Origin of the sequence: Alteromonas sp. KUL106, assembly GCF_009811415.1 — a bacterium.
Lineage (GTDB): Bacteria > Pseudomonadota > Gammaproteobacteria > Enterobacterales > Alteromonadaceae > Alteromonas.
The window spans coordinates 1-100,042 of sequence record NZ_BLIG01000007.1; the positions used below are offsets into that span (position 1 = coordinate 1).

73 protein-coding genes and 1 other RNA gene are annotated in these 100,042 nt (G+C 44.7%); 34 read left to right on the top strand and 40 right to left on the bottom strand.

Annotated elements, in window-relative coordinates; all coding sequences use genetic code 11:
- Positions 1–66 precede the first annotated feature (66 nt).
- On the bottom strand, positions 67–975 hold the full coding sequence (locus tag GVO63_RS02880; RefSeq protein WP_159578056.1) for a LysR family transcriptional regulator: 909 nt from the start codon (positions 973–975) through the stop codon (positions 67–69).
- 123 nt (positions 976–1,098) lie between these two features.
- Here GVO63_RS02880 and GVO63_RS02885 point away from each other — a divergent pair, with 123 nt between their 5' ends.
- Both GVO63_RS02885 and GVO63_RS02890 read left to right on the top strand, forming a co-directional pair.
- The gene (locus tag GVO63_RS02885; RefSeq protein WP_236552038.1) at positions 1,099–1,461 is read left to right on the top strand and encodes a DoxX family protein; all 363 of its coding nucleotides are present in this window, start codon (positions 1,099–1,101) and stop codon (positions 1,459–1,461) included.
- 27 nt (positions 1,462–1,488) lie between these two features.
- Positions 1,489–2,334, top strand: a complete 846-nt coding sequence (locus GVO63_RS02890) for an SDR family oxidoreductase (RefSeq protein WP_159578057.1) — start codon at positions 1,489–1,491, stop codon at positions 2,332–2,334.
- Between the two features lie 131 nt (positions 2,335–2,465).
- Here the strand turns inward: GVO63_RS02890 and GVO63_RS02895 are convergent, their stop codons facing one another.
- Positions 2,466–4,367, bottom strand: a complete 1,902-nt coding sequence (locus GVO63_RS02895) for a diguanylate cyclase (RefSeq protein ID WP_159578058.1) — start codon at positions 4,365–4,367, stop codon at positions 2,466–2,468.
- 178 nt (positions 4,368–4,545) lie between these two features.
- Between GVO63_RS02895 and GVO63_RS02900 the strand changes: the two genes are divergently transcribed.
- The 3 genes from GVO63_RS02900 to GVO63_RS02910 all read left to right on the top strand — a co-directional run bounded on the left by GVO63_RS02900 (position 4,546) and on the right by GVO63_RS02910 (position 6,822).
- A complete protein-coding gene (locus GVO63_RS02900; RefSeq protein WP_159578059.1) occupies positions 4,546–4,875 on the top strand; it encodes a hypothetical protein in 330 nt (109 codons plus the stop codon).
- A 19-nt stretch (positions 4,876–4,894) separates the two neighbouring features.
- Positions 4,895–6,088 carry an MFS transporter gene (locus tag GVO63_RS02905; RefSeq protein WP_201284708.1) on the top strand — a complete coding sequence of 398 codons (1,194 nt, stop codon included), beginning with the start codon at positions 4,895–4,897 and terminating at the stop codon, positions 6,086–6,088.
- Between the two features lie 155 nt (positions 6,089–6,243).
- Positions 6,244–6,822: an outer membrane beta-barrel protein gene (locus GVO63_RS02910; RefSeq protein ID WP_159494300.1), complete on the top strand. Its 579-nt coding sequence runs from the start codon at positions 6,244–6,246 to the stop codon at positions 6,820–6,822.
- A gap of 119 nt (positions 6,823–6,941) precedes the next feature.
- On the opposite strand, the gene GVO63_RS02915 is transcribed toward GVO63_RS02910, so the two are convergent.
- The 4 genes from GVO63_RS02915 to GVO63_RS02930 all read right to left on the bottom strand — a co-directional run bounded on the left by GVO63_RS02915 (position 6,942) and on the right by GVO63_RS02930 (position 9,939).
- Positions 6,942–8,048 (bottom strand): mechanosensitive ion channel family protein, encoded by a 1,107-nt coding sequence (locus GVO63_RS02915; protein ID WP_159578061.1) that lies wholly within the window; start codon positions 8,046–8,048, stop codon positions 6,942–6,944.
- A gap of 73 nt (positions 8,049–8,121) precedes the next feature.
- Positions 8,122–8,526 (bottom strand): hypothetical protein, encoded by a 405-nt coding sequence (locus GVO63_RS02920; protein ID WP_159578062.1) that lies wholly within the window; start codon positions 8,524–8,526, stop codon positions 8,122–8,124.
- Positions 8,527–8,624: 98 nt separating this feature from the next.
- On the bottom strand, positions 8,625–9,593 hold the full coding sequence (locus GVO63_RS02925; RefSeq protein WP_236552039.1) for a PA2778 family cysteine peptidase: 969 nt from the start codon (positions 9,591–9,593) through the stop codon (positions 8,625–8,627).
- Positions 9,559–9,939, bottom strand: coding sequence for a PA2779 family protein (locus GVO63_RS02930; protein WP_159490622.1), 381 nt, complete (start codon positions 9,937–9,939; stop codon positions 9,559–9,561). Before GVO63_RS02930 ends, GVO63_RS02925 begins: the two co-directional genes overlap by 35 nt.
- Positions 9,940–10,474: 535 nt before the next feature.
- Here GVO63_RS02930 and GVO63_RS02935 point away from each other — a divergent pair.
- A complete protein-coding gene (locus GVO63_RS02935) occupies positions 10,475–12,067 on the top strand; it encodes an ABC-F family ATPase (protein ID WP_159490620.1) in 1,593 nt (530 codons plus the stop codon).
- Positions 12,068–12,145: 78 nt separating this feature from the next.
- Here GVO63_RS02935 and GVO63_RS02940 read toward each other — a convergent pair whose 3' ends face one another.
- Positions 12,146–12,934, bottom strand: coding sequence for a hypothetical protein (locus GVO63_RS02940; RefSeq protein WP_159578063.1), 789 nt, complete (start codon positions 12,932–12,934; stop codon positions 12,146–12,148).
- Positions 12,935–13,269: 335 nt separating this feature from the next.
- On the opposite strand from GVO63_RS02940, the gene GVO63_RS02945 reads away from it, so the two are divergent.
- Entirely contained in the window at positions 13,270–14,037 is a 768-nt protein-coding gene (locus GVO63_RS02945; protein ID WP_159578064.1) for a MipA/OmpV family protein, read from the top strand.
- Between the two features lie 153 nt (positions 14,038–14,190).
- Here the strand turns inward: GVO63_RS02945 and GVO63_RS02950 are convergent, their stop codons facing one another.
- The 4 genes from GVO63_RS02950 to GVO63_RS02965 form a co-directional block, all read right to left on the bottom strand.
- Positions 14,191–14,628, bottom strand: a complete 438-nt coding sequence (locus GVO63_RS02950; RefSeq protein WP_159578105.1) for a CreA family protein — start codon at positions 14,626–14,628, stop codon at positions 14,191–14,193.
- Between the two features lie 213 nt (positions 14,629–14,841).
- Positions 14,842–16,425, bottom strand: a complete 1,584-nt coding sequence (gene hutH, locus GVO63_RS02955) for a histidine ammonia-lyase (protein WP_159578065.1) — start codon at positions 16,423–16,425, stop codon at positions 14,842–14,844.
- A 2-nt stretch (positions 16,426–16,427) separates the two neighbouring features.
- On the bottom strand, positions 16,428–18,167 hold the full coding sequence (hutU, locus tag GVO63_RS02960) for a urocanate hydratase (RefSeq protein ID WP_159578066.1): 1,740 nt from the start codon (positions 18,165–18,167) through the stop codon (positions 16,428–16,430).
- Positions 18,168–18,272: 105 nt separating this feature from the next.
- Positions 18,273–19,037, bottom strand: a complete 765-nt coding sequence (locus GVO63_RS02965) for a UTRA domain-containing protein (protein ID WP_159578067.1) — start codon at positions 19,035–19,037, stop codon at positions 18,273–18,275.
- A 188-nt stretch (positions 19,038–19,225) separates the two neighbouring features.
- On the opposite strand from GVO63_RS02965, the gene hutI reads away from it, so the two are divergent.
- Together hutI and hutG are read left to right on the top strand one after the other, a co-directional pair.
- Positions 19,226–20,485 carry an imidazolonepropionase gene (gene hutI, locus GVO63_RS02970; RefSeq protein WP_201281870.1) on the top strand — a complete coding sequence of 420 codons (1,260 nt, stop codon included), beginning with the start codon at positions 19,226–19,228 and terminating at the stop codon, positions 20,483–20,485.
- Entirely contained in the window at positions 20,478–21,446 is a 969-nt protein-coding gene (gene hutG / locus GVO63_RS02975; RefSeq protein WP_159578069.1) for a formimidoylglutamase, read from the top strand. The genes hutI and hutG overlap by 8 nt, the downstream gene beginning before the upstream one ends.
- Positions 21,447–21,481: 35 nt before the next feature.
- Here hutG and sstT read toward each other — a convergent pair whose 3' ends face one another.
- Positions 21,482–22,702, bottom strand: a complete 1,221-nt coding sequence (sstT, locus tag GVO63_RS02980; RefSeq protein ID WP_159578070.1) for a serine/threonine transporter SstT — start codon at positions 22,700–22,702, stop codon at positions 21,482–21,484.
- A 114-nt stretch (positions 22,703–22,816) separates the two neighbouring features.
- On the bottom strand, positions 22,817–24,238 hold the full coding sequence (locus GVO63_RS02985; RefSeq protein ID WP_159578071.1) for a S41 family peptidase: 1,422 nt from the start codon (positions 24,236–24,238) through the stop codon (positions 22,817–22,819).
- Between the two features lie 468 nt (positions 24,239–24,706).
- Between GVO63_RS02985 and GVO63_RS19570 the strand changes: the two genes are divergently transcribed.
- On the top strand, positions 24,707–24,997 hold the full coding sequence (locus GVO63_RS19570) for a hypothetical protein (RefSeq protein WP_236552040.1): 291 nt from the start codon (positions 24,707–24,709) through the stop codon (positions 24,995–24,997).
- A gap of 934 nt (positions 24,998–25,931) precedes the next feature.
- Here the strand turns inward: GVO63_RS19570 and GVO63_RS02995 are convergent.
- The 3 genes from GVO63_RS02995 to GVO63_RS03005 form a co-directional block, all read right to left on the bottom strand.
- Entirely contained in the window at positions 25,932–29,666 is a 3,735-nt protein-coding gene (locus GVO63_RS02995; RefSeq protein WP_159578072.1) for an AAA family ATPase, read from the bottom strand.
- A gap of 4 nt (positions 29,667–29,670) precedes the next feature.
- Complete coding sequence (sbcD, locus tag GVO63_RS03000) at positions 29,671–31,203, bottom strand: exonuclease subunit SbcD (RefSeq protein ID WP_159578073.1); 1,533 nt, start codon at positions 31,201–31,203, stop codon at positions 29,671–29,673.
- 274 nt (positions 31,204–31,477) lie between these two features.
- On the bottom strand, positions 31,478–32,770 hold the full coding sequence (locus GVO63_RS03005) for a TMEM143 family protein (RefSeq protein WP_159578074.1): 1,293 nt from the start codon (positions 32,768–32,770) through the stop codon (positions 31,478–31,480).
- Positions 32,771–32,945: 175 nt separating this feature from the next.
- Between GVO63_RS03005 and GVO63_RS03010 the strand changes: the two genes are divergently transcribed.
- Positions 32,946–33,548, top strand: a complete 603-nt coding sequence (locus GVO63_RS03010) for a YigZ family protein (protein WP_159578075.1) — start codon at positions 32,946–32,948, stop codon at positions 33,546–33,548.
- Between the two features lie 156 nt (positions 33,549–33,704).
- On the opposite strand, the gene GVO63_RS03015 is transcribed toward GVO63_RS03010, so the two are convergent.
- On the bottom strand, positions 33,705–35,651 hold the full coding sequence (locus tag GVO63_RS03015; protein ID WP_159578076.1) for a M1 family metallopeptidase: 1,947 nt from the start codon (positions 35,649–35,651) through the stop codon (positions 33,705–33,707).
- 279 nt (positions 35,652–35,930) lie between these two features.
- Positions 35,931–36,359 (bottom strand): organic hydroperoxide resistance protein, encoded by a 429-nt coding sequence (locus tag GVO63_RS03020; protein ID WP_159578077.1) that lies wholly within the window; start codon positions 36,357–36,359, stop codon positions 35,931–35,933.
- Between the two features lie 139 nt (positions 36,360–36,498).
- Here GVO63_RS03020 and GVO63_RS03025 point away from each other — a divergent pair, with 139 nt between their 5' ends.
- The 3 genes from GVO63_RS03025 (at position 36,499) to GVO63_RS03035 (ending at position 38,385) form a co-directional block, all read left to right on the top strand.
- Entirely contained in the window at positions 36,499–36,939 is a 441-nt protein-coding gene (locus GVO63_RS03025; protein WP_159490588.1) for a MarR family winged helix-turn-helix transcriptional regulator, read from the top strand.
- 155 nt (positions 36,940–37,094) lie between these two features.
- Positions 37,095–37,751, top strand: coding sequence for a hemolysin III family protein (locus GVO63_RS03030; protein ID WP_159490586.1), 657 nt, complete (start codon positions 37,095–37,097; stop codon positions 37,749–37,751).
- A 106-nt stretch (positions 37,752–37,857) separates the two neighbouring features.
- A complete protein-coding gene (locus GVO63_RS03035) occupies positions 37,858–38,385 on the top strand; it encodes a hypothetical protein (RefSeq protein ID WP_159578078.1) in 528 nt (175 codons plus the stop codon).
- A 60-nt stretch (positions 38,386–38,445) separates the two neighbouring features.
- Here GVO63_RS03035 and GVO63_RS03040 read toward each other — a convergent pair whose 3' ends face one another.
- Complete coding sequence (locus GVO63_RS03040; protein ID WP_159490578.1) at positions 38,446–39,354, bottom strand: hydrogen peroxide-inducible genes activator; 909 nt, start codon at positions 39,352–39,354, stop codon at positions 38,446–38,448.
- Positions 39,355–39,652: 298 nt separating this feature from the next.
- On the opposite strand from GVO63_RS03040, the gene GVO63_RS03045 reads away from it, so the two are divergent.
- Positions 39,653–40,630 (top strand): universal stress protein, encoded by a 978-nt coding sequence (locus tag GVO63_RS03045; protein WP_159490576.1) that lies wholly within the window; start codon positions 39,653–39,655, stop codon positions 40,628–40,630.
- A gap of 74 nt (positions 40,631–40,704) precedes the next feature.
- Here the strand turns inward: GVO63_RS03045 and GVO63_RS03050 are convergent, their stop codons facing one another.
- The 5 genes from GVO63_RS03050 to GVO63_RS03070 all read right to left on the bottom strand — a co-directional run bounded on the left by GVO63_RS03050 (position 40,705) and on the right by GVO63_RS03070 (position 47,686).
- Positions 40,705–41,976: an inorganic phosphate transporter gene (locus GVO63_RS03050; RefSeq protein WP_159490574.1), complete on the bottom strand. Its 1,272-nt coding sequence runs from the start codon at positions 41,974–41,976 to the stop codon at positions 40,705–40,707.
- A 340-nt stretch (positions 41,977–42,316) separates the two neighbouring features.
- A complete protein-coding gene (phoU, locus tag GVO63_RS03055; RefSeq protein WP_159490572.1) occupies positions 42,317–43,033 on the bottom strand; it encodes a phosphate signaling complex protein PhoU in 717 nt (238 codons plus the stop codon).
- Between the two features lie 99 nt (positions 43,034–43,132).
- Positions 43,133–43,939 (bottom strand): phosphate ABC transporter ATP-binding protein PstB, encoded by an 807-nt coding sequence (gene pstB, locus GVO63_RS03060; RefSeq protein WP_159490570.1) that lies wholly within the window; start codon positions 43,937–43,939, stop codon positions 43,133–43,135.
- Between the two features lie 17 nt (positions 43,940–43,956).
- The gene (gene pstA / locus GVO63_RS03065; RefSeq protein ID WP_159578079.1) at positions 43,957–45,516 is read right to left on the bottom strand and encodes a phosphate ABC transporter permease PstA; all 1,560 of its coding nucleotides are present in this window, start codon (positions 45,514–45,516) and stop codon (positions 43,957–43,959) included.
- Positions 45,509–47,686, bottom strand: a complete 2,178-nt coding sequence (locus GVO63_RS03070) for an ABC transporter permease subunit (protein ID WP_159578080.1) — start codon at positions 47,684–47,686, stop codon at positions 45,509–45,511. The genes pstA and GVO63_RS03070 overlap by 8 nt, the downstream gene beginning before the upstream one ends.
- A 210-nt stretch (positions 47,687–47,896) precedes the next feature.
- Between GVO63_RS03070 and GVO63_RS03075 the strand changes: the two genes are divergently transcribed.
- The 4 genes from GVO63_RS03075 (at position 47,897) to GVO63_RS03090 (ending at position 53,314) form a co-directional block, all read left to right on the top strand.
- The gene (locus tag GVO63_RS03075; RefSeq protein ID WP_159578081.1) at positions 47,897–48,403 is read left to right on the top strand and encodes a glycine cleavage system protein R; all 507 of its coding nucleotides are present in this window, start codon (positions 47,897–47,899) and stop codon (positions 48,401–48,403) included.
- A gap of 178 nt (positions 48,404–48,581) precedes the next feature.
- Positions 48,582–50,654 carry a polyphosphate kinase 1 gene (gene ppk1, locus GVO63_RS03080; RefSeq protein WP_159578082.1) on the top strand — a complete coding sequence of 691 codons (2,073 nt, stop codon included), beginning with the start codon at positions 48,582–48,584 and terminating at the stop codon, positions 50,652–50,654.
- A 16-nt stretch (positions 50,655–50,670) separates the two neighbouring features.
- Positions 50,671–52,233 carry an exopolyphosphatase gene (gene ppx, locus GVO63_RS03085; RefSeq protein ID WP_159578083.1) on the top strand — a complete coding sequence of 521 codons (1,563 nt, stop codon included), beginning with the start codon at positions 50,671–50,673 and terminating at the stop codon, positions 52,231–52,233.
- Positions 52,234–52,546: 313 nt separating this feature from the next.
- Complete coding sequence (locus GVO63_RS03090) at positions 52,547–53,314, top strand: ABC transporter substrate-binding protein (RefSeq protein WP_159578084.1); 768 nt, start codon at positions 52,547–52,549, stop codon at positions 53,312–53,314.
- Between the two features lie 14 nt (positions 53,315–53,328).
- On the opposite strand, the gene GVO63_RS03095 is transcribed toward GVO63_RS03090, so the two are convergent.
- Positions 53,329–55,455 (bottom strand): S9 family peptidase, encoded by a 2,127-nt coding sequence (locus GVO63_RS03095; RefSeq protein WP_159578085.1) that lies wholly within the window; start codon positions 55,453–55,455, stop codon positions 53,329–53,331.
- A gap of 239 nt (positions 55,456–55,694) precedes the next feature.
- Here GVO63_RS03095 and GVO63_RS03100 point away from each other — a divergent pair, with 239 nt between their 5' ends.
- The gene (locus tag GVO63_RS03100; RefSeq protein ID WP_159578086.1) at positions 55,695–56,150 is read left to right on the top strand and encodes a hypothetical protein; all 456 of its coding nucleotides are present in this window, start codon (positions 55,695–55,697) and stop codon (positions 56,148–56,150) included.
- A gap of 103 nt (positions 56,151–56,253) precedes the next feature.
- Here the strand turns inward: GVO63_RS03100 and GVO63_RS03105 are convergent, their stop codons facing one another.
- The 4 genes from GVO63_RS03105 to GVO63_RS03120 form a co-directional block, all read right to left on the bottom strand.
- Complete coding sequence (locus tag GVO63_RS03105) at positions 56,254–57,732, bottom strand: TolC family protein (RefSeq protein ID WP_159578087.1); 1,479 nt, start codon at positions 57,730–57,732, stop codon at positions 56,254–56,256.
- Positions 57,722–60,907 (bottom strand): efflux RND transporter permease subunit, encoded by a 3,186-nt coding sequence (locus GVO63_RS03110; RefSeq protein WP_159578088.1) that lies wholly within the window; start codon positions 60,905–60,907, stop codon positions 57,722–57,724. The genes GVO63_RS03105 and GVO63_RS03110 overlap by 11 nt, the downstream gene beginning before the upstream one ends.
- A gap of 9 nt (positions 60,908–60,916) precedes the next feature.
- Positions 60,917–62,002: an efflux RND transporter periplasmic adaptor subunit gene (locus GVO63_RS03115; RefSeq protein WP_159578089.1), complete on the bottom strand. Its 1,086-nt coding sequence runs from the start codon at positions 62,000–62,002 to the stop codon at positions 60,917–60,919.
- A 197-nt stretch (positions 62,003–62,199) separates the two neighbouring features.
- Positions 62,200–62,514, bottom strand: coding sequence for a hypothetical protein (locus GVO63_RS03120; protein WP_236552042.1), 315 nt, complete (start codon positions 62,512–62,514; stop codon positions 62,200–62,202).
- A gap of 348 nt (positions 62,515–62,862) precedes the next feature.
- Between GVO63_RS03120 and GVO63_RS03125 the strand changes: the two genes are divergently transcribed.
- Both GVO63_RS03125 and GVO63_RS03130 read left to right on the top strand, forming a co-directional pair.
- A complete protein-coding gene (locus GVO63_RS03125) occupies positions 62,863–64,470 on the top strand; it encodes a phosphoethanolamine transferase (RefSeq protein WP_159578090.1) in 1,608 nt (535 codons plus the stop codon).
- A complete protein-coding gene (locus GVO63_RS03130) occupies positions 64,458–64,877 on the top strand; it encodes a diacylglycerol kinase (RefSeq protein ID WP_159578091.1) in 420 nt (139 codons plus the stop codon). Before GVO63_RS03125 ends, GVO63_RS03130 begins: the two co-directional genes overlap by 13 nt.
- 155 nt (positions 64,878–65,032) lie before the next feature.
- Here GVO63_RS03130 and GVO63_RS03135 read toward each other — a convergent pair whose 3' ends face one another.
- The 4 genes from GVO63_RS03135 to tkt form a co-directional block, all read right to left on the bottom strand.
- Positions 65,033–65,932: a fructose bisphosphate aldolase gene (locus GVO63_RS03135; RefSeq protein ID WP_159490540.1), complete on the bottom strand. Its 900-nt coding sequence runs from the start codon at positions 65,930–65,932 to the stop codon at positions 65,033–65,035.
- Between the two features lie 301 nt (positions 65,933–66,233).
- Positions 66,234–67,409 carry a phosphoglycerate kinase gene (locus GVO63_RS03140; RefSeq protein WP_159490538.1) on the bottom strand — a complete coding sequence of 392 codons (1,176 nt, stop codon included), beginning with the start codon at positions 67,407–67,409 and terminating at the stop codon, positions 66,234–66,236.
- A 112-nt stretch (positions 67,410–67,521) separates the two neighbouring features.
- Positions 67,522–68,532: an erythrose-4-phosphate dehydrogenase gene (gene epd / locus GVO63_RS03145; RefSeq protein WP_159578092.1), complete on the bottom strand. Its 1,011-nt coding sequence runs from the start codon at positions 68,530–68,532 to the stop codon at positions 67,522–67,524.
- A gap of 18 nt (positions 68,533–68,550) precedes the next feature.
- The gene (gene tkt, locus GVO63_RS03150; RefSeq protein WP_159578093.1) at positions 68,551–70,542 is read right to left on the bottom strand and encodes a transketolase; all 1,992 of its coding nucleotides are present in this window, start codon (positions 70,540–70,542) and stop codon (positions 68,551–68,553) included.
- Positions 70,543–70,940: 398 nt separating this feature from the next.
- Between tkt and metK the strand changes: the two genes are divergently transcribed.
- Positions 70,941–72,086 carry a methionine adenosyltransferase gene (metK, locus tag GVO63_RS03155; RefSeq protein WP_159490532.1) on the top strand — a complete coding sequence of 382 codons (1,146 nt, stop codon included), beginning with the start codon at positions 70,941–70,943 and terminating at the stop codon, positions 72,084–72,086.
- A gap of 275 nt (positions 72,087–72,361) precedes the next feature.
- Positions 72,362–72,832, top strand: coding sequence for a hypothetical protein (locus GVO63_RS03160; protein ID WP_159578094.1), 471 nt, complete (start codon positions 72,362–72,364; stop codon positions 72,830–72,832).
- An 8-nt stretch (positions 72,833–72,840) separates the two neighbouring features.
- On the opposite strand, the gene GVO63_RS03165 is transcribed toward GVO63_RS03160, so the two are convergent.
- Positions 72,841–73,344: an exonuclease domain-containing protein gene (locus tag GVO63_RS03165; RefSeq protein WP_159490530.1), complete on the bottom strand. Its 504-nt coding sequence runs from the start codon at positions 73,342–73,344 to the stop codon at positions 72,841–72,843.
- 323 nt (positions 73,345–73,667) lie between these two features.
- Here GVO63_RS03165 and GVO63_RS03170 point away from each other — a divergent pair, with 323 nt between their 5' ends.
- Together GVO63_RS03170 and GVO63_RS03175 are read left to right on the top strand one after the other, a co-directional pair.
- The gene (locus GVO63_RS03170) at positions 73,668–74,843 is read left to right on the top strand and encodes an ABC transporter substrate-binding protein (RefSeq protein ID WP_159578095.1); all 1,176 of its coding nucleotides are present in this window, start codon (positions 73,668–73,670) and stop codon (positions 74,841–74,843) included.
- A complete protein-coding gene (locus GVO63_RS03175; protein ID WP_159578096.1) occupies positions 74,843–77,722 on the top strand; it encodes an ATP-binding protein in 2,880 nt (959 codons plus the stop codon). Before GVO63_RS03170 ends, GVO63_RS03175 begins: the two co-directional genes overlap by 1 nt.
- Positions 77,723–77,817: 95 nt before the next feature.
- Here the strand turns inward: GVO63_RS03175 and GVO63_RS03180 are convergent, their stop codons facing one another.
- The 5 genes from GVO63_RS03180 to GVO63_RS03200 form a co-directional block, all read right to left on the bottom strand.
- Positions 77,818–78,768, bottom strand: a complete 951-nt coding sequence (locus GVO63_RS03180) for a DMT family transporter (RefSeq protein ID WP_159578097.1) — start codon at positions 78,766–78,768, stop codon at positions 77,818–77,820.
- A 661-nt stretch (positions 78,769–79,429) separates the two neighbouring features.
- Positions 79,430–79,780: RNase P RNA component class A (rnpB, locus tag GVO63_RS03185), an RNA gene on the bottom strand.
- Positions 79,781–79,823: 43 nt separating this feature from the next.
- Positions 79,824–81,281, bottom strand: a complete 1,458-nt coding sequence (locus GVO63_RS03190) for a potassium/proton antiporter (protein WP_159578107.1) — start codon at positions 81,279–81,281, stop codon at positions 79,824–79,826.
- A gap of 158 nt (positions 81,282–81,439) precedes the next feature.
- Positions 81,440–84,037: a protein translocase subunit SecD gene (gene secD / locus GVO63_RS03195; protein WP_159578098.1), complete on the bottom strand. Its 2,598-nt coding sequence runs from the start codon at positions 84,035–84,037 to the stop codon at positions 81,440–81,442.
- 82 nt (positions 84,038–84,119) lie between these two features.
- On the bottom strand, positions 84,120–84,485 hold the full coding sequence (locus GVO63_RS03200; RefSeq protein WP_236552044.1) for a hypothetical protein: 366 nt from the start codon (positions 84,483–84,485) through the stop codon (positions 84,120–84,122).
- Positions 84,486–84,720: 235 nt separating this feature from the next.
- Here GVO63_RS03200 and GVO63_RS03205 point away from each other — a divergent pair, with 235 nt between their 5' ends.
- The 8 genes from GVO63_RS03205 to GVO63_RS03240 all read left to right on the top strand — a co-directional run bounded on the left by GVO63_RS03205 (position 84,721) and on the right by GVO63_RS03240 (position 97,870).
- A complete protein-coding gene (locus GVO63_RS03205) occupies positions 84,721–88,020 on the top strand; it encodes a DUF2126 domain-containing protein (RefSeq protein ID WP_159578099.1) in 3,300 nt (1,099 codons plus the stop codon).
- A 20-nt stretch (positions 88,021–88,040) separates the two neighbouring features.
- Positions 88,041–90,614 carry a circularly permuted type 2 ATP-grasp protein gene (locus tag GVO63_RS03210; RefSeq protein WP_159578100.1) on the top strand — a complete coding sequence of 858 codons (2,574 nt, stop codon included), beginning with the start codon at positions 88,041–88,043 and terminating at the stop codon, positions 90,612–90,614.
- Positions 90,611–91,486: a transglutaminase family protein gene (locus GVO63_RS03215; protein ID WP_159490518.1), complete on the top strand. Its 876-nt coding sequence runs from the start codon at positions 90,611–90,613 to the stop codon at positions 91,484–91,486. The genes GVO63_RS03210 and GVO63_RS03215 overlap by 4 nt, the downstream gene beginning before the upstream one ends.
- Before the next feature lie 13 nt (positions 91,487–91,499).
- On the top strand, positions 91,500–92,975 hold the full coding sequence (locus GVO63_RS03220) for a circularly permuted type 2 ATP-grasp protein (protein ID WP_159578101.1): 1,476 nt from the start codon (positions 91,500–91,502) through the stop codon (positions 92,973–92,975).
- Positions 92,976–92,987: 12 nt separating this feature from the next.
- The gene (locus GVO63_RS03225) at positions 92,988–93,908 is read left to right on the top strand and encodes an alpha-E domain-containing protein (RefSeq protein WP_159490514.1); all 921 of its coding nucleotides are present in this window, start codon (positions 92,988–92,990) and stop codon (positions 93,906–93,908) included.
- Between the two features lie 510 nt (positions 93,909–94,418).
- Entirely contained in the window at positions 94,419–96,317 is a 1,899-nt protein-coding gene (locus GVO63_RS03230) for a bifunctional diguanylate cyclase/phosphodiesterase (RefSeq protein WP_201284697.1), read from the top strand.
- A gap of 155 nt (positions 96,318–96,472) precedes the next feature.
- Positions 96,473–97,420: a DUF3034 family protein gene (locus GVO63_RS03235; RefSeq protein ID WP_201281871.1), complete on the top strand. Its 948-nt coding sequence runs from the start codon at positions 96,473–96,475 to the stop codon at positions 97,418–97,420.
- 18 nt (positions 97,421–97,438) lie between these two features.
- Complete coding sequence (locus tag GVO63_RS03240) at positions 97,439–97,870, top strand: group 1 truncated hemoglobin (protein WP_236552045.1); 432 nt, start codon at positions 97,439–97,441, stop codon at positions 97,868–97,870.
- Between the two features lie 627 nt (positions 97,871–98,497).
- Here GVO63_RS03240 and GVO63_RS03245 read toward each other — a convergent pair.
- Positions 98,498–99,385 (bottom strand): hypothetical protein, encoded by an 888-nt coding sequence (locus GVO63_RS03245; RefSeq protein ID WP_159578103.1) that lies wholly within the window; start codon positions 99,383–99,385, stop codon positions 98,498–98,500.
- Positions 99,386–100,042 lie beyond the last annotated feature (657 nt).

The window sequence follows — 100,042 nt, forward strand, 5'->3', positions numbered from 1 at the left end:
AAACCGACATTTCTTGTGTTATCTGTTGTTTGCATTTCGATGGCGAAACGATCGTTACGCATTTTCTCAATAACTCAACGAAGCTGTGTTAAAAGTATAGGCTTTGAACTTATCCCATAGTGTTTGCGCTACGGGTCCTAATATCGTGTCTTTATTTTTGATCAAGTAAAAGTCAAAGGTGATTTTGATATCAATATCTTCTAGGTCAAGCTCTACAAGAAGTCCTTTATCAATGCTCTCTTGCACCAAATGTTGAGGAAGTCGCCCCCAGCCCATGCCTGATTCTATTAACATTTTTTTTGTTGCAAAGTCATTAACATACCAACATCTTTGGCCATCCTGAACTCCCCAGCGTTTATTTTTAGATTGGGTGCCAGAGTCTTGAACTACTATTTGGTATTCGTTGATAAGCTGTGCTGCCAATGAAAGATTTGGATGCCGATTGAGTAGAAGCTTAGAAGCTACGTTTATCAAACATCCAGAGCTTAAATAGTGCATTTCAAGCTGAGTATTTTGTCTTACTTCTGAGGTGACTGGAGATAAACATAAGTTTGCTCGATTTTCATTCAGCGCCTGTATGGCGCCACTTAAGTGCTCTTGTTTTAAAATAATTTGAGTGTCAGGAAACTGCCGCTGCGCATCAGAAAACAAGGGTAATATTCCACGTAGGTCAAAAGATGCTTCTATAGCCAACGTGATACTCAATTCATTGCCAGAACTGATATGTTTGGCCATATTGCGCATGGCTTTAGCTTCATTTAATACTCTTAACGCATGCTGATACAAGGCTTTCCCATGTTCAGTTAATACCAGGCGATAGCCGGAGCGGCTGAACAACTCAACACCTAAAATAGACTCCAATTGTTTTATGCCTTGACTGACAGCGGGTTGAGTTTTGTGTAAGCGTTTGCTTGCCTCACGCAAGGAGCCTAATTCGGCCACCGATTGAAACATTATCAATTGTTCAAGTTTCATTACCCGCCCCAACAAGAAAAGAAAAAGTTTATAACAAACAAAGAAACATTAAATATTATTTATGAAAAATCATCCTTATTATTCACACCAACACAGTAGTTTTAAACAAAAATGGAGAAACATGTGAGTAAATTAAAAATGATAATAATGTACGTTTGTCTTGTGCTGGCAAGCTTAGCTTTTGCAGCCGCTGGCATAGCGAAACTGGCGGGGGTCGAAATGGTGCACGCATCTTTTGCAATAATGGGTTTACCAGTATGGTTCGGCTACTTTATTGGTACATGTGAACTGGCTGGAGCAATTGGTCTATGGATACGCCGCACTAGTGCGCTAGCCAGCGCGGGTTTATTCATCATTATGCTAGGGGCTACGTACTTTCATATAGCTTACGAAACCTTTGATAAAGCTATTCCAGCAATTGTATTAGCGATATTGACCATCGCTATCATTGTCACTCGTAAAGCGCAATCTCATGCCAAAGTATGATGAAAACGGTAACAACGGGTTAATGTAATGACATCTACAACAATTAATAAAGTGTGTATCTTAGGTGCTAGTGGATTGGTAGCCCAAGAAACAATAAAAGCATTCACAAAACACCGTTTTGCTTTGAAACTTGTTTCTCGAAATATTGACGCGCAAAAATACATGCAAATTGAAACCTGCAAAGCCGATGTATTTAATGATAAAGAATTATCCTTAGCAATAGATGGATGCGATGCCATCCATATTACGCTTTCGCAATTAGATGAGTACGCAGCACTGACGCGAATAATCTCGGCTGCTAGAAGTAATGGCAATATTAAACTGATCAGTTTTGTCAGTGGAGCCACAGTATGCGAGGAAAATACTCACAAGTTGTCTTTTATTGATGCGAAGTATCGCTGTGAGCAAGCTCTCAAAGAGAGTGGTTTCGACTACCTAATTTTACGCCCCACTTGGTTTATGGAATCCTTGTCGCTAATGATTCAAGACGGTAAAGCGAATGTTATTGGGAAACAACCAAACAAACTAAGGTGGATTGCTTCAAAAGATTTTGCCAACGTTTTAGTTAATGCCTACGAAAAACCTGAAACTTACAACCAAGAGCTAAGTGTATATGGACCGCAAGCGCTAACCATTAATGAAGCTCTATCCCAATACGTTAAAGTAAAGCATCCACAAATCAAGAAAGTCAACAATGCACCTTTTTGGTTGCTCAAAACAATTGCATGGCTAACAAAAAACAAGCAATTAAAAGATATCATTCCTGTATTTGAATATTTTGAAACAACTACCGAAGTAGGCTCACCTGAAACTACCGAACGCCTAGTTGGTAAACCTCAAACTCGTTTGAGCGAGTGGTTAGCTGAACATTAACCATAATACCAGTGTGAATAGTTCAGGCAGCCAAGGTATTGTTATTGGGATCTTTATTGGTTGACTAAAATACCTTTTTTCAACACGTAATAGTATTTTTTACTTTAGCAATAAACGATGCGCGAAATAGATTAAGAAAAGACACGCACGCTATTTCGTCCATCCGCTTTGGCTTGATAAAGCGCAATATCGGCTTGTTTGTAAAGCTCGTCATAACAAGCACTTTGAGTATTTCCTACGGCAACGCCAATACTCACAGTAACGCGAGCCTTCGTCTTAAACACGCTATCTTCTGCTTTGTGCCTAATCCGCTCAGCAATAGTCATTGCTGCGCCTTTATCGGTATTGGGTAGCAAGATAACAAACTCTTCGCCTCCAATACGCGCTAGCACGTCGTCTTTGCGGCTTAATGCTTTGAGCATATTTGCCAGCCGCACTAATACGTCATCGCCCACATCGTGACCGTAGTTGTCATTGAGGATTTTGAAATGGTCAATATCCAATAGTAAAAACGCCATTTCCATCGAGGTTTCGCGCAGTACGCTTAACTTCCTGTCGAGAAAACGCCGATTACCCACCTGGGTAAGTGGATCAGTTTCAGAAGCCACAAGCAGGGTCTCATTGGTTTGCTCAAGTCTGAGTAACTTCTGCTGCCTCAGTCTTAGCGCCAAGAAAAGCACCAAGCAGAAAAGTGAAATGACAATGGACGTAAACAGGAATAGCGTTGAGTGCTTGGCTTCTCGCTCGCGTTGCAGCAAGTCTTCTTGCAGCTGAATAAGTTCTCGCTCGGTCTTTAACTGGGTTTCCAGCTTTTTAATAATGCCCGCTTGTGTTACCGGCTGAATGGCATTTCTGCGCGCTATGTACTCAGCCTGCGTGTTCGCAGCATCTTCATAGTTACCCAGTTTAAGTTCAAGAAGCGCCAAGCTTTCATAAAGTGCAATTTCACTTTCTACCGAAGTTTTGTTTTTCACCTTAACGATGCCGCTGCGATATAAGGCCAATGCTTCATCAAAGCGTTCAAGCGAAGTGTAAAGCTTGGCTAAACCAAGGTATGCCGATGCTAACGCCTGTGGATAAGAGCCTCCGCGCTCATCTTCTATAACATGGCGATACATCTTTACTGCAAGATCGTGTTTACCCAACGCCTGGTAAACGTGCGCTACATTTACGCTGGCTTCGCTGTAAGTAAAATCGTAGATAAATTCGTCGTTTTCTAGCACCGCTTTAAAGATATTGAGCGCCTGCTCATATTGCTGTGAGTTTAAGAAAGTGGTGCCTAGCCCGACTGTGGCATTCATTGCCATATCAGTATTGCCAAGACCTTGGTGAATACTTGCCGCTTGTTTAAAATAATCCGCCGCGTCATCGTAGTCGCCCTGGGAATTCAGTACATTACCCAAGTTGTTATACACCATGGCAAGATCGGCTGCGTTGTCACTTAAGCGCGCGTGTTTAATAGCTTCAATGTAATATTTAACCGCGTTATCAAAATCGACCACAAGCTCGTAATACACGCCTATTGAGCGAGAACAAAGAGACAGCATATGCGCGTCGTCTGTTACTTGTGCGGCGCTCAGCGCCTGCGTTAAATAACTAAATGCTTCGCTGTTTTTGCCTTGATACATACTCGACATACCCAGAAGACGAAACGCTCTCGCCCTACTGTAGTCGTCTTTTTCATGAACGCTAAAGGGCAATGCCTGCTTAGCATATTGCTCTGACAAAGCTGGGTCTTGATACAAGTAGATGTCTGCAAGTTCCAGCAATAATGGTAACTGCGCCTTATCGCTTGGTGCCAAGTCGGTTAGCTGCGCTATTAACGTGGCAATACGTGCTTCGTTTGCAACTGTGTTACCCGTCGTCATGAGCAACAGCATTAGCATCACAAGTCGTATAATCGTCAAGTTATTCGCTACCATATCATCGAAAAAAATATTGTTATGAGTAAAGCATTGACGGGGCAGACGCAAGCGCGCTCTTATAAAGCCCCCTTGTTGGGTATATGCTTTTGCTATTTCTAAGTCAAGCAAAAGGCCGCCCTTGCAGGCTATTTTTAGTACTTTTTTTAAACAGTATTGTTTATACCAAGCGTGAAGGAGATATGTGTTGAGCTAGAGCAAACTTAGTACATTATTGTCGAGCGCGACCGCCAAATTAAAATGAATAACTTAAAAAACAGCGACTGAAGGCATATTCTCAGACCCGGATATGTATTTCCTTAAAGAAAAGTCATTGCGACAAACGGTGATATGTGAGGTATATGCTTACGGAGCAACTTTTGTTGTTCAATATAACAAAGAGGGGGAATTCATTGAGCAGTCTGGTGACAAGGGTAAGTTGGATGAGCCCCCTAATCAATCGCATGGTATCACTATAGATACACGAACTGACAAACCAACACGCTTAGTGACTTCTAGACGCGATTATAACTTTAAGCGCTTTAGCCTAGATGGTGATTACATCGAAAGCCTTTTATTAAAACTGTCACATCAAATATGTAGCATTTACACCAGCCGCCTCCCTATATTTACTGGTTAGTAATACCATGCAGTCGCAAATGTCTTCCAATACGTTCTTTTTTTTGACGGTTACCTTCACCATCTTGTCTATTCTGGGCCAAGTATCGACAAACATTTACAGTCCGTTCTTTTACGACTTAGCGAAAATGTACAACAGCCACGTTGAGGTTGTAGAGCAGAGCGTAGCGATTTTTCTTGTTGCTTTCTCTATTTCACAGCTCGTATCGGGTATTGTTTGCGATTATATCAATAAGCAAAAGCTTTTACTGTGCGGGATTTTGGCATTCTGTCTTGGTACCGTCATGATCATACTCGCAGACACTGAATCAACCTTCCTTTTTGGCCGCATCATACAAGGTCTCGGCGGCGGTGTTGGCGTGTCTGTTTCTCGAGGTTTATCAAGACAAATATTTACTGAAAAACAGCTTAATATTTCACTCTCATTAACCAATATCGCATTCGCAATTGCCCCTGCAGTGGCCCCAATGATGGGAACATTAATTGGCGAGTCTTTTGGTACCATCGCCATTTTTCATGTTGTTCTGATGATGGGGGTTATCGCCTTGCTGCTGCTCTCATCAATCCTGACCGCAGTAGAAAAGTATACGCCAGCAACTTCAATCAATGTTTTAAGTGAGACGCTCGGTCTTATTAAAACATCAATGATGAACATTTTGTTTATAGGTATGGCAAGCGGATTTCTTTACGGCATCGTGTTTAGCTTTATTACGGCTGCACCTTCTATGGTAATGGAGCAGTTTGGCTTAAGTAAAACGATGTTCTCGATATGTTCGCTGTTCGCGACCTTCTCTTTTGTACTGGGCAGCTTGATAAATATTCGCCTAGTTGCCATTCCCGCATTACGAAAATTCAAATTTTCCAGCCTGTGCATTTTTATGCTATCGCTGATATTTTTGTTGCTTGTGGCAGGGCTGAACCTTGATGGGTTGGTTACAACCTTGGGGTTTAGTTACGCAGCTTTCTTTTTCATTGGCATAGCCATGCCATGTAGCGTCACAATTCTGCTTGGCTTCTCTGAAACGTCTGCAGGTTTTTTAGCGGCATTGACAGGCTTTTTTCATTTAGCTGGCGCTGCCATTGGCGCTTATGCGGTTACTATTTTAACGATGGATCCTGTCGTATCCTTTAGCTATGTCACATTCGCATTAAGCTTAACGAGTCTATTCACTTGTTTGTTGTATAAAAAACACAACAACACGCCTCGGCATTAACGACTCAATACGGTTAAATTTAAGCATTAACTTACCAAGCTCAAAGCATAAGCAATGATCCATTCCCCCTATTTGATTTTCTAAAACCATCCCCATAATGTTGAGGCTTCCAAAAGTGGTTGGAAGCGGTAATTGTTAAAAGGATATTAGAAACAATGAAACGTACTATTCTCGCCAGTATCATTGGCGCGCTTTCTCTAAATGCTTTCGCAGCTTCGCCTTCTTACGACTTCGTCAAAGCTGGATATATACAAGCAGACATTGAAGAGGCGGGTGACTTCGAGCCGACAGGCTTTCAAATTCAAGGCTTTAAATCTATTAACGACAATGTATATCTTACCGGTCGTTACGGCCAACTAAGTGAAGACGAGTATGGCGTTGACGGTGAACTTGACTACATCTCTGCAGGTGTTGGATATCGCTATGGTTTAACTGCAAAAACTGACTTTTTTGGTGAATTAACCTACGAATATGTTGATGTTGATCTGGATGCGGGCTTCGCCTCTGCTGAGGCAGACGATAACGGCTATGGCATAACTGCGGGTATTCGTTCCATGCTTTCAGAGCAATTCGAGCTACGTGGTGCCATTCGCTACATCGATATCGAAGAAGATGATACCGCCTTTGAAATTGGCGCTGACTACTTTTTTACTCCGCAGTTTTCATTCGGCGCGACCTATGTCATTGCAGATGATGTAGATTTGCTAGGTGTATCTGCGCGTTACACGTTCTAAAACGCGAGCAATAAGATAGCGTCACAATGTTCAAGCCACGTTCTTTAACGTGGCTTTTTTTATGGCGGACTGGTATTAGCTGGCATCGGGAGGGGATATTCTAAGACTAACGCGTGTCTTCACTCTTTTGGCTTCATGTGTTCCTGGCCTGCCGGAAATACCTTCGCCACGCATTCTTGGTCAATATTAAGCGCAGTAATTGGGAATGGTATGACAATACCCTCTTCATCAAATCGCTTTTTTAGCATTTTTATAAACGCGCTCTTTATAAAAAAACGGTTAAAGTATTCTCGCGTTCTCAGCATTACGGTCAGGTTAATACTCGAATTATCGAACGTGTGAAACAACACGAAGGGTTGATAAGACTCAACACCGTATTCGTGGTGTTTTAAAATGTCATTCGCCACGTCTAAACACACTTTTTCAACATGGTCTAAATCAGAGCTGTAATGGACGCCCACTTCAACAGGTACCGAAAGTTCGCGCTCAGGATAGTAATAATTGATAAGTTTTGAGTTAGACAACTTACTATTGGGCATTATCACTATGTTATTAGGCAGCATTCTGACCCATGTTGAACGCCAGCCAATCTTTTCAACGAACCCTTGTTCACCTGAATCTAGTTCAATGAAATCCCCAATTCTGATAGGTTTATCCATGACCAGTTGGATACCTGAGAAGAAGTTTTCTAGGGTGGGCTGGAGCGCTAGCGCCACAGCAAGCGAAGTAATGCCCAGCGATGCCACAACGGGCGTTACTGAAACACCCATGGTGCTCAATATAATAAGAATAGCCAACACGGCAAATACCGCTCGTACAGCCCCTCCGGCAATAGCACTGGTGTTTTTTACTAAGGTTGACTGGTCACGATAGCGTTTCAGAGAATAAGTAACAAACCGCTCAAAAAACAGCACTAGCGTGATTATCAATCCGGCATCTATTGCCGTATTGAGTGCTTTGATAGGTGCTTCGCTTTCAATACCAAAAACCGCGATAATACTTTTCGCTAACTGAGCAAAAATGATGAGAATTAGAAGGTTCAAAGGGGCGTTCAAAGACAACACTAATACCCGATAAATATCGGACATGCTGCTGGTTTCCGAATGCGCTTTTGCTTTCAAACGCACCAATATGAGTCGCTTGATGGTGAAAAGCACGATAACGACGCCAACAAGCCACAGTATGGCAACTGCTTGCTCGTTGTTGAAAATGCTTAAACTATCCAATGGTGACGGCTCCTGTTGTGGTGTTTTGCTTTTTATAAACTAATGATTACGCAAAACTTACACCAATTGTTCTTCAGGAGTGAGAACTAATATGTCGCTGGTATTCTTTCGTAAGCCAATCTGAGGCAACCTCGATATCAGTAAAAAAAGAATATTCCAGTTGCTCTAGCTCAGGAATTCGCTGAAACATCATGCCTTTAATAACAGGCCCTCTATACACATATGCTTTTGCAACTAAACCGAACTCAGGCAGACGATTAATAATGCTTTTTACAATATCGAATGCTTCCGGCGTTGCACCTTCAACGCGACTAATATCCGCAAGCAACGCGAATGGCGCATAGTTTAGCTTCATTACCAAACAGAAAAGGGCCTTTTGATAATCTTCAGCACTTTGCTGATTAAAAACACCTCTTAGTTCTATTGCTACAATCCCGTTTTTATATTCGATAAAAGACTTGCTTAGATTTCTCTGCATAGCTTAAGTTTAATCTACTACTTTGTTACTAAGTGTAGACCAAATTTTGTCTTATCAAACTGAGAATAAGAGTTGGGTGGTTTGACCTCATAGATGTTTTACGATTGTTTCAGCGACATCAATTTATCATTATTTGGGAATAGCAATAACCCTTGCTGTAGAACCTCTTCCGCTTTTGAGTTTTCACCATTTTTCCTCAACGCTATTACATAGTTATGAACATAAGCATTTTGTGTTTTGCCCGCCACATAACCTTTTTCAAACCATCGCACGGCCTCACCGCTATCAAGTTTGAGATAGTAGTTTGCAGTTAAAAAGTAGCTTAACCAATAATCTGGCCATCGCTGCGAGGCCGTTTCTAAAAAAGCGAGTGCTTGCTGTTTATCGCCAACTTTCAACATGTCATATGCAGCGCTCACGTAACCGAAAGGATCCATTTGCGATGATGTTTTTTCTGGGGGAACTGGCGCCAAGTACCAGTAATTACCTCTTCCCCATGTTCTCTCAAACAACTCGAGCGACATTTCATGATTTGGCGTTAACCCCGTGTGCAACTTTACGGTGCCCTTGTCGCTATCGAACCCGATAACCACGGCGTAGTGCCACTGGGGTAGGAGCTGAATAGATAAGTTTTGAAATACGATTACGGGTATATCGTCTTTAACGAACTGCAGTAAGGAAGAAATTGTCCCGCGCTCGGTATAGGGTAAGAAGCCATACTGACGAGTAGCTGCAACCATTTCTAGCTGCAAACTTCCTTCCTTATTGGGAATAAACAACTTAGGTGCAATTTCTTCTGGAGAAATGCTTTCTCCGTAATACCCGAACACTTCAGATAGCGTGGTAGGCCCGCAGTAAAATTGCTCTTGTGGAAAAAAAGGCACCGAACTAATAGTGTGGGATGAGGGCAAAGACGCAAGCCCTTCTTTTCGTAACTGGTCGGCTTGTGGAGTAGACTGGCATCCAGTCAATGCAATTAAAAGTGAAAAGCCTGCTAAATAGCAGGCTTTTTTAATGATACTGACCATTCGATTAACTGTTAACCGGGCGAATGAACGGGTAAACATCGGTAACACCAACTAAGTCTAAAATGGCGATAATGGCGAGTACCGTCAATACCGCACCAACGATACCACCCGCTGGCGCCTGGTTTATTTCGTTATTTAGCTGAGCAATTTCGCTGTCTGTCATCGCATTGATTCTTGCAATTGCGTCATTGCTATCAACACCTAAGCTCACTAGTTTGCTTTGCACATCTGCACGATTAACCATATTGATAAGCTGCGTTTTATTGTATTGAGCAACTTGGGTTTGCATGACGGAATCTGAACTTATGGCTTCTGCATGCACACTACCAGACATTAAAACCGTTGCCGAAAAGCAACCAATTGCGATTTTTTTCAAGTACTTCATATGTTTTCCTCTTTAAAATGCACAGTTTTATTTTTCATTGCGTTATCTAGCCTGTTTGGCGTCCGCTAACATTTGATTCCATAAAACTTCGCACTGACGTTACAGACGCTTTCGCGAACTGCGGCATTATTTCAAGTAGAATGGTTAGCAAATTTAGGGCCGTAACGCATAAAGCTGATCCTCCATTTACTGCCCCTCCTCTAAAGTACACATAGATAGCGGCATTGAGGTTTTGCTTTCATAACGTTATCGCTCGTTGATATTGCAATCTTATCGAACAAACTTAACCCCGCTCATACAAACAATAGGTAAAATTTTTACATTAGGGAATTATTTTCCTATTTAAGTTTTATGTGCGTGTTTAACTGAAGGCAGAGGTTGGTATCTCCTATTGCGATACAAACTAAAAACTGTTCAAAATTCCCTCGACATGTAGTCCTCAATTCCTTATAGTGCGCGCGCTTTTATATATTAGTGAAGTAACGTCAACGTTCACTACTATCTCTTCTCATCGTTTTACCCCTGGATACCAGTTTTGATTACCACCGCAAACATTACAATGCAGTTTGGCTCTAAGCCATTATTTGAAAATATCTCCGCGAAGTTCGGCAATGGCAACCGATACGGCCTGATTGGCGCAAACGGTTGTGGCAAGTCTACGTTTATGAAAATTCTGAGCGGTAAACTTACGCCATCTTCCGGTAACGTCTCCATGTCGCCCGGTACTAAGCTGGGCATTTTGAGTCAGGACCAATTTGCATTTGAAGAGTTTAGCGTTGTTGATACGGTCATTATGGGTGACCGCGAGCTTTGGGAAGTCAAGCAAGAGCGTGACGCTATCTACAGCAAACCGGATATGAGCGAGGAAGACGGTATGCGTGTAGCAGACCTTGAAACCCAGTTCGCCGAGATGGATGGTTACACCGCCGAAGCCCGTGCAGGCGATATATTAAATTCCGCAGGCATAGACGAAAGTTATCATTTTGGTTTGATGAAAGAAGTGGCACCAGGCAAAAAAGTACGCGTGCTTTTAGCGCAGGCCCTCTTTGCCGAGCCCGACATTTTGCTTCTAGACGAACCAACTAACAACTTGGATATCTATACCATCAGCTGGCTGGCGGAAGAACTTAATAAGCGGAAGTCGACCATGCTGATTATCTCGCACGACAGGCACTTTCTAAACTCAGTGTGCACGCACATGGCCGATATCGACTACGGTGAGCTCCGTGTTTATCCGGGTAATTACGATGACTACATTGAAGCCGCAATGCTAGTTCAAGAGCAGCTTCACGCAGAAAACGCGAAAAAGTCGGCAGAAATTGAAGAATTACAAAGCTTCGTTGCGCGCTTCTCCGCCAACGCATCAAAAGCGAAACAAGCGACCTCGCGTGCCCGCCGTCTTGAGAAGATTGAGTTAGCTGAGGTAAAAGCGTCTAGCCGTCGTAAGCCATATATTGTATTTAAACAACACAAAAAGCTTCATAGACTTGCCATTACGCTTGAAGGGTTAGGCCATAGCTATCCAGATCTTCCTTTATTCGACAATGCTAACTTGCTCTTAGAAGCCGGTCAGCGTTTGGCCATTATTGGTGAGAACGGCGCAGGAAAAACTACACTACTAAAATGTTTAGTTAACGACATTGAGCCAACCTCAGGAAGCTACAAATGGGCAGAAAATGCTGCTATCGGCTATATTCCGCAGGACAACGCTAAGTACTTTGCAGAAGACATTACCATGTTCGAGTGGATGAGCCAGTGGCGCAGTCCAAAGCACGATGATCTGCAAATTAAAGGTATGCTAGGCCGTTTATTATTTACTTCTGACGACTTTAACAAGCGCGTTCAGGTTTGCTCTGGTGGTGAAAAGAACCGTTTATTGTTCGGCAAATTAATGCTTGAAGACATTAACGTGTTAGTGATGGATGAGCCTACTAACCACATGGACATGGAATCTATTGAAGCGTTGAATAATGCCCTTTATAAATTTGATGGTACGGTAATTTTTGTCAGCCACGACCGTGAGTTTGTTTCATCACTGGCTACTCAGATTATCGAAATTAAAGATAAGCAACTTAATCATTTTGACGGAACCTACGAAGAATTCTTGGCGCATAAAGAAAACGCTTAACTAACAAAAAAGGGGCGATTATCGCCCCTTTAGTTTACGTATTAAGGCTTTGTCTTCACCCTAATTAAACCTATGCATTTATTGACGTGAGGTACTTTCACTTCCTATCAAGAACTGTCGTGTCATTCCCGCAAGATTATCAAAGTACTCGACGAGTGCAGCCTTAACTGGCGCTAACTCTTCTTCAGTTATATTTTCAAAATCAACGGGATCAGCAAAGTTATCAAGTGGTTTATTCTTGGCTAAGTAAGTCTGTGTTTCTTTGATATTTTCTAGTCGTGTGATGTCCACTGGCTTGTCAATCGTTTCTATAGATATCATAAAGCTGGCAGACGCCATGTAGTTATCTAGCCCTAAAAAACTTCTCGTAAAAAGCCCATAACCTTGGCTATAGTGCTCTGAACAACCATACATCCCGCACTCCATTGCTGCCAGAGTGGGTGACTCTTTAATGATAATGACAGCCGTTATGCCTTCTGCAGTGAGTTTTTCACGGGTGCTCGTGCTCTTTTCATTGAATACCCATTCCTTGTTAACCACATCAACAAAGTTAAGCGTATCGTTTTCAGAAATGAGGGTTGAGATATCTACAACATCGTAAGAGGTTCCCTTCTCTATTTTTTCTTCGAAAAGATTAAATATCGTCTCTTTAAACTGCCATTCGTAGCTATACTCTTTGCTGAAATTATTAAAAATTGTCGTACCAACATGGGTATGGCTTGGATTGTCTTTAGCGACTATTAGAACGCCAATTTTACTTTTTTCAGGTGCTTTGTAACCCGTTGTCGGTGGGACATAGGTTGATGCACATCCTGTAGCCAAGAGTGCCAAAATAAATAAGTTAAGTAACTTAAACAGCGATTTCATCTTTATTCCTTTGTGCCTTTCGCACTTTTTAGTTGTCTTTTTTTACATTTTGGCCGTTAAGCCCCACGGCCATTTCGACGAATTCAGAAATGCGCTTTTGAGCTAGCAGCACGTTAAAATCGCATAAGTTTTTAATTAAAACAACGTGCATTACGTTTCTTTTTTGCTTTGTTTCAAAACGATAAAAACGTTGAGGGCAAGCAGATAAAAACCCAAAATAGGCACGCCCTTATACCTATCCCTTTTGCGTAAAACCTCTAGATAGAAAGGCTTTGCAATAAATTGTGATCGAACCTTACGCCTACGCTGTAATGTGAGTAAAAAGGAAATTAGTTATGACATTTCGAAAGCGTATAAAAGTAACTAGCTTAACGGCACCCTTAATCTTTTCAGCGATGGCTTCAGCACAGCAACCTTCTGCCGCTCAGCAACCTCAGGGCTGGATGTGGGGCTTTGGTATAGCCGCATCGCAAGACGTCTACACCGACTTTGACAATCGCATTGTACCTATTCCTATTATTGGCTACACCGGGGAAAAATTGCGGGTTTATGGGCCTTTCATAGGCTATGAACTCTATCGTGAACAAGGCTTTACCCTCGACGCTCAACTTGTGCCTGTATTTGCAGGTTATGAAGAAGATGATAGCGCAGTGTTTGCCGGTATGGACGACAGAGACTTCAGCTACGCGGCCGGTATCGCACTTAATTACAACACTGGTAGCTGGGTTTATTCACTGTCAACGAATGCTGATGTACTCAGCAAGTTTGACGGCTATCAAGCCTCTGCACGAGTCGGTAAGCAGTTTAGAATAGATAATTTCATGATTGAGCCGTCGGTGGGTGTGAACTATCAAGACAGTAACTATGTCGACTATTATTACGGGGTACGCCCCGAAGAAGCCACTGCGTTTCGAAGTACATATCGAGGTGACAGCGCACTTAACACCGAAGTTCGTGTAGCCGTTTCTACCCGTCAGTTTTTAGGCGGCATGACCCGTTTAGAGGTTGGCGCAACTTTTTTTGACGATAGCATCAGCGATAGCCCGCTAACAGACGATGATACAGCACTCAGTGCAATGCTGGTCTATACCCGTTTTTTCTGACGTTTTGGTTCACGCTTAAACACCATCAGATAGATACGAAGAATAATAGATGTTAGGCCCTATGCTTGAAGAGCTCGACGCATAGCCACAACAAACCTATGCTCTCTTATAAAAATGCCCTCACTTTACTTTGAGGGCACGTGAGTTATTTGCCTATTGGTAATATGCAGGCTTTTTAAACGCGAGCGTTTCCCATAGTGGTACGGTTGACAAGCTATGTTTATAACTGCCAGACGTTTCTTTGGTACTGTAAGAGAGATAAATCAGCGTTTTTGAGTCGGCATCATAAATTCTTCTAAGCTTCATGTTTTTGAAAAACACGCTCTTAGATTTTTTGAAAATCACTTCCCCTGAGTCTGATTTATCAATGGCCTCTAACATCTCAGCCGTGATAGGCCCGGTTTGTCTGCATGCAATTGAACTGTCTGATGGGTCCGACAAATCAAGGTTCGCTTCAATACTCGAAATATGGCAGGTAACGCCAGTTACAATTGGATCTTGAAGCGCATCAATTTTGATGTCTTTTGTGGTAAACAGCCCTAGAGATACGTCACCAACCTCGCTGTCGCTACAGCCCGCCAAAGTCATCATCGATGTGACAAACAACCCCAACACGATGCTTTTCAGGACAGTCCCATTAATAAAAGTACCGTTCATAGAAGCGCTGTCTCTAAAATGACTCGCCACAGAGGTATGCGCCTCTTGCGAGCTTGTCCAACGTCCATTTTTTTTCATACCATTACTACCTCTGTGTTGATCATGATCTGCTATATATCTACTCGAATTACCGAGCCTTTGATCATCTTAGCCTAACAGGTTTAGCTGTGTTTTATCCATTAAGGCGTGCTGCTTAATTAGCTGCTTTGCTTTTTCGATATCCGGCGCGAAATAGCGATCTTTGTCGTAAAAAGGCACTTGATGGCGCAGTAAATCAGTAAGAACCTGCAGCTTATCGCTGGTCTTTAGCGGTTTCCTAAAATCTAACCCCTGACAGGCCGCTAGCCACTCAATGGCCAAAATACCTGCCACGTTGTCAAAGATATCCCTCAAACGCCGTGCAGCAAAGGTGGCCATAGAGACATGGTCTTCTTGGTTCGCAGACGTAGGTAACGAATCAATAGATGCCGGGTGTGCAAGGGTTTTATTTTCACTCGCAAGTGCCGCACAGGTAACCTGCGCAATCATAAAACCTGAATTCACCCCTCCGTTTTCAACGAGAAACGGCGGTAAGCCGCTTAAGTGAGTATCAATCATAAGCGACATTCTGCGCTCTGACAGCGCACCAATTTCAGACAGGGCAATGGCCAACATATCTGCTGCCATCGCCACTGTTTCTGCATGAAAATTTCCGCCAGATAAAATATCGCCTGTTGCCGTGTTACCATCGCTATCACTTTCGACAAAGACCAGCGGGTTGTCGCTAACCCCATTGGCTTCAACCACTAAGATTTCTTGGGCATAGCGCATTTGTTGTAAACACGCCCCCATCACCTGCGGCTGACAGCGCAATGAATAGGGGTCTTGTACTTTTTCACATCGTTGGTGAGACTGTCCTATCTCTGATGTCGCCAGCAACGTTCTAAACGCCGTCGCTACGTCGCACTGACTTTTGTGACCGCGCACTTCATGAATGCGCGCGTCAAAAGGCACTCTAGAGCCCAGCGCAGCGTCCACAGTGAGTGCGCCAATACCTATAGCACTATGAAGCGCATTTTCAGTGTAAAACAGCCCCTGAAGTGCAAAGGCTGTCGATGCTTGCGTACCATTTAGCAGCGCTAGCCCCTCTTTAGGCGCCAGTGCAATAGGCTGCATACCGGCTATTTCTAAAGCTTTGGCTGCACTAATTCGCTCTCCTTTATAAAAGGCCTCTCCTTCACCTAAAAGTACCACACTCATATGTGCTAACGGCGCTAAATCTCCGCTGGCTCCTACCGACCCTTTTTCCGGAATGGCAGGATACACCTGTGCGTTAAACAAGGTAATGAGGGCCTCTATTACGCTTAATCGGATCCCTGAAAAGCCCCGAGCTAACGAGTTAATTTTCAGCAGCATAAGCAGGCGGACCGTGTCTTCTTGCATAAAATCGCCTGTGCCCGCCGCATGCGATAATACAATACTGCGTTGTAGTAGTTCTAATTCGTCAACATTAATGCGCGTGTTAGCTAAAAGCCCAAAACCCGTATTGATGCCATACACCGTTCGGTTTTCTTTTATAACGTTCAATACTACCTCTTCGGCGGCGTTTATAGCAGGTGCAGCACTGTCATCTAGCGTCAAATGAATATGACTTCGATGCACTTCTCTTAATTGATCTAAGGTCAATGTGCCAGGGACAAGCGTTAGCGTTTTAACGCCCTCTTGCTCAGTGAAAAAAGACGAGTACGACATGGTTACGCCTCCCCGCCCGAGCGTTCATTTGAGCCATGGCCTGAATCTGTGTCGTCCGCCCTTGGAGTATTAGACGCGCCATTGACCATAGGGAGGTCAAGACTATGCTTTGCGGCACAGTCTTTCGCTATATCGTAACCCGCGTCCGCATGACGCATCACGCCTGTGGCAGGGTCGTTGTGAAGGACTCGAGCAATACGCTGTGCCGCTTCATCGGTACCGTCACAAACAATCACGACGCCCGAATGTTGGCTAAATCCCATGCCTACACCGCCACCATGATGCAAACTCACCCAAGTCGCGCCACCAGCGGTGTTCAAGAGTGCGTTAAGTAATGGCCAATCCGATACGGCGTCAGAGCCATCAAGCATGGCCTCAGTTTCTCTATTGGGTGAAGCTACCGAGCCAGAGTCGAGATGATCACGACCAATCACGACAGGCGCGCTGAGCTCACCGCTGCGGACCATTTCGTTGAAGGCCAAACCCAACTTTTGCCGTTCACCCAAACCCACCCAGCAAATACGCGCGGGAAGGCCTTGAAACTGAATACGTGCTTTGGCCATATCTAACCAGTTGTGTAGATGTGGGTTGTCGGGGATGAGCTCTTTAACCTTGGCGTCAGTTTTATAGATATCTTCTGGATCGCCCGATAACGCAGCCCATCTAAAAGGGCCTATGCCCTGGCAGAAAAGCGGTCGAATATAGGCGGGTACAAAACCCGGAAAGTCAAAGGCATGTTCAATGCCCTCTTCCAATGCCATTTGTCTGATGTTGTTGCCGTAATCAAGTGTGGCTGCGCCCGCTTGTTGAAAACCAAGCATGGCTTTAACTTGCAATGCCATTGACTGCTTTGCTTTTTTAATAACGCACGCTTCATCTTTTTTACGTTGTGCTTCTGCTTGGTCCAATGTCCACCCAACCGGTAGATAACCATTTAGTGGATCGTGCGCGCTGGTTTGGTCGGTCACCACATCAGGAATAATGCCTTTTTCTAGCATATCGGGAAATACGTCAGCAGCATTGCCAAGTAAGCCTATGGATATGGGCTTACCGTCTTGTTTGGCTTCGCGTAAAAGGCACATTGCCTCCTCTAATGAATGTGCTTTCTTATCTAAATAACCTGTGCGAATTCTGAAGTCTATGCGAGTTTCATCGACTTCCACAGCGATCATGGAGAAACCTGCCATTGTCGCGGCGAGAGGCTGAGCGCCCCCCATGCCTCCAAGACCCCCAGTGAGGATCCAGCGGCCCTCAGCACTGCCTTCAAAATGCGTTTTCGCCACGCTAATAAAGGTTTCATAAGTACCTTGAACGATGCCTTGTGAGCCAATGTAAATCCACGACCCCGCTGTCATTTGCCCGTACATCATCAAACCTTCTTTATCCAGAGCATTAAAATGCTCCCAATTTGCCCAGTGCGGCACGAGGTTCGAGTTAGCAATGAGCACACGGGGGGCATTTTCGTGGGTGGGGAATACCCCAACCGGCTTGCCTGACTGAATGAGTAAGGTTTCGTCCGTATTTAAGCGCTTGAGCACTTCAACAATTTTATCGTAAGACGCCCAATCACGGGCCGCGCGTCCAATGCCGCCATACACCACCAAATTTTGCGGATGCTCTGCCACTTCGGGGTCTAAGTTATTCATTAACATGCGCAGAGGCGCTTCAGTTTGCCAGCTTTTTGTATTGAGCGTACTGCCTCTAGGGGCACGAATCTCTCTTGTAGGGTCGAGGCGTTTCATAAACTTCTCCTGGGCGTTGAACTTCGCCAACATATTATTTTTATAGGAAGTCAGATTTTTTTACAGAAGGCGCCTTGATGATAAGGACCTTCGGCGCATATACACTTAGAACTCTAAATGTCCACCCAGGCGATAACGACTGCCTGGGTGATAAAGCACTGCGTGACTCACCACTGCGTTTGAATTCAGTGTTGATTTAGTGATGAGCGAACGGTCGCTGTTGTTTGCTCCGCTAGCTAACGCTCCCCGAGAGAACGTACGCCTAGTGATTTTCAAGCAAGGTTCTTTGGGTTTAATCAACAACGCTTGTGCTATATCTTTTTCAACCACCACAGCTTCAACACTGTGATCAGCCTGAGAGAGGGGCGCGACCTGATTCAAATAAAAGTTCGCAGTTTGCGCTTTAAAATCTTTATCTAAGTAGTCTTCAACCCACATTGGATTAACCCATCTGTCTTCATATTGAACAGGCAAGTTATTCTCGCAGTGCACAATAATGCTGTGGAATACAGGCTTGCCCACATCAATAGCAAGTCGCTGAGCAATTGCATTGCTGGCTGGCGCCGTTTCCAATACCAAAATTTCGTTGGTATAACGATGTCCCCGCTGCTCTATTTCATCGCGAATACTTTTAATCTCAAGCATAGAACTCATCGGTCGGCTGTCAGACACAAAAGTGCCGATCCCCTGACTGCGCATTAAAATGCCCTCGTCTACCATTTCACTTAGCGCCCGTCGTGCGGTCATCCGGCTAACGCCGTGTTGCTGCGCCAGTTGGTTTTCTGAAGGCACCTGACTGCCAGGTTTCATCTCACCGTCTTCAATGGCATCCAAAATCGCCGCTTTAATTACCCTGTATCGAGGTTGCATATCGTGGTCATTCACAACTAAATTGTTAATAATATGCTAACAGCATACTTGTATATACAAGTATGCACAAGTACACTGAATTCAAAATTTATGCATTGCTAAACACTATTTGCGGAAAACAGCGCAAAAAGCGCTATGACATCAGTTTAATGAAATTTGGATAAAAGTGACTGAGGGTGAAACACGTTATGGATTATCAGTACGACACGCTTATTTACAACGTTCGCATTGCGTCTATGCAAGACAACGGCTTTCCCTACGGTGAATTAGCGACCACCGCTATTGCAATAAAAGACGGCAACATAGCAGCATTCATCTCTCGCGACGCATCACTTAATGACGTGTTTGAGCAAGCCCATAGCGTAATAGATGCCACCACCCTAATTCCACAAACTGAGGCCGAGCCACTTAAACTTCCATGGTTATTGCCAGGTTTTGTCGATTGTCATACCCATTTGGTGTACGGCGGCAACCGCGCCGAAGAATTTGAAATGCGATTACAGGGCGCAAGTTATGTAGACATCGCACAGCGCGGCGGTGGCATTAAAGGGACTGTTGAAAAAACACGCCGAGCTGACGAACACACCCTGCTTAACACTGCGATAAAACGCGCAAAGCGACTGTGCGAAGAGGGGGTGACTACCATTGAAGTTAAGTCAGGGTACGGCTTGGATTTAGATACTGAGGTACGCATGCTACGCGTGGCCAAATCTCTTGAACAGCACCTTCCCGTGAGTATTCAAACCACTTATTTAGGTGCCCACGCTCTGCCCAATGAATTTAATGATGCGCCTGATAAGTATATCGATTTTATTTGCGACGAGGCCCTTCCTCATATTGCCTCACTAAACTTGGCTGACGCCGTTGATGTATTTTGTGAGACCATCGGCTTTTCAACGTCTCAAATAGAACGAGTGTTTAACTGCGCACAGCAATATGGTTTGCCCATTAAAGCCCATGTAGAGCAGCTAAGCGACAGCAAGGGCGCGGTTCTTGCGGCGAAATACGGCGCACTCTCTGTCGATCATATTGAGTACTTAGCTGACAGTGATATCCCTTTACTTGCCCAAAATGGCACCGTTGCCGTACTGCTGCCGGGCGCATTTTATTACTTAAATGAAGTACAAAAGCCACCTGTAGACGCCCTTAGGGCACACAACGTACCTATGGCAATAGCGACAGACTTTAACCCTGGCAGTTCGCCTTTAGCTTCTATACTTACCGCGATAAATATGGGGTGTGTGCTGTTTCAACTTACGCCAGAAGAAGCACTGCGCGGTGCCACAGCACATGCTGCGAGCGCACTCGGACTTCAAGATAGAGGCGTCATAGACACAGGCAAGCTAGCTGACTTAACACTATGGGATATCGAAACACCGGCTGAGCTCGCCTATTGTATTAATGGCCACCGCCCCGTTGCGGTGTTTAAGGAAGGTAAACATGTTTAAGTGGCAAGGCAGAATCGACAGTGAAGACGGCATTGAGGGCCTACGTTGGCATCAAAAAGTTAACGAACTTGAAGTGGGCGAAGATAATTCATTAGCCAACTCCGTTACCCTTGTTGGTTTTGAAAGTGATTTAGGTGTGGCATTTAACAAAGGCCGCGTGGGTGCAGCTGCTGGTCCAAACGCTATTCGCCAGGCACTGGCAAACTTACCCTGGCACTGGCCAAGCGCAGCATTGGCTGATTTAGGGAATGTTACCGCTAACGAGAACTTAGCCCAGGCACAAACACAATATGCTGACGCCATTTGCTATGCGCTCAAGCAAAATGATGGATTAGTCATTGGGCTGGGAGGGGGACATGAAATTGCATGGGGTAGCTATCAAGGCATTTTCAATGCTAAGCCCGAAAGCGCACACATTGGTATTATTAATTTCGACGCCCATTTTGACCTGAGAAAGCCTTCACCAAACACCAGTTCAGGTACGCCGTTCAGGCAAGTGTATGAGCACTGCCAGTTACACGACACACCTTTTTATTATGCTTGTTTGGGCGTATCGAAAGCGGCCAATACACCAGCACTGTTTAACTTTGCCAATACGTCCAAGACCCGTTATTTAAGCGACGTGGCGTTAAATGATGAATCGCTGTGTATGCAGCGAATAGATGAGCTGCTATCTCCGATGCTAAAAGACATCGATGAGCTTTACGTCACTGTATGTTTAGATGCATTTCCAGCAGCACAAGCACCTGGCGTTAGCGCGCCCAGTGCGCTGGGAATATCTCCCACACTTGTTATCAACACGCTGCACTTTTTAGCACAGCACCAAAGTACTTACGGGTATCAATGGAGATTGTGTGACATTGCGGAAATGAACCCCAATTATGATATTGATAGCCGCACAGCAAAGCTGGCTGCACGGCTAATTTTTGAAGCGGTAGATGCTGTAAGTTCTCACACTTGAACTGTTTAACGCTTTTATGTTTGACGCTTTTATGTTTACTGGCCGCCTGCCCTTTCACACGCAGCGGCGGTAAACAATACGTCGGTGGAGCTATTTAATGCTGTTTCAGCAGAGTCTTGCAGTACGCCAACAATAAAGCCCACCGCAACCACCTGCATAGCGACTTCATTGGGTATATTAAACAGGCTACAGGCAAGCGGAATAAGCAGTAGCGAACCACCTGCAACACCTGAACTTCCGCATGCTGATACCGCAGCGATAACGCTTAACAATACAGCCGTTGGGAAGTCTACTGAAATACCTAAGGTATTCACCGCGGCGAGTGTCAGCACTGTAATAGTAATCGCAGCTCCTGCCATATTAATGGTCGCGCCTAACGGAATAGATACCGAATAGGTGTCTTCATCAAGCTTTAAGCGTTTACACAGCGCCATGTTTACCGGAATATTCGCCGCAGAGCTACGGGTGAAAAACGCCGTAATGCCACTTTCTTTCAGGCATTTAAACACCAAGGGGTAAGGGTTCTTTTTGGTCGCCAAAAATACTAATAAAGGGTTGGTCACAAGTGCGATAAATAGCATTGCGCCAATGAGTACCGTTAATAAATGGGAATAGCCAAGCAATGCTTCAAAGCCCGTTGTGGCAATGGTATTGGCTACCAAGCCGAAAATACCGAATGGCGCGAGCTTAATAACAAAACCCACCACGGTTGTTACGCTATCAGCCATATTTTGAAGTAGTGCTTTCGTTGCCTCGCTAGCATGACGAAGGCCTAAACCTAGGCCTACAGCCCAGGTAAGAATACCAATATAGTTTCCGTTAACTAGCGCGTTCACCGGGTTATCCACCATGTTATAAAGCAACGTAGTGAGGACTTCCGATACCCCTTTCGGTGCAGCTTGGCTAATGTCTGAGGTCACTAAACTTAAGCTTGTAGGAAAAGCGAAGCTTGCTAACACGGCGGTGAGCGATGCCAGTAACGTACCTACGAGGTACAGCATCAAAACAGGTTTGATGAAGGTTTGCTCGTTTTGCTTATGATTGGCAATTGACGCCATGACCAAAACAAACACTAACAAAGGCGCAATCGCTTTAAGGGCTTTTACAAATAAATTCCCCAACAACCCTGCCGATTGAGCAGTTGAAGGTGAAAAACTCGCTATCGCAATTCCACATACGATACCGATGATAATTTGCAGTACCAAACTGCCATTCATGTAGCGCTGAAACAAACTTGGGCGTGACGTTGAGTCCATAAATGTTGGTCCATTATTATTTTGACGACGCACCATAAAGGATAACGTTACACAAATGAACCTGTTTAGTCTTAGTTACTCGCAAATAACCGTATGCTTGCCGTTTATGAGGGTTTACATGCCTTCAAGTATCTTTTGCGTGTAAGACGTCCACTTGTAAAGAGGGAGTTCACTATCAATATAGTAGTCTGGCTGAATGCCTACCCCATCGATGGCCATGTGGGGAATACGCAAACTTTTGCTTAAACTGTAATGCAAGGTAAAAATACCGCTCGGCGAATCAGTTTGATACATGTTTGAGATATCAAGTACACCTGCGGTGGTTTGCCCAAACAACTTTACTTTCTTGCTTTGTTTAGCCGCCAGCAAAAACTGTTCTGCGGTACTGCCATTACTTGAATCAACGAGTACGCCAATACTCTTCGGCAAGGGTTCAATTTTATCGAATGTCTCGACCGTTACGTCGTCATCAATATTGATGTAGCTGCCGATGTGTTGCTGAAGAATGTTGTACCCGTCTTTGGCCCACTGCTTTTCTTCTTCACTAAAATGAGGGTTTTGCAAAAAGCCAAGCATTCTAGAGTTGTTAAGCTCGCTGGATAAGTATTCCATGCCTACAGTGCGAATAGGATTGGTGTATAAAATAGGGAGTAAAGACGCATAGCTTACGTCACTACCACCACCGTTTCCTCGGATGTCGATAATGAGATTTTCAGTTTTTAAAATTGTGTCTAGGTGCTTAGCGATAACGGCGTCGATGTCTTTTTTGAAGGCATGGTCGAAAGACGGTATGCGAACTAATACTGTGTTCTCTGAAATTTTTTCGAATAGCGGAGCCTTTGTACTTAGTAGGCGAACATAGCGTTTTATTTCAGGCGATGATTCTTGTCGCGGTTCCTGTCGCGACATAACGATAAAGCTATTGCCCAACACCACTTCATTGTTACCCAAGAGTGTCATGGTATCGATTTGTCGGGCGGAGTGATCGCCCATAAAAAACGTCACGTTTGCAGTATTGCTGTCTGTAGGGTCGTTAAGGATGAACTTTACTTGTCCTGCCTTCCATGAAGGATTAGTACTTTCAACGATATAAGCTTTATGGACTTTACCTTCTTTTTTTAACGCAACCGTATAGCTTGAGAATTGCCAAATCCCTTCAAGAGTTTCGTCACGTTTGCTTTTTAAATATTGTTTAAATGCCGATAAGTCGAAATCATGCACTACCGATTCGCGTACCGTTTCCTCTGTACCATTCGTATTTAGTACAAGACCAACATGCCCTTTGCGAAAAAACGTAAGCCAGTCGCTAAGGACAGTTTGGCATTGCGCTTCGTTCTTCGCGCTTTGTACCCGAGCCAAGACGGCATTATTGTGGGCGGAATAAAGATCCTGCCCTTTTTTCTCGACGCTATATTTAAAACCGGCATCGTTGTTTTCAAACGTGCTCTTTAACCATTCAAACTCACTTTCACATTGAAAGGTACTACCAAAAGAACAGAAAGAGGCAAAAAGAGGGAATATCGCAAATCGTTTCACTAAATATGACGTCCATATCTACTTTTAATAACGATAAAGTATCATAAAACCATGATCTTGATAGTATTTACGTGAAATGACTTGTAAGTAAATATAATGCTTTCCTGAAAAATGATGCTCAACTGCGACACTTTTCTTCAGCAAGATATCACACTAACCGTATTTATAATCGAAAGTAAAAAAAATGCATTGAAGTCAGCTTATTAGGCATTACTTTAAACACATGCAGAAGCTTAATCGATTAAGAAAAGATTACCATTAACGCGAATTACTTACTTATAACTGTTGCCATATAACTTCAACCTTAGCATCAACTCTAGCTCTACAAACTTACCAAAAGAATAAATAATCACTAATAATCATATAGATAAAAAACAAAAAACCATACTTGGCATACCACATGCTCAATTGAAAACAGATAGACCGAGGATGACTATCTTTTTTAATAGAAAATACAGGATGGTTTAAATGACTTTAAAAAAAACGTTTTTGACATGTTCAACGACTTTGGCCATAGGCTTAAGTTTAATAGGTTCAGTGCACGCTGCACCATCGGACAACCCTAGGAAGCAGATGAGTTACCCTGCATGGGGTGACTACACGGATGCGTGGACTCGCGATGATGCTGCCAAAATAGCGTTAACAGAAGAGAGAGGTAAAACCAAGTTCAAGCGCGTCAAAGCGCCAAGTCATATCGATGTGGAATGGGTAGTTGACAGTATCAGCCACCGCATTGCGGTCTACTTAGAGAAGGCGTAGCTTATCTAGCGTGATATGAACAATAGGTATCTCGATTTTCCCATGGATGATGAAGCTAGTTTATTGCCCTTGCAAGCGGCCTCGGTCAGTTACCGCATTGCTGTGTGGCCGAAACGATTGAGCCTACCCCATTCAGGCGAGGTGATATTTTTATTGAACTAAGGGGCACAAGGGAATCGGAACGTATTTAGGATTACCTTGCTATATATTGCTTTCTATATTGTCAGTTTCTCAGTTGTTTCTAGATAAAATGCAGCACTTACTCAACGCAAAATAACAAAGAGCAAAGCTAATAAAATCAAGTAGGATAAGTGAGGTCTTAATGGAAGATGTAAATTCATCTGACTGAGTAATAGACATGGGATTAATGAAAAATGGTTGGTTAAGAAAATACAGAATTATAAGTTGGAGCATTTTGCTGCATAGGTACGTGCCTAGCAGAAGAAACCCAAAATAAATGACTTTATTCAAGAGAGGCACGTCTTTCATTTAAGTAACTCTATCTGTCTGTTTAAAGCAGTGGGTCATCATAACCTGTGCCGTTGTATTCAACTTTCCACCCACCGGCGCCACCCTGTACCTAATCAACATAACTATCCATTGCCTTTGATACCAAGTAGCCAATCATAAAATTTCTAAATCCGCCCGAGACATATTCAAGTTCACTCTGTGTGAGTTCCTCGCATTTCATATTAAATTCGTTTTATATAATCCTGCATCATTGCAGGCATCTGTATTATCGAACAAAATTTTGTGTAGTAAACTGTACTTTGTGTTGTTTCTGATAACTAATAGTTGATAAGTGGTGATTGTAGCTTTAAGTTGTATAAGGCTGATTTTAAAAACATTTTGCAATATTTTGGACAAGCACAATTTACCGGAAGTGAGCAATAATTCCCGTACGCCGCTCCCTCACTTCCCAATACATCCCCATTTAACTTGAAACCGCATACGCCTTTTCTAACGCGCTAAGACCTACGCCGTTGCGTTTAATTACTTTTAGCTGAGTAGGAATACGCTCCTTCATGGCTTCAATATGGCTTATTACACCAATCATTTTTCCGCTGGCATTTAAGTTATCTAATGCATCAAGGGCCACATCCAAAGTTTCAGCATCAAGGGTACCAAAGCCTTCATCCAAAAATAGCGAATCAATACTGGTCTTGTGACTGACCAAGTCTGATAAAGCGAGAGCCAGTGCAAGACTCACTAAGAAACTTTCTCCGCCAGACAGAGTTTTAGTATCTCGCACTACGTCCCCTTGCCAAGTGTCTAATACACTTAAACTCAACCCTTCATTTTCTTTTCGAATAAGCTGATAGCGACCGTGTAATTTATCAAGCTGCTGATTAGCAAGCTGCACTAAGTTGTCCAGAGTAAGCCCTTGAGCAAAGCGTCTGAATTTGTCGCCGCTTGCTGAACCAATCAATGAGTGCAGGTAGGTAATATCATCGTAATAGGCCTCAAACGTGGCCATCTCGTTCACAAGCTGCTGTTGCTTTTCACGGGCTTGATTGTTTGCGCTTAGCTGCTGTTCAATTTGCCCTAAAGAAGATAACAGCGTGTCACGCTGCTCGGCTTGCTGTGTAATTTCTATGTCTATCCACTGTGCACCGTGTTCTTCTAACTCACGCTGCCACTGCGCTGCTTTCGCATAGGTTTGTAGCGATTGTTGAGCGGCTAGCGCGTTTTCTAGCTTTAGGTCTGCCTGTTGCTTTTGCTGTGTTAATCGCTTTTGCAGTTCAAGTAACGCATTGCGGGTTTCTTCGTCTAAGAGCGCATTGCTAAACGCTTGCTCATCGGCAAAAGGGCTGCTCGCCAACTGACGGTTAAAGTGCTCTGTTGCCTCTGTCAGTGTCTGCTCTTTTTCGCGCATTTGCTCATGAAGCTGGGCAATTTCCGCTTCTAAACGAGACAATATAGTGTCCGTTTGTTGCAGGCGAGATTTACATTCACTCACGTTTCGCTCAGCTTGCTCTTGAGCAGCCCTTGCCCTACTCCTTGCGTCTGCGATATTGCCTTCTGGGAATACGGTTTTGCGCGAGTCTCCCAGCGCTTTTAGGCTAATATCTAGCTGCACAAGCTCTTCGGATACACCCTCAAGCTGATGCTCAGCGCTTTCGATATCGCGATTAAGCACAAGTAAGGAGCTACTCACCTCTTGCAACTCATCTTTTAGTTTGGCGTGCAGTTGATAATTGTGTTTATAGATTTTAAGCGCTTCGGCTTTTTCATTTAACCACTTGGTAATTCCATCAATTGACAGGTTGTGAATGTCAGCACCCTGCGCCGTCATGGTCTCGCTGAGCGCTACAATACTATCGTTAATTCCTTTAGTTTTGCTTTCTAACTCTGCATTGCGTTCGATGCATTGCTTTTCTAAGGTTTCGCGCTGCTGAAGAGAAACTGCACGCTCTGACTGTTTGGTTTGTAACGCCTGTTGCGCTTCATTTTTAGCCTGCAGTGCAGCATTTAGAGCATGCTCGCACTCTTCTAAACGCGTTAATTGGGCACTAATATCATCAAGACGAGTTTTAAACTGCTGGGTAAATTGAGCGACGCTTTGTGAGGTATTAATGTCGACCTGTTCAAAGCTCGGTATATCAGCGCTAAGTACGCTTGAAATCTGCTGCCACTTTTCTAACAGCGTATCTCGTTGCCCGCTTGCCTGTTCTAGCTGCTTATCAACCTGAGCAAGGGTGAATTCAGTCTGCGTCACGCTTTCTTTTGCCCGCGCCCCCTGCTGCTCAATATCATCTAACTGCTGCTTTAAGCTATCTCGCTTTTGAATAGTCTCAGGCACATCAATTTCCACGCTGGACGTGGTGTGTTCGTTTGCCCCACAAACAGGGCATGGCTCGCCACTTTTTAACTGCGCGCGCAGGTGCGCCACTTCAGCATCTAAGGCAATAAGCGCCTCTATGTCTTTTAAATTACTACGAGTTTGCTTATAAGCGTCAACTAAGGCTTGTCGGTCAGATTGCTGCTGCGCTAATTGTTTCGACAAGTCTTCTTTCTGTGCACTCAGCGACACCTTGTCTTGTTTTAGTGTCAAATATTGCTGTTGAATATGCCCTATCTGTACCACGTTATCCCAGTGATGAAGCTTGCTTTCGCGCTCTTGCTGAAGACCCGCTTTGCTTACAGCACTATTGGTATCAGTTAGCTTGTCAGATAGCGCGGCATAAAGCGCCTTCTCGCATGTAGCGACGTGTGCATTTTTAGCATCGAAGGTTTGCGTTAACGCGTTTAACGACTCATTTGTTTTTGCAATAGCTCCATCTAGGGATGAAAGCGCCTGACGATCATTCTTTACGCTTTGTGTCAGTGTTTCTAATTGCTTCTGATCATGTTCAATATGGCGCGCCGTTTCACTCCAGCCACTGATAAATTCTGCCATGCCGCTAAGTGAGTGGTGTTCACTTAAGTAAGCTTCCAGTTCACCAAGCTTTGTCTTGTTATCTGCCGAGGCGTTTTCGATTTCTGTGCGCTTTAGCGTTAACGCGTTTATTGACTGCCTTAAATTTGCCGCGCTTTCGTTTGCTTTTTGCTGTTCAGTAGTGAGCTGCGCTATTTGGTTATCTAGCGGAACCACCTGCTCATTTATGCGCTTTTCAAGCTCACTGCTTTGTTGCTTTGTATGCGCTAGTGCTTGTTCTGCATGGGTTACTTCTGAACTAAGTTGTGCCTTTTGCGTTTTTAAGTCAGGCAGCTTAGCCGCCTTCTCTTCAAGTTTTTCTTTATAACGGGTTACATCTTGCTGAAGCCCGTTTCTTTGTAAAAATGGCAGGCGAAGCTTTTCAGCAGGTTCACTCTGGGTGAGAAGATCAAGCTCTTGTTTAGCCTCATTGATGGCATTATTCGCGCCCTGCTGTGCGTCACTGGCTTCTTTCATCGCCTTCTGATTGGAGTCAAACGCGCGTTGCCACTGTTGTTGCTCTTGGAGTTCAATAAGCGTTTGGTTAAACGCCGCGACTTGCTCCTTAACTCGGGCCTGCTCATCTTCAAGCTGAGTGATTTGCTCGTCGCTTAGCAAAGTTACGCCCTCTAGCTTTATCGCGAATTCTTTTTTCTTTTGCTTAGCATCGCTAAATTGCTGATGTACCGCCTGTGATACCTGCCCGTAAATTTCAGTGCCAGTAAGTTCTTCAAGCAGCTCGGCACGGTCGGCCTCGTTGGCATTTAAAAACGCAGCAAAATCCCCTTGCGACAACATCATAGACTTAGTGAAACGGGCAAAGTTAAGGCCAGTCAGCTTTTCAATCTCTTCACTTTTCGGTCTAACTTGGGTAGCCAATACCTTGCCGCTTTCAACATCGGCAAGCTCAACATCGGCACTTTGAAGGTTACCGTCAACTTTCCCTCTGGCGCGACGCATACTCCAAAACGCGCGATATGCTTTCCCCTTAATATCAAACTCAACCTCTGCCAAACACTCCGCCGTGCCGCGGGTCATGATGTCGTTGTTCGACGTTGAAATTGGCCCCAAGCGAGGGGTTTGGTGATAAAGCGCTAAACATATGGCATCAAGCAGCGTGGTTTTACCCGCCCCAGTTGGGCCAGTAATGGCAAACAGGCCATTGTCGATAAACGGCGACTGGGTGAAATCTATCTTCCACTCCCCTTTTAAGGCGTTTAGGTTTTTAAGGCGTAAGGTCAATATTCTCATTGTATTACTCGCCTTTGTTTTCTGTAGTATTTGCCAATGATGCTTCCACTGATACTTCAGCCTCTTCATCATTGGTATGCACCCGCTCTAGCGCTTCATTAAACAGCTGCCGTATTCGGTTTATGCGCGAAGCGCTTTTCTCTGAACCTGCTTCTTCCGTTTCTCCGGCGCTTTGGTCGTCATCTAGCAGGGTTTCTTGTGCCGGCTCAATTGGTACCGACTCACTTGGTGCCGACTCACTTGTTGAACTATCTTCTATGCTCTCCAGTGCCAAACGCGCTTCAAATACATCGTTTACAGACAGTTCGCTAAGCTGGACGTTTTGCTTTTCCGTTAAGCTATTTACCGTCCGCTTACGCTTGCGTTTCAACTGTAAAATTTCAGCGTTTTTACCCTCTAACAAGCCCTGAATACGCTGCTGCAAATCAGTCAGGTAGTCTTCTGTTTCAACCTCAATGCATAACCACACGGGGTCTTTAGGAGTCATGGCGTTATCCGTCGCGCTAACGGCGTTATCCGCTTCGCTAAGGGCTTTATCTACTTCATCCAATTCGCTAACGGCATCATCTGTGTGAGAAGCTAACGCGATGGCCTCGCTTTCATTAATGGCCGCCTCAATCGCTTGTAAATCGCCTTTTATTACTTCCATGGCCTGAAAGCGCGGTATTGGAAGCGTTGAGATAGTTGGCGTTGTGCTTTCAGAGCCAAACGTAACCAACACCACTTGCTTTTGTGTGTTTAGTTCATCAAAACTTAGCGGTATGGGCGAGCCTGAGTAGCGTATGTGCTCTGTTTTAGCCACTTTCTGTGGCCTGTGAATATGCCCCAGTGCAATGTAATCGGCGGGCGGAAACCCTTTAGCGTCAAAGCCTTCAAGGGTGCCAATGTAAATATCACGCACACTTTCTGACTGACTCACACCTAAAGCAGTTAAGTGCCCTGTAGCAATAATAGGAATGGCAGCGTTATTTTCACTGCCCTCTTTTATTCGTTTTTCTTCCATTGCGATGCGCAATGACAGGGCTTCATTATAAAGCGCCCCATAATGCTGCTTTATCGCCTCGCCCAGTGCTTGGCGCTTGTCAGTGGCGCTTTGCCCTGCTTCACTGATTAGCACATCACGTGGGCGAATAAACGGAACAGCACACAGTACGGCACTGGGCTGCCCCTTGCGATCGTTAAGCGTAATGACTTGTTCACTTAATTCGCCGTATGTACTGGCAATTACGTGGCTGTTTAAGTATTTCAGTAGCGCCTTACTTTCGTTCAATACCGACACTGAATCGTGATTTCCACCCAGCACCACCAATGTACACTGCATCCCCTGAAGCTCACCGATAAACGCATGGTAGAGCTCTCTGGCATAGCTAGGCGGCGTGCCCGTGTCGAACACATCACCCGCGACAATAATCGCATCTACTTGATGCGCTTCTACTTGTTGAAGCAGCCATTTGAGGAAGGCGGCATGTTCGTTTTTGCGGCTTTTCGTAAAAAAACTCTGACCTAAGTGCCAGTCAGATGTATGCAATATTTTCATGTAGAAGTGAACCAGGCTTGTTGCATTGGAGATAGAGAAACGCATTCGGCGCAGTGGCGCTGCTGCTATGGAGCGTCGATGTTGATCAACGCGCCTTTTAACAACTATAGAGATTTTGTGCTTTTATGACAATGGTTTGAGTGCATTGCACGCACCTCTGCCCACTGACTTACCTTCGAGAACAAAATCTACTCTAATAACCTCGTTTACACACTAACAGACTTTTAGTTGGAAATGGCCGTATAAGCCGGACTTATCATTTTATCAGTGCCGGTCAAACAGGCTGATAAATATTGTCCCAGTAGTCATCGAGTATCTTTACAGCATCTTCAAGCGGTCGAGCAACGAACACGTCGCCGTTCTGTTCAACTAACTCCATGTCCACTAATTTATCAATGGCATCGGTAACGTCAAAATCGAGAGCACAGTCAAACTCTTCTAAAAAGTACGTTTCTATCACACTATCCAGCGTTGCTAATGTCATTCCGCCTGTAGCAATTTCAGGCTCTGAACGCATAGTCCTAAATGCAGCACTACCTCCAGAATGTGCTTCGCTGCATGTAAACAAAAATGTATAAGCTAATAGTGCTTCTTTACAGTCTTCTTCCTCTGCTGCATCAATAAGTGTATGAAATACGCCTGCGTTATTATCCAAATTCTTAAAATACAGGTTGTCGGACAAGGCTTTCATGAAGCGGATTTTTCTGTTTTTAAACTTTGTCCATTCCTTAAAGATAAAGCTGCCAAACACCCCCATGCCAATGCCAAACGTTATTAGGCTTTGCTTCGTCAACTCCACTTCGTCGTCTTTAAAGCCAAGCCAAAAAGCAAGAAAAGACGCCATAAGTAACAACGAAGCGCCTAACTTCGTCACTAGCACCACCGTGCCGCCTATTGCAGCGGAAGCGCTAATAATTAGCTTATCTAGCGGACGCATTTTCACCTCGCTGTTGGGAAACAGCATTTCAAGGTCGGCTTTAGGTACATTTTGAAAAAGCTTAACTATGGTAGAACCTGGTTTAAAGGTAACTGGCGTTTGCCCTTTCTCTTTAAAGTAGGCTTCATCTTTAAAGGTGATATACACCGCCACTTTGTCGTAGTTGGTAAACGACACCTGCTTTTTTCGTAATCCAAAGAAGGTGCGCACCGTTTCTGTTTTTACTGACTCACCTCGTCGATAAAAAACGACGTTTTCGAAATCGTCAAAACTGACTTCAAGACGGACTTTGAAAAGCGATTCTTCATTGAGCGCGGCTTCTAAATCTTCATTGGTAACTTTCTCGAAATTGGCTGCATTAAGAAGATTAGCAAATTCGTTTGAGAATGCTTTTTGGCTTTGTTTTCGAATTGCTTCACTTGAAGGCTGTAAATCACGCGTATCTTTATTGGGGTCAAAATGACTATAGCTATTTTTCAGCGTTTCCAGTTGCTCGTGGTACTGGTAGTGAATACGATTCACTAGCAAGGTTGAAAAAGCACGAAAGCTTGCCGACTCATGCGCGAGCAAATTTTCACACAGGGAAATGACGTCGCGTTTGCGAAAAGGAATAAATCGTTCTAGTGGCATTAAGTGGTCTTATATGTTTTTTAATTTTATTTAGTGCAAATAGTTACCCTAGTGTAGGAAAAACACAACCATTCTGAGCGGAATTAAGCCCAATGGATAAGCCGCAAGAGCGACTCCCTTCAAACATGCCCTAATTAAGCTTAAATAAAAAATTATCTTCGCTTACAATGCGCAGATGACTTATCCCGTTCCCGCTAAACAGGTTGAAACCCTGTACGAAATTAAAAAAAGCAAATTCATTGCTTGTGCCGGTTTTGCGAACTCTCGTGAAAGTGCAATGGCACTTTTAGATAGCGTTAAACAACAGTACCCCGATGCGCGTCACCACTGCTGGGCTTATGTTTTCGGAAACCCTAATTCGCCTATTAGTGCAGCGATGGCTGACGACGGCGAGCCAAGCGGCACAGCCGGAAAACCCATATTAAATGTACTCCAGCACAAAGATATCGGCGACATTATGATCATTGTCACTCGGTATTTTGGCGGCATTAAATTAGGAGCTGGTGGTTTGGTCAGGGCTTACTCGGCTGCCGCTCAGCAAGCGATTGACGCGCTTGAAGTAAGGCAAGAAATTAAGTTGGAACCGTTACGCATCGACATCGATTTCAAACACGAGCAGTTTGTACGTCATTTGGTGGAGCAAGCTCAAGGTAACATTGCGAACTGCAACTATGGAAGCAGCGTAAAAATAGACGTTGAGTTACCTTTAAACGCCCTGGAAGACTTTAAGAAGCAAATGGCACCTATCGCTTTTTCCGTATTAGCCCAGAAAAAGTAACGCTTTAAAAATCGGCAACGAAAAGCAGCGCAATTGCGCTGCTTTTTGTTTTCGTGCTGTGCTAACCATGCCGAATAAAAATGCGGACGTTTTAGCACCTCTGAATCAACTGAAAGAGTGTTTCGCACTGCATTGACAGCGTGCGAGCACAAACACTTAATTTACATAGCCTTCGTTTGCTTTCACGGTAAGCGGGTGATAACCCGGTTTCGCTTCTTCAAACGCACGCTTTGCGAACGCTTTGCCCTCAGGCGTTTTTGATAGTTCACGATAAAGCGGTTTCACTAGCTTGTTGCGCCCTATCGACACTAAATAGCTATACAAACGGTCGAAGGCAGGCTGATAGTTATTTTCAACTGCGATCATCAACCAGCTGTGCGCTATTTCGTTGTTTTTAGTCGACGTCAGTGAGAACGCAGAGTCAAGCTCAGAAAGCTGTGCTTTAGTTAACGAGTCAGGCATGTTGTTGAGGAAATATAGCCACTCGTGCACTGTCCACTGGGCTGTTTCAATATCCGCCGCTTTCACGTCGCCAGAAAGCCAAGCGTTTCGCGTATCATCGATTTTAGTGAAGGCGTCAGATTCTGGCTGAGGTGCGCCCTCTGGAATGCCTGGCTCAAAAATCCACGCGTGAATGCGATTCGCGTCCAGCTTGTCAGGGTATTGTTGTATTAACGTGTCATTTAAATAGGCAATAAATGTATCGGTGGTAATGCTCTTGAAAGCAAAATCTTTAAAGTACTGCATTAAGAACGCATCAAAGTTTTCACGGCCAATCTTTTGTTCAATTTCACGTAAGAACAGTGCCCCTTTTTCGTATGGAATATTCGAAAAAACATCATCAGGGTTACGCCCACGAAGATCGATGGCCAGAATCTCGTCATTCTGTTCTAGGGCTGCGACATCGTTCTCCAAATCTTGGTATCCCAACACGGCTTCTTTTTTGAAACGATCATGGCCGTAGATCATTTCCATAATTCGGTATGTTAAATACGTTGTGAAACCTTCGTTCAACCAGAGATCCCGCCAGGTAGCATTGGTCACCGTGTTACCTGACCAACTGTGCGCAAGTTCATGGGCAATCAAAGAAACCAAGCTTTTATCACCGGCAATCACCGTTGGCGTTATAAACGACAAGCGAGGGTTTTCCATACCTCCAAACGGGAACGACGGCGGTAAAATGAGCAGGTCGTAACGATCCCATTGGTAGGGTCCGTAAGTTTCTTCTGTTACCTCTAACATCGCTTCAGTATCTTCAAATTCTTTCGCGGCACTTTCAAGGAGCGCAGGCTCAGCGTAAACACCTGTGCGCTTACCCATGGCTTTAAATTCCAAATCACCGATGGCCAACGCAATAAGATACGACGGGATTGGCTGTGGCATAGTGAATTCATATTCGCCGTCACGCTCGGTAGTGGGGTCGTTCGACGCACTCATCACCGCCAGCAGGGCTTCAGGTGTTTTTATTGTGGCGTCGTAGGTTACCCGTACTTGCGGAGAATCTTGAAGCGGAATGAAGCTTCGTGCGTGTACAGCCTGTGCTTGCGTAAATAGAAACGGATGCTGTTTACCTGCTGTTTGTGCAGGCGTTAACCATTGCACGCCTGAAGCCTCGGGTGAGGTTGAATACGCAACCGTTACCGAACTTGCAGCGCTAGGTAACGTAATAGTAAGAGGCGTACCTAAATCAGGGTCTGTCTGGCCCATTTCAAAAGGAACACTCTCTCCCTCTACGCTAACACTTTGAATGTTTAACGCTCTTGTATCCAATACTAGGGTGTTGTTGCCAGGCTTTGCGCGCTCAACATCAAGAGTTACGTCGCCAACAAGCTGTTTAGTCTCGAAATTTGCGGTTAGGTTTAAGCTTAAATGCGTAACCCGAACTTCATTTGGGTTGGCAAAAGAGTGATAGTCTACGCCAGACGCAATCCCTGTATCAACGTGTTTTTCTACCCGAGCATGTTGCGTTTGAGTACTTGAACCCGAGCCTTCGCTGACGGTGTGATCTAGGTCTGCCTTTGCTGTGTCTACATGGCTATTATCACTGCACGCGAACAGCACAGGCGCACAAACGAACGTAGCCAGTAATCCGTATTTTTTCATATAACTTCCTAAAGGATGATTGATACGTTTTCAGTGTATCAAGCCCTCATATGACTGGCGACTCTATTTCGAAGAGCTGCGTTGTAACTGCGCTACATTTCGAAAATGCGATATTTTGAAAACGCAACGTTTCAAAAACAACGTTGCAAGTAGTGATATTTTAATTCGATATTGAATAGACGTCAGCGTCGCGATAAAGCGGGAGTGGCACTTTCAAGAAGCGGCAGAACTGGTATGCCCGCTATTGCGAGCATATCCAGTGAAAAGACTGCCGTATGATTAGGCTAAGGTTATATCTACTTCAACGTTACCGCGGGTTGCGTTTGAATACGGACACACCTGATGCGCAGTATCTACTAAGCTTTGCGCTTGTGCTTTATCCATATCACCTAAATCTACGGTGAGTTTTACCGCAACAGCAAAGCCTTGCTCGATAGGACCGATTGCCACGTCGCCCGTTACATTGATGTCGTCGGCCAGCTTAATCTTTTGGGATGCGGCCACGTGCTTAAGTGCACCGATAAAACATGCCGAATAGCCTGCTGCGAACAATTGTTCAGGATTAGTCCCTTCTCCGCCCGCGCCACCCAGTTCTTTGGGTGTAGACAGTTTTAGATTTAGTTTACCATCACTTGACTTTGCCGTGCCTTCACGGCCACCAGTTGCGGTTGCACTTCCGGTATAAACGACTTGTTGAAGCTTATGCATAATTACTCTCCTCTTTGACTTTTTCGAACAAATACTTTGCATGCAAAATAAATTAACACCAAGTGACCTTGCGGTTCAAGTATTTTGTATGCAAAATATCAAGAAGATTAAACAGTGCGATTTAAAGGGGTAAGACTACGTGTCAGAATTTTTGAAGTTAGAAAACCAGCTTTGCCACCGTTTTTATACGTTATCGAACGCATTTACCCGTGCTTACCGCCCGCTGCTTAAAGCTCTCGATATCACTTACCCTCAATATGTGACTTTGATGGCGCTTTGGGAGACCGACGATATCACTATTGCCGAGCTGTTAGAGAGAACGGCAATAGACGGTGGCGCCATGTCACTCATTCTCAAAAAGCTCGAGGACAAGAGATTTTTAAAGGTGACAAAGGATGAAACCGACAAACGCGTGAAAAGGGTGAAGCTCACTAAAGTGGGTAAAGAAAAGAAACAACTCGCAGAAGACGTACCCGCACAAATGTTGTGTAAACTCAATGGTATGAGCACGGAAGAAAGCCGAACGCTAAAGATGCTTCTCGACAAGCTCGGTGGCTGCTTCGCAAATGCAGATTTATAGCATAGCAATGTAATCTCAATGTCATCACACTAGCTGTAATTTTCTGCTATTATTTCCACATTGAGCGAACAAGTGTGCGCTATAATTGTCACAGATATGCGAATCGAAAAATAAGAGGCCTGCATATTACTATTGATAACAAAACAGGAGACGTGATGACAGAAGTGAAGCAACAAACAAAAACGATTTCTGCCAAAGCTTACTCCGTTTTAGAAGAATGGCTAAACAGTATTACTCACGGCATCGGCTGTATTGCCGCTATCGTAGGGTTAATTTTTATGCTGTACCGTGCGGAAGATAAGCTTGCGTTAACCACCGCGGCTATTTATGGCTCCACACTCATACTGGTGTTCTTAAGTTCCACCCTGTATCACGCCATTTCTCATCAAAAAGCGAAGGGATGGCTTAAGCTATTTGACCATAGTGCAATATATTTACTGATAGCGGGTACTTACACACCTTTGCTACTTGTTTCCATTGGCGGAGTGTTAGGGATTACTATGACCGCTATTATTTGGAGTTTAGCTATGGGTGGCGTGGCATTTAAACTTATTGCCCAGCATCGCTTTCCGAAAGTGTCTGTTATGACCTATTTGCTAATGGGTTGGATCGCACTGGGTCTTATTTATCCTCTTTACTTAGCGCTTCCAGGTGCGGGGTTGTGGTTATTGGTAGCGGGCGGGCTGTGTTTTAGCATAGGTGTGTGCTTTTACGTGGCTAAGAAGGTAAAATATACCCACGCAATTTGGCATCTATTCGTTATTGGCGGGTGTAGCTGCCATTATTTTTCAATTTATTATTATGTCGTTTAACGATGGGTTTGAAATAACGCAGCTATGCGAAACCTTCGCAAAGCCTGCACGAGAAACGATACAAGACGCTTTATAAAAACCTATGCAAAGATCCGAGCAAGAGCCTATGGAAAAAACCACGCAAAACGCTGAGAAAAAGGAAGGTGGCACAACAGCAACACCTAATATGGCGTGGTTCTCCCTGCGAGCGGGTCAAATATGCTTGGGAAAAAAACCAGTAGACCGTGATTTCGAACGTTTAAAGTCGCTGGGAGTAACCCACATTGCTACCGTGCAGACCAGTGAAGAAAAAGCACCCGTTATTCGTGACAGCGCGATGGCCGCAGGCTTAGAATGGCTGTGGGTACCTTTTATGCACCCCTCGTCTGAATCCCCTACAGACGATGTGCACCTTCATCAATACCTTCACGAACTCTCTCAGATGTTAAGCGAGGGAGCAAAGATATATTTGCACTGCGACGGCTCTCAACATCGCTGTAGCCTGCTGTTCTACGCACTTTGTCACTACTGCCGAGTTCCATCAAATAGTGCGTATAGTGCACTACATAGCTTTGGGGCAAGTGCCGCGAATAACTTACTGCGGTCAGAACTTACATGGGCCGCAGAATTAGGCCATGTTGCGCCTAAAATATAATGTGTGCTTTATACCAGTCCGCATAGATAATTACCCACTCAGCGAGAGTTAAAATCGTCGCTACTTCAGCGTTGGGATTGGTAGCAGTGGTGAGATGATCTCGCCTATGCGGCGGAACAACTGCATGCGAGTCGTGCCTGAACGCCAAACCAGCCCTATCTCTCTAAAACCTTGGTCTTCAGCCGGGAAGCTCTTCAGGTTTGTGTGTTCAAGAATAGACTGGTTGATAGCGAGCTCTGGCAAAAAGGTGTAGCCCATTTTGCTGTTTGCTAGCTGAACCAGGGTATGCAAGCTACTTGCTGCAACACTGCTTATTTGGTCGCTGTGCTGGAGGTTACACGCGCTCACAGCATGCCCCGTCATACAATGCTCCTGCTGAAGCAAAAATATACTTTTTTTAGGTAGGCCTGAAATGTCGACAGGGTTGGGCAACTGCGCCGCCATGTCTTTGTGCGCGATTAAATGAAAGGGGTCGTGCCCTAGCACCATTTGCTTACAGCCTGGCGTTTCCATAGGAAGCGCTAAAATTAATAAATCAAGCCTTCCATCCGTTAACTGCTGAAGCAACTTCTCTGTGGTGTCTTCCTGCATTTCTAAATTGATGTCGGGAAGAAAGGCAGAAAATGCGCCCATCATGCTTTCGAAAAGAAAGGGAGCAATAGTAGGAATGACGCCTAGTTTAAGCGTTCCTCGCTGCCAATTACCCGCGTTCTGAGCGTACTCAACGAGCTCGCCGGCTTCCTGCAGTAACACCTTGCTGCGCTCAACAATATCTAAACCTAATGAGGTAAAAACGAACGTCTTATGCTCACGTTCTAGTAATTGACTTCCAAAATGCTCTTCTAGATTTTGAATGGCCGTGCTTAGCGTTGACTGGCTGACATTACAACGTTGGGCAGCCCGGTGAAAATGTTGCTCCTGATAAAGCGTTACTAAATAATGTAAATGCTTTAAATTTGGCCACTTCATCGGCTTCTCTCTATTCTTTAAATGGATTAAAAGATATGGGTTTAATCTAACATAAAGATTATAAACAGCCTAGCTATCAACAAGACTTATCGTGTATAAGCGGGGCTGTAGCGATATCAATCACTTCAGCGACAACTGATTAAGACACTTTCAATAAATCTTTACCTCTTTGCTGGAAAGCGTTCATAAGTAGCGTTAGGATTAAGTTAGCGTTTTGCTAGCACTCGCCATTTCATACTAGCAGCATCAGCGCACTCTTATATTTTCACCCATAAAACAAGCACTAGTTGAGGGCAATATGAAAGGACATTATAAGAATATTTTATGTGTGTTAAGCGATGCTCATCGACAAGATGACACGGTCGCACAAGCACTTCATATCGCCAAAGCACATCAAGCCTCACTCACCATAATGCTTTCCCTAGAGGCCTTACCCCCGAATGCCAGCATGGTAATGGAGTCGTTTTCATACATTGATTCTCAGCAATCTATGGAAACGCAAGCTAAACACTGGCTAAAAGAACAAGCTGAAAATTGGGGTGAACAGTACGATATCTCAACCGCAGTTACGGTAGGCCAGCCATTAATTGATGTTGTACGCTATGTGCTTCAAAACGGTATTGATTTGGTGATAAAAAGAGCTGAAGAGAGTTTTTTAGATAAGCTGTTTGGCAGCCTAGATATGCGCCTTTTCAACAAGTGCCCCTGTCCTGTATGGATTATCAATCACAAGCCTCGTAGCCAATATAAAAATGTCGTAGCGGCGCTTGATTTAAATTATCACTATCCGGCGCATGAGGTATCTATCAGACGGGACTTGAATAGAGATATATTGCAACATGCCGCGCAGATAGCACTACTTGAGTTCGCTCAACTGCATATCGTTCATGTATTCGATGCTGTACCTGAAAATATAGCAAGAGACGGTTTTATTACTGTAGACAACGACAGAATGGAAACGGATCTTGCCAAAATACATACCGAACGCGAAGACGAGTTAGAGAGATTACTAGAGGAATTATCAAAGGAACTCGATGATAATGTTTGGGAATATTTGAAACCTCAAAAACATATTGTTCACGGTTATCCAAGAAGAGAAATTGCCGCTACGACTACATCACTTGATACTGACATCATTGTGATGGGTACCGTATCGAGGTTAGGCGTACCGGGATATATCATGGGCAGTACCGCTGAAGAGACTATTCACCAGATAAAATGTGCAGTGGTTGGCGTAAAACCAAGAGGCTTCGAGAGCCCTATCACAGCAGATTAACGTTAGACACAAAACAAAAAGCCGCATCTTAATGCGGCTTTTTAGTGCTAACTGTTCACAAGCATAGCGATTATTTACGCGACGCCAAAAGACGCTTTAAGAATATAGAAGAAAATAATCGATAAAATTGCACCTGCTGGTAGGGTAACAATCCACGACACAACGATATTTCTTACGATACCCAGATTGAGAGCAGACACCCCTCGCGCTAAGCCCACACCCAATACCGCGCCCACCAGTGTTTGCGTTGTTGAGATAGGTAAACCGGTTCCCGATGCAATCACTACCGTGCAGGCAGCAGCCAGTTCAGCAGCGAAACCGCGGCTTGGCGTTAAGTGCGTTATACCCTGACCTATCGTCTTGATAACGCGATGACCAAATAACGCAAGACCGGCAACAATACCTAATCCGCCGAGAGGAAGGATCCAAGGTGCAAGGGTTGTGCTTGAGTTAATTTCACCGCCGCTAGTAACAACACTCACTACGGCAGCCAAAGGTCCTATTGCGTTAGCAACATCATTCGAGCCATGGGCAAATGCCATACAACACGCTGTTACCACCATAAGAAGCGCAAAGACTTTCTCGACATTCGCTGCCTGAAGGTCGGCATCTTCAGAACCGCTGAATCTCATGCGTCCAATAAACCATTTACCCATAACCCCTAAGGCTACAGCAATAGCGACCGCCAATAGATACCCGTTAACTGCGCTAAGCTCTAAGCCAACATGTTTAAGGCCTTTTTTGATTGTAACGAGCGACATAACGAAGCCCGCTAATGCCATATAAAACGGCACATAGCGTTTCGCATTCATAAACGGTGAGGCGGTTTGGAATATTAACTTGTGCGCACTCATGAAAATAAGGTAGGCAATAACCCCTGAGATAGCCGGTGTGACCACCCAACTTCCTACAATACCCCCTACTTTATCCCACGCTACAGCGTCCATACTCACGCCTGTTGCTGTGAAGCCGATGATAGCCCCAATTATCGAGTGAGTTGTAGAAACAGGCCACCCCAACCAAGATGCAACTGCAAGCCAAATACCGGCAGCAAGAAGTGATGAGATCATACCCAATACTAAGTATTCGGGGATATCTATGAAATAGGTTGAATCGATAATCCCTTTTCGAATAGTAGATGTTACTTCGCCACCCGCTAGGTAGGCGCCAGCAAACTCAAATATCATTGCAATGATAATGGCTTGTTTAATTGTTAAAGCTTTAGAACCTACTGACGTGCCCATTGCGTTAGCAACGTCATTTGCTCCAATACCCCATGCCATGACGAATCCAACGCCAGCGGCAAGAATAATAAGAATTAGGCCATAACTTTCAAAAAATTCCACGGATAATCGCTCCCGGTCTAAACGCGATTTAGGCTGGATGCTACTTGAATAAATAGCATATTCTCTTCACCCAACGGGCGAGAGAAAGAAGTTAAAGACAAATTGTGTTTGATCATAAGGTTCGATTAAATTTTGCACGATCTGTTCTTGGCTGCGGCGCATGATAACGTAATCATCTTAGAAGCCATAGTGAAAATCACGGAAAAACGATAAAAGTATGTGGAAATGTTTGAATACGATGATAAAACCACCAAATATTTCAGTTTTATGACAAATGAATTTCTCAAACACGCGCACAAGGTCATATAGACGCAACGACACACTGACCATTTGGACAAGTTTACGTCAAATCTTCTAACTTCTGCTGCATATTTTCTAGCGGCGTGTGCCGTACATCTGTTCCGCGAGTTAAGTAAACAACATATTCACAGACGTTTTTACATCTATCACCTATTCGCTCTAGCGAACGCATCGCCCATAAAACATCCAGCCAATCCTGCATATCTTCCGTACTTTTCTGCATTTCTGATGTGGTATAAGAAAGCAGCTTTTTATATTCGCTATCAATACGATTATCTTGTTCATATACATCGAGTGCCGCAGCTTCGTCTTGGCGTGCAAACGCATCAAATGTACCACGCATCATCGCAGCCACTCTCTCGCCAATGACCAGCATACTGCTCTTGATAGTATCTGAGCTAGGCAGTTTGTTGCGGGTAACGAGTTTTGCAATGCGCTCAATTTCATCGCCCATGCGCTCAATATCGGTAATGGCTTTGGAAATCGTCATAATTAAACGCAGATCACTGGCGGTAGGATGGCGCTTCGCAATAATACGCAAGCACTCTTCATCAATTTGAATTTCCATGGAGTTGATTTTCAAATCGTTTAATACCACTTTCTCGGCCAATGCTGCATGATTATGCTTAACGGCCTTCAGTGTATCCACGAGCTGCTGCTCAACCTCGCCTCCCATGGTCAATACCGAGTTACGTAAGTTCTCCAACTCAATATTGAAGGTCCCTGATATATGAGTATTTAATGCTACTTGTCGCATGATAATCTCTCCTAACGCCTTAACCCTTGATTCGACACAGCACTACCCCTGCTCGCAACGTGCAGCACCAAAGATTCGTTGGACACATAAGTAATAAGGCTAGCCATAGCGCCCGGTGATATAGTCTTCTGTTTGTTTCTTTTCAGGCATGGTGAATAGCGTATCACTGTCTGCATATTCTATTAATCTGCCCTGATGAAAAAAGGCGGTATAGTCGCTCACACGTGACGCTTGCTGCATGTTGTGCGTCACAATAATGATGGTGCACTGTTTTTTTAGCGAATCCATGAGTTCTTCAATAAACAGCGTAGTAAGTGGGTCGAGTGCCGAAGTGGGCTCATCGAGTAGCAGAATATTAGGCTTGAGGGCTAATGCTCTTGCAATGACTAAACGCTGCTGCTGACCGCCAGATAAAACATGGGCTGACTCAAACAAGCGATCTTTTACTTCATCCCAAAGCGCCGCCTGTTTGAGCGCACTCTCTACGGCGTCGTCAAGGTGCCGACGCACTTTTATTCCTTGCAGCTTTAATCCGTAACACACATTTTCATAAATGCTCATTGGAAACGGATTAGGACGCTGAAACACCATACCCACATTCGTCCTTAGACGAGAAACGTTGATTTTTCGACTATTGATATTTCTACCATCAATAATAATCTCACCATTGTACTTACAGCCGTCATATAAATCGTTCAGACGGTTGAAACAGCTGATAAGGGTGGATTTGCCACACCCGCTCTGGCCAATGAGAGCCGTAATTTTGTTTTTAGGAATACGCATGCTGATGTCGTTTAACACATGCTTATTGCCAAACCACAGGTTGAGATTCTTCACCTCTACAGCAGTGTCCTTATCGCCTATGTCATTGACGTTCAGTGTATTGTTTTCAAACAACTTCAACATGCTACTAAAACCTATAATTATCCTGCGAGATAGCGTTTGCGCAAACGAGCTCTGAGTAAAACAGCCAAAATGTTCAAAATGAACACCACTATGAGTAACAATAAACAGGCGGCAAACATCATACTTGCACTTTTACCATCAGTCTGGCTATGAAAAGCGCCATCATAGATGAGAACCCCAAGGTGCATAAATTGCCTATCAAGATGCAAATAGGGAAATTCACCATCTATTGGCAAAGCGGGGGCAAACTTCACGGCACCCACTAACATGAGGGGAGCAACTTCACCGGCGGCCCTGGCAATAGCGAGTATGACGCCCGTCATAATACCAGGCGATGCAATGGGTAAAACGGTGCGAACGATGGTTTCTATTTTGGTTGCGCCTAACGCATAACTTCCGGTTCTTAATCCCTCTGGCACCCGTCGCAATCCTTCCTCCGTTGCCACAATCACCACAGGTAACGTTAAGATAGCCATCGTTAGCGCGGCCCAAAAGATACCCGGACTCCCCATCGTAGGCGACGGAAGTGACTCACTAAATAGCAATTCGTCAATACTGCCACCCAAGGTATAAACAAAGAAACCGAGTCCAAATACGCCGTAAACAATGGAAGGGACACCCGCCATGTTACTCACGCTTACCCGTATAATAGTCGTCATGGCGGAATGGGGCGCGTATTCACTCAAGTATATTGCAGCCAATACACCAAAGGGAGTCACAATAATCGTCATCAAGAACACCATGAGCACGGTTCCGAACAAAGCTGGGAATACGCCGCCTGATGTGTTGGCCTGTTTTGGGGAGTCTACGAGAAACACACCGACTTCAGAAAACACGACTTTCCACTTTTCAAACGTACTTAGCCGACTGACAAAGTCCACATCCTGAATATTTGAAATGGGAATAATAAAGGGCGATTGATCAGCAAAATTCACCAACAACTTGTACTCTGCTCGCGTTCTCTCTAATGCCTCTATGCGTGTCTGATATTCTTTAAAAGACGCAACCAGCTTTTCTCTAGCCGGCGCATCTGCAACAACATTTCGCTTATCAAACTGTGCAAGTGCCTCATGGATAGGGGCTAACTTTTGCGTATTGAGTGCTTCGATTTGCGTGGTGATCTGCGCCACTTCATCGATTATGGCGTTGATATTCTCAAGCCCCTGAGGGGACATAGCAGGTACGATAATATGCTTGGGAACGGCAAGGACTCTTCTTCCATCTCGAAATTTGATCTCGGCGCTCTGTGTTGCGAGGTTAACGCTGACGACCTGCTCGTTCACTAGTTGCTTTTGTGAGCCATAAGGATGCAGGCTGTCGGAATAATGAAGTCTAATGTCCTCGTTTGATGGTTCATCAAAAATATTGGCGAACACAGAGAACCTTTCTCCATCGATCTGTTTTCCCGTTACCATGTAAATAGGTTCTGGCCAAAAGTAAGCCATACCTCTTACTCCAATAAGAACGAGTACACTCACCAACGCAATCAGAAGCAGACTCGTAAAAAAGGCCGTTAAACTGATAACGAGAGACTGGCGCTGAACTGCGTTCAAGCCAAATGATTGGCGACTAAGCATAATGTTGTCTGCTCCTGAGTCGCTGTCGTAGAAGTTCTGCGATTGTGTTGACCATAAAGGTGAAAAGAAACAGGATACAGGCCGTAAAAAACAGAATTTGATAATGGGCAGAGGTGACTTCAGCCTCTGGAAGTTCGATTGCCAAATTAGCAGTAAGTGCCCGCAAACCTTCAATTAATCCCCAGCTTGATATGGGAGTATTCCCCGTTACCATAAGTACTATCATGGTTTCGCCAAATGCCCGGCCAAACCCCAACATGATTGCTGCAACAATACCGGGTAAAGCAACATGTAAAACAACGTGCAAAAGGGTTTGCAATCGGGTGGCACCAAGGGCAAATGAGGCATGTTTTAGGTCCATCGGAACCCCGTTGATAGCATCTTCAGCGAGTGAATATATACTGGGCGATATCGCCACTCCCAACGCCAATGCCACCACGATAGTGGTTTTGCCAATTGGGCTATCCGACTCAGCAGCTAATACGGAGAAGCCTTCAACGCCAATCAATGAAAAAACTATAGACGGCGCGAACTCCACACTGATGACCCCAAGCACAAACACGCCACCAAGAGCAAAGAGTAATTCAGCACCGTGCCTGAGTCGCTTAGGAAGATAGTTCGCTACCTGGCGCTGCACGAGAGCAACAGCAATTAGCACAAAAGGGATAACAATAAGAAAGAAGGCAAAGGAAAAGAGAAATTGCTCCGCTTTAGGTGACAGCCAAATGGCAGCGATAAAGCCGATAAGTACGCTGGGAATTGCTTCTAATAATTCTATTGCCGGCTTGAGCAAATTTCGCAAGCGACTTTTCGCAAAAAAAGCCGTATAAATCGCTGCGCCAATCGCGACAGGAATCGCAATAATTAGTGCCAGTAGAGAGGCTTTAATACTACCAATCAAAAGCGGTGTTAAACTGAATTTTGCCTCTTGATAGTCAGATGCACTGGTGGTTTGCCATACTGTTCCTTCACTTTCGTATCCTTCGTAATGCTGAGGCTCAAACAGCGAGGCCCAGGTCGTAATGCCGCTTAAATTTTTCCCTTTCCACACTGACACTGTATTGTCAGAAAAACCATAAAGCTTGTTGCCATACCAGATTATATCCGCGGCCGAATTATCAAGCTTTTGCTCTGATACCACATCACCAGAAACACGATTAATGAGCAGTAATCTTTGTTTATTGGTTAACACCGCCACCAAGTTGATGCTGGCATGCTCAGCAACGTCTATCACACTCTCGCCAGGCAACGAAATGTGGTAGGTCTGTTCAAAGGTAAGGCCGTTTTCACTCTTACTGAAAACCCAACGAGTAAGGGTTTCCGATTTGCGGTTCATTAAAAAGAATGTCCGCCCTTTTGCGAGGGGGAACAGAGCCTGCTCATCTAACGTCAACGCTTCAACCCCTACAACGGGAAGTAATGTCGTATCATCATCACGTAGCCTGTTGATAAATAGCATTTCGTCGAACTGAAGAAGCACGCTTTCACTACCAGGCAACAAGACCGTACGCGCAACGTTATTAAATCGTTTATCAATAAAAGTGGTTGGCTGTTGACGATTGATCCATCGAACGAAAACACTATTCCCACGAGAAATGGATACCACCGCCCACTTAGAAGATAACGTAAAGTCCCACTCCTCACGCTCACTCCATTCCTCTTTGGGAAGGGAAAAGCTCATTATACTGGCAGGTCCTGTTTGGGCAGTCCGTGCTAACGTATTTACGGCCTCTTTATCGTCAATGATGAAAGATCTAACCGGCAACACCCTCACTTGTGCATTTGGAGAAACATCTACGATGTAGTTTTCTCCCCGATCAGTGTGTGCAGACAACACGTATTCACATGGGCGAATATAGTCGTGAATACTTACTAATACGTTCTCATCAAGTTGTTTCAAGCTTAAACGACAGTCTTGCTCTTGGACGAGCAAGGGCTGGCTGTTAAGGAAATCGCCAGCGCTAACAATGCGTTCATCTTCAGGGATTGTGTATGTAGCAATGAAGTTTAAGCTAGGACGATAAGCTAGCGGCAAAGCTTGAATGATGAGGTGAGTAATAAGAATAACGAGCGTCAACAAAACAAGGCCGCCGAAGCCAGACACAATATAGCGTGCTTGCTTGTCGCTGCGCTGGCGTTTCTTGTTCATGCTATTGCTGTCGAGAGTCATGCGATTGTTTAGTCATTCTTATTTTCGAAATTCTTCTTTTTTCAGAAGAATAACCCTAAATTGCACTGGTGAGCAGTGTAAGTTTTGTTATGCTAATAGCAAGTGAAAGTTTATAGCATTACCTTCGCGCAACTTACTCGGCGCCTATGGTATTACCCAATAGAAAGACGATCAAAAGTTTTTCTCTACCGGTCCAATAAGGAGCACCACATGCAATCATTGGTTATAAGTATTATGGGTAAAGACAAGCCTGGTTTAGTAGATACACTCGCTAAGTGCATTTACAAACATGAAGGCAACTGGCAGGGATCAAGTTTCGCGCATATGGCGGGTATGTTTACTGGCTTTGTAGAAGTGCATGTAACAGACGAAAATAAGCAAAGCTTAATTGATGCACTCGATGCCATTACCGATTTATCCGTCCAATCAGTTGCCGTTACAAGCGAACAGAATAACAACAGCACAAAATTAACAGTTGATGTGATGGGGAACGATAAAACAGGTATCGTTCAGGAGCTCACATCTGTGCTTAACCAATTTAACTTGAATATTCTAACCTTCGCTTCACATTGTGAAAGCGCGCCAAATTGGGGAAGTCTCATTTTCAAAGCCAAAGCAGAAATTGCTGTTCCTGAAGATTTTGATGATGGCGCTTTGCAAGATGCATTAGAATCGCTGGCGAATGACTTAGTCGTAGACATCACGGCAAAGCGCTAGTGCGCCCAATCAGTTGTTATTCGCTTTATCGTGATTAATACCAAAATACAATGTATTGATAAGGTGACGGAACCACCGCAACGTGCCTGAACTTCTCACACTAGGTACGTTCTGTCACAGTAGTGTCACCGACTGATGGCAGTCTTTGACCATTTTTATGAACGCAAATTGAGACATTATGGATAACGACGTTTTATATTATCCCAAAGAATTAAGCTGGCTTGCATTTAATGAACGGGTGCTTCAGGAAGCCGCGGATAAAAACAACCCTGTTATAGAACGAATTCGGTTTCTTGGCATTTATTCTAACAACCTTGATGAATTCTATCGCGTTCGCGCGGCCGACGTGAAGCGCCAGATAACTATCGCGCAAAATGATGGAAACGAAGAAGAGGCCGAACGCCAGATCGACTTGATGGCCCAAATTCAGAAAAAGGTGGTACAGCTTTCTGAAAAGTTTGACCAAATTCATAAAGAAGTGGTTAAAGCGCTTGCCCGATACAACATTCATATTCTGAGAAAAGACGACTTAGACGATTATCAAAAGCAGTGGGTTCGCAATTTTTTCGTGAACAAGGCGCTTCGCCACATTGCCCCTATTTTAATTGATAAAAAAACTGACTTACTCAGTCGGCTGAACGGCACGTCGGTATATTTGTATGTTGCGCTGAGAAGAAATGAACGCAACCCGAGATTCGCTGTAATTCAGGTACCGACGACTGAAATGTCGCGTTTTATGCTAATACCGCCGCAAAAGAGTAAGAAGAAAAAGAGCATTATTATGCTCGATGACATGATACAGCTATGTATTGAAGATATATTCCGCGGTTTTGTGAAGTTCGATGAAATTGAAGCGTTTTCATTTAAAATGACGCGTGATGCCGAATATTCCATTAACGAAGAAATCGACGAGAGCTTCGTTGAAAAAATGTCGGAAAGTATGAAGCAGCGCTTAATTGCTGAACCTGTTCGTGTTATTTACGACACCGACATGCCAGAAGACATGAAATCTGACCTTCGCAAGCGCCTTAAGATTACGAAGCTAGATACCATGCACGCTGCAGGGCACTACCGTAACTTCAAAGACTTTATCGGCTTCCCTAATGTGGGTCGAGAATATCTAGAACATACGCCACTGCCTGCTATCGACAGCAAAGCCTTCTCGAAATACAACACCGTTTTCGATGCCATAACCGCGCGAGACATCCTGTTGTATTACCCGTACCACCGTTTCCTGCACTTTACAGAATTTTTGCGTCAGGCGGCCTTCGACCCGAATGTTAAAACCATACGCATCAATATTTACCGTGTTGCCAGTAATTCGCGCATTGTGAACTCATTAATTGACGCAGTAGACAACGGCAAAAAAGTAACGGTTGTAGTAGAACTTCGCGCTCGGTTTGACGAAGAGGCAAACATTGAATGGTCTAAGCGCATGACCGATGCGGGTATACGGGTGGTACTTGGTGTGCCCACCCTTAAAATCCACTCTAAACTGTGTATTGTGACCCGTGAAGAACGGGGCAGCATGGTGAACTATGCGCATTTCGGTACAGGTAACTTTAACGAAAAAACCGCAAAAATTTATACTGATTACAGCCTATTTACCCGCAATCAAGAGCTGGCTGATGAAGGCGTCGCGGTGTTCGACCTTATTCAATATCCTTACCGACGTTACAAGTTCCAGCATCTTCAAATATCGCCACTGAATGCCAGAACGAAAATTCAGTCGCTTATTCGCCAAGAAATTCAGCATTTGAACCAAGGTCAGAGGGCGCAAATTACGTTCAAAATTAACAACCTGGTTGATAAAGAGCTTATCGACGATTTGTATCGCGCAAGCCAGGCTGGGGTTAAAATCCGCGGTATTGTACGCGGTATGTGTTCACTAAACCCGGGAATAAAAGGCATAAGTGAAAATATCCAAATTATCTCAATTGTGGATAGGTTCCTTGAACACCCTCGCGTAATGATTTTTGAAGGTGGCGGCGAAAGAAAAGTCTACATATCATCGGCCGACTGGATGACCCGTAATATGGATAACCGCATTGAAGTAGGCTGCCCTGTTTATGATAAGGGCCTTCAACAGCGCATTGTTGATATCATGGAACTACAATTTAAAGACACCTTAAAGGCACGAGTGATTGACAAGGATCAGAGCAACAAGTACGTTCGCAGGGGTAATCGTAAAAAAATTCGCTCACAAATAGAGATTTACGACTATTTGAAAAAGCTAGAAGACACTTTGTAGGATAGAAAATCAGTACATGACCCAGCACGAATCAGTTTTTAATGACGTGGAAACCCGCGAAGTCAATAAAGTCGCAGCCTTAGATATTGGCTCTAACAGTTTTCACCTAGTTGTTGCTCGCATAGTTGCCGGGTCTGTGCAGATTCTGCATAGAGTTAAACAAAAAGTGCGCTTGGCCGAAGGCCTTAACGATGACGATATTTTGTCTGATGAGGCAATGGAGCGCGGCCTTGCCATGCTAAAGGTCGTAGCAGAGAGTCTTAAAGGCTTTGAGCCTGACTCTGTGCGAATTGTTGCTACGCACACTCTGCGTAAAGCGCGTAATGCACGGGATTTTATCAGCGCCGCAAAAAGCATTCTTCCCTATCCCATTGAGGTGATTTCGGGCGTAGAAGAAGCCCGTCTTATCTACTCAGGTGTGGCACACACTAACCACGCGGATGGTCAGCAGCTGGTTATAGATATAGGTGGTGGTTCAACTGAGTTTGTTATCGGTGAAGGGTTCACACCGCTGCTTTGTCGTAGTCTCCAAATGGGTTGCGTTAGCTATACCAAACGCTTTTTCCCAAACGGAGAACTTAAGGCTAAAGCATTTGATCGCGCCATCACTGCGGCTCAACAAGAACTTGAATTGATTGATAATAAATATCGCAAACTGGGCTGGGTTCAGTGTATCGGTACGTCAGGTACCATTCGTTCCCTCTTCACCCTTTGTCAGCAAGACCGTTCTAACGGACACGATATTCCTGTCACGCTGAAAAGCCTGCGCAATTTAATGAAGCAGTTTGTCAGCGCCGGGCATGTAGACAAGTTAAGTTTCCCAGATTTAAGTGAAGATCGCCGCGTAGTTATCGCTGGCGGACTCGCTATTCTCATTGCCGTATTTAAAGCGCTGGAAATTGAGGGGTTGGTATACTCTCCTGCTGCCTTACGTGAAGGCGTACTTTATCAAATGGAAGATGAGTTACACCATGCTGATATTCGCGGCAGAACGGCCAGTAGCTTGGCAACGCGCTATGATGTAGACACCACCCAAGCCACCATGGTGCTTAACACAACGCTTTTACTTTTTAACGAAGTTGAAAAGGCTTGGAAACTTACAGGCCGTGACTTCAAAAACATGCTTGGCTGGGCAGCTTTACTTCATGAAGTCGGCATGCAAATTAACTCTCGCGGTATACAAAAACACAGCGCTTATATTCTTGGTAATGTGGACATGCCAGGGTTTACGCAAGAACAACAACTACTGCTAGCCACACTAGTACGATTCCATAGAAAAAAAATTCGCACCAGTGAACTTCCCACGTTTAATCTTTTCGATGAGCAATCGGTAAAACATTTAATAGCCTTACTACGTTTAGGCGTGCTGCTGAACATTAAGCGCCAAGAAGGGTTTGTACCTGACCTTATTGTCCAGGTAGAAAAGAGCGAACTTACTATTACCCTTCCTGACGGCTGGTTGGATGAAAAGCCCATTATTTCTGCAGACCTGCTCAGAGAAAGCCACTACTGGAAAGCACTGGATTTAAAACTCACTATTGTGCCTGACATTACGCAATTACATCCCACGGTAGAATAAACAAACATCGTCTATCAAAAACTCAACCTGTTCTTGTTATAGGCAAATATCAGTAGTATTTGCTAAAAATATCAAGCCGCTTAGATAATTGCCCACCCAGATGGGCGAGTTTAAAATGTCCGTACTCTTTGTTGTGCCACCTTGATGTAGGACCACTATACCCGCGGTAACACGCCACGATCGCGAACATTTTGAGTCTTGCTGATTGGGTAATTATCTATGCGGACTGGTTTAACATAGGTATACTGCTTTTACGTTCTATCTTATCTAAATCAGCAAATAGCGTTGTTTGTATAGGTTCCTAAAAGTAGTTATGTTTCGTCGTGTCTGGATATATTTATTGCTGGTTGTAGTTCCGTCCGCTTTCGCATCGCCTGATCATGTCTACTTTCTAAGCGAGGTTACACCGCCCTACTATTGGATTGATGAAAATGGTAAAGCACAGGGCGTCAACGTGGACCTCGCAAATGCGCTAGAACCTCTGCTGCCATTCAGAAGTTCGTTAGAACACATGCCTTGGGCGCGAGCAGTGCGGGAAACACGTGAGAATCCTGATCGGGTACTCTTATCTTTATTAAAAACACCAGATAGAGAGAATGAATTTGAGTGGCTTTCTTCAGTCAATCATATTCAGGCCTCGCTCGTTCGCTTAAAGCGGAGAGAGACGGCACATGTCACTTCCTTAGAAGATGCAAAGCACTTTAGAGTGGGCTCAATACGCGGCTATGGTTCAGCTTCCTTTTTGCAGCAAGAAGGTTTTGAAGAGAATAAAAACCTTGCTTTGGTCGTTGAGCCTGCACAACTGTGGAAACTTCTTTATAAGGGACGCATCGATTTTGCACTCTCCAACTTTGACACGGGAAAGTATGAAATCAGTGACGCTGGGCTTAACCCTAACGACGCAATAAGCGAATATGTCATTGAAGCATTAGGTGCCGATCTTTTCGTTGCAACAGGTCTTAAGACTGAGCAAGACAAAGTGAACGCGCTTAAAAACGCGCTTTCTCTCTTAAAAGCGAATGGTGAGTATGCGCGAATACTAAGTAAATGGGGCCTAGAACCGATTGAATCGGCGCCCTAGCCCCAACATACTAATTATTGAGTTTCAGCTTGCGTACTTTGTGACTGCGCGGTGTCGTATTTTTTAAACCACGCCAAGATATTTTCAACTTTACCAATCATTCTGGAAGGCTTAGAAGCAATACCATGGGGCGACCCAGGCACTTTTACCAGCACGCTATCAACCTTTTGTAGTTTTAACGCTTGATAGAACTGCTCCGTTTCAGACATAGGTGTACGCTTATCTTCCACCCCCGTAATCAACATGGTAGGAGTAGTTACGTTTCCTACTAGCGATAGCGGCGAGCGCTTCCAGTAATGCTCTACGTTATCCCAAGGCATCCCCGGAAATTGGAAAGGAATTTGATATAGGCCCGAATCGGCGGTCAGCACTTTCGATAACCAGTTAATAACCGGTTTAGCCACCACGGCGGCCTTGAACCGATCAGTAAGACCAATCGCATAGGCTGACGCAATTCCACCCGCAGAACCCCCGGTGATAAACAAGCGTTCAGGGTCAGCAATGCCTTTTTCAATCAGTGCATCGACCCCGGACATGTGATCTGAAAAGTCATATTCCGAGCTGTACTTTCCTTGCAGGAGCAAGGCAAAGCGTTCGCCATAACCTGTACTGCCTCTATGATTATCGTAAAACACCACATAACCCTCAGCTGCCATGCGCTGAAGTTCAGCGGTGAATACCGGGCCATAGGCAAGATTCGGCCCACCGTGAATTTCCAAAATGAGCGGGTAGGTTTTCGAGCTGTCATAGTTTGGTGGCAGAATGTACCAACCTTGGATCTCTTCACCATCAATAGACGATTGATAAATAATCTCTTTCACTTCACCAAGCTGCTTATGGCCTAAAACGTCTTCATTCAGCGCTGTTAACTGCTTCTCTTTTCGCGTTGTCACAAATAAATCCGCTGGGCGATCGGTCTGTCCCTTCGTGTAAGCCACGACATCGCCGACGGCGTGATAAGTGCCAAACACATAAGGTCGCCCTAACGTGGTGCCGCCAAGTCCCTTAGCAACCGTCTTCACATTCCCCGACAGCGATACCACGTCTACCTGCGCTAGACCGCGAACAGATTGCTGGAAATATACGTGCTTATTATCTTTCCAGTGAAAGTTAGAGACCGAGTTATCAATGTCTTTCGTTAAGTTTTGAGCATCAGTACCATCACTTTTCATCACGTACAAATAGCTATTTTTGTACATCACTTTTTCGTCATCGCGACGAGCGAAAGCTATATGCTTTCCGTCAGGCGATACGACAGGCGATGATTCTAGACCTTTGTCGTTTGTAAGTTGCTCGATATTTCCCATCATATCCACAGAAAAGATATCGCCCTCTACAGGCTCATATTCCCAGTTGTCACTGCGGTTGGCAGAGAAATAGATTTTATCGCCATCCGGAGAGAAGCTTAATTGCCCATTGTGGTGATAGTTGTCTGCAGTGAGCTGTCGTGCTGTGCCTCCGTCAGCGGGAACAATAAAAATATGGGTGTAAGCGGGTTCAAGAATCCCGCGTCCATCAGCTTGATAGCGAGCCTTGGTGATATATTGAAAGTTAGGAGACCATTTTGCGCCGTCAGGCTTTTTAGGCATCTTAACGTCTAGTGGCTTTTCTTTGGCGTCCACGCTCATAGTAAACGCAATATATTTACCGTCTGGCGACCAGGTGATGTTGTTAGGGCTAGCGGTGACATTTGTAACGAGCGCCGTTTGACCCGTATCCATCCAGCGCACATACAGTTGAGGTTTACCTTCTTCGTTAGAAAGGTAGGCCAAACGGCTGCCGTCTGGTGACCAGCGAATAGAATAGTAACTCTTTTTCGATGAAAGTAAGGGACGGTGCGATTTTCCATCAACCGACGCTAGCCAGACGTTAGCTCGACTACTGTCTGACATAATGTCATTCGACCTGCGCACATAAGCAATATATTTGCCGTTTGGGGATACCTGAACTTCGCTCACATATTCCAAATTAAAAATATCTTCCGATTGAAAAAAGTGGTTGCTGTCGATAGCAGCAGATTGTTCTTCCGTGTTTGCCAATACGGTCGCAGGCTGGGTTAACGTGCCTAGGCTAAATAGTACAGCCCATATCGCCTGCCTTGTGCTCTTAGGCGGGTACCTATGATTTCTAATAAAAGACATATCTCACCTTAGTTTATTCGTTTTTTTTCCGTTCTTTTTATAGGGTGTTCACATTGACGTGATGCGTTTTACATTTCCATACTACAAAATAAGTTTAGCCAATAAAAAGCAGGGCGTGTCGAGCGACATTGTTCAAGCGATTAAGCGCAATTGAGAGACGCATTGCAAATCGTTGAATAGTTCGTTGCATCTTAGCGGCAAGGTGCTAAATTTTATTTAAGGCTTGAAGGTATAACCCGATGAATAATCCGCACGGCGAGTTTGAATGTGGCGTAACCGGTCAGTTGCTGATGTTCTCAGCGCGAGGCCCTTGGAATGACGAGACCATGCGAAATGGCGTGGTAAAGATGTCGTCCGACATTTCAACGTTCAAGCAAGGTAGCAAATGGGCACAATTAAGCTGCCTCTATGGTGAAAGCCTTATGCCCCCCTCTACCTTTGATATTTTTGTAAAGCAAACCCGCGTAAGAAAAACCCGCGGCCTTTCATTTCTTGCCGTGGTGATATTAGATACCGATATTATGCTTACAACCAAACACCAGATTTCTCAATGTTATGACACGGCTGAGGTCCCCTTTGGCTTTTACGATTGTGTAGACGATGCTTTAACAGAGCTGAAGCGTAAAGGTTATGACTTTAATCGGGATAACGCCGTGCACTTCTTTACCCGTTTTGACTTTACACGGAAAAAGTGAGTACTCAGTGGCGTTTTGCCCCCTTCAAGCAAGGTCATTGTTCGCCTCAATATTCAGATAAAGGCAAAAAGCAAAAAGGAGAGCTCATGCTCTCCTTGTTATTTTAAGACTGCCATCCGCCTCCCAAAGCCTGATACAAATCGACCAGTGCGGCCATTTGCTGCTGACGGGTTTCTATAAACTCACTACGCGCTTCAAGTGCTTCTCGCTGTGCAAGCAGCACTTCTAAATATTCACCATGAGCGGAAGAGAAAAGCCTATTGGCAATATCAATCGACTGTTCCAGTGAAGCAATTTGATGACGCCTTGCTTCAGCACTTTTCTGTAAATTATCGAGCTTCGATAAACTGTTGGTGACTTCAGCTACCGCCGTTAAAACAGTCAGTTCATATTCATAAGCCGCTTCAATTTGTTCGGCGCTGGCATTTTGGTAAACCGCTTCAATCGCTCTGCGATTTATTAATGGCGCAAGAACATCGCCAGATAATGAATATGCCAATGACTCAGGCACGTTAAACAAGTAGCGACTCTCAAACGCCGATAAGCCTATCCCTGCTTTTAACTCAAAAGAAGGGTAGAAATTGGCTTTCGCCACATCGATATTTAACGCTGCCGCCTGGAGCGTGAGTGCAGCTTGTTTAATATCGGGGCGGTTGTCTAAAAGTTCAGAAGGAACACCTGCCTGCGGGCTGATAATCTCAGCATTAAGTAATACCGCACTATCCCTTTTAATAGGCTGTAGCGTGCGCCCCAACAACAGATTGAGCGTATTCTCTTTTTCAAGAATTTCCTGCTCAATCAAGTAACGCTCACTCTCGTTTTTCTTCACTTCAGCGTTAAAGCGCGCAACAGGTAGCGATGACGCCCGTCCGTATTCTTTCAACGCATTGATAGTGTGAATAACATTGCGCTGTAGCGAAATGGTTGAGTCAAGGTTCTCTAGCTTGTTATCTAACGCCAGCAATTCATAGTAAGTACGCGCAACTTCAGAGACTAACTGGGTGACGAAAAAGTTCTTACTTTCTACCGACGCCAAGTATTCGAGTGAAGCTACTTTGGACGCATCTCTCAGCTTATGCCAAACGTCAATTTCCCACGATGCATTAAGGCCTAGCTTTACGTTTGCCAGCGGGTCGGGAAAGTCTTTATCCTCCTTGATATTTAACTGTTCTTCTACTGCGCCTTCCCGGGTATATTCGCCGACCTTTTCGGTTTCAGCGGCTACCCCCGCAGAGACGCGAGGCAAATATTCCCCTTCCCGTGCATACACTTCATTAGACGCCCTATTAATGCGTTGAATTAATATAGACACCTCTTGGTTGTTCTTAACCGCAGTCTCCACCAGCGCAGAAAGCGTCGGGTCGTTAAACCACTCGCTCCATTTAATGTTTGCTTGCGTACTCTCGTTAGCCCCTTGACCAGCCTGATTATCCACTTGCGAAACTTTCGCGTTAAACTGCTCCGGCAAATCTAGATTAGGGTTTCGCGTTTCAATAGTAGGGATGGCACATGCCTGTACTAACAACGCACTACTCAGCGCTAACCACAGCGGCTTATAGGTAAATCGCTTTTTATTTGTCATCGCTTAGCACCTCATCGTTATAGTGGTAAGTTTCAGTAAGGGGGACATGATCTTCGTTTTTGATTAATGACTTACCTTCTTCAAATTTAGCGAACAAGTAGTAAAGCCCAGGAATAACCAGCACACCAAAAATAGTGCCGAACAAGGTACCGCCTAAGGCAGAAGCACCAATAGTTCTATTTCCCACTGCGCCTGCCCCCGTTGCAATAACAAGCGGAATTAGCCCTGCTACAAACGAAAATGATGTCATTAAGATTGGACGGAAGCGCTGTTTGGCCGCGTCAACTGCCGCGTCAGCAATGGACAAGCCCTGCTGATTTTTTTGCACTGCGTATTCCACAATAAGCACGGCATTTTTACCGAGTAAACCAACCAGCATTACTAAACCAAGCTGCGCGTAAACGTCATTGGCCAGCCCCATACCTTTTAGAAACAGGAATGAGCCGAGAATACCGGTAGGTAGTGAAAGAATAACCGCAAAAGGTAGAAGCAGACTTTCGTATTGTGATGCCAGCACGATATAGACAAACAACAATACTACGGCAAAGATAATTATGGCCTCATTGCCTCGTTTCGCCTCGTCAAATGACAGGCCTTCCCAACCAATGTCGTATCCTTTTGGCAAGGTTGCAGCTGCTACTTCCTCCACTGCTTTTATCGCTTGCGCCGAGGTATACCCTGCTGCAGGCTCTGCCCGAATAGCTGCCGAGGTATAAAGGTTGTAGCGCGTAATTTCATTAGGGCCTTGGGTTTTAATCAGCTTCATGAAGGCCGAGTAAGGCACCATTTCACCCTCTTCATTTTTCACATAGTAATCCAATAAATCGCTGGGATAGCGGCGATATTCCGGTGCACTTTGTGTGTACACTTTGAAGAAATTATTAAAACGCGTGAAACCTTGCTCGTAAGTACTACCGATAAGAATATTCAAATTCTCCATGGCAGCGCCTATAGATACTCCTTTCTGCATTGCAGCTTGGTTATCTATCTCAATTTTGTATTGAGGGTAATCGGCAGCATAAAACGTGAATAAACCTTTTAGCTCATCGCGTTTACCGAGCTCTTCCATGAAGGCTTTATTGATTTGGTCAAACTCTTGGTAGTCGGTAGTGTTAGTTTTATCGAGCAAGCGGAATGATAACCCCGACGACGCGCCATAACCCGGCACCACAGGTGGTTCGAAATACTCAATAACTGCACCTAAGTGGTGTGTTTTAGCTTCCAGTTCTTCAATAATGTCACGTACCGACTGTTCGCGATTAGCCCAGTCTTTAAGGTTAATCAAGCAGGTACCCGCGTTTGAACCTCGACCTTCCGTAAGAATTTCGTAGCCAGCAAGCGAGGACACCGAAGAGACACCTTCAACCTCTAGCGCTAGGCTTTGCAACTCTCGCGCTACGGTATTCGTCGCTTCAAGAGTACTACCTGGCGGCGTTTGAATGATGGCGTAGATCTGCCCTTGGTCTTCACCGGGAATAAAGCCCGTAGGCAATGCCTGATTAACACCAAAAGTACTTACCATAAAGCCCGCAAGCAGAACAACCGTCACACTGCGGCGGGTAACGATAGCTTTGATAATGCCTGTATAACGGCCGGTTAACTTATTAAAATAATGGTTAAATCCATCAATAAACTTGCTTAATGGCGTTGCTTTTCTTGTGTGTAAATGAGGGTTTTTAAGCAACATTGCACACAGCACTGGGGTTAATGAAAGCGCTACAATACACGAGATGATAATTGACGATGCCATGGTAATGGAGAATTGGCGATAGAAGACACCCACCGGTCCCGTCATAAAGATAAGAGGCACGAAAACTGCCGTCATTACTAATGTAATTGCGATAATAGCTCCCCCCATTTCACCCAATACTTGTTGGGTCGCCATATAGGGGGTTAAGCTACTGCTCTCTTCCATTTTTGCGTGAACCGCCTCTACGATAACAATAGCGTTGTCCACCACAATCCCTATAGCCAGCACCAGAGCGAACAGGGTAATAAGGTTTATGTTCACTCCTGTGGCCTGCATACAGAAAAACGTTCCCACCAGTGAAACCGGCACAGCAAGAAGCGGGATCAGTGTTGAGCGCCAGTCTCCCAGGAAAATAAACACCACCAAGGAAACCAAAATAAAGGCTTCAAACAGGGTATGCAGCACCTGCTCTATAGAGGCATCTAGAAACTTAGACACGTCGTAGTTAATTTCGTATTTCATGCCTTCTGGAAACGTTTTTTCTAGTTCAGCCATGGTGGCTTTCACCTGAGAAATCACTTCGTTGGCACTGCTTCCGTAGTTCTGCTTAAGTACTATGGCAGCTGAAGGATATCCGTCTTTGTTTGAATAAATATCGAAGAATTCACTACTTAACTCAACATCGGCAATATCACCTAATTTGAGTAAGCGACCGTCGGAGTCGGCGCGAATAATGATATTTTTATATTCTTCAGGCTCGTCGTAGCGCCCTTCGTAAATAAGCACGTATTCTTTGGACTGAGCAGTAATGCCAGAGCTTCTGCCAAGTCGTCCCGGGCGTCCAATTAAGCTTTGCTCGTCTATCGACTCCATGATCTCATCAACAGAAACATTGTAGGCACGCATGCGATCAGGCTTTAGCCAAATTCGCATGGCGTACTGACGGCTTCCCAATATTTTTGCACTGGCAATCCCGTTTACCCGCTGTATTTCAGGGATAAGGTTGATATTGGAATAGTTGTACAGAAACTTTTCGTCCGCAGTTTCGTCCGTGCTATAAACGTTTATGTACATCAACATGCTAGGCTGAACCCGCTCTAGTACCACCCCTTCTAACTGTACGAGCTGGGGCAGCCGGTTCATGATCTGGTCAAGCCGCGTTTTCACATTAATTAGCGCCTGATTCGGGTCCACATCTAAATCGAAGATAACTTGAATAGTAGCTTCACCCGCGCTGGTCGCATCCGAGACAATGTATTTCATGCCCAGTACGCCGTTGATTGAACGCTCAATGGTCACCAGCGATGATTTTACCAGTACATCAGCACTTGAACCGGGATATGCCAGAGAAATAAGCACCCGCGGAGGCGCAATATCGGGAAACTGTGACGTGGGTAGGCTAAAAACCGATAGCACACCTAAAAATATGATCATCAGCGATAGCATAATGGCCATCACTGGACGTTTAATGAAAACTCCAAACATAGCGCCCCCTTATTCTGCGTGCAGTGACAGTTCAGCTAATGTTTCGCTGGCTGAAATGAGTTCAGGCTCTATCTCATCGCCATTAGAGACTCTTCTCAGCCCTTCAATCAAAATAGTGTCACTCGGCGCTAAGCCGTCAGACACCAGATAGATGTTAGGGAGCTCTGCTGCGATATTAATGTGGCGCGTTGCTAACTTGTTCTCGCTATCCAGTACGTACACAAAGCTTTGATCGAGAATTTCGAATGTGGCTTTCTGAGGAATAACTAGAGCATCCGGATAGGCAATATCCACCATGACATTACCGGTCTGCCCATGTCTTAGCAGCTGATCTGGATTAGGGAAAGAAGCGCGCATTTCGATGGTACCGGTGTGATTATCAAAATCGGCTTCAATAGCATCTATCACGCCTTGGTGCTCGTAAATACTGCCATCGGCAAGCTTTAATCGTACTGGCGTTTGTTTGTTTGACGGGTTGTTTTGCGCGTATTTCAAATACTCAGATTCAGGTACATTGAAATACACCCACATGGTGCTGATATCAGACAATGTGGTGAGCAGTTCACCCTCATCAAGCAAACTTCCCGTTCGAGCTTCCAGTCGATCCATTTTGCCAGTGAACGGCGCTTTAACGTCAGTAAACGCTAGGTGGGTCTTCGCCAGTTCAACTTCAGCCTGTGCTTTTTGAAGCTGCGCTTCAATGACGGCAAGTTCGTTAGGAGAAACAATGTTTTGTTCAACAAGCGACTTGGTATTTTTGTACTCCATCTCGACCGCTTTAGCCTCAGCTTCAGCGCGGTGTAGTTCAGCTTCATACACGTTCGGCATTATTTTAAACATGGGCTGACCACGTTCTACCGTTTGCCCTTCATCAACAAAGGTCGATTGAAGATAGCCTTTTTCCATAGCTCTAACTTCAATATGTTGAATGGCACGTATCTGACTGACGTACTCTTTTACCAGCGTTGTGTCTTGTACGATAGGATGAGTAACGTTGAATTGAAGTTTTTCGTGATGCGCAGCATGTTCTTCATGTCCACAACCACCTAAAAGTGCGGAAACAATGCTTACTGCAAGAAGTGCTTTTTTGCTCATAATGTAAATTCGTAATAAAAGGCTAATCGTGACGTGCCTTGTAAAAAGGCAGCACGCCACTAGCGCGCGTTCAGCAATAAAATTCAGTGCTGAAAATTAAGCGCGCAAAAACATCCAGCAAAAAGGGCTGGCGCGTTGTTAGGAAAATCGAATTAACGTGTTTTTTAGTTCAGCAAGTCGTTGCTGGAACTAAAAAACTAAGCAATAGGCGGCGCTCGGGTTAACGGCGTAGCGTAGTTGAGGGATGTTTTGAAATGCCAGCGTGGACGCGGCTTCGTGGTGTCAGTGAAGGAATCCAACCCATAATCCAGCACAACGTTTTGCGGCGGGGCGGGCTCTTCCGGTGCACTTTCCTCAGTATCAAATTCAAATGAATATTCTGAAATAGACGCATCAAAATGATGCTTAAACGTGACTGGCTTATAATCGTGTTGAAGTCCAGATACGCAAGCAAATAACAACGCGATTAATGCGTATATGGTGTACTGCCTGATGTACTGATGATTATTCACCGATGATTATTCCAGAAATTCAATGATATAAGGAAATGAGCGGCAACATCCTACACAGACGACTGCGCTTTTACAAGAACCGGTATTGCTACTAAACGCAGGCAATAACCGATTGCACGTATTTGTTTCAAACAACGTTAGAAATTCGCAGCGTGGCAGTGTACGTCATGTCGTTTTATAGCAAGCAATAACGCATTTTATCGGCATGTGTTTTCACATGGGGAATAACGATGGGCTTTTAGTTCTAGACAAAATTTTCCCCTTATGACAAATCCAAAGTTTTGCTTAAGCTTTATTTAAGTTTTGAAAGTTATCTTGTGCTGCAAGTAGTAAGCAAGAGAACTGACTTTGAAATTTCCACGTTCATTAAATTTAACCCCTTCGTTAGCCAAATTTGTGTCTATAGCATCAGTCTTAATAACGCTGGTTTTCAACTTTCCTTTTATATCAAATGTCTATAGCGCCGTTCAGCCAGCCACAGTGAGTCAATGGATATTCTTCCTGTCTGTTCCTTTGTTACTTACCTTTTTAAATATCATTGCCCTTAGCCTATTAGGCGCTATTTTTCTGCCAAGATTGACCTTGGCGGTAACACTATTAGTCAGTTCGCTTCTTCTATACGGTACGGTCGCTTACGGCGTGATATTTGATAAGAGTATGATTCAAAATGTGATAGAGACCAATTCTGGTGAAGCATTTGCCTATCTAAACTCAACGCTTTTACTCTTTTTATTCTTGTTAGGATTGGTGCCCGTTGTTGCCGTCTTTAATCAGGAAATTAATGGAAAATTAGTATCTAGAGTCAAGCACTTACTTAAGCTCAACGTATTAGCAGTGGTTGGAATAATCGTTATCGCTGCTGGCCTTTATAAAGACTATGCTGCGGTGGGCAGAAATAATAAGGATTTGGCCAAGTATATTATCCCCTATGCATTCTACAATTCAGGCTATAAATACCTCAGAGACACCTATTTTTATCCGCCACTGCCTTACAAGGTACTCGACAAGACCCCTTCTTTAACAAAAAGAAATAATGCTTTGCCTTCCACGACTGTACTGGTTGTCGGAGAAACAGCAAGGGCAGACAATTTTGCCAGTAACGGCTATAGCAGAAACACCACGCCCATTATGAACGACGTAGGCGCGGTAAGTTTCAACGATGTGACCTCATGCGGAACCGCTACTGCGGTGTCAGTACCCTGTATGTTTTCTCGGCTTTCAAGGCAAAGCTATGATACTCGCCTTGCGGAAAGTCAGGACAATGTGCTCGATATTCTAAATAGAGCAGGCGCTGACGTGACATGGATTGACAACAATAGTAGCTGCAAGGGGGTGTGCAAAAGAATTGAAACGATTGCGTTCGACCCAACCCGAGACCCCACTCTATGTGACGGCGATTTTTGCTATGATGTTCTGCTTAACGAGCTTTTGAAAGACGTTTTGTCAAAACCAGCGACTAACAATAGAGTTATTGTTCTTCATATGATTGGCTCTCACGGCCCCACCTATTTTCGAAGGTATCCTGCTGATTTTGCTAAATTCTCCCCCGACTGCCCTAGAAGTGACATTCAAAATTGTGAATCGCAGGCGCTTATCAATACCTATGACAATACCATTGCGTACACTGACTATGTCCTTGGTGAGATTGTTAATACATTAAAAAATGTGCCAAACGCTTCCATGCTATATCTGTCTGATCACGGTGAATCTTTGGGAGAAAAAGGACTCTATCTGCATGGATTTCCTTATCAAATTGCACCGCAAGAACAAACTCACATTCCTATGCTTTTTTGGGCGTCGAAGTTCGAAGATTCAGGCTACAGAAATTGTATTAAAAACCTAGCCAACCACCCTTACTCTCAAGACAACTTGTTTGACACATTGCTCGGTTTATCAAGTGTAAAGAGTATTACTTACCAACCTACTATGGATATCTTTAAACAATGCGAAGCCTAAATGAATCTAAACATGTCGTTTCCCCCCCTGCGCATTTTGACCCAAACAACAAACCAAAAGGCGTACTTCGAGTGTTTAAGGCACTCAAGAATTCATTTCGTGCAGTTAGCTGGCTTACTAAGAACGAAGCGGCATTTAAACAAGAAGTAGGCTTAGCCGCTGTAGCCTTCGTGATACTTGCGTTTTGGTCAATTCCTTTTCTTGAACGTGCAATTTTAATGTCTTCCATTTTTTTCATTTTATTTGCGGAAATCATCAATACGGCCATTGAAGTCACCGTCGACAGAATAGGAACAGAGTTTCATGCCCTATCAGGGCTAGCAAAAGACTTAGCATCAGCAGGCGTTTTTCTATCCATCGTTATTGCCTGTGTGTTGTGGACGGGCGTATTTTATAGCCACATATAAAAGTATTAGTGAAGACCTTAATTCCCCAGAGGCATCCCTATAGCAAGGTTATAAAGATGAGCTTATTAAGTTGAAGGTGTCACAATACTTCAAAAGAACTCATAACAAAAAGAGCGCCATTAGGCGCTCTTTACAATCAATGTAAAAAGAGAGAATTAAGCTTTAGACGCTTGATAGATACCTTCAATCGCAGTATCGAGTGTTGCTTCAAACTCTTCTTGAGATTGCTGCGCAGAAACCCCTTCGGTCAATGCACGAGAAAAACTCGCAATCATACCTTGGTTTTCCGCCAGTTTCGCGTTTGCTTCTTCGCGGCTATAGCCACCAGATAGCGCTACCACTTTAAGTACGCGAGGGTGATCGACAAGTTCTTTATAGAAGTTTGCTTCTGTTGGCAGCGTTAGCTTAAGCATGACTTCCTGCCCTTCATTTAGAAGGTTAAGCTGGGTAAGGATCTCTAATTTGAGAAGGGCTTCAGCTTCGGCTTTTTGTGGGCTATGAATGTCTACTTCTGGCTCGATAATGGGAACAAGACCAGCCGCTAAAATTTGCTTGCCTACTTCAAATTGCTGTGCAACAACGTCTTTAATGCCTTGGTGATTGGCCAGCTTAACAACGCTGCGCATCTTGGTGCCAAATACGTCTTGCGCTACCGCTTTGGCAAGCAGTGCATCAAGGCCTGGCATTGGCTTCATTATCTGTACGCCATTGCTTTCTTCAGCCAATCCTTTATCAACCTTTAAGAAAGGAATGACACGCTTTTTCTGCCACAAGAAGTGTGCAGTAGACATGCCTTCAATGTCTCTATCAAGGGTGTTTTCAAATAAGATTGCGCCAAGAACGCGCTCGCCGCTAAAAGGGGTGCTGGTGATAATGCGCGTACGCATTTCGTGCACTAGATTAAACATCTCTTCATCTGAGCTGTATTCAGATTCTTCGATGCCATATAAGCGTAACGCTTTAGGGGTACTACCGCCGCTTTGATCTAACGCTGCAATAAAACCGGTTTGCGTCTTCAGTTTATCCAACATTGCCTGCTGAGCTTGTGATGCCATTGCAACACTCCTTTTGTATATTACTGCCTTAATAGACAGGTGTAGGGTTTATTGTTATACCAATTCTATTAAAGATCTGTTTGTACCAGACACGGCATAGCAGTACCTTAAGTAAACACATCTGCAATAAAATGGGTATTTATGCCTGCGCACTTCACTGTTTCGCAGGTGTAATCGTTTCCGATTAAAAGGTCACGCTCAAAAATGCTGTTACTGAGCGTGACACCTATGGGGTAACGTTTGTACTAGGCCTTGGCTATCTTGAGCTTTAAGGCGCTGCGTTTACATGCAGCGCTCAGGCTTATTTATTTTTTTCTTCTAGTACTGCTACCGCGGGTAGTGTTTTGCCTTCCAAGAATTCAAGGAACGCGCCACCACCTGTTGAAATATAAGAGACCTTATCGGCAATTCCGTATTTATCAACGGCTGCTAGTGTATCACCACCACCTGCGATTGAGAATGCGTCGCTAGCCGCAATCGCTTCAGACAGCGCTTTAGTTCCAGCACTGAACTGTTCAAATTCAAATACACCTACAGGGCCATTCCATACAATAGTGCCTGCGTTTTTAATGATCTCTTCTAACGCTTTTGAAGAGTCTGGGCCGATATCAAAAATCATATCGTCATCAGCAACATCACTGACAACTTTTAGCGTTGCTTCGGTGTTCTCATCAAACGCTTTGCCCACCACGACGTCTGTTGGCACTGGAATATTACCACCATTCGCTTGCGCTTCATTCATCAACTGCGTGGCTTGTTCGGTGAGATCCATTTCTACCAGCGACTTACCAACATTGTGGCCTTGTGCTGCAATAAAGGTATTGGCAATGCCGCCGCCAACAATGAGCTGGTCGACTTTTTCGGCAAGCGTTTTCAATACGGTAAGTTTAGTAGATACTTTAGAGCCACCTACAATGGCAACCATTGGGCGCTTAGGATTATCCAGCGCTTTGCCTAGTGCATCTAATTCTGCAGCAAGTAATGGGCCAGCACAGGCTTTTGGTGCGAATTTAGCAACGCCGTGGGTAGACGCTTGTGCGCGGTGAGCCGTACCAAACGCATCCATTACAAAAATATCGCAAAGTGCTGCGTACTGTTTTGCTAGCGTCTCGTCGTCTTTCTTTTCGCCTTTGTTAAAGCGTACGTTTTCAAGAATAACGAGTTCGCCGTCGGCCAGTTCAACACCATCCAGGTAATCTTTTACCAGCTTAACCGGTACGTCTAAGGCGTCATTGAGGTAATCGACTACAGGTTGAAGAGAGAACTCGTCAGCAGGCTCGCCTTCAGTAGGGCGACCAAGGTGAGACATCACCATCACCGCCGCTCCCGCATCAAGCGCTGCTTTAATGGTAGGAATAGATGCTCTGATACGTGCATCAGAAGTGACTTTACCGTCTTTTACCGGCACGTTTAGGTCTTGTCTAATTAGTACGCGCTGACCGCTTAAGGCCATATCGCTCATGCTTGGAATTGCCATTGTCTTTCCTATGTTAATTTCAATTTAGTAGAGCGTGTTTATAAACACACGCTCAAATTAACGGTGAAAGCTGCGCGGGCTGGTGCTACCAACCCTTGGCAGCATCAATGCTTTACTTTGCGTCGAACATCACTTTTGCTGTGTCGAGCATACGGTTTGCAAAACCCCATTCGTTGTCACACCACACCAGTGTTTTAACCAGTTGCTTGTGACTGACTCTTGTCTGTGTGCCATCTACAATACACGAGTGAGGGTCGTGATTGAAATCTACCGACACCAAAGGCTCTTCGGTGTAATCCAAAATACCTTGTAACCGCCCCGCTTTTGCATTGCGAAGTGCCTGGTTCACTTGTTCTATGGTTACCTTAGATTGAAGCGTTACGCTTAAGTCCATGGCAGTAACATTGATAGTAGGCACTCGAACCGCAATAGCCTCAAATTTACCCGCAAACTTAGGCAGAATGCGCTCTATACCGGCAGCAAGTCGCGTATCAACGGGAATAATCGACTGACTTGCGGCGCGGGTTCTGCGCAAATCTTCATGATAGGCGTCGATAACTTGCTGGTCATGCATAGAGGCGTGAATGGTAGTGATCGTTCCACTTTCAACGCCAAAAGCTGCATCTAGCGCTTGGATAACCGGAACGATGCAGTTTGTGGTACAAGAACCATTAGAGACTAATTTTTGTTCACTGGTCAACGTGTCTTCGTTGGTACCGAAAATGACCGTATTGTCTAAATCTGGTGACCCGGGTGATGAGAAAAGCACTTTGCCAGCGCCTGCATCTAAGTGGGCTTGCCCGGATGCTCTGTCATCAAACTTCCCCGTACACTCAAGCACAATATCAACGCCTAAGTCTTTCCACGGTAGATCTTTAATATCGCTTACCGCGAGCAGCGTAATATCGTCGCCTGCGACATTTAGCGTGTTGTTTTCTAAGGCCACATCAAAACGGAACCGCCCGTGGGCGGTATCGTATTTAAGTAAATGTGCAATGCCTTCGGGTTTCGCAATGTCGTTAATGGCTACCACGTTAAATTCGTTGTTGCGCCCGCTTTCATAAAGCGCGCGCAGCACGTTGCGACCAATACGACCAAACCCATTTATGGCAATATTTACCATAGGCTTATCTGTTACCTCTTACAGAGACAGTGCAGCCTCTACTACAGCGTCAGTGGTAATGTTGAAGTGCTTAAACAGGTCGCCAGCAGGTGCAGACTCACCAAAGGTGTCCATACCCACGATAGCACCATTAAAGCCAACGTACTTGTACCAGCTGTCTTTAGACAAGGCTTCGACCGCTACGCGTTTAACAACATTAGAAGGCAATACGCTTTCACGGTAATCAGCAGACTGACGATCAAATACGTCAGTTGATGGCATAGACACTACGCGCACCGCTTTACCTTGCTCGGTCAGTTTCGCTGCAGCTTCAACGGCTAGCTGAACCTCAGACCCTGTACCAATAAGAATAAGCTCTGGCGTACCTTCACAGTCTTTAAGTACGTAACCGCCTTTCGCAATATCAGCCACTTGTTGAGCCGTTCTTTCTTGCTGCGCTAAGCCTTGGCGTGTGAAGATTAGTGTTGTTGGGCCGTCAGTACGCTCAATAGCAGACTTCCACGACACAGCAGACTCAACCTGATCACACGGACGCCAGTTATCAAGGTTAGGTGTTGCACGTAGCGCTACTACCTGCTCTACCGGCTGGTGCGTTGGGCCGTCTTCACCCAGACCAATTGAGTCATGAGTGTAAACGAAAATAGCAGGCTGCTTCATTAGTGCTGCCATACGTACCGCGTTACGGGCATATTCCATAAACATTAGGAAGGTTGCACCGTATGCTTTAAAACCGCCGTGAAGAGCAATACCGTTCATCATGGCAGACATACCAAACTCACGTACACCATAATAAATGTAGTTACCTGAGGCATCGTTCGCTTCAACGCCTTTGCTGCCTTCCCAAATAGTCAGGTTAGAACCAGCAAGGTCAGCAGAGCCGCCTAATAGCTCAGGAAGTAGTGGACCAAATGCGTTTAGTGCATTTTGCGACGCTTTACGTGAAGCAATATTTTGTGGGTTAGCTTGCAGCTCAGCAATAATTGCATCTGCTTTTTCGCTGAAATCTGCTGGCAACTCACCATTTACGCGGCGTTTGAACTCTGCCGCAAGCTCTGGGTAGGCGGCTTCGTATGCTGCAAAAGCGTCGTTCCACGCGCTTTCTGCTTTTGAGCCTTTCTCTTTACCATCCCAACCCGCGTAAATATCGTCTGGAATTTCAAACGCGCCATGGCTCCAGCCAAGCTTCTCACGCGTGGCGACGATTTCGTCTTCACCTAATGGTGCACCGTGACACGACTCGGTACCCTCTTTATTAGGCGAACCGAAACCAATGGTGGTTTTACAACAAATAAGCGTAGGCTGCGCAGTATTCGCTTGCGCCTTTTCAATCGCCGCTTTAACTTGCTCAGCGTCGTGACCGTCAACACCGTCAATGACTTCCCAACCGTAGCTCTTAAAACGTGCTGGTGTATCGTCAGTGAACCAACCTTCAACTTCACCATCAATTGAAATGCCGTTGTCATCCCAAAAGGCGATTAGCTTGCCAAGGCCTAATGTGCCGGCTAGTGAACAGGTTTCGTGTGAGATACCTTCCATCAAGCAGCCGTCGCCTAAAAATGCGTAGGTGTGGTGATCAACAATAGTGTGGCCGTCACGGTTAAATTGTGCTGCTAGCACTTTCTCGGCAAGCGCCATACCCACAGCATTACTGATGCCTTGGCCTAGTGGGCCAGTGGTAGTTTCTACACCTGGCGCATAACCGTACTCTGGGTGACCTGGCGTTTTTGAATGCAATTGGCGGAAGTTCTTTAATTCTTCAATTGGCAGTTCGTAGCCCGAAAGGTGAAGAAGAGAGTACAACAGCATCGAGCCGTGACCATTTGAAAGCACAAAGCGATCGCGGTTAGCCCAAGACGGGTTTGCAGGGTTGTGTGATAAGAAATCACCCCATAGTACCTGTGCGATATCAGCCATCCCCATTGGGGCACCTGGGTGACCAGATTTAGCTTGTTGAACGGCGTCCATACTTAATGCACGGATTGCATTGGCGAGTTCACGACGAGAGGGCATGTTGTCTCCTGATTTATTTTGTATCTTTTAGTACCGCAGAAGTAAATTGGTTTGAGCACAGAGGAACACCAATAGTCTGCTATTACTTTACTTCTAGGCACCTTTGAATGTGGGGGTATTCTTACCCATGCCACCTTTCAGTTCAATGGATTTTCATTGCCATTGTCGAAAGTAAATCCAAAAACATCAATTCAGCTTATAAAGCGCTTGGCGCTGCCGATTACCTTAAATACTGCAATCTCTTTGTTCTTTATCGAAATAACCCTAAAAGTGATCGGGTTATGTCAACTATTCGTAACGAAGAGACTTTTAGACGTCTAGAAGTAAAGACTGGTATTTATAACTTGTTTTAGTACAATATACGACTATTTTGATAATTTAACGCTTACGGAGCATTTATGGCCACGCATTTATTCACATCCGAGTCAGTGTCTGAAGGACATCCGGACAAAATTGCTGATCAGATCTCAGATGCGGTTCTTGACGCTATTTTGGAGCAAGATCCTCGCGCTCGGGTGGCCTGCGAAACGTATGTAAAAACCGGTATGGTTTTGGTAGGTGGTGAGGTTACTACCTCTGCATGGGTAGATATTGAAGAGCTTACCCGTAAAACAGTAAAAGAAATTGGCTATACGCACTCTGACATGGGCTTCGACGCCGATTCATGTGCAGTATTAAATGCTATTGGTAAACAGTCTCCAGACATTAACCAAGGTGTCGACCGCGAAAGCCTAGAAGAACAAGGTGCGGGTGACCAAGGTCTAATGTTTGGTTATGCCAGCGACGAAACTGACGTACTCATGCCAGCGCCAATCACTTATTCTCATCGCCTTGTTCAAAAGCAAGCCGAAGTACGTAAGTCAGGCAAGCTAGACTGGTTGCGCCCAGATGCGAAAAGCCAAATTACGTTCAAGTACGAGAACGATAAGCCTGTGGGCATCGACGCGGTTGTTCTTTCAACCCAGCACTGTGATTCAGTAAGCACTGAAACCGTGCGTGAAGCGGTAATGGAAGAAATTATTAAGCCAGTGCTACCAAGTGAATGGATTGATGCCAATACGCGTTTTCATATTAACCCAACAGGCAGATTCGTTATCGGCGGCCCTATGGGCGACTGTGGCCTAACAGGCCGTAAAATCATCGTAGATACCTACGGCGGTATGGCACGTCACGGCGGTGGCGCGTTCTCTGGTAAAGATCCATCAAAAGTAGACCGCAGCGCAGCCTACGCAGGTCGTTATGTTGCAAAGAACATTGTTGCAGCAGGTCTTGCTAAACGTTGCGAAATTCAAGTGTCTTACGCGATTGGTGTGGCAGAGCCGACATCTATCAGTATCGATACATTTGGTACCGGTGTGGTAGATGAGAAAACACTGGTTGCACTCGTGCGCGAACACTTCGACCTACGTCCTTATGGCCTAATTAAGATGCTAGATTTGGAGCGCCCAATTTATCGCCCAACAGCTGCATACGGTCACTTTGGCCGCGACGAGTTCCCATGGGAAGCAACAGACAAAGCTGAAGCGCTTAAAGCATCACTGTAGTTATATGTGTGCATAGGCGCGATTGGTTGTTGTAGCGCAACAAACACTAGCGCTTAATGAAGAAACGCCGTTCGATTTACGCACTTTCTGCGCGTTGTCGCCGGCGTTTTTTGTTTGCGAGACAACCGAAAAACAACGTGACTAACTAAAAATCACGCTTTATGTTTTCAAGGTTCAATATTTGGCCTATGATTTCACATTGTGCGTTTTATTTATAAAAACCTTCACCGATGATGTTTTACGCGAACGGTGGCAATGTAAACGTAGGGTCTTCCATGAATGTCATTTACGGTATTTCTCTTGTAGTTTTTATCCTATTAGCGTCTACATCAACGTCTGTATTCGCGCAAACCTCTGACATTCACCTAAACCCTATTCAATTTAAAAGTAAAAAACTTGCTCGATGGCAGCTTAAGAGCATGTATCGCGTTCAGTCGATTACAGAAACCCACTATTACGACAGTAGCTTTACCTATCCTGCCGGGTCAGAAGGGATGATTAGCGCCAGCCGACGGTTCGATACCTGGCTACCTCAAAAAGTTTATGCGACATATAAAACCAATAATACGGCTTTTCAACATTATGCGGAGTGGCTCTACCTACCTCATGATGAGGGAACCTTTACCCGTTTAGGCTGGTTACTTGGCGGTCGAGAAGGGCTGAACATGGCGGTTGAAATCGAACACCGACAAGTCGGAGAAGAGGAAAATATGGCGTTATCACTGGGTGTAAACTATCTCTTTTAAACAGCGAACTATGCCCCTGTAAGTTCCAGCGTTTTTGCGTAGGTCTGCTGAATGAGCATCGCATCTGAACTTGCTCTGTGCCGCTTGACATCATACTCAGCGCTTAGGCAATTTTTGACGTCATGCCACATCTCCATTTGCCCTTCGCTCAAAATATAGTCTAAAGCGCGGCATGTAAAAGACATTTCCACCTGAGCAGCAGCGTAGAGTTTAATAAGCCAAGGATTGTCGACGACCCAACCGTCACTATAAACAACCGTATTGCCTAAAAAGTTGTTTAACTCCATGCATACGGTTAACGGCTCTTCCCCTCTTGCTTGCAACATTTGCTGTGATATTCCGTGTAATGACTCGGCTTTTTTATCCCAATGAACCCAAGAGGCAAAAGGTCTCAGTAATTTGCACCACTTTGCACCATCATAGCGCACTATTCCTATTTCAATGGGGTAACTTGCTGCACCAAAACCACTTGCTTCAACGTCAATGATGGTTGGCAGGGTTAATTTTCGCACTCGAACTCCAAACTACTGTTTATCAATGCTTGCAACACGGTCAAACACCATTAAATATGTCAGCACTAAACACATAAGCGTATTCACACCACCAAACTTTTTCAGTGACCTGTATAGTTTACATACAGACAACATAATACTAATAACTCTTAATGGTAGAATCATGCCATATTTGCCGTTATCGATATGATTTATATCCCATCCAGGCTCCGTAAGCTACGGATGTGCAGCCTCATTTTTATACTAAAGAACAATACAATTAAGAAAAAAGTAAGGACGCATTGCTATACACTTTTGTATGTGATTATTTGAGTATTCTATCTATGCGTTCAAAACTTCTTATATCGGTATTCTTTTGTCTTTCATCTTTGCTCATTGCGTGTCGCGCCACGCAAGCAGCTGAACCTCTAATAATAGGTGTTGATGCCGATTTGTCTGCGGTAGCGGTTGAGGGGGGCATAGCCATCACGCGAGGTGTTGAGCTAGCTATCGATGAAATCAATGCTTCTGGCGGCATTCTAGGTCGGGAAGTCAGAATAATTGCTAAGGACCATAGAGGAAACCCTTCTCGTGGCGTATTCAACATTCAGCAATTTTCTGAGATGCCGAATTTACTTGCTGTTGTTGGAGGCGTTCATACGCCGGTGGTCCTCGCTGAAATCGATGTGATACATCGTGAGAACATACTTATGCTAGTGCCATGGGCTGCGGGTACCTCGATTGTGGATAATGGACACGAACCCAATAATGTTTTTCGCGTATCCGTTCGCGATGCCGAAGCGGCCTCTGTTCTTATTGGTCACGCAAAGCAAAAAGGACTATCCAAAGTCGCGCTCGTTCTAGAACGTACTGTATGGGGGCGTTCAAACCTTGAGTCATTGCAGCATGCAGCAAGTGCAAACGGCGTTTCAATTACCTCAGTCCATTGGATAAACTGGCAGCAAAAAGACTTTTCTGAAGACATTACTGCCATTAAAAGCGCGGATGCTGAAGGCATTATTTTAGTCTCTAATGTGCCTGAAGGTGTGGTTGTGGTCGATGAAATGCTTAAACAGAATATTGCCTCACTACCTGTAATATCACATTGGGGTATCGCATCAGGGCAGTTTATTTCAGCACTAGCGAACCCAACTGGCGACTACGATATTTCAGTACTTCAAACGTTTCATTTCAGCCAACAAAAAAATAGCAAAGCTAAACAGCTTTTAGACGCTTACTATAAAAAATACGGATTAACAGACATTCATGCTATAAGCGGTGTAACTGGATTAGCTCATGCCTATGATTTGATTCATTTAATCGCTGCGGCTGCCGATAAAGCTGGTAGTATTGAAACAGATAAGTTGCGAAGCGCTTTAGAGTCGCTAGAGAATATTCAAGGCGCAGTAAAGGATTACCACATTCCCTTTACTGCTGACAGGCATGATGCACTGTGGTCAAAGGACTATTTTATGACTGAGTATAATAAGAAAGGCCAATTGGTAACGGTAGGCCAATAATGCTACATGAGCCCACGAGGTTACGCTCGATTCTCCTCTCAAGCATGATCCCGCGACTGGCATTGTTAATAACGGTGCTGTCGATAACCTTATTCGGGCTCTCTTTTCACTTTGTCATCAAACAGACCGACAATCTTCAACAGCAATCTGTGGATGGTCTTGAGCAAGACATTAACTACATCGTTAATGATACGACTCGACAGCTCGCTGACCTAGCGGCTAACGATATTATCATCAATGCTTTAGTTGACCTTGAACAGCGAGATAATTATCTCCCAATGTTCTTTCGCTCTTTAAACTTGACGCAAGCTGAGAGCGTGGAGTTTGCTCTTTTTGATTTTGCGGGTAACCGGATCATCGACAAAAACTGGCAGGCTGCATTGCCGGAATCGCTGAGCAACGCATGGCGACAGCAGACGTTAGGGTCGTCCAATACCTTTTCTTCGGTATCTAAATATGGCGTGCTAATTAGCGTCCCCGTTTTGCTTCAAGGCGTTGCTGAAGGTGCACTCGTGATGTACGTAGATAGCTTACAATCACTTTTGGCTCCCTATCCTCGTTTGACCAATCAGCTTGTTACCGATAAAGACAGTCATGTGTTATTTAGCAGTGAGCCAACACTCATTGCACCAGGGACACGCTTTTCTGACTTTAATGCCAGAGGTTATGCGATAAAAAAAGCGAGTTGGACAAACTTAAATCTTTATAGCGTTAAACCCACTACCACCGCTTACAGAGAAGTCGCGTGGACCGGTATAGTTTTAGTTACCATGATTGTAGGTTTTATATTCATCGTCCTGCATATGGTAAGCAAGACCGGCGCATTGGCTGAAAGGACGCTTTCGCAGCTCTACCAAGGAATTAAAAATACCCTGAATAGTGAAGATAAAAAACCGCTCATCGACACGAAGCAAATCGAAGCTAAGGAGCTTGCCGATATTCGTGAAGCATTCGACAAACTGATATGGGATTTAAGCGAAGTCTCTTTGTCTAACGAGCAGTTTTCTAATGTTTTAGAATCAATGGGCGACATGTTGGTTGTCGTCGATCAAAACAAAAATATTTTGCTTTCCAATAAACGATTTGACGATTTCTGCGAGAACCAGTACGGCGATAAGAAAAGTATTCTTAAATCGATCACTCAGAAACTGGCCTCGGTACAGAACAATGAGCTAAGGCATTTTTCAATGAAGGAAGGGAAAGAGCTTTATATTCAATGGACGAAAACGTCGCTTTCTGATGCCAACGGTAATATACGAGGTGATATCTATGTTGGTAGTGACGAAACGGAACAGCGCTCGCTTGAAAGTCATGTCAAAGTACTCACGCATGCTATGGATGAGGCAACCGTTTCCATTATCATCTCCGACATTAAACGCATTGGACAGCCCGTCATTTATGTTAATAACGCCTTTGAAGCATTAACGGGCTTCACACGTGACGAGATCATCGGAAAAAATTGTCGCGTCTTGCAAACTAATGAGACTGATTCAGAAGCGCTTAATAACATTAGACACGCTATTGCTACTCGTGAACCCATAGAAACCACCCTCATTAATGCTAAGAAAGACGGTACGCCATTTTTTAACCGTTTGAACCTGACCCCGGTCAAAATAAACGGAGAAGTCACCCACTATATTGGGTTCCAGCAAGACGTGACCCAACAGCGTCAAACCGAAACCTATCTTCAAGAAGCAAGAGAAAAAGCAGAGGAATCTGCACGTCTGAAGTCGAGTTTCCTTGCAAGTATGAGTCATGAAATCCGAACTCCCATTCATGGTATTTCTGGTGTTCTTCAATTGCTAGCAAGTTCAGAACTCAGCGAAGAACAAAAACATTATCTGTCTCTCGCCAAATTCAGTATTCAGGGCTTGCTTCATATCGTAAACGATATTCTGGATTTTTCTAAAATTGAAGCGGGCCAGCTGCAAATCGAACAAAGCCCTTTCGACATCCTTGATTCACTCGAAAATTTGCAGCGCCAGTACGCCATAATGTGTCAAGAAAAAGGCTTAGAGCTTCATTTTCACTTCGACCTCCAAGGGTTTCACGTTGTTCGAGGCGATGATGTGCGCTTTAGACAAATCCTATCTAACTTACTCGGCAACGCCGTCAAATTTACCGATGAGGGCTATATTGAAGTAACGACGAGTATTAAACAAAATGCAGATGATACCCTTACCCTGTTGTGTAGAGTAAAAGACACGGGTATTGGTATTGCCCAAGATAAGCAGAAAAAAATCTTTGACGTTTTTACGCAAGAGGATCTGTCTACAACGAGGAAATTTGGCGGAACTGGCCTCGGTCTTTCTATCAGCAAACAGCTTTGCGAGCTCATGGGAGGTGAGATAAAACTCGACAGTATCAAAGGACAGGGCAGCACATTTTCGTTTTCTGTGGAACTTGAGAAAGCAGATGAAGATCTACTTACGACATCTTACTCCACAGCAACCCATAAGCAGGAAAAAGGAAAGAAATACAAAGTACTTATCGTTGAAGATAATGATATAAACCAGATTATTGTGAAGCAGCATTTGAGCCATCACACTACGCTAAGTGCTAAATCAGGACGTGAAGCGTTAGACGCCTTGCGTAAAATGAAAGTAACCTTCGATGTCATTTTAATGGATTGCCAAATGCCTGAGATGGACGGCTTTGAGGCAACCAAGCGGATTCGAGAGGGAGAGGCTGGCGCTCGATACGCAGATGTCCCAATAATCGCTTTAACAGCCAACGCGATGAAGGGCGATAAAGAACGGTGTGTTAGCGCCGGAATGGATGACTACTTGAGTAAACCTTTCGACGCAGAGGATCTCATTGAAAAAGTCGAATACTGGGCAACCGTCGAGAAAATTACCACGGCGACTCCATTGCTTTAATTCAGTGTCTACGAACAACTAAACGCAGACTCACTTTGCGTTGGCTTTGCGTGCACAAGCATTAGCGTAAGCATAATAGCTTAAGGCGCTAACAGCTAAGATCGATTTGCCCATTTCCAATGGCGTATTTTAACGCCGTAAGAAAGTCTGACCGATTGAATAAAAAGACATAGGCAGACGAGCACCATACCTATCCACCCCACCGGGTTTAATACTTCGCCAATTAAGAAGATAGCAAATAACGTTGCAACCAGCGGCTCAATGAGCGTAATCAGAGTTGCTTTGCTAGCTTCAGTGCTGCGAAGGCCATAGCCAAACAACAAATAGCCAAGAAACATAGGCACTGTAGCCATGTAGAGTGAGACGCTAGTGTGAATAGTGTTTGAAAACAAGTTATGGCCGGTAAACCAAAGGGATGGCAGTAAGACGACTGCTGCACAACCAAAGAGTCCGGCCATGGCGGATTTTGAATTTGCCCCAGCGTTTATGTGTTGTTTCGCAGCCCAAGAATATCCCGCGTAGGTTAACCCTGCTACTAGGCCTAATATAACACCGAGCACTTGCTGATTTTGAGACGTCGCTAATGCAAGGGTGTCCTGTGACTTACCGACGGCCAAAAGTCCGATGCCCATCGCGCCGAAAATAAAGCTTATAAACCACTTTAGCGACACTGCCCTTTTACCGATAAAGTATTCCAACAGTGCGGCAAACAAAGGCGCACTAGCAATAGACACCACCGTACCAATGGCTACGCCTGACAATCGCATAGAACTATAGAAGCTCAGTGGATAGATGGCTACACACGCACTACCAAACAGAAAGATCAGCGGTTGAGAAAAAAGAACTCGTGCATCGTTTATAAGTGAGGTTCTGGCGCTAAGACAAAGCAATACGCCACCTATACCCATTGCAAATGCACCAATGGCTAGGGGACTGATTTCGGGTGCAAACTGAGCAGCAGTGCCGGTGGTTCCCCACAAAAAACTGGCGATAACAATGGCAAAACTACCTTTCACAGCATTCGTTGTCTTCACTGTTTTATCCACTGCGTTTTCCTTTTGTATGTTAAAACTTCCCGCAAAGCATCGGTTTGATAGAATGTCTACCTTAAGCCTCTATCTAAGCGATATTTTCACGCAAAGTAGTTGCGTTTACACAGAAATCATACTGAGATTTTTGATTTTGTATTTAACCTGTTAGACGTTTTTTTTGACCTTTTGGACGCACACTTTAAACACAATCAAAATTAACACACGGCAAAAAAGCGATACCCACCTCAGCCTCTAGTACCCTCGCTGAAACACATTTATTTCAACACACTGAAATTAAAAATATTTTTAAAAATTGAGTCCTTACCTGATAGCAAAAAAGAACCAACCTGGATGGCGTTATGTTGAATAGAAAAATATACCGTTTGGACGCAGTACGATTTGCTTTTCGATAATAGGGTTGCCAGCGACAACGCAATGGCACAGAACTGAGGGCAAACAGATGATAACGTTGAACAGATCACTGTAACGGCGCCGCACCGCATAGAATCCATTGGAGACATGTCTATTTCAATCAACGCACAACGTTCCGCTATCTCTTTTAGTAACGGACTGATAAATCATCCCTGCCTGAGGGAATATGCTTTAAGGTTGAGGTTTCACCCATAGCTACTTATAGCTACTTTAAGAAGCGCTTGATAAGCGCAAACAAGGAAAAGAGTGGAGTTGGCCGTAAGCCGGGTTCTGTCGTGGGCAATCATTCCTCTAGATCAGCAATCACTCACTGATTCAAGCAACCTACCCGATCCCCATGCGGGCCACACGTTGAGGGATCCTATTTGGTCTTGCTCCGGGTGGAGTTTACCTTGCCACACTCTGTTACCAGAGGTGCGGTGCGCTCTTACCGCACCCTTTCACCCTTACCGGCATGTAAACATGCTTAGGCGGTCTTCTCTCTGCTGCACTTGTCGTCGGCTCGCGCCGCCCAGACGTTATCTGGCACCCTGCCCTTTGGAGCCCGGACTTTCCTCCCCTTTCTTACGAAAGCGGCGATTGCCTGGCCAACTCCGCGGCGCATTCTACATGAACTGCCTAGCAATAGCACCCTATTCCTACTCACTATAAAAGCACTGCTCTACCGCATTTTTGTCGAGCATCTGGGTGATGATGAAGATTTGGTCCCTCACTTCAAGCTTTGTACTGCCTTTGGGGATAAGTGTTTGCTCCCCCCTCGCAATCATCGCCACCACCGTATTTTCTGGTAAACCTAGCTCGCTAATAGTCTTGTTAAGAGCGGGTGAGTGCTTAGATACCTCAATTTCTATGAGTTCACGTTTGCTTTTTGCCACCTTTACAATTTCAAGCGTATTGGATGCTTTAACTTCATCTTCTAGCACCAAACCTAATTTGCGGGCGGCATAGGGCAGCGTTGAACCTTGCAATAACGCAGAAATTAAGACGATGAAGAACACCACGTTAAAAATAAGCTCGGCATACGGCATCCCAAATATTAGAGGGAATATAGCCATTATAATGGGGACAGAGCCACGCAAGCCTACCCATGAAATAAGCAAAGACGCTTTAAAAGAAAACTTTGAAAGGAGCAAAATAGGCATTACCACCAGCGGGCGTGCGATAAAAATAAGCACAAACGCAATTAAAAGCCCTTCTTTCCAGCTTACAAATAGCTCAGTAGGCGTTACCAGTAAACCCAGAATTACAAACATGGCGATTTGCCCCAGCCATGCCAAACCGTCTAGGAACACAAACGTATTACGCTGATACGCGAAACGGCTGTTTCCAACTATAACGCCCGTAATAAACGTGGCCAAAAACCCGCTGCCATTTAAATTCGCTGCAAGACCAAAAGACAATACGCCAAACAACATCACAAAAACGGGATAAAGACCAATTGCCATCAAGGAAACACGCCTGAATAACCAAACCGCTATCCCACCTATGGTAACGCCCACTGCCGTTCCCACTCCCATTTGACTGGCGAACAGAGATAGCAAATCTACAGGTCTGGTACTGCTGTCTTGAATAAGTGTGATAAGCCCTATGGTCAGAAATATAGCCATGGGATCGTTCGATGCACTTTCCAGCTCCAGGGTAGATTTGATTTTTGAGGGAATACGTATGCCTGCGTTACGCAGTACAGAAAATACCGCAGCGGCGTCCGTTGACCCCACAATCGCGCCAAGCAATAAGCCTTTATAGAGCGGTAAATCGAGAATAACCATAGCCGCGACACCAGTAAGCACTGCCGTGCCCACTACGCCAATGGTCGCGAGCAAAGCAGCCGGCTTCCACGCTTGCAGTATGGACTTTTTAGACGTTTGTAAGCCGCCGTCGAATAGAATAAGAATTAAGGCAAACGTGCCAATGGCGTGCGCAGCGTCGGCATTGTCAAAGAAAATTCGGCCAATACCGTCTTCGCCAGCCAACATACCCACACCAAGGAATAAAACCAACACAGGTACGCCAAAGCGCGGAGACAATTTGCTGGCCAGCACACCTAGAATGGCCAGCACTGCACTGAGTAAAATAATGTGATCAACCGCAAACATCATACGCTCCTTATTACCCATGATGCGCACTCGTCAAGGGCGCACATGCGCGCCCACATCAGGGGGTCCTGTTAATACTGCTACCCTACCGCGCTTTTTGACGAATGTATTGAGATACACATGCGCTGTAGCACATTAAAAATCAAGGACTCGGCCGCCTAGGGAATGTGCGACAACGAGGCCTTGATCTCTTCTGCCGTAGGTTTCAACTGCGCTTTACCCTGCCTTTCTCGTCTTTTGCCTAATAAATACAGCAAGGTAGAGGTGATGAACAAGGTTGATGACGTGCCAATTACGACAGCAAAGACCATGGGAACAGCAAAGCTCTTTACTGCATCGCCACCGAAAATAGCCATGGGCAACAGCGCTAGCAGTGTGGTCACGGAAGTAAAGACCGTGCGGCTTAACGTACTGTTAACGGCTTCATTAATGGTATCCGCTAATGGCTTATTTGGATCTAATCGCAATAGTTCGCGGATGCGATCAAGCACCACCACCTTGTCGTTTATAGAGTAACCAATCAATGCTAACAATGCCGCCACAGCCGTTAGATTAAACTCGATGCCCGTTAGCGCGAAAAAGCCTATGGTTTTGGTTAAGTCGAGCAGCACAGTGAGAAGCGCAGCCGTTGCAAAGTGCGCTTCAAAGCGCGCCCATAGGTAAACCAGCATGCCTCCACCCGCTATCAGTAGCGCCAAAATCGATAACTCAGCGAACCCGCCGCTGACTTTAGGCCCAACCATATCAACTTTATCAAAGCTTACATTACTGTCTGCCAACGAAATCGCACGTTTTAGCGCATCAGTGTGCGTTAGATTTGTGCTGTTATCACTACGACTTATATGGCTTTCCTTTGCAGTATCTACGGTTTTTTCAAGCACGGGCGCACGTAATAAATAGTGGTGCTCACTGCCGTATTCCTGAATTGCAATGTGATCAAAACCACTGCTTTGAATGGCATCCCGCAGTTCATCAGTAGAAAGGCTTGGCGCGGTCAGTTCAATCATAGTGCCGCCGGTAAAGTCGACGCCATAGTGCAACCCGGGTTTGGCAAACAAGCCCATTGAAAGCACCGTAAGCACCACCGAGATAGTGAGGGCAATATTCCGCTTGGCCAGAAAGTTAATGCCGCTAAGGGTATCACTTAAACGTAGAAGTGGTGAGGTGAAACGTAAAGGCAAGCGCTGCTTCGTGCGATCTCGCATATGCTTAGACTTGACGACGTTCATCATCAACATCTTAGTGAGCGCCACCGCAGTAAAAACCGAAGACACAAGGCCAAGGGCAATAGTGATGGCAAACCCTTTAATGGGTCCGCTTCCGAACATAAACAACAAACTGACCGCTATCAGCGTGGTGAAATTTGAATCGACAATAGTTGCGAACGCTTTATTGAAGCCCACTTCTATTGCACTGGCCGCCGGACGCCCTTTTTTGCTTTCTTCGCGAATACGTTCATTAATCAAAATGTTTGCGTCTACCGCCATGCCCATGGTCAAAATCAAGCCAGCAATGCCCGGTAACGTCAGTGTGGCGCCAAACAGGGTTAATGCGCCAAATACCAGCGCCATGTTGATACACAAAGCAAAACTTGCGATAGCGCCCCACCTACCGTATATCGCCACCATAAATGCCAATACCAGTAACGCACCTGCAACGCCACTTTTCACACCAGTTTGAATTGCATCGCTGCCTAAATCAGGCCCCACCGTACGCTCTTCTATAATGGTAAGTGGCACAGGTAGTGCACCGGTTCGAAGCATAAGTGCGGTATTACCCGCCTCGGGCAGCGTAAAGTTACCGGTTATTTCACCGCGACCTCCTGGGATAACGCTATTAATAACGGGGGCTGTCACCACGTTGTCGTCAAGGACGATAGCAAGCACACGGCCGATATTGTCACGTGTCATAGTGGCAAACTGCTTGGCACCTGCACTGTCTAACCGAAACGTCACTACTGGCTGGCCATTTTCACTGCTTAAGACACCTGCCGCGTCAGTAATGTGCTCACCTTCTAGCGCCACTTTTTGCTCTAAGCGATAGGTATTCCCCGCCGCATCTTGCTTATTCATTACCTGCTCAGACTGGCTGTTCGCGGCCCAGTGAAAGGTCATCTGTGCGGTAGTGCCCAGTAATTTTTTAACTTGGGTGGGGTCAGACATGCCCGGCATCTGCACTAAAATGGCATCTTTACCCTGTAAGGTCACGCTGGGCTCAGTAAGACCGGTTTCGTTCAAACGCTTTCGCACTACTTCTACACTACGGCTTAACGTGTCTTTTACTAATTGCTCGGTATACAGGGTGTTAAGGGTAAGAGTGACGGTGTTCTGCTTTATCGAGACATTAAGTGCGCTTGACCCGTTTGGCTGAGCAGACACTTGATACGCTATATCTTTTACGGTTCTTGCATCATCCGCACTATGCAAAGCAAAAACAACGCGACCACGACTCTCACTTCCAGTCTTATGGGAAAGTGAATGAGACGTTTTTGTATAGCGTATGTTTTGATTGCGCAACTCGCTAAACAAATCACTTGAGAAACTGTTGAGTTGCTTTTCAAACAAGGCATTGGTGTCTGCAGCTAGAAGCAGATGTGACCCTCCTTGTAAATCTAAGCCTAAAGATAGCGTGGAAGTGGTGTACCACGCGGGTAATTGCTGTTTTATAGATTGTGGCAGTAAGTTGGGCGCAGCGCTCAGTAAACCGAGCATAACGATGAGCACATACACAAAGCCACGAAATGAAAATCGTGCCATTTTAAAATCCTGAATCATTAATTTTTAAACGCCCTAATGTGCTACAACACAAACGTGCTGGCGCATTAAGGAAAGAAGAGAACTAGCTCAGGAAGAGAGGTGGGCCGCGAGAGGGTTGCCGGTAAAGTGGACGAGTACGGATGGCAACGTATGTAATGCACAAACACAGCTTGATGGTGAGTACAATGATCCCCAAACCTGGTTCAATAACGGCCTCAGGCCCATCGCTTTGCTCGTCACTGTTTTCTAATTTTGTCCCTGTAAACCGCAACGAGTAGCTCTTGCCCGCATAGTTAAATTGGGCGAGGGGTGACTGCTGACTTACCTCAATGTCTTCATTAATTTGACCAGTTTGAAAGCTCGCACTGAGAATGAGGCACGAAAGTACCCATGCCAAGAAAAGCGGCATGTAGGAAGAAAACCCATGGCGAAAATCAGATGCTCTCAATGTAGTGAAGTACTTTTATATTAGTAAAGTCGTGTGTTGCATCACACACTGTGCTAACGCAGTGATATGAGGGTTGAATATACGTTAATCAATGCTGCGAGTAATAAGATTATTGTTTAAGTGCCTAATTTTTGGGATTTACACTTCTCTTAAACGCTTCTTCTTGTAAGTTTAGTCACTTGGATATAAGGTGATTTTTTATGCTGTAAACATTAATTGGCAATGGAGCCAAAGCATGACGATTACTGTAGGGATAACACACCATACTGAATACCACTATGATAGAAGTATCAGTATGTCGCCACACACCTTCCGCCTTCGGCCCGCCCCACATAGTCGAACGCCAATAAAGAGCTATTCTTTAAAAGTTTTTCCTGAAGATCACTTTATAAACTGGCAACAGGATCCTTTTGGCAATTACCTAGCCCGCGTCGTCTTTCCCGAAAAAACAAAAAAATTCTCGTTTACTGTCGACTTGGTCGCTGAACTTACGGTGATTAATCCATTTGATTTCTTTTTAGAATCATATGCAGAAACCTATCCATTTAAATATGAGACACGACTTGCCCGAGACCTTGCGCCTTATCTCGAGAAAGAAACAGCATCTGACGTTTTTTCCACGTTAATTAATGAGCAAGTTCCAGACGAACCCGTTGCAACGGTCGACTTTTTAGTTGCTGTTAATCGGGCGGTATACGAACTTATCGAATATGGTGTTCGCATGGAGCCAGGCGTACAAAGTATCGATGAAACCCTAGAGAAAAAAGGAGGGTCATGCCGAGACTCTGCATGGTTGTCGGTACAAATGTTTAGACACCTAGGGCTTGCTTCGCGCTTTGTATCTGGTTATCTGGTTCAGCTAGCCCCAGATGAAAAATCTCTAGACGGCCCAAGTGGACCAGAGAAGGATTTTACCGACCTGCATGCATGGTGTGAAGTTTACGTTCCGGGGGCAGGATGGATTGGACTTGACCCGACCTCTGGCTTATTCGCAGGCGAGGGGCACATTCCTTTAGCCTGCACTCCTGAGCCAACATCGGCAGCGCCGGTCACAGGGGCCATCGACAAATGTGAATCTACGTTCAGCTTTTATAATAGTGTACAACGTCTTAACGAACCGCCTCGGGTAACAAAACCCTACAGTGATGCACAATGGTCGGCTATTGATAGATTAGGCACAGTCATTGACCAGCAGCTTAATGAAGCAGGGATCACGCTCACCATGGGCGGCGAACCAACCTTTATTTCCATTGACGATATGGAGAGTGAGCAGTGGAACACCGCTGCTGACGGAAAAGAAAAGCGGGAACTCGCGCATACTTTGTTTATGAAAATGGTGGACGCTTTCAGTCAAGGTGGGTTCAGGCATTATGGCCAGGGTAAATGGTATCCTGGAGAGCCGTTGCCCCGCTGGCAATATGCAAGCTATTGGCGAAAAGACGGCACGCCTATTTGGTCAAATGAGGCGCTGCTTGCCGACAAAATTAAGCGCTCTTCCAATGCAACGCCCGACGCTGAGGCTTTTGCGAACCACCTTTCTGTAGCGCTAGGACTTAATGAATCTGTTGTTGTTACTGCCTATGAAGATGTGCTCTATCACTTGTGGCAAGAAGGGAATTTACCCAAAGAGCCGTCACCCGATGCACCAGAACTCCTTGATGCAATGACTCGCAAAGGCTTTTTAGCCAAACTGGAACGAGGCTTAGATAAGCCAGTGGGTTTCGTGCTCCCTCTCACCTACGACACCGTTTTTGAAGGATGGCAAAGCAACCTTTGGTCATTCAAACGCGGGCATTGCTTTCTGCTTCCCGGCGACTCACCAATGGGATACCGCTTGCCATTAAATAGTCTCGGTAAGCCAAAACAGATATACGAGCGGGACCCTGCTGATATGACGGATTCATTGACGTCATTAAAAAAACAACGCGGTTACATAGGTCAAGAGTCAGTATTAACGGCACTTTGTATTGAAGTTCGCGATGGTCAACTTTGTATTTTTATGCCACCTGCCAGTCATTTTGAACATTACGCTTTACTCCTAAATGCTGTAGAAGTCGTTGCTGAAAAATTACAAACTCCCGTTGTATTAGAGGGCTATACGCCGCCTTACGACAGTCGTGTAGAAAAATTTGCTGTCACACCTGACCCAGGTGTCATTGAGGTTAATGTCCATCCGGCAACAAACTGGAAAACCCTCGTTAGCAACACTCACGCGCTGTATGAAATGGCCAAAACTTGTCGGCTTGGTACAGAGAAGTTTATGCTCGACGGTCGTCATGCAGGCACCGGCGGGGGCAATCATGTAACAATGGGCGGTCCCACCCCCCTTGAAAGCCCGTTTTTAAAGCGGCCCGACATACTTCGAAGCTTTATTACCTATTGGCAGCACCATCCAGGGCTGTCGTATCTATTCTCAAGTTTATTTATAGGCCCAACCAGTCAAGCCCCGCGTGTAGATGAAGCGCGCGATGAGACCCTGTATGAGCTTGAAATTGCGTTTTCTCAAATTCCAGACGGCGAAGTACCAGCGCCATGGCTCGTAGACCGTTTGCTAAGGCATTTACTTACTGATTTGACGGGAAATACCCACAGAGCAGAATTTTGTATCGATAAGCTATTTAACCCCGACTCCCCTACCGGCCGTTTGGGTATTGTTGAATTTCGCGGCTTCGAAATGCCACCCCACGCGCGAATGAGTTTAATGCAAATGCTACTGCTGCGTACGCTTCTTGTTTGGTTTTGGAAGCAGCCCTACAAAAAGAAACTAGTAAGATGGGGGACTGAGTTGCATGACCGGTTCATGCTACCTCATTACGTTAGACAAGATATTGCAGAAGTGTGTAGTGACTTAAACGCGGCTAACTTTCCAATTAAGTTAGAGTGGTTTGAACCGTTTTTTGAATTTCGTTTCCCTCGCTGCGGAAGCCGCGAAGTGGGCCAAATCAAACTGGATTTATTCAGTGCTATTGAACCTTGGCACGTGCTGGGCGAAGAAGCAACCGGCAGCGGCACTGCCCGCTATGTTGACAGTTCTCTAGAGCGGGTTCAGCTTACCGTATCGAATATGCATACCGACCGATATATTGTTTCTTGTAACGGGCGCAGACTGCCATTGAAAGAGACGAATATTCGGGGTGAGCATGTCGCGGGAGTTCGTTTCAGAGCGTGGCATCCTGCATCCGCTCTGCACCCGACCATTGGTGTACACGCGCCATTAGTGTTTGACGTATACGACACATGGTCTGGCCGTTCATTAGGCGGCTTTACCTATCACGTTAGCCATCCTGGTGGCCGCAACTTTTCGACGGTGCCCGTTAACGCATTTGAAGCTGAAGGAAGACGTATTGCGCGCTTCTGGGAGCACGGTCATACACCTTCATTCAAATCAAGCGCGTTACCGGAGTGGTCGCCTCACTTAGCGACCCAGCATGTTGTCAATCATGAAGGTCAGAGTGACTTTGATCTGCCTTTGGAAGAAACTGAGAATGAAGAGTATCCGAATACACTGGATTTGCGTCGACCTCCTACTCTATAGTTTAGGTGATTATTAAGTTTATGAGTGAAGATTTCACCATGCCAGAATGGCTAAACAGCTATACCACTTCTAGCACGCTTCCCGATGAGAATAAGCGTCTTATCAACACCTTATTCTCTCGTTTATCTGGCCTCAACAGTGAGGAAGTCTCCTTCAGGGCAAACGAAATCCGCAGACTTATGCGAAACAGTGGCTTTGCAGATATTGACGAGCAACAAAACTGGCAACTCGACCCCTTACCCATGATGGTTTCAAGTCAAGATTGGGAGGTGATAAGCCGTGGAATTGAACAGCGGATGTTGCTTTTAAACAAAGTATTAATCGACCTTAATGGCGACCAAAGCACACTGACTCACGGCATTTTCGCAACTAAACACCTAATGCGACACCCGTTTTATCTTGCAGACACGCATCAAGTTCCCTCACAAAATCAGGGGGTCTTTTTAAATGCTTTTGATATTGGACAAGATGCTAATGGTGAGTATTTCGTACTTCATGATCACTGCCAGTTTCCTCGAGGTCTTGGACTCTTACTCGAAAACCGTATTGTCGCAAGAAGGGTCATGAGTGAAGAGTTTACTGAATGTGGCGTGCTGCGCATCGCAGGCTTCTTCGAACAACTCCAACGGGCAATTTCTCAAGAAACTGCCGCATTAACCGATCCGCGCATTGTTATTTTGTGTCGAGGCCCAGATGATCAGTATTATTCTGAGCAAGCCTACCTCGCGACATATATGGGCTATACCCTTGTCCGCAGTGCAGATTTAACGGTAAGAAAAGGCCAAGTTTGGCTTAAAGCACTTGATGGTTTGCGCAAAGTCGATGTGATTTTACGCTGGATTGAAGATAGGTACCTAGACTCGCTAGAACAAGTTGATTATTCAGCATTTGGAATACCGGGGCTTATTCATGCAGTTCGGTCACAAAACGTGGTTTTGCTGAACCCTTTAGGCAATGGCGCGATACAAATACCGGCTATTCACAATAATTTACCTCTTGCCGCCAAGCATTTAATAAATGAATCTCTTTTATTGCGCCAACAGGAAACGTTTCCCATTGACGCTTTAGAAGAGCAAAATTGGGCAGGCTTCGAACTGCGAAGTTATATCGACCCAGCGTTGAAATTCGATGGCGAGAAAGACAGGGCCGCGATTGCTAAGTTAATCAACCAATTACCACCTGAAGACCTCTACTGGCGTAAAAAGTTAATACTTTCGCAGGCGCCTTTTTGGCACGAATCGGGGGTAGTGAGTAAGCCTGTCATTATGCGGTGTTACGCCCTTCTTTCACAAGGCCAGGTATTCATATTGCCTTCTGCAATGTGTTTCACTCCTCGCGCAGTGCGCGCCGATGGTAAAATGGACATAAAAGACACATGGGTGGAGACCATTGGCCCCCCTCAAGGCCAAGCACCGTCGATTCCTAAGTCTTTGCAGTCAAACGCCGACTTAGCTCTCGTTGAAGGGTTGCTACCTAGTAGAACGGCCGAGAACTTGTTTTGGTTGGGCTGCGCGGTCGAACGTAGCGAGAACGTTATCCGCTTAGTCAGGGTATTTATCGACAAGTTTACCGAACTGGCTATCTATCCAGATGAAGCGCACAGGAACGCCCTGCTTCGTTTTAAAATGGGGATTGAAAATCAAGCACTCATCTACCCGTACCAATTTTCCGTTCCCTCAGACTTAGCAAACCCTGGAGGAGGATTTAAAGAGCTGGTTGTCTCCTTAATTAACAGCAATCAATTCGTCGGTGGGCTCTTTAGTAGCATTACCATGGTTGTGCAGAGTGCCCTTCAGGTAAGAGAGCTACTTTCTTATGATAGCCTGCGTATCATCGAAAATTTAGAAGAAGAGATCTACAACTTTACCTTAATAAACGAGCAAACTCCCACTCACCGATTGCAAACGATTCTGGATAGACTAATTGGGCTCATCATGGCCTTCAATGGTTCTATTCAAGACAGTTTATCTAAAAGCAACGGCGCCTTTATGATAGAGATTGGGAAGCGTTTAGAGCGCAGTAATCAACTCGTTTCTATGATTCGAAATCTATTGCAGTCTCCTTTTCCAGAAGCCGAACAACAAAATGTATTAGACATTGTGTTGGTAGCACAAGTTAGCGCGATTACCCATAGAAGGCGGTATCGCGCATTTCAGAGTATAGAGACTGGCTTAGAACTTCTTTTACTAGACGCCGAATACCCCCGTTCACTGGCCCATCAGATACAGAAGATTACTGAACTATGTAACAGTCTTCCTGTGAAAGCCAAGCCTGGGTTCCTCAGCACTACAGAGAAAATTTTATTGCAGCTCAAAGCAAGCTTTGCCTTAGCGGACAGATATACACTCACCATGACGAATGCCGATGCTTCATCCGGGTTAGCGTCATTGTTGGACAGCGTGACGTCACATCTTCAGAAGTTTAGCGAAATGATGCAGACGCAATACTTTAGCCACACTAAACCAGCGTCTCAGTTACATTGGTCTGGTATTGGAACACCCACACCTCAAATTATAGAAAGCCCTACTGCTTCACGCACCGACTCAGCCGCTGAACCTTCCAGCGACCATCATCAAGATGAGGAAGGTAAATGAAATACAAAATTCAGCATATTACGACTTACAGGTATTCGGATAAAGTCAGCTTGACCCAAAATCATGCTCGACTTATCCCTCTTAATACCCTCAATCAAAAGCGAATTAGCGCCAGTGTTACGATTATTCCAAAGCCAGACTATCAGTCTGAGTTTAAAGATTATTTTAATAACACGGTGACTGTGTTTGAAATTCCTACCTTGCATGAAGAAATGCAGGTGATTGCTAGTAGTGAAGTAGAGATTCAGGGCGCCCCCTTACAGGGATTGTTTGCCCACAATACACAATGGGAAAGCGTTCGGGATCAGATTCGCTACCCGACCGACAAGTCGATGTTAACTGCGCAATACTTCAGTATTCCAACGCGTCTAACCCAAGCAAATAAGGCGATTCACGAATACACGCTTGCCTCATTTAAGCCCAATCGTCCTATTGTGGAAGCTTGCGACGAGTTGATGGATCGGATTTTTAACGACTTCACTTTCGACCCGTCATTTTCCACAGTTAATACACCTGTCAGCCACGTATTTGAGCATAAACGAGGTGTCTGTCAGGACTATGCACACCTTACACTGACATGCTTACGCAGTATCGGGCTCGCGGCTCGCTATGTAAGTGGGTATATCGAAACCATCCCACCGCCGGGACAGGAAAAACTTACTGGTGCTGACGCCACCCACGCTTGGGTTGCGCTGTTCGTGCCAGGCTCTGGTTGGATTGACTATGACCCAACCAACAATTTGAAACCCTATGACCAGCACGTTACGTTAGCTGTTGGACGAGATTTTGCGGATATCACTCCACTTAAAGGCATTATGTTTGGTGGAGGAAATCAGGTTTTAGATGTTTCAGTGGATATGAATCGGGGATAATAAGGAGTGTAGTTTGAGTAACCAAAAGCAAAGTCAGTCATTTTCAAATGCGGTAGATTTAAAGCACTGCAATTTTTCCGAATTTTATGACGAACTGATTGATGAGAATGGGGTGGCACGCCCGCACGGGGCGCCTTTGATAGATTATTTATCACAACTGTCTGAAGAAGAACTTAAAAACGCACAGAACGCCGCCGAGTTGGTAGTTAAAGAGATGGGAATAACCTTTACCGTCTATGGCGAGGGGAGTTCTATAGACAGAGCATGGCCCATTGATATTATTCCTCGCATTATTTCTAATAAGGAATGGCAGCGTGTCGAGAAAGGACTCAAGCAAAGAGTCAAAGCGCTCAATATGTTTATTGACGATCTCTACCACGATCAAAATATTATCAAGGATGGCGTTTTTCCAAAGGCCTTAATCGACAAGTCGGTTAATTTCCGTAAACAGTGTATCGGCATTTCGCCGCCTAACGGCATATGGGCCCACATTTGCGGTTCTGACCTCGTAAGAGACAGAGATGGCACTATTTACGTGCTCGAAGACAATCTTCGCGTACCTTCTGGCGTGTCTTACATGTTAGAAAATCGCTCTGTGCTCAAGCGTGTTTTTCCCGATATGTTCGAAAAGATGGATATTCTGCCGGTTAACGATTATCCCTCGCAATTATTCGATATGCTTTCTAGCTTGTCTCCTCAGCAGGATGAAAAACCTGAAGTCGTGGTGTTAACGCCGGGGATATACAACTCAGCCTATTTCGAGCACTGCTACCTTGCGCAAGAAATGGGGTGCGAGTTAGTAGAAGGCAGCGACTTAACGGTAGAGAAAGACGATTGTGTCTACATGAAAACCATCAAGGGGTTGCGCCGTGTTGATGTTATTTATCGGCGTATTGATGACATGTTTATAGACCCAGACGTATTCGATCCAACATCAATGTTAGGTGTTCCCGGAATTATGCGTGCGTGGAGTAAAGGTAATGTCACCTTAGTTAACGCGCCTGGTGCTGGGGTCGCAGATGATAAAGTTGTGTATACCTATGTGCCTGATTTCATCCGCTATTATTTGGATGAAGACATCATACTTCCCAACGTAAAAACCTACCGATGCTACGAACCTGAAGATTTGGAATATGTAGAGGCTAATATAGACAAGTTAGTCATTAAGCCCGCGAATGAATCAGGGGGTTACGGCTTACTGATAGGTCCGAAGTCTACAAAGAAACAACAGCAAGAAACTCTCGCTCAGATAAAAGCCGACCCTCGAAACTGGATTGCACAACCTACGCTAAATCTATCAACGGTTCCCACTCTTGACGGTGGAATCATTGAAGGGCGCCACGTAGATTTACGCCCTTTTGTTCTCTCCTCTGGAACCAGCACCTACGTCACGACCGGCGGACTGACACGGGTAGCCCTGGTAAAAGGTTCTCTCGTGGTTAATTCATCACAAGGTGGTGGAAGTAAAGATACTTGGATCGTGGATTAAGGAGAGATTGTTATGCTATCAAGAGTTGCAGAAACGCTTTATTGGACAGCTAGATATGTGGAGCGCGCGGAAAACCTTGCACGCCTCATCAATGTAAATAATCTTTTGCTGATGGATTTGCCTAAAGGTTTTTCACCTGGTTGGGAGCCGCTATTAGATATTACCGGCAATCGAGAAGGCTTTGAGTCTGTGTATACAGATTTTAGCGAGAGAAATGTTCTTAAATTTTTAACGGTGGATAGCAAAAACCCGTCATCCATCCTTAGTTCGCTTCAGTTCGCTAGAGACAATGCTCGTACCATTAGAGACGTTATTCCACGTGAAATTTGGGAAACGCTAAATGCATTGCACTTATCGGTAAAAGAAAATAGCAGCAGTTTTCTTAACAAACGAGAGCGATTTTCGAGCTTAAAACAGGTCATCAACCAGTGCTTGCTCATCTACGGTACTATGGATGCAAGTATGAGTCATGATGAAGGCTATTTCTTCTGGCGATTTGGCGCTGCCTTAGAACGCGCAGATATGACATCAAGAATTATTGACGTACGTTCTGCCACACTCACAGAGGACATGAGCGACTTACCTTTTGAAAATATTCTATGGATGAGTGTTCTGCGTTCATTAAGTGGATATCAAATGTATCGACAAAAAATGGGCGTGCGTATACGACCTGGCGATGTACTACTCTTTATGTTGCACAGTAAAGAATTCCCTCGTAGCGTCATGTTTTGTTTGAACAAGCTGAAAAGCTTATTTTTAAACTTACCGGACAGTAAAGCAATCATTGAACATATCGACCACAGTATTGAAGATTTAGAGAAACAATCTGTTGCGACGCTTAGAGGGCGAGCACTTCATAATTATATTGACGAGTTGCAGATCGATTTTGCTGATATTCATCACCAGTTATCAGAACAATATTTTTTACATTAGTCTGTCCCTCTTGAAGCATGCCGTATAAATAAGGGGTGAGTTTGCTAAGTAAATTAAAACCGGTTCAGCAATCTAAGTAATAGAGTAAAGCCCGCTTTTTCGCGGGCTTCATACAATTAAAACCCAAATATTGAGGAAGGAATGGCAAGGCCGCTATAACCCCCTCATTCAGTAAACCGGCTTGCAAAAAACTTTGCATTATACTTTTTGACCGTATAACGTTTGTATAAATCTTTTATAATGCAATGTGTTACCCTTTATTCTTCGAACATCACGTTGATATTTATTAAACCGTTAGTGAGGGTTAGAACAACTTTTCCAACCATAACCCTTCTATTTGTTTAATCTGGTTCACGTCGTTGTCGATGATGAGTATTAGAACGATTGCTGGTTAGTTTATTCATAATAAAGCGTAACAACATGTCACTTTTTTATTCGATGAATCAGTCTTTTATATGACTTAAAATAAAGGTTTCAGCAATTTTTCTTACTGCGAAAACGGGAATGACTTTGACAGAAACAACTCAGCCTCGCCAAACTACTGCTGGGCAGCAAGAAATGATGGCAGTCCGTCAAAGCAGACGCTATACCTTATGTCATGTCCTCACCATTATCGGCGTCATTTTTCTATGTGCGTTAGGCATTTTTAGTTTATATGATGGGTCAATTTTGCTGGGCAGCGTGCTGCTTATCAATGCCGTCATTGGTGTAATCAATCTTTATGTTCTCAAGCGCTCTAATAATGTGGAGCGAGCCGCTATTATTCTTAGCGCTATTTTGTTTGTTTTAACAATGAGTCTTCTTATCACCGGCGGTAAAGATAATACGGGCATGCTATGGATTTACCCCATTGCTGCGATAAATCTTTTTATTAATCGCTTTTGGCCTGCCGTGGTCGTGTTTTGTATTTTCAGCGTGACCAGTATTTTGCTGTTATTTACGCCTTTGTCAGCCGTATTAATGACGAGCTATACGCTTGTTGAATCTCTCCGTTTTGTGCTCACCACAATCGCCCTTAACGCGATATGTCTTGCTGCGTTACGATCGGAAGAACGGTCGTATCAAACCATTATGCAGCTTCACGACGATGATATCCGTCAAATGGCTTATTACGATACATTGACAGGCCTGCCAAATCGCTGGAGCTTTAAAACAAACCTGAATCGAATGTTGAGCAGAGCTGAAAAAGACAAGCATCGTATAGGTTTACTGTACATCGACCTAGATAACTTCAAGCAAGTAAATGACCAATACGGACATGAGGCGGGAGACCGTTTATTGCTTAAGTTTAGTGAACGTCTATGGGAGGCAATACGTCCCACCGATCAACTCTTTAAAAGCAGCACAGAGAGTCTAGCGAGGCTAGCGGGGGATGAGTTCGTGGTATTGCTGCCTGATATTAAAGAGCCTTTGAATGCCGCCACGGTCGCTTCACGCATTTTAGATGTATTTAACGGCGGCTTTGAAGTCGACGGCATTAAGCATATGACCTACGCGAGTATTGGTATTGCGGTTTATCCAGACGATGCGATTGAACCTTCGGAGCTGATTAATCATGCAGATGCCGCAATGTACAACGCTAAACGCAGCGGAAAGAATTGCTTTAGGTTTTTTACTCAAGATATTGCAGACAGCCTACGAGAACGCCAACAAATAGAACAGGGCCTAAAGCTTGCGTTAAGTGAGGAGCATTTTTCCTTAGCTTTTATGCCAATTTTTGACTGCAAGAATAGCAATATTGTAGCGGTTGAAGCACTGTTGAGATGTCACACGCCCGAACTTCAGGGTATAGGCCCTGACCGCTTTATTCCCGTTGCTGAAGCTACAGGGCTCATCAAAGATATTGACCTGTGGGTCATCAACAATGCTTTAAAAGCATTGGTTAACTTACAATCAGAACACAGTTTTCAGGGAAAAATTTGCATTAACATTTCCGGGGTCGAGCTACACAATGAACTGTTCCCGTCCCAAGTTAAAGCGCTACTCGAAGCCTACAAGGTCGACCCTGAATACATAGAGCTTGAAGTAACGGAAACTGCATTTGTCGCCGGTGATACAACGTGTATCGCCACGTTGGAAGCATTAGAGGCTCTGGGTGTATCGTTAGCACTGGATGATTTTGGTACGGGCTACACGGCGTTTAGTCAATTAATTCATTACCCTGCAGACTGTCTCAAAATAGACCGTTCATTCGTAAGTGATTTATTCTCAGAAAGAGAGGCCAGAAACAAAATGGTCATGGTTATTCAAAACTTGGCTAAATTATACGGTCTGCGCGTTATTGCTGAAGGTGTTGAAACGCAAGAACAACTGGATTACTTGAAAGAAAATGGATGTGATTGGGCACAAGGTTACTATTTATCTAAACCGCTTACCTGGAACGATTTCTTAAAAAAATTACATAAGTAGGTAAACGTTTGCCATGGTATATTGAGTGTATTGAAGGAGTCACCACACAACTCATTTCGCTAATGTTAAGCCGCACGTTTGCCGCAGCACAAAGTTGCTATGCCCTGCAATAACCAATAACACATCGCAGCGAGCGCATAAAAGGACCCGCCCTTGTGAAAAAGATTTTCTTGTTTTCCTTATTACTTATTTCATCACACGTTTTTGCTGACAGCGGTTCGCGCTTGATTGCCTCAGGGGGAATTACTGGCTTTGAAGGCACGGCTGGTGGAGGAATTACGCCATGGGCATTTATCGGTGGCTACACCAGTAAGGAAGAAATCAGTTATTCAGCAAACGTTCAATACTTAAGCTTGAACGATTACACATTGAAAACGGCAGGTTTAGGAATAAGCCTATTTGACCGTGTTGAACTGAGCTTTCAACGACAACGTTTAGATATATCATCAGGGCTAACAAGCAATGTATTCGCCTTGCTCACCGATGGCGCTATTACGAATGCTAACAGCGCAACTATCGAGCAAGACATCATTGGCGCAAAAGTTAAAATTTTTGGTGATGGTGTTTTTACCCAAAACGATTGGCTCCCCCAACTTGCCATCGGTGCCCAGTACAAAAAAAATAGAGACTTTGATAGCTCTCTGTCGCTTCCCGATGGCTCTGTACCGCTTCCTGGCATCGGCGTTCCTCTTCTATTAGGCGCAAAAAACGACAGCGGTACTGATATTTACTTATCTGCGACTAAGCTGTGGTTGGGCTACCCATCGGGGTATAACTTACTTGCCAATTTAACCGCAAGGTACACGAGAGCCAATGTGTTTGGTTTACTTGGTTTTGGTTCAGAAGGCGATGATAGTGCAAAGCTTGAGTGGGAAGGCTCATTAGCGGTTTTAATCAGCCCTACTACCGCAATAGGTACAGAGTTCAGAACGCAAACCAACCGACTGGGCGGATTGGCTGAAGAAGACACCGTAGTAGACGCCTTCATCGCTTACTTTCCAAATAAATCGATATCGATCACTGCCGCCTACGTTGATTTGGGTAATTTACCCTTGCAAGAAGGCTCTTCAGGTTTTTATTTAACGGTGAGTGGTAACTTTTAATAGGGCTAGGAGCATATGATGATGGCATTGTTTATTCGCGCAATCACAGCCGCATTGATAGCGATTTTCGTAATAGGCTGTACAAGCACCCCCCAACAAAGTCTTTATGAAGAAATTGGCGGTCACCAAACATTGAATACTATTTATGGCGTTGCTATTACCCGTATTTACACCGACCCCGTAATTGGCCATTACTTTAAGGGAGTACCTAAAAAGCATTTGCGTGACCGGCTTGTTACGCAAACGTGCGAACTTATTGGTGGCCCCTGTGAGTACGATGGAAAAAGCATGGTAGAGTCTCATACGGGGCTAGGTATAAAAGAACGAGAGTTCTACATATTGGTGGAATATGTGCAGGGGGCAATGCGTGACGTCGGCCTTACTTATCAACAAGAAAATCGTATTTTAAATAAGTTAGCGCCAATAAAGTACGAAACCATATATCTCTGAAAATAAACGCCTTTGACTAAACACTCAATATACCAGTCCGCATAGATAATTACCCACTCAGCGAGAGTTAAAATGTTCGTAATCGCGGCGTGTTACCGCAGGTATAGTGGTTTTACATCGAGGTGGCACAACAAAGAGTACGGACACTTTAAACTCGCCCTACGGGAAGGTCTGGCAAGTTGGCGTTAAACGAACTCCTTATCTATGTGATATAAAAAACCCTCGAACTATCGAGGGTTTTAATCGTCTATATTGCGTCTTTGAATTAGTGTTTGCAGTAAATAAGTTGTTTAATACTGCCCAATAAAATCAATAAGTGGGTGGAACCTTATTTTTAATAAAGATGTTTAACAAAAATCAATCTCATAGTCGAAATTTTGTCAGTAGCTGCCTTCCCCAAGCTAGTAATTAAGCGACAGCTATGAGCGTAAAGCGGACGTCTGACATAACTCAGTTAGATAACCGCGTCAGGGGCAATGGAGTCTGTCGAGATAGCCACAAAAACTCACTTTTACTCGTCCGATAAAAGCTTTCCTTTTACGGACTGCCCATATTTTTACTTAATTTGAGTCCAACGTAGCGGTGTAATGAAGTTGGCAGAGTTATGTTCGAAGCATTGTAAGGCGTTTATCGCAAGAGCTTTACCTGAGTTACATCATAATCGCGAGCAAGCCATAAAGTGTCGTTAAATTTATCGAAGAGTGTCAACCACTTCTTATCAATGTTTCCCAGTACCCGCTTGGGTGTTAAGTTTAGAACAAATGCTTTATCACCCGATAGAGAATAAAAATGAATGCTATAGGGACTGAAGATTGTTTTAACCATCAGGTGTTGTTTATCTGAAGAAAAGCTCCCATGGCCGTGTTCAGTCGAAGTCACGTTAGAGATACCATCATCATTGATCACCGTTAGGTGCGTTGATCGCGAAGGGCACGGCTCTCTTTTGTGCCATAGTGATGGGCAATTAATGGCGAGCACAAGAGGCCTTTTATCAAAACAGATGTCACTACATTCGTGATACCAAGCTGTGTTGAACGGAAAAGCATACAATGGTGAATAATGAGCAAGGTTGTTATTTAAACTTATTTTTGAAATAAACCGTCCTCGTCTTTTATAAAAGAAATCTTCGAAAATTACGTGGATTGTACCAGTGTGTTCATCCATGTGAGCCTTTACCGGTGACGTTGAACGGTTTGCAGCATCCATTGGAAACGGTTCGGCGAAAGGATATGTTTGAAAGTGACTATCTGAGAGCGTATAGGTAACAACACTATCGGGGAATACACAGCCGAATCCAGATGTAGTTTTAAACAAGGCAGCACATGAGAGTTCTTCTAAGTCATACGATATCGTGTAGGAAAGAGGAACAAAGTTACCTTCTTGCAACGCAATAAATTGATACCCACTATCTTGGCTCCAACTCAAGGCCACGCAGCGTTCTTCAGGCAATGCCACGATGTCTATGACTGTCATTTGTAAATCATATTGATGAGTGATAGTTGATTTGGCTGCCATAGCTATTCCTTTAGATGCTTGTTCGCATAAATTGACGTGATATAAGACAAATTAGCTCTACACATTACCCTATGTTACAGGTGGCTTTCAGAGTGGGCTAGCGTGTTAAAGTTAAACGGAGGAATTATTTTGGTTTTACGTAATATATTAGTCGTCATCTTTACCTGTAGATGGGAGATTAGTACAGGAAAACTGTGATTGGTGTGCCAGTACTCTCATCATGAAATAGCTTATTACTCCAGTTCGTTCCACCTCATGATGATATTCAATATACGATGAGTGAAAATATATAAAACGCATCAATTAGGAGGTTCGCAAGCTCCCTGAGACAATAACACGTGGGCTCAGTCGCTTCGCTCCAATTTTAGCCCACGTGTTATTGCCCCTAAGCGGGGCGTTAGGCGTCATTTACTCACAGCAATAAATGGTGATTCGGATGTGACATTACAGCATCAAGGTTGTTTCGCTAGGTTGTCTTTACAGCTTGCTTTTTTGATAGTTTCAACGGCTTTAGCAACGCGCTTTTCATCAATATCGCAACGCAAATATTCAACATCACCAGCTTTCTAAACTCGCTCTTTTATCCAGCAATGTCGTTAACATCTGGCATTTCGCACAGGGTTGTTTTATCTTAAATTCAATAATTTAAATAAGTGG

What these genes read in the sequence shown, in the direction of transcription:
- GVO63_RS02890 (WP_159578057.1), top strand. Translation starts at nt 1,489, where the DNA reads ATGACATCTACAACAATTAATAAAGTGTGTATCTTAGGTGCTAGTGGA.
- secD (WP_159578098.1), bottom strand. Translation starts at nt 84,037, where the DNA reads ATGGCACGATTTTCATTTCGTGGCTTTGTGTATGTGCTCATCGTTATG.
- pstA (WP_159578079.1), bottom strand. Translation starts at nt 45,516, where the DNA reads ATGCTTAGTCGCCAATCATTTGGCTTGAACGCAGTTCAGCGCCAGTCT.
- hutH (WP_159578065.1), bottom strand. Translation starts at nt 16,425, where the DNA reads ATGTCGTACTCGTCTTTTTTCACTGAGCAAGAGGGCGTTAAAACGCTA.
- GVO63_RS03135 (WP_159490540.1), bottom strand. Translation starts at nt 65,932, where the DNA reads ATGGCATCACAAGCTCAGCAGGCAATGTTGGATAAACTGAAGACGCAA.
- GVO63_RS03175 (WP_159578096.1), top strand. Translation starts at nt 74,843, where the DNA reads ATGCTACATGAGCCCACGAGGTTACGCTCGATTCTCCTCTCAAGCATG.
- ppk1 (WP_159578082.1), top strand. Translation starts at nt 48,582, where the DNA reads ATGGATAACGACGTTTTATATTATCCCAAAGAATTAAGCTGGCTTGCA.
- GVO63_RS02940 (WP_159578063.1), bottom strand. Translation starts at nt 12,934, where the DNA reads ATGAAATCGCTGTTTAAGTTACTTAACTTATTTATTTTGGCACTCTTG.
- GVO63_RS03040 (WP_159490578.1), bottom strand. Translation starts at nt 39,354, where the DNA reads ATGAAGTGGCCAAATTTAAAGCATTTACATTATTTAGTAACGCTTTAT.
- sbcD (WP_159578073.1), bottom strand. Translation starts at nt 31,203, where the DNA reads ATGAAAATATTGCATACATCTGACTGGCACTTAGGTCAGAGTTTTTTT.
- sstT (WP_159578070.1), bottom strand. Translation starts at nt 22,702, where the DNA reads ATGGACTCAACGTCACGCCCAAGTTTGTTTCAGCGCTACATGAATGGC.
- GVO63_RS03070 (WP_159578080.1), bottom strand. Translation starts at nt 47,686, where the DNA reads ATGACTCTCGACAGCAATAGCATGAACAAGAAACGCCAGCGCAGCGAC.
- GVO63_RS02930 (WP_159490622.1), bottom strand. Translation starts at nt 9,939, where the DNA reads ATGAAGTACTTGAAAAAAATCGCAATTGGTTGCTTTTCGGCAACGGTT.
- GVO63_RS03035 (WP_159578078.1), top strand. Translation starts at nt 37,858, where the DNA reads ATGGAAAAAACCACGCAAAACGCTGAGAAAAAGGAAGGTGGCACAACA.
- epd (WP_159578092.1), bottom strand. Translation starts at nt 68,532, where the DNA reads ATGGTAAATATTGCCATAAATGGGTTTGGTCGTATTGGTCGCAACGTG.
- GVO63_RS02950 (WP_159578105.1), bottom strand. Translation starts at nt 14,628, where the DNA reads ATGATGACTTTGGCGGGCTGTAGCGACAGCGAGGTTGGTGACGTATCT.
- GVO63_RS03140 (WP_159490538.1), bottom strand. Translation starts at nt 67,409, where the DNA reads ATGGCAATTCCAAGCATGAGCGATATGGCCTTAAGCGGTCAGCGCGTA.
- metK (WP_159490532.1), top strand. Translation starts at nt 70,941, where the DNA reads ATGGCCACGCATTTATTCACATCCGAGTCAGTGTCTGAAGGACATCCG.
- GVO63_RS03095 (WP_159578085.1), bottom strand. Translation starts at nt 55,455, where the DNA reads ATGTCTTTTATTAGAAATCATAGGTACCCGCCTAAGAGCACAAGGCAG.
- GVO63_RS03005 (WP_159578074.1), bottom strand. Translation starts at nt 32,770, where the DNA reads ATGCCACTAGAACGATTTATTCCTTTTCGCAAACGCGACGTCATTTCC.
- GVO63_RS03105 (WP_159578087.1), bottom strand. Translation starts at nt 57,732, where the DNA reads ATGACAAATAAAAAGCGATTTACCTATAAGCCGCTGTGGTTAGCGCTG.
- GVO63_RS03110 (WP_159578088.1), bottom strand. Translation starts at nt 60,907, where the DNA reads ATGTTTGGAGTTTTCATTAAACGTCCAGTGATGGCCATTATGCTATCG.
- GVO63_RS03075 (WP_159578081.1), top strand. Translation starts at nt 47,897, where the DNA reads ATGCAATCATTGGTTATAAGTATTATGGGTAAAGACAAGCCTGGTTTA.
- hutI (WP_201281870.1), top strand. Translation starts at nt 19,226, where the DNA reads ATGGATTATCAGTACGACACGCTTATTTACAACGTTCGCATTGCGTCT.
- GVO63_RS03010 (WP_159578075.1), top strand. Translation starts at nt 32,946, where the DNA reads ATGACTTATCCCGTTCCCGCTAAACAGGTTGAAACCCTGTACGAAATT.
- GVO63_RS03225 (WP_159490514.1), top strand. Translation starts at nt 92,988, where the DNA reads ATGCTATCAAGAGTTGCAGAAACGCTTTATTGGACAGCTAGATATGTG.
- GVO63_RS03090 (WP_159578084.1), top strand. Translation starts at nt 52,547, where the DNA reads ATGTTTCGTCGTGTCTGGATATATTTATTGCTGGTTGTAGTTCCGTCC.
- GVO63_RS03045 (WP_159490576.1), top strand. Translation starts at nt 39,653, where the DNA reads ATGAAAGGACATTATAAGAATATTTTATGTGTGTTAAGCGATGCTCAT.
- GVO63_RS03190 (WP_159578107.1), bottom strand. Translation starts at nt 81,281, where the DNA reads ATGTTTGCGGTTGATCACATTATTTTACTCAGTGCAGTGCTGGCCATT.
- tkt (WP_159578093.1), bottom strand. Translation starts at nt 70,542, where the DNA reads ATGCCCTCTCGTCGTGAACTCGCCAATGCAATCCGTGCATTAAGTATG.
- GVO63_RS03160 (WP_159578094.1), top strand. Translation starts at nt 72,362, where the DNA reads ATGAATGTCATTTACGGTATTTCTCTTGTAGTTTTTATCCTATTAGCG.
- GVO63_RS03030 (WP_159490586.1), top strand. Translation starts at nt 37,095, where the DNA reads ATGACAGAAGTGAAGCAACAAACAAAAACGATTTCTGCCAAAGCTTAC.
- GVO63_RS03205 (WP_159578099.1), top strand. Translation starts at nt 84,721, where the DNA reads ATGACGATTACTGTAGGGATAACACACCATACTGAATACCACTATGAT.
- hutG (WP_159578069.1), top strand. Translation starts at nt 20,478, where the DNA reads ATGTTTAAGTGGCAAGGCAGAATCGACAGTGAAGACGGCATTGAGGGC.
- GVO63_RS03215 (WP_159490518.1), top strand. Translation starts at nt 90,611, where the DNA reads ATGAAATACAAAATTCAGCATATTACGACTTACAGGTATTCGGATAAA.
- GVO63_RS03130 (WP_159578091.1), top strand. Translation starts at nt 64,458, where the DNA reads ATGCGAAGCCTAAATGAATCTAAACATGTCGTTTCCCCCCCTGCGCAT.
- GVO63_RS03115 (WP_159578089.1), bottom strand. Translation starts at nt 62,002, where the DNA reads ATGAGCAAAAAAGCACTTCTTGCAGTAAGCATTGTTTCCGCACTTTTA.
- GVO63_RS02905 (WP_201284708.1), top strand. Translation starts at nt 4,895, where the DNA reads ATGTCTTCCAATACGTTCTTTTTTTTGACGGTTACCTTCACCATCTTG.
- GVO63_RS02900 (WP_159578059.1), top strand. Translation starts at nt 4,546, where the DNA reads ATGTATTTCCTTAAAGAAAAGTCATTGCGACAAACGGTGATATGTGAG.
- pstB (WP_159490570.1), bottom strand. Translation starts at nt 43,939, where the DNA reads ATGTTGAAGTTGTTTGAAAACAATACACTGAACGTCAATGACATAGGC.
- GVO63_RS03240 (WP_236552045.1), top strand. Translation starts at nt 97,439, where the DNA reads ATGATGGCATTGTTTATTCGCGCAATCACAGCCGCATTGATAGCGATT.
- GVO63_RS02945 (WP_159578064.1), top strand. Translation starts at nt 13,270, where the DNA reads ATGACATTTCGAAAGCGTATAAAAGTAACTAGCTTAACGGCACCCTTA.
- GVO63_RS03020 (WP_159578077.1), bottom strand. Translation starts at nt 36,359, where the DNA reads ATGCATAAGCTTCAACAAGTCGTTTATACCGGAAGTGCAACCGCAACT.
- GVO63_RS03170 (WP_159578095.1), top strand. Translation starts at nt 73,668, where the DNA reads ATGCGTTCAAAACTTCTTATATCGGTATTCTTTTGTCTTTCATCTTTG.
- GVO63_RS03210 (WP_159578100.1), top strand. Translation starts at nt 88,041, where the DNA reads ATGAGTGAAGATTTCACCATGCCAGAATGGCTAAACAGCTATACCACT.
- GVO63_RS02880 (WP_159578056.1), bottom strand. Translation starts at nt 975, where the DNA reads ATGAAACTTGAACAATTGATAATGTTTCAATCGGTGGCCGAATTAGGC.
- GVO63_RS19570 (WP_236552040.1), top strand. Translation starts at nt 24,707, where the DNA reads ATGACTTTAAAAAAAACGTTTTTGACATGTTCAACGACTTTGGCCATA.
- GVO63_RS03015 (WP_159578076.1), bottom strand. Translation starts at nt 35,651, where the DNA reads ATGAAAAAATACGGATTACTGGCTACGTTCGTTTGTGCGCCTGTGCTG.
- GVO63_RS02925 (WP_236552039.1), bottom strand. Translation starts at nt 9,593, where the DNA reads ATGTTTACCCGTTCATTCGCCCGGTTAACAGTTAATCGAATGGTCAGT.
- GVO63_RS02920 (WP_159578062.1), bottom strand. Translation starts at nt 8,526, where the DNA reads ATGCAGAGAAATCTAAGCAAGTCTTTTATCGAATATAAAAACGGGATT.
- GVO63_RS03100 (WP_159578086.1), top strand. Translation starts at nt 55,695, where the DNA reads ATGAATAATCCGCACGGCGAGTTTGAATGTGGCGTAACCGGTCAGTTG.
- GVO63_RS02965 (WP_159578067.1), bottom strand. Translation starts at nt 19,037, where the DNA reads ATGCAACCTCGATACAGGGTAATTAAAGCGGCGATTTTGGATGCCATT.
- GVO63_RS02995 (WP_159578072.1), bottom strand. Translation starts at nt 29,666, where the DNA reads ATGAGAATATTGACCTTACGCCTTAAAAACCTAAACGCCTTAAAAGGG.
- GVO63_RS03245 (WP_159578103.1), bottom strand. Translation starts at nt 99,385, where the DNA reads ATGGCAGCCAAATCAACTATCACTCATCAATATGATTTACAAATGACA.
- hutU (WP_159578066.1), bottom strand. Translation starts at nt 18,167, where the DNA reads ATGAAACGCCTCGACCCTACAAGAGAGATTCGTGCCCCTAGAGGCAGT.
- GVO63_RS02910 (WP_159494300.1), top strand. Translation starts at nt 6,244, where the DNA reads ATGAAACGTACTATTCTCGCCAGTATCATTGGCGCGCTTTCTCTAAAT.
- phoU (WP_159490572.1), bottom strand. Translation starts at nt 43,033, where the DNA reads ATGCGACAAGTAGCATTAAATACTCATATATCAGGGACCTTCAATATT.
- ppx (WP_159578083.1), top strand. Translation starts at nt 50,671, where the DNA reads ATGACCCAGCACGAATCAGTTTTTAATGACGTGGAAACCCGCGAAGTC.